This is a genomic window from Flavobacterium sp. AJR (assembly GCF_002156885.1).
Lineage (GTDB): Bacteria > Bacteroidota > Bacteroidia > Flavobacteriales > Flavobacteriaceae > Flavobacterium.
In genome coordinates, this window is sequence record NZ_NCWQ01000002.1 from 57,672 (window position 1) to 173,014 (window position 115,343).

Here is a 115,343-nt window from a genome sequence, read left to right on the forward strand (position 1 = left end):
TTACTACTCAATTCATATTTAAGCGAAAGACTAGGGAACCATTTTAAATAATCATCTTTATGTTTCTCATTTAATGTCTTTTGGTTAATGTCAATTGCAGTATATTCAGTTCTTAAACCTCCCTGAATACTTAGTTTCTCTAAACGATATTTGTAATTAGCATAAGCAGCATAAATTTGCTCATCATATTCAAAATGATTAGTAGAATTAAGATCAACAATCCATTGATTGTTATCGTTGTATTCATACACCGATGGATTGTCATTGTTTTTGATGCTACCTTTAAAACCCCATTCCAAAGTCTGTTTTTCTTTAATTGGATTTGTAAAATCAACTTTTCCAGTAAAGACTCTCAATTGAGATGGAATATAACCTCTTCTGTCATTAATTGCTGTGCCAGGAATTTGATTTTGCGCACTTTGGAATTGATTAGATCTAAATTTTGAAGTTTCATACTCAAAATCAAAAGACATATTCTTGCCTTCCGTATTAAACTTATGAACGCCAGAAAAAGCATAAGTGTAATCATACCACTTTTCTTTACTATCATTGTAAGTCAAAGCGTCAAATTGTAATTGATTTAAATTATTATATAGCGTATTCCCTCCATTAGCAATATTTTCATAGTGGCCAATTTTTGCGTCAAGCGAAACCTCTAAATTTGTTTTAGAAGAAACCTCATATGTTGTTCCTACTTTAAAGTTGTTAGACGTAAGGGGTTCGTTAGTCGTAGAATTTTGATAATTCTTTGTTGCAATTTCTTGTCTTGTAATATCAGTAAATTGAATTTGTTCAAAATTCTTGCGTTCCTCTTCACCTCTATAAGTGTAGCTGTAATTACCAAAGACTCCAAATTTATCTTTGTTGTAACTTAAATTCATTCCTGTATTGGTTCTGTTTTTTCTTCCTCTTCCGTAACTAGAAAATACAGTTCCTTTTATTCCGGCACTACTTGGTTTCTTCAAAATAATATTAATCATTCCGGCTTTACCAGTTGCATCATATTTAGAAGAAGGATTAGTAATAACCTCAATTTGTTTGATATTAGATGAGGTTGTTGATTTTAAATAATTAGCAAGTTCCTTTTGCGAAAGCTGCGTTAATTTACCATTAATCATAACGCCAACACCTTGTTGTCCTCTAATAGATAATTCTCCGTCCTGAGAGACTACAACACCCGGAGCGCGCATTAAAACATCCAGCGCAGTTCCGCCTTCAGACACAATGCTATTTTCTACATTAAAAACCATTCTGTCTGATTTTTGAGTATATAGCACTTTCTTTTTTACGATTATAATTTCATCTAATGCGTTTATTGATGTTTCGATAATGCTGTCTTTTCCTTTTTCAGTTTGCGAATAGGCATAAACAGAAAATGCAAGCATAATTGATGTTATAATATTTTTCATATTATTTATTTTTAATTTTTGAAGAATAATAAAACGGCTTTTAAGTTGATCAAGCCTTAAGAGTATAGTTTATCTATGATGATTGTGTTTTAAGAAATAGAAATTTTGGATAATAAAATAGAATCTTTAATTGGTAAGAAAATCATTTTATTCGGATGCTTTTTTGGGAGATAAAATAAGCTGTTTATAAGCGTTTTTGTGGGGTAAAATAAAAACATGATAGTCTGTTATTTGAAGTTTTTAAACCTCAAATATATAACTATTTATAACAAGTCTAAATAAAAATAAATTTAAATTTGTTCGGAAATGATAACTTACTGATAGTTAGTTGTTAGCAAGATAAGAGACGGTTTTATATTGTAAGATATGACTTGTTTATTCACTTAAATATTGAGAATTTCTAAAAGCTATAATCTGCAAGAAAGTATTGATTTCGCTAGGTGTCGAATAGAAATGATGCTTCATGAAAAATCCAATTCACGCTATAATAAAATAGAATGAATTGGATTTTTTATAAGTAACCAATTTTGTTACTGAAACGGAATGCTATTTAGTAATTTCTCTAAACACAGCTTCCAGATTTTTATTTTTTTGATTAAGCTGTAATGTCTTTAAACCGTTGGCAGTTGCAAAGTCAAAAATAGCTGGACGCATATCTTTTTCAGTGACAAATGTCAGTTCCCATGTCATGTCATGTGTATTTATATAAGAAGAAATGTTTTCTAATTTTGCAATTAATTGTTCTTCAATTCTATAATCAAATTCTACTTCAATAACTTGTTCTTTATTCTCCGCGATTAATTTGTCAAGTTTTTTGTCAGTAACAATTTTTCCGTTGTTAATGATAATAACTCTGTCACAAATTGCCTCCACTTCTTGCATAATATGTGTCGATAAAAAAACAGTTTTATTTTTACCTACATTCTTAATTACGTTTCTGATTTCTATTAACTGATTAGGATCCAGACCAGTTGTTGGCTCGTCTAGAATTAAAACATCAGGATTGTGTAATAAAGCATTTGCCAAACCTACACGCTGACGATATCCTTTAGATAATTGTCCTATTTTTTTATGACTTTCGGCTGACAGTCCTGTCAGTTTTATGACTTCTTCAATTCTCGATTTAGGAACGTTATAAACATCAGCATTAAAAGCCAGATATTCACGAACGTACAAATCTAAATACAACGGATTATGCTCTGGCAAATAGCCAATAGATAGCTGTACTGCCTTGGTATCAGTCATGACATCATGACCGTTTACAAGGGCTGTACCCGAATCGGCTAGCAAATAAGTAGTTAAGATTTTCATCAAAGTTGATTTTCCTGCACCGTTTGGGCCAAGAAATCCAACGATTTCACCTTTTTCAATCGAAAATGAAATTTTATCCAATGCTTTTTGAGTACCGTAACTTTTTGATATGCTGTTTACTTCTATCGACATGACTTTTTTATTTGATGCAAAAGTAAACAGAAATCTGCTTGATTGCTAAATTTTTGGTCTTTAAAGAAATCATAAAAAAAACTTAAAGGCGAGCAGTAACGGCACTGTTATTGTTAAAAGAGTATTAAATTTAAAATATTACAAATGAAAAAAATGTTAGTTGTTATTGCATTAGCTGTAGTTAGCTTTGCAAATGCTCAAAAAGGAACAATCTTAGTTGGTGGGAACATCTCGTACACTTCTGAAAAATCAGAATTCAAATTTAGTGAAGAAAAAACAAATACTTTTAGCTTTTCTCCTAAAGTAGGTTACCAATTTAACGATAACTGGACAGTTGGGGGTGAATTTACTGTAGCATCATCTAATGAAGATAATGGAATTGTAGAAGAAAAAAACAATGCTTTCAAAATCGGAGCATTTGTACGTTATTCTGTGCCATTAAGCCAAACTTTTTCTGTTTTTGCTGATATGGGTGCAGGTTTCCAAAATGCTAAAAATAAAGTATATGGTCCTGGAAATGCTTACTCAAAATCTAAAGCAGATGGTATGTATGTAGGTGTAACTCCAGCTCTTTTCATTAACATGAAAAATGGTTTTGGTTTAAACTTTAATATTGGAGGTTTAGGTTATGAAACATTAAGCTACGATAACAACGGTCCAGATGTTAGTAAATTCTTCTTTAATTTCGGTAAAGAAGTTGGTATTGGAATTTCTAAAAACTTCTAGTCTTAAATAGATTAAAATTTTAAAAAGCATCCGTCATTGGCGGATGCTTTTTTTTGTGCTTTAATTAAATGCTTTGAAAATGAAATTTCTTATTTAGCCCCGATAGAAACGATATCCTGTTGTGGCGTTTTTTGCCACAATAGATATAGTGGATAGCGGGACAAAAGATGTTTTGAAAACTTAAATTATCTGCTTCAAAAAAATAGAGTCAACTAAAGTGAAATCGAAAATAATCATAACTACAAGAATTTCGACTCCAGTAGTTGACATAAATAACAAAAAATAGATCTAAATAAAAATTATTAACTCACTGGATTTTCAACAGCAGTTCTCATTTCCTGAGCTGCAGCAACCATCTCGATCAGAGCTTTTTTTGTTTCATCCCAATGACGTGTTTTTAAACCACAATCAGGATTTACCCATAATTGATCTACAGGAATGACGGCCGAAGCTTTTTCTAATAGTTTAACCATTTCCTGACTAGATGGTACGCGAGGCGAGTGAATATCGTAAACTCCAGGTCCAATTTCATTAGGATATTTAAAATCGGCAAAAGCATCTAGTAATTCCATTTGCGAACGCGAACATTCAATCGTGATTACATCGGCATCCATATCGGCAATATTCTGGATAATGTCATTGAATTCGCTATAACACATATGTGTATGAATTTGAGTATCGTCTTTAACGCCACTTGCCGAAATACGGAAAGCTTTTACAGCCCAATCCAAGTAAGTTGCCCATTCTTCTTTACGCAATGGCAATCCTTCGCGAATAGCAGGTTCATCAATTTGGATAATTTTAATCCCTGCATTTTCAAGATCTACAACCTCATCACGTATTGCCAATGCAATTTGAGTACAGGTTTGAGAGCGCGGCTGATCGTTACGAACAAATGACCATTGCAGAATAGTTACTGGACCAGTTAACATTCCTTTTACCCATTTAGGAGTTAGCGATTGCGCATATTCTGACCATTTTACTGTCATAGGGTTAGGTCTCGAAACATCACCATAAATTACAGGAGGTTTTACACAACGGCTACCATAACTTTGTACCCAACCATTTTTGGTAAAAGTAAATCCGGCTAATTGCTCACCAAAATATTCCACCATATCATTACGTTCAAACTCACCATGCACGAGAACATCAATGCCAGTTTCTTCCTGAAAACGAATTGTATCTTCAGTTTCTTTCTTGATTAAATCGTCGTATTGTTGTTGCGTTAATTCGCCTTTTTTAAATTTTGCTCTCCAGCTTCTTACTTCGGGAGTTTGCGGGAAAGAACCTATTGTTGTTGTAGGGAACAAAGGAAGATTTAAAGCATCGATTTGTTTTTTGCGTCGGATAGCAAAAGTATTTTTGCGTTTATCATCTCCTGTCGAAATACTTGCCACACGATTTTTAACCGATTCGTTATGGATTAATTTTGATGTTTTTCTGTTTTCGTTTGCTAATGCATTTTCTGCAAATGGAATAGAGTTTTCTGTGTCTATTTCTTTTGAAGCAAACTGTTTCAATAAAACAACTTCTTGTATTTTTTGTTTCGCAAAAGCCAACCATTGCTTAATTTCTGGAGTAAGCGTTTCGTTGTTTGTTTCTAACTCTAAATCGCAAGGACTGTGAATTAATGAACACGATGGAGCAATTAATATTCTGTTTTCGCCAAGAGCTTTAGTCGCTTTTTCGATAATTGCCAATGAATTTTTAAAATCATTTTTCCAGATGTTTCTTCCATCAACCAAACCAAGAGAAAGATTTACGTTTGGAGATAGTTGATTTGATTCTAAAATATCATCTAATTGTAACGGACAACGAACTAAATCTAAATGTAAAGTATCAACTGGTAAGGCCAATGCCGTAGCTAGGTTTTCGCCAAAGCAATCAAAGTAATTGGCAAGGATGATTTTGATATTAGGAAAACGGTTGTTGATTTCAGTATATACTTTCGTAAAAGTGTTTCTTTCTTTATCGGTTAAGTTCAGCGCTAAGAAAGGCTCGTCTAATTGAATATAAGTTACATTTTCGGCTTCAAGCTTTGCAAATATTTCAAAATATACAGGAAGCAAAGATTCGATAAGATCAATTCGGTGAAAACCTTCTTCTTTTTCTTTTCCTAAAAGTAAGTAGGAGATAGGTCCGATAAGTACAGGTTTTGTAGCAATACCTAAATCATTTGCTTCTTTGAATTCATTGATTATTTTTTCTGAAAACAGAGTAAATTTTTGGTTTTTTGTAAATTCAGGAACAATGTAATGGTAATTGGTATCAAACCATTTTGTCATTTCCATAGCAACAACATCTTGTCCGTTTTTTTGCGAACCTCTAGCCATTGCAAAATACAAATCGATAGAAGAATTAGTTCTTGCAAAATCATTATAACGTTCAGGAATTGCTCCTAAAGTCAATGTTAAATCCAGAACCTGATCGTAAAATGAGAAATCATTCGACGGAATTAAATCAATGCCAGATGCGGCTTGTAGTTGCCAGTTTTCTTTACGGATGTTTTTTCCGACAGCCAGAAGTTCTTCTGCCGAAATTTTATCTGCCCAGTATAATTCACTAGCTTTTTTTAATTCTCTGTTGCTGCCAATTCGAGGATAACCTAAATTATTTGTTTTCATTTTGTTTCAGTATTTTTTACTGAACAAATTTATTGCATTAGATTTTATAACTTATATTTGGCTTTTATTTAAGTAAATAAACTTTAATTAGTTTGTTTTTGAAGATTATAATACTGATTAATTCTTCTTAAGCGAACTCTAGCCGTAAAAATTACTATGGAAAATTTAGATAAAACCGATTTAGAGATCTTAAGACATCTTCAGGAGAACTCAAATATCAATACAAAAGACCTGGCAAGCAAATTATTCTTGACCGTTACACCTGTTTACGAACGCATAAAAAGATTAGAACGAGACGGATATATTACTAAATATGTAGCGCTGCTAGACAAGAAAAAAATGAATTGTGGAATGACAGTTTTCTGTAACGTTCGGTTAAAAGAACATGCAAAAAACGTAGGAAGCAATTTTGTAAAAGATATTGTGGCGCTTCCAGAAATTATAGAATGTTATAATATTGCGGGCGATTATGATTTTATGCTAAAAATCCTTGTTCAGGATATGACTAGTTATCAGGATTTTGTAATGAATAAATTATCTACCATAGAAAACATAGGTAATACAAACAGTATTTTTGTAATGGGAGAGATTAAACACAGTACAGCATTAGAGTTTTAATCATTATAAAGTACTGAAATAAAAATGTATTTTTGCCCTTCTAAATCTAATTCTATAGCCATCGGTGCTATAATCTAAAATCAACAATCTGAAATCTAAAATCACAATGAACTGGGAACAACTCTTATCACTAAAACGCCAAGGCGATACTAGCAAAAGATTACGTGTAGAACAAGATGATACGCGATTGGGATTTGAAGTAGATTATGACCGAATTATATTTTCAGCAGCTTTTAGAAGTTTACAAGATAAAACACAGGTAATTCCGCTTTCTAAAACAGATTTTGTACATACCCGATTAACGCATAGTTTAGAAGTTTCGGTAGTAGGACGTTCGTTAGGGCGTTTGGTAGGAAAAAAAATCATCGAAAAATATCCATACTTAAAAGAAGTTCACGGATATCATATGAATGATTTTGGAGCTATTGTTGCGGCGGCATCATTGGCACACGATATCGGGAATCCACCTTTTGGACATTCAGGAGAAAAAGCTATTGGAGAATATTTCTCTATAGGAAACGGACAACAGTATAAAGAGCATTTGACTGATAAAGAATGGCAGGATCTAATAGATTTTGAAGGTAATGCTAATGGATTTTCGGTTCTTACAGCAAGTCGTCCGGGAATAGAAGGAGGACTTCGTATTTCGTACGCTACATTAGGAGCTTTTATGAAATATCCGAAAGAGAGTTTGCCTAAAAAACCAACCAAAAATATAGCCGATAAAAAATATGGTTTCTTCCAGACCGATAAAGACTTTTTTAATAAAGTAGCTGTCGATATGGGAATGTTACCTAATAAATCAGGAGATGATATTGGTTTTGAAAGACATCCACTAGCTTATTTAGTCGAAGCAGCAGATGATATTTGCTATACTATTATTGACTTTGAAGATGGAATAAATCTTGGGCTTGTTTCTGAGGATTATGCTTTAGAATACTTGATTAAATTGGTGAAAGACAATATAGGCGTTGCCAAATATAAAACACTTACTACCAAAGAGGATCGTATTAGTTATTTACGTGCACTAGCAATTGGAAGTTTGATAAATGATGCCGTTAAGGTTTTTGTTGATAACGAAGAAGCTATTCTTGCAGGTAAATTTCCGTTTGCATTAATGGATAAAAGCCAGTACAAAGCGCAAATGGATGATATTATAAATCTTAGTGTTCAGAATATCTATCAGAGCCGTGAAGTAATCGAAAAAGAAATAGTAGGGTATCAGATTATCCAAACACTGCTAGATAAATTTATAACAGCTTTTAATAATAAATACGACGGAAAAGCATCTAACTATGATGCATTGATTTTAAAAATGTTGCCAGAAAAGCATCATTTAGAAAAAGAAGGTCTGTATGAAAGATTGCTGCACATATGCCATTACGTTTCATTACTAACCGATGGAAATGCATTGGAATTATATGATACTATAAACGGAAGAAAAACAACGTAACAAATTAATTATCTAAAAGGCATATACTACACCAACTCCCAGAACTTGTTTTAGTTGTGCCTTTGGTCCTTCTGTGACTTGTTCCCCATTAACTTCTTTTTTTGATTTGATGTCATCATCGTACACAAAATGTACACCAACGTTTGCTTTGACATATTCGTTTACAACTAAGTCTAAACGAGTCGCGTAATCGATATCGATATTTCCAAATCGATTTAGGTAATCGGTATAAAGGCTAAGACGGTTTTCAAAAAACATATTTTTGAAGATTTCGTTTTTAGTATAACCAGTTAATAGAATACCAAATTCAGCTTTTATTTTTTCTCCCTTTTCAATCAGAATTTGTGTATTAGGATCTAGTGGGTCTGGTGCGTAAACTGCCTTTTTAACACCAAAAGCTCCTTGATTTGCCAAGACCTGGTCTAGAACCAAAGTGGTCTTTAGTGTAACAGGTGAGAAATAAAAAGTACGATTCTTTTCTTTATTTGCGTTTTCAGCTCCAGCTCCTAAGAATACATATGCAGGGGCAAAAGGTTTCGAAATCGGGTTATCTGTATTTGGATAAGAATAACCATTTGTAAATTGAGAATTGAAATTAAATTTAGCTGAATAATACCAGTTTGAAAGTGTATCTTTTCTGAAACCATAAGTAGAGTTAAACAGGAAAGCATCATCGGTTTTTCTTAATTCAATACCGTCTTGTTTGTTTAAACCATATTTTAAAAGAAGTTCATTTGCCCACTTATGGTTACCATGAGTATATGTTCTCGAAAATTCTCCTTTAAAAAGTCCAGAGATAGAACTAGTACCCCCGGCACTCCAGTTAACAAATGCAATTTGAGTAAGATCAAAACCCAATTTATTTTTTTTAGTCCAATTAGATGTAGTGTCTTCTAATTGAGTTTGAATTTCAGGTACCAATTGCGTCTGAATTTTAGAATTCTGAGCGAAATTTTTAGAAGAACAAAATATAAGAAGTACTAAAATAGATAAACGGAATAATTTCATTATGGCATTTTTTGTTTGGGTCCGCAAAATAATTATTTTTAACCAACAGAAAAAAGATTTTCTAAACTTTTAACGTCAATATTGCATAATTGTTGCAATTCGGTAACAGTTCCATGCTCAATAAATGTGTCTGGAATTCCTAGTATTTGTATTTTAGTGTTGTAATTATGTAATGCCGAAAATTCTAAAATAGCAGTTCCAAAACCACCATTTATAGCACCATCTTCGATAGTAATTATGGATGAGTATTTACTGAAAATAGAATGTAGTAGTTTGTTATCTAATGGTTTAATGAAAGGAAAGTCGTAATGAGCAATAGTATTTGGATTGCCAATATTTGCTAGTGCAGTTATTACGTTGTTTCCAATAGTTCCAGTAGATAAAACAGCGGTTTCACTACCATCTTTAAGGCAAGTTGCCTCTCCAATTTCGATTGTAGCATAATTCTTAAAATAATTCTTTTGCCAATCTGTAATAACGCCGCGACCTCTAGGATATCGAATTGCGATAGGATGATTTAATCCCAGTTGAGCAGTATATAAAATATTCTGTAATGCTATCTCGTTAATAGGAGCATAAATTATTAGGTTAGGAATACAACGCAAATAAGCAATATCAAAAACGCCATGATGTGTTGCGCCATCTTCTCCAACCAAGCCAGCTCTGTCCAGACAAAAGATAACTGGTAAATCTTGTAATGCGACATCATGTATCACTTGGTCGTATGCACGTTGCAAAAAAGTTGAATATATATTGCAAAAAACAATCATTCCCTGAGTTGCCATTCCAGCAGCAAGTGTTACCGCATGTTGTTCGGCAATACCAACATCAAAGGCGCGTTTTGGGAAAGCATCCATCATAAATTTAAGTGAACTTCCAGAAGGCATTGCAGGAGTAATACCAACAATTTTTTCGTTCTTTTGGGCTAAATCCAAAATGGTTAAACCAAATACATCTTGGTATTTTGGCGGAAGGTTGTCCTCTATCTTAGGAATGATTTCTCCAGTCGAAGCATTAAATTTTCCAGGAGCGTGATATTGAACCTGATTTTCTTCGGCTTGCTGCAATCCTTTTCCTTTGGTAGTTACAATATGCAGGAATTTAGGACCTTTTATATTTTTTAAACGTTTTAATTCTTTTATTAAAGCAAAAATATCATGACCATCGATAGGACCCGAATAATCAAAATTCAATGATTTAATCATGTTATTCTTCTTCGGATTTTTCCCTTCTTTTACAGCCGTGAGATATTTTTTAAGCGCACCTACACTTGGGTCAATCCCGATTGCATTGTCGTTTAAGATTACCAATAAATTAGCATCGGTCACTCCGGCATGATTTAAACCTTCAAAAGCCATTCCCGATGCAATCGAAGCATCACCAATTACAGCAATATGATGTTTGTCGAAATCACCTTTTAAGTTAGATGCAATTGCCATTCCTAATGCTGCCGAAATAGAAGTAGAAGAATGGCCTACGCCAAAAGTGTCATAGTTACTTTCGGCTCTTTTAGGAAAACCAGAAATCCCGTTAAGCTGACGATTGGTATGGAAATTTTCTCTTCTTTCGGTCAGGATTTTATGTCCGTAAGCTTGATGTCCTACATCCCAAACCAATAAATCATCGGGAGTATTAAATACATAATGCAAAGCAATAGTAAGTTCGGTAACACCTAGACTTGCGCCCAAATGGCCTTCTTTTACAGAAACAATCTCAATAATAAAATCACGTAATTCCTGAGCAACTTGAGGAAGTTGCGCTTCGGGAAGTAAGCGTAAATCGGCGGGATTGTATATGTTGGGAAGTAAATTGCTTTTCATTGTAAGGTAAAAAGCAAATTTACGGTTTTAAATTTAAATTTTACCTGAGATCTCATTCCAATACAATTGGTAAGGAATATTGCATCCTTGTTTTTTTTCCATTAGATTCTCCCGGTTCCCATTTTGGAGATAAACTTAAAACCCTAATGATTTCGTTCTCTATTGTTTTATCAATAGCTGGTACAGATTGAAGATATGATAAAGTTCCGTTTTCTTCTACTGCAAAAGAGATTCTAATTTTAAGATTTTTGGTATCTGTATTTTCGGGCATTTTAAATTCATTTTCAAAAAAAGTATAAAATGGGTCAATACCTCCAGGAAATTCTGCATTTATATGTATTACCGCACCAGTAGTAAATACGGAATCATCTTCTTTATTTTGTTTTGAAGATTGTGTTTTACCTTTAGTGGTTTTGCTGTGACTTATAGGAACTGGTTTTACAAATTTAACCTGATTAATTTTTGGAGGCGGTGGAGGCGGAACCTGAGTTGATTCATTTCCACTAACTTTAATATCGCCAACCATAACTCTTTGGTCAGTTGAGGAATCCTTAACAATCTCTATTTTGTCAATTTTTTGCTTGTCTCCGTTCTTATCTTGGCAACTAAACAATGTAGTTCCCATAGCAATAAACAAAGCCAATAAAAACATTTTATGATATTGAGTCTGCCTGTATAAAACTTCAGTTGGAATTTGAATTGTTACATTTTCTAATTGAGAGTTTTTGAATCTTCCGCAAACACTTTTGTTTTTATTTACAATAAAAAAATGCTGCACTTCATCAGGTAGCATTCTTGTGAAATCAACTACAGTTTTAGAGCAGCTAATGCAAAAACGACCATTTTCGGCAGGCGTCATTTTATCCCAGTTTTCGTAGCAAGGTTCAGGAATACTTATTTTATGTTTTGTTGGCATAATTTGAATATCAAAAAATAAATGTAATAAAAATTACTTCTTAAAAATGTATTTTTGTTTTATGATAGATATTTTTACCGACGAGTATTTTATGAAAAAGGCTTTGCAAGAAGCAGAAATGGCATTTGATAAAGATGAAATTCCTGTTGGAGCCATTATTGTAATTGACAATAAAGTCATTGCAAGAAGCCATAATTTAACCGAATTATTAAATGATGTTACGGCTCATGCCGAAATGCAAGCGATAACAGCTGCCGCTAATTTTTTAGGCGGGAAATATCTAAAAGACTGTACGCTTTATGTAACATTAGAACCTTGCCAGATGTGTGCAGGTGCTTTATATTGGAGTCAGATTTCTAAAATTGTTTTTGGAGCAAGTGATGAACATCGAGGTTACGAAAAAATGGGAACACAATTACATCCTAAAACTGTTGTTGTTCGTGGTGTTATGGCAAATGAAGCTTCGGATTTAATGAAACGTTTCTTTGCTAAAAGGCGAAGATAATTTTGTCGCCGTTTCATTCTTATTAAAAAGTTATTATGACTGATTTTTCAATAATAAAAAAACTATTTCATATTACAGAACCTGATGGTTTTACTAATGATGAAATTCAAATTGTTAAAAATATCTTCGGGCAACTTCCTGAGGTATTTGTTGATTACTATAGTGAATTAGGTAAGATTCAAAGCTTAAATCAAACGCAAGATTTGCTAATTATACCAGAGCGATTTCAATATTATAAACAGAATGATTATTTGATATTTTATTCTGAAAACCAAAGAGCATGTGTTTGGGGAATTCATAAAGACGATTTGTCAAAATCGAATCCGCCTGTTTTTATGAGTGCCGATGGAAAAGAATGGAACTTGGAAACAGAAACCTTAACGGAATTTTTTACTGCAATGGCTTTTCTTCAGGCTGGTTTTGCATTAGAATTTCCATGCAATACATTTTATGAATTAGAACAACATGAGCTAGATTTTGTTGTTGAAAATTACCGAAATAAAGGAGTTTCATTTAGGCAATGGCTTGAAGGAATAAATTTTTATGGTAATTATGATGATGATGTAATTATAATTATGGCTAATAATCAGCTGTTTTATGCAGCAAATACAAAAGAGCATTTTACAGAATTAGAGAATGTATTGTCTAAGCTTGGTGTAGAGTTTTAAAAGTTATAAATAAAGATATCTTCGTTTAATACAGATAAGTCATGTAAACACATACGAATATCATAAATGAATTAAAACAAATTATGTTGTAAAATGTGTTTTCAGAAAAGCCCTTTTTCGAGAGAAGTATTCTCAAACTTATAGCTATGGAAATAAGTAGTACACCACAAAAGTAAAACTGAATCCCGTTACTACTTAAATCATTATGAAGAAGATCGGTGTAATCATTCTTATTAGATCTTACTTTAGTTACAGATTTAAATAACAAAGAATACTCAAGTTCGATATCATTCTCCTTAATATCATCATTGGTAGTCGAAAAAGTAAAACCTTTCTGTGTGTAATAATGAACAGAAACTTTTTGAGGTTTAGATCCATAACTACCTCTCATAGAGCTTCTCACTACACGATGTGTTATTGCATCCGTTGTTTTTGAGGTTGGTAGAACATAATAATCCGTAAAACACAACAAAATAATAAAAGTTACTACCATCAGGAGGTATACGATAACTGATTTATTTTTTATAATAAATTCATTTTCTGTAGAATATTTATTCAAGCTATTTTATTTTTCCTTAATTAAAATTAGCGAAATATACTACATTTAATAATTGGTTTTTCATAACTTTTAATAAAATTTATTCATCATCATTGGAGTGATTTATTTTTAAAAGCAATTGAAAATTAGATATTTAAATTAGCATCTAGAATATATTTTCAGCCTAAATAAGCCAAATGAATAATACATTAAGCTTTTTTATTTTTAATGCAAAAAATGTAAACTATTGGTTATCATTGTTTAAAATAGATATTGCTTTGTTTTATAGAATTTTATGCTTACTTTCTTCTTGAAAGTAATTAAAATTTACAGTACTTTTATTACATATAATGAGCAATTAAGGAATCAGGGTTTTGATTGTGAAGTGCTATGATCTTTATATACGATATTATTTTGTAACCATTAATTATATACTCAATTGAAAGCAAGAGGATTAGTTTACGCGTTGTTTGTGTTTTTTATTTTTCAGAGTTGTGGCAGGAAATCTGCTGCCGATTTCAATTCTGATTTTTCATTGTTCAAAGAATATATAACGAGTTTTACTGGTGGGATAGTTTCATCTCAATCGGATATACGCGTTGTTCTGGCTTTTGAAAAAAAGGAGTGGAAAGTAAATGAAGTTTTAGATAATGACTTATTCGATATTTCTCCAAGTGTCGATGGTAAAGTTGTAGCGCTCTCGAGTAATACAATTGCCTTTATTCCCGAAAAAAAGTTAAAACCCGGAACCGAATATCAGGTAACACTAAATTTAGATAAACTAATTACGCTTCCTAAAAAAGGAGATGATGATAAGGATCTTTCTAAATTCAACTTTACTGTTAAAACGGTTAAGCAGGATTTTATCGTAAATACACTAGATGTTCAATCCTATAGTAAAGAATATCAGTATCTAAATTGTGTATTAAAAACAGCCGATGTTATAGATTTAGAGACAGCAAAGAAGTTGGTTATGGCGAGCCATAACGGAAAAGATCTTACTATTAAATTTGATAAAGCAGCAAGTTCAGGAAAAGAATTTAAGTTTATCATAGATAGTATTCAGCGTTTATCTGACGTAAGTAATCTTGAAATTTCTTATGATGGAAGTGATTTTGACATTGATCAAAAAGGAAAAATGGATTTCCCGATAACATCAATAAATGAGTTTAAAATTATTAAAGTCGAAATTCCAGATGAAAACAATCAATCTGTATTAATTAATTTCTCAGAACCATTAGAGAAAGGACAGGATTTTAAAGGATTGGTTGCCATACAAAATACAAATAATCTAAAATTCTCAACACAAGGAAATACGCTAAAAGTTTATTTTAGTAACGAAAAGCCTGTTGAGGAAGTGGTACATGACGTTGCTGTTGTAGTTGTTGATACAGCAAGTGTAGCTGTAGATTCAACGAGTGTAAGTGTAGATAGTGCTGCGGTAGCTGTTGAAGCTGCGGCTGAAGAAGTCGCAGAACCAGAACTAGTATCTGATCAAACAGTAACAGGCGAGTTATTATTAGAAGTTTTTCAAGGGATAGAAAGTCAGTATGGTCGAAAAATGGCAGAGAATTATTCGGAGAAGATTTCTTTTGACCAAATAAAACCAAACATTCGTTTTATTAAAAACGGAACAATTTTGCCAAGTTCTAATAATTTAAAACTGAATTTTGAAGCAGTAAATCTTGGGGCGGTAGATGTAAAAGTTTACAAGATTTATAAAAATAACATATTACAATTTCTTCAAAATAACGAATTAAACGGAGCTCAGAACCTAAAACGAGTTGCACAGCCTGTTGCTAAAACAACGCTTAATCTTAAAGATAATACATTAGTTAATCCGACGAAGTGGAATACCTATGCATTAGATTTATCTAAAATTATAACTCCAGAACCAGGTGCAATTTATAGAGTAGAGTTCTCGTACAAGAGAGCATATTCTTTATATAAATGCGAAACTTCTGAACCAGATACAGATCAAACCGAAGAGGAAGAAGATGTAGATGAAAATGATGTGAACTACAGCGGTAATTCGTATGACGACTATTATTACGATGATTACGAATGGAGAGAAAGCCAGGATCCTTGTACAGGTTCGTATTATTACAATGCCAAAATAGGAACAAATATTTTAGCTTCAGATTTAGGAGTAATTGCTAAAAGAGGAGAGAATAAATCGTATTTATTTGTAGTAAATAATATAATCACAACAGAACCAGTTTCGAATGCAAGAGTAGATTTATATAGTTTTCAACAACAAAAACTAGCAACAGGAGCAACAAGCAGCGAAGGAATTGCTTCTTTTCAGTTAGACAAATTTGCTTATTTTGCTATTGTTACTTTAGGAACACAATCGACTTACGTGAAACTTGATGATGGAAATTCATTGTCGGTAAGTAATTTTGATGTTGCTGGAGAAACCTTGCAAAAAGGATTAAAAGGATTTATTTACGGCGAACGTGGTGTTTGGCGTCCGGGAGATAATTTGTATTTGTCATTTATACTTAATGATGCTGCAAATAAACTACCAAAAGCGCATCCGATAAAATTTAGATTAACCGATCCTAACGGAAAAGTTACCTATCAAACCGTACAAAAATCCAATGACTTAAACCATTATGCGTTTACAGTTCCTACAGATACAGAAGCGCCTACAGGAAATTGGGAAGCAATGGTAAGCGTTGGTGGAGCCAAATATTATAAGAGCATAAAAATTGAGACGATTAAACCGAATCGTTTAAAAATTAAAAATACTTTCAGGAGAGCAATATTATCTTCATCATATCCAAATACAAGTAGCCTGGAAGTTACATGGCTTCATGGAGCTATTGCTAAAAATCTGAATGTAGAAATGCAGGCAAAATTTTCGCAACAAAGCACGACTTTTAAAGGCTATGATAAATTTGTTTTTGACGATTTAGTACGTCAATTTAGTACCGAAGAAATTAATATATTTTCAGGTAAACTAGATGCAAACGGAAGAGCGTCGGTAAACATTGAACCTAAATTACAAGGTCAGGCACCGGGAATGCTAAAAGCAGCTTTTATTACTAAAGTGTATGAAGAAGGTGGAGATTTTAGTACCGATGTTATCTCGACAACTTATTCTCCGTATAATACTTATGTGGGAGTAAAATCGCCAGAACCTACTAAATACGGAATGCTGGAAACTCGTAAGCAAAACCGATTTGATATTGTTACAGTTGATGAAAACGGAAGACCAAAATCCGTAAGAAACCTTGAGGTAAAAGTGTATAAAACAGAATGGCGCTGGTGGTGGGATGCTTCGAGTGATAATTTATCCAATTATAATTCGTCGAATGCGACAACATCATATAAAACATTTACTGTAAATACAGATTCAAGCGGAAAAGGAAGTTGTCAGTTTGCTTTGACAGATGAAGAATGGGGACGTTACTTAATTCGTGTTTCGGATGAAATAGGCGGACACGCATCGGCAATAACAGTAAATATTGACTGGCCAATATGGTCTGGAAAGACAAGAAACACAGATGCTTCTACAGCTAATATGCTTGTTTTTTCTACAGATAAAAAGAATTATGCAGTAGGCGAAAAAGCACAAATATCTTTCCCGTCAAGCGAAGGTGGGCGCGCTTTGGTTTCTATAGAAAATGGATCGAAAGTAGTACAGACACTTTGGGTGAAAACTCAAAAAGGAGAAACTAAGGTCGAAGTTCCGATTACTGGAGCAATGGCACCTAATGTGTATTTTAATATAACACTTTTACAACCGCATGCATCGACTAAGAATGATTCGCCAATTCGTATGTACGGAATCGTTCCTATCGAAGTAATTGATAAAACTACGATTCTTGCTCCAAGCATTGCTATGCCGGATGTACTAAAACCGGAGCAAACGTTTCCTATAAAAGTAAGCGAGAAATCAGGAAAAGAAATGACCTATACGATTGCAGTTGTCGATGAAGGTTTACTTGATTTAACCCGATTTAAAACACCAAACGCTTGGGATAGTTTTTATGTACGTGAAGCTTTGGGTGTGAAAACATGGGATGTGTATGATGATGTTATTGGAGCATATGGCGGAAAAGTAAATCAGATTTTCAGTATTGGTGGAGACCAGGATTTAGGTGGCGGAAAAGCAAAAAAAGCCAATCGTTTTAAACCAGTCGTTATTTATCTTGGACCATTCAAATTAAAAAAAGGAGAAACGAAAACACATCAGGTAAAATTGCCTAAATACATTGGTTCAGTGCGAACAATGATTGTAGCGGGAGATGCGAATACAAGTGCTTACGGAAGTGTTGAAAAAGCAACTCCGGTACGTAGTCCGTTAATGGTATTGGCTTCATTGCCTAGAAAAATTTCTCCATCAGAAAAAGTAACACTTCCAGTTACAATTTTTGCAATGGAAAAACACATCAAAAACGTTACTGTACAAATAAAAACAAGCAATGGATTAAGAGTTGTAGGAAGTCCAGCGCAAAGATTGACATTTGCTCAGCCCGACGAAAAAATGGCTTATTTTAATCTAGAAGTTGGAGGTGCAACCGGAATTGCCAAAGTGCAGGTTATTGCTACATCAGGAACTGAGAAGTCAGTTTATGATGTCGAAATAGATATGACAAATCCAAATCCTGTTACTAATACTTTTACAGATGTTATTTTAGAGCCTAATAGTTCTAAGACAATTGTATGGAAAACATTCGGAGTTTCGGGAAGTAATAAAGCGAAACTGGAAGTATCGTCGATGCCAACGATTAACTTAAACGGACGTTTACAGTTTCTTATTCAGTATCCACATGGATGTGTAGAGCAAACAACTTCATCCGTATTTCCGCAATTATTCTTAAATGATGTTGCTGATATTGATGCAACACGTCAGCAACTTATCCAAAAGAATGTTACTGCTGGAATTACAAGATTAGGAAGTTTCCAATTGCCAAACGGTGGACTTTCATACTGGCAAGGAAATTCGATTGCTGATGATTGGGGAAGTTCATACGCTGGACATTTTATGATAGAAGCAGAGAAGAAAGGATATGTTTTGCCAATTAATTTTAAATCAAAATGGCTTTCTTATCAACAAAGAGAAGCAAAACAATGGCGATTTGAACCACGTTACGGGAATGATATGGCGCAAGCGTATCGTTTGTACACATTGGCTTTAGCAGGTTCGTCAGATTTGTCTTCGATGAACAGATTACGTGAAACCAAGGGAATCTCTAACGAAAGTAAATTACGATTGGCAGCAGCGTATGTTTTAGCAGGTCAAAAAAGTGCTGCTTCGAGTTTGTTATTAAGTAGTACAATCGATGACGAATCGTCTAGTTATAATTATTATTACTATGGTTCAAGCGATAGAAATCGTGCAATGGCTCTGGAAACAATGTTATTATTAGGACAGAAACAAAAAGCATTTGCGATGGCTACAAAACTGGCTAAAAGTATGGCAAGTGATCGATGGATGAGCACGCAAACTACCGCTTATTCTTTGTATGCAATGTCTAAATTCTCATTGAACAATGGTGTTAAAGGAATAGATGTACAGTTTAGCAAAGACGGAAAAAGTCAGGTTATAAAAACTTCAAAAACAGTTGCTGACAGAAGTTTAGTAGTTAAAATGGGCTCAAACAGTATTACTTTAAAAAACAATAAAAAGAATACGATTTATGTTCGAGTATTAAATACTGGAATTTTACCAATAGGTCAGGAAAATGTAGTTCAGAGTGATGTATCTGCTGGTATAGTGTTTAAAAACAGAAAAGGTGGAGTAATTAATGTTTCAAAGATTACTCAAGGAACAGAGTTTATTGCTGAGGTGACCGTTAGAAACCAAAGAAATGAGCGTGTAGAAAATGTAGCATTATCACAAATTCTACCTTCAGGATTCGAAATTGTAAATACTCGTTTTACCGATTATGGAGATGCAACCAATAATGTAGCCGATTATATCGATATTCGTGATGATAGAACAAATTTCTATTTTGGATTAAAAGCCGGTGAAACCAAAGTCTTTAAAATCCTATTGAACGCATCGTATCTTGGAAATTATTATTTGCCAGGATTACAATGCGAAGCAATGTATGATAATACATTCTTAGCGAGAACAAAAGGATTTTGGGTAGAGGTTGTGAAGTAAAGTTCTGTTGGATTTCATATCCTAACAGGTTTCTAAAACCTGTTAGGTATTATTAGGTATATAGGAATGAGAGAACGAATATTAGAATCAAGAGCCGTTAAAGTATGCCTAACAAGTTTCTAAAATTAGTTAGGAAAGACAGATAATTAAATATTAGAGTATACCTAACAGGTTTTAGAAACCTGTTAGGATAATAAAATTGAAGAAGGTGAAGAAGGATATTTTTGAAGCAGGACAATATTATCATATTTATAACAGAGGAAATAATAAAGAAGATATTTTTATAGAAGAAAAGAATTATAATTATTTTCTGGAAAAAGTAAAAAAGTATATTTTACCAATAGCGGATATTTATGCCTATTGTTTGCTGAAAAACCATTTTCATATTGTTTTAAGGATAAAAGATGAAAGTAATTTATCTGAAAAATCAAAAGAGAAGATTCATCTGCCATTTTCAAATTTGTTTAATGCTTATTCTAAAAGTATTAATAAAGCTTATAATAGAACAGGAAGTTTATTTCAAGAACATTTACAAAGGAACAGAATAGAAGATGAAGTGTATTTGAAACAATTAATTATATATGTTCATTTGAATCCTCTTAAGCATAAATTTACAGAATATTTCGACTCTTATTTGCATTCATCATATCGTTCTTATTTGTCCGAAAAGCTAACAAGTATTGATAGAGAATCTATTCTCGAATTATTTGATGGTTTAGATAATTTTAAAATTTGTCATAATGAAAGAAGGATTGTTTATGAGGGAGTAATCAATGATGTAAATTTAAGTGACGAATAGAAAAATCCGTTGAGTTCTCCTAACAGGTTTCCAAAACCTGTTAGGTATCAGTTAGCTATGGGAGAGATTGAAAGTAGAACTAAAGAATATATCTAAAAGGTATTGGAAGCTTGCAAGGTATTCTAGAAATAGAAGAAAAAGTATTAAAAATAAGAACTGAAAAATATATACCTAACAGGTTTTGAAAACCTGTTAGGATACTAAAAGATTACTTTGAAAAATAAATTAAAAGCGTTCCTTCAACGCATTATAAATTGGATTAAACAGAATAAAATAAAATCACTACTAGCATTTTTGTTAGTGGTGATTTATTATTTTTCGTTGCCACGAACATTATTTCAAGAACCCTATTCTACAGTTATTGAGAGTAAGGAAGGAGAATTATTAGGGGCGAAGATTGCACGTGACGGACAATGGCGTTTTCCTGCGCAAGATAGTGTTCCGGATAAGTTCAAGAAGTGTATAGTATATTTTGAAGACGAATATTTCTATAAGCATCCCGGATTTAATCCTGTTGCAATGGTCAATGCAATCAAGCAAAACAGGAAAGCCGGAAAAGTTGTTCGTGGAGGAAGTACGCTTACACAGCAAGTAATCCGATTATCAAGAAAAGGAAAAGGTAGAACTTATTTTGAAAAACTAGTCGAGGTTATTCTTGCAACAAGATTGGAGTTAGGATATTCTAAAGATGAAATTTTGGAATTATATGCAGCTCACGCTCCTTTTGGAGGAAATGTTGTAGGTCTCGAAATGGCTTCATGGAGATATTTTGGAGTAAAATCCAATCAGTTATCATGGGCAGAAAATGCAACTTTGGCGGTTTTGCCAAATGCGCCGAGTTTAATTTATCCGGGAAAGAATCAAATTAAATTATTAGAGAAACGGAATCGCCTTTTGCGTAAGCTTAACCAGGAAGGTATTATTGATAAACAAACCTATGAACTTTCGATAGAAGAACCTTTACCTAAAAAGCCTTATGATTTGCCACAAATAGCACCACATTTATTGCAGCGCGTGGCTAAAAATCAAGAGGGAACGAGAGTAAAAACTACAGTTGAGTTTGCTTTACAAAATAGAGTAAACCAAATCGCAAAATATTATTACAATCAATACAAGCAGAACGAAGTTAATAATCTGGCAATTTTAGTAATTGATGTTTCTAACAGAAATGTGATAAGTTATGTAGGGAATTCTCCAACAGATGGAGATCACCAAAAAGATGTAGATATTATAGACGCACCAAGAAGTACAGGGAGTATTTTGAAGCCTTTATTATATGCAGCAATGCTCGATGATGGCGAGATATTACCAAATACTCTGGTTGCCGATGTACCGACACAAATTGCAGGTTATACACCTCAGAATTTTAATCTGACATTCGATGGAGCTGTTCCGGCTCACCGTGCTTTATCACGTTCGCTTAATATTCCTTCGGTGCTTATGTTGCAGGATTTTGGAGTAAATAAGTTTTATGAGGAACTGCAAAAATTCAAATTAAGAAATATTTCCAAACCGCCAGATCATTACGGATTGTCGCTTATTCTTGGTGGAGCCGAAAGTAATTTATGGGATTTATGTCGTAGTTATGCGAGTATGTCCTCGACAATAAATTATTTTAATAAAAGCAATGGTAAGTATCGAACAAACGAATTTACTGAACTAAATTATGAAAACGATTTTGAGCCTGATTTTGGCGACGAAAGTACGCAGAAGAACATCTTGGGCGCGGGGTCAATTTGGTTAACGTATAACGCCATGGAAGAGGTAAACAGACCTGAAGGAGATGAAGCTTGGAAATTTTATGATAGTTCGCTTAAAATAGCATGGAAAACGGGCACAAGTTTTGGTAATCGCGATGCTTGGGCAATAGGAACAAATTCCAGATATGTAGTCGGAGTTTGGGTAGGAAATGCAACAGGCGAGGGAAGACCAACTTTAACAGGAGTTACAAGCGCTGCACCAATTTTATTTGATGTATTTAATTTATTGCCAAGGCAAAAATGGTTTACAACACCTTATGGAGATTTAGATGAAGTTGAGGTTTGTCGTTTAAGTGGACATTTGGCCAAAGATGGCTGTCCGAAAATAAAACAATGGGTTGCCCGAAAAGGGAAAACGACTTCTATTTGTCAGTATCATAAAATTGTGCATTTAGATCAAACGGAAAAATTTCAGGTAAATAGTAGTTGCGAGAGTATTGAGAATATGGTTGTAAAAAATTGGTTTGTTTTACCGCCAGTTATGGCTTGGTATTACAAAAGCAAACATATAGAATATATGCCATTACCGCCATTTAGAGATAATTGCGTTGGTACACAAACTGCTGCAATGGATTTTATTTATCCTAAAGCCAATAGCAAAATCTATTTGACCAAAAATTTTAATAGCGAAATACAACCAGTGATTTTTAAAGTGGCTTATTCACAAAGAGAAAGTCAATTGTTTTGGTATGTAGATAATGTGTACAAAGGCGTTACTAAAGTTTTTCATGAAAAACCTATTGTAATGACTGCCGGATTCCATTATGTTACAGTTGTAGATGAATTAGGAAATGAAATTAGACGAAGAGTTGAGGTAGTGCGGGAATAAATAGGATTAAAACATTCTTAAACGACCATAAACATTTTTGTTATTGGTAAATCTAAAAGTGATTCCAAAAGTAAAACCTTTAATTACAGGGTTTTTTTCTTTGTCAAAAGGAGCTGAATATCCAAAGCCTAAATCAATCATATTTAAAAAAGTAAGACCAGCCAATGCGTAAGCACTTTTATCTGATCCACCAGCTTTTATAAAAATAGATTTCTGAATGTTATAAGATAAATGTATATCTGGCAAACCGTAATATTTGCCGTCATAACTTGTAATTCCGTATCCCAAGCCTAGAAAAAGTTTGTTTTCTTCTTTGCAATCTAAACAAAATTCTAATCCGCCAGTAAATTGACTTTTAGTTGCAATCGAATAGCCAAGATAAAGGATTGGCCATTGAGGAATTTTAAACCCTGATGCATTGTTGTTTGGTTTGTAATTGAATTCTCTGGTATCGGATTTGTTGTCGTTTTCATCATACCATTTTGCATTGCCAACTAAGTATTCGCCTTCAGAGTCTTTGGAATATCCTTGAAATTGTATTTTGTTGCTTTTTAAATAGTAATCATTAATTACATAAAGCGAGTCAGTATTTGTTATTTTGTAGCCAACTGCACTTTTTGTTTTTATTTTTATCGGTTTGATTCTGTAATAAATAGCAGCTTCTTTGTTGGATTTTTTCCAATTCGAATCAAAAAAGATAGTGTCATTTTGAGCTGATATTTTGGATGTGAATAAAACAAAAATGATTAGAAGATGGTATATGTTTATCTTCTTTGAGGAAATATATAAGTGTTTTGTTGAAAGCATTTTCAGTTGATTTTATTATTTTAAATCGAATCAAATATAAGAAAACACTTTAACTTGCTGGGTTTGTTAACTGTTTTTTGGTTTAATTTATAAGCACAAAAAAACCGCCAGTCTCCCGATAGTTATCGGGACGAAAGGCGGTTTCTTGTTTTATTCTTTAATAACATTTCCATCTTTATCATAGAAATGATATTCTAAATACGTGTAAGCGTCACGAGGTATGATTTTTACCCATTTTTTATGTTCAAAAAACCATTTTGAACGTATTGATGGAAAACCTTTACTGAGGTATGCAGCCACAAATGGATGTGTGTTAAGCACAACTTTTTTGTGGGTTTTTAAAAGTCTGTCTAAATCAGATGATATTTTATCAATGATTAAAATTGGCGCTTCAATTTCGCCATTTTCATTGTTAGGATCTTCTTCTCTAGTTTTAATGTTTACTTCGGGTCTTACTCTTTGTCTTGTAATCTGGACTAATCCAAATTTGCTAGGCGGTAAGATTTTATGTTTTGCTTTATCGTCGCTCATTTCTTCTCGCAAGAAGTCGAACAAGACTTTCCTATTTTCAGGATTAGACATATCAATAAAATCAACTACGATTATTCCACCCATATCGCGCAAACGTAATTGTCTGGCAATTTCAGCGGCGGCAATCATATTAACTTCCATGGCTGTGTCTTCTTGATTAGTGGCCTTATTAGAACGGTTTCCGCTATTTACGTCTATAACGTGTAAAGCTTCAGTGTGTTCGATAATAAGATAAGCCCCTTTGCTCATGGAAACGGTTCTGCCAAATGAAGTTTTGATTTGTCTCTCTATATTATATTTCTCGAAAATTGGAGTATCATTTGATTGATAAAACTTAACAATCGATTGTTTTGAAGGTGCAATTTCTTGCAGATAATCCTTCGTTTGATGGTACAACTCTTCATCATCAATTTGAATACCACTAAAGGTATCATTAAATACATCTCTTAATATTGAAGAAGCTCTATTGAGTTCTCCTAATACCTTGGATGGATGATGAGCAGTTGGTAATTTTTTACACATTGCAGTCCATCTGCTAAGCAGGTTCTGCAAATCTTTTTCTAATTCGGCTACGTTTTTGCCTTCGGCTACTGTACGAACAATAACACCAAATCCTTTAGGTTTGATCGATAATACAAGTTTTTTTAAGCGATCCTTTTCTTTTTTATCTTCTATTTTTTGTGAAATAGAGACACGGTCAGAAAAAGGAACTAAAACAATAAAACGTCCAGCCAAAGATAGTTCTGCACTAATTCTTGGACCTTTAGTAGATATTGGTTCTTTTACGACTTGTACTAAAACAGATTGATTAGCACTTAAAATATCAGTAATGGTGCCGTCTTTATCAATCTCTTTTTCAAACTGAAAGGTTTTTAGGGAGAAATCTTTTAATTTACCTGCGCTTACAAGTTTTATGAATTTCAGTTGGGAAGCTAAGTTAGGTCCTAAATCGTGATAATGTAAAAAGGCATCTTTTTCGAAGCCTACATTTACAAAAGCAGCATTAAGTCCAGCAACGGGTTTTCGTATTTTGGCTATAAAAATATCACCAACTTGAAAATTGCTTTTCTCTTCTTCCTTGTGTAATTCAATTAGTTTTCCATCTTTTAATAAGGCAAAATCTACGAAATCAGAACTTGATCTAATGATTAATTCTTTATTCATTTGTAAATTTTTATCCGAACTTTTTAGTTTTCAATTAACAGTTTTCAGTTCATAGTTTTTGCAACTCTTAAACTCATAACGTATAACTCATAACTGAATTGTTAGGATGGATTAAACAATATTTTTTAACAGGTATTGAACCCGGGAGGGAAACTTAAATCTCAATTTTAAAACTCCAAATTCCAATAGAATCAAGATTAATTTCTCAATTTTTGGATTTTGGATTTTAATTTTTGGAATTTTTGAAATTTCCCAAATTTCAATGAACGTTTAAAAAGAAAAAAGTAGTTTAAAACTACTTTTTCTTCTTGTGGCGGTTAGCTCTCGCTCTTTTTTTACGTTTGTGCGTTGCTACCTTATGTCTCTTTCTTTTTTTACCACTTGGCATATCTTATCGATTTTATGATTAATTAATAGTATTATTTTGCTTCGTTATTGATTTTTACTCCTTCTACAAAAACTTTTGCAGGTTTAAACGCAGGAATGTTGTGTGCTGGAATTTTAATAGTGGTGTTTTTAGAAATGTTTCTTCCAGTTTTTTCAGCTCTGGTTTTTACAATAAAACTACCAAACCCTCTTAAATAAACATTGTCTCCAGTTTCTAATGAAGTTTTTACTTCATTCATAAAAGTCTCTACAGTTGCTTGAACGTCACCTTTTTCAAGACCTAATTTTTCTGAAATTTTCGCTACGATATCTGCTTTCGTCATTTTCTTTCCTATTTATAATGGTATACTATTTTTTGAGTTTGCAAATATAGGAATTAAAAAAACAAATATTCAAGCTAATTCGTTAAATTTTAATTACATAAACTTTTACTTTTGTTGTCTAATATTTAATGATGAGTTTTTCTAAACAATTGATAAAATGGTATTTACAAAATAAACGCGATTTACCATGGCGTAATACCACTGATTCTTACCCCATTTGGCTATCAGAAATAATGCTTCAACAGACAAGAGTAGCCCAAGGAATGCCTTATTTTTTGTCTTTTACAAAAGCATTTCCTACTGTTTTTGATTTGGCTAAAGCCGATGAAGAGCAAGTTTTGAAACTTTGGCAGGGATTAGGGTACTATTCTCGTGCAAGAAATTTACATCAAACAGCACAATTTATCGCTAATGAATTAAATGGAATCTTCCCTGGGAGCTATAATGATTTATTAAAACTAAAAGGAGTAGGGGAATATACGGCAGCGGCAATTGCATCATTTTCTTATAATGAAGCTGTTCCTGTTGTCGACGGAAATGTATTTCGAGTTTTATCACGTTACTTCGATATAGAAACTGATATTGCGGCAGCTTCGGCTAGAAAAGAATTTGCAGCTCTGGCATATGAACTAATGCCTAAAGATAATCCTGCAATTTTTAATCAGGCTATAATGGAGTTTGGTGCATTACAATGTGTGCCTAAAAGTCCGGATTGCTCCATTTGTATTTTTGATGATAGCTGCGTGGCTTTGCAAAAGAAGAAAGTAAGTGAGTTGCCAGTAAAATCTAAAAAACTAAAAGTAACTAATAGATATTTTAATTATCTGGTTGTGGAGGATGAATTGGGTAATACGGTTTTGCAAAAACGAACTGCTAAAGGAATTTGGCATAATCTTTATGAGTTCCCGTTATTAGAAACGGATGCCGAAAAAGATTTTGATTTTGTTTCGATGCGTATCCAGGAGGACTTTTTCAGGGAGTATTCTATTATAGGTATAGAAGAGTGTAATCCGAAAAGTATAATTCATAAGTTGTCGCACCAGCATTTGTATATCAAATTTTGGAAGATAAAGTTAAAAGAGACGATTGTAAATGGGATTAATGCTCAGGATTTAAAAACATATCCATTTCCGATTGTGATTCATAATTTTATCGAATCAGAATAAATAAGTTTCTAAAAAAATGTATCTTTGATAGAAATACTATAATAAACCATGAACGGAACATTAAATAAAGTGATGTTAATAGGTCATTTAGGTGACGATGTAAAAATGCATTATTTTGATGGTGGAAATTGCATTGGGCGATTTCAATTAGCAACTAATGAGGTTTATATAAATAAAACGACCAATGAGAAAATCACTTCTACAGAGTGGCATAACTTGGTGGTACGGAATAAAGCCGCAGAAATCTGTGAAAAATATTTATCTAAAGGAGATAAAATTTATATCGAAGGTCGAATAAAATCCCGTCAATGGCAAGCCGAAGATGGTTCGACAAAGCATACAACCGAGATTCAGGTAACTGAGTTCACTTTCTTAACTACTAAAAAAGAGACAGAGAACCAGAAACAAAATCCTCCTTCAGAATCATCAAAAAACACTAACTTTGATGCTTCAAATGATGGCTTACCTATAAATGATTTGCCATTTTGATTGTTTAACTAATTCTTTTTAATTTGGACCCAGAGCCCAGTTTATACGTTGCAAGCGCCTTAGATACCAACCTGATTGTTGGTTTTGTTGGAATTTTTATTTTACTTTTTTGTTCGGCCATTGTTTCTGGTGCCGAAGTAGCACTTTTTTCGCTGTCTCAAAAAGAGATAGACGAAGCATTACAAGAAAACGTGTCCAAAGGAAGAATCATTTCTAATCTTTTGGATAAACCCAAAAAACTTTTAGCGACATTGCTCGTAGCCAATAACTTTATTAACATTGGAGTTGTTATTTTATTCTCTTTTGTAGGTAGAGATATTTTTGACGCAGTTATTTCTCCGGTTTTAAAATTTATTCTAGAGGTAATCCTGGTTACATCTTTAATATTGTTGTTTGGCGAGATTTTGCCTAAGGTATATGCGAGTCGTAACAATCTTAAATTTGCACAACGAGTTGCGTACCCAATAGCAATATTGGATAAATTGCTTTCTCCGGTAAGTTTGCCAATGCGTTCTGCAACTATTTATTTGCATAACAAATTAGGGAAACAAAAAACTAGTTTTTCGGTAGGTCAGTTGTCTCAGGCATTAGAGCTTACGGATTCGGATGATACTTCGACAGAAGAACAAAAAATATTAGAAGGAATTGTTTCTTTCGGAAATACCGATACAAAACAAGTAATGAGTCCTAGAATTGATATTTTTGCATTAGAAATTTCAGAACCTTTTGCGGCTATCTATCCTAAAATAATTGAAAAAGGATATTCTAGAATTCCAGTTTATCGTGATAATATTGACCAGATTGAAGGAGTTTTGTTTGTTAAAGACTTACTTCCTTATATAGATAATAAAGATTTTGATTGGGTTACGCTTATACGAGAACCGTTTTTTGTGCCAGAAAATAAAAAGTTAGATAACTTATTAAAAGATTTTCAGAGTATGAAAAGCCATTTAGCAATTGTTGTTGATGAGTATGGTGGAACTTCGGGATTGGTTTCTTTAGAAGATGTAATCGAAGAGATAGTAGGAGATATTAGTGATGAATTTGATGATGAACATATTAATTTCTCTCAGATAGATGATAAGAATTACTTGTTTGAAGGAAAAATAAATTTAAAAGATTTTTACAGAATCATTGATGTTAATGAGGATTTGTTTGAGATACAAAAAGGAGAAGCTGAAACATTAGGTGGTTTTATTTTGGAGATTATAGGGAACTTTCCTAAGAAGAATCAAAAAATCACTTTCCAGAACTGTACTTTTACAATAGAAGCTGTGGACAGCAAAAGAATAAAACAAATAAAAGTAACAATAGAATAATAAAATGCTTAAAAAATCAATTGCCATAATCGTACTTTTTATAATGACGATAACTGTATTTAGTTGTAAAGACGATGTTGTGCCTAAACCAGCGAGTTATTTAAGGTTGGACTATGCTGAAGCTAAATATGTGAATTTTGAAAACCAATGTCCATTTGCTTTTGAAATGAATGCAGAAGCTGTTATAAAAGGGGAAAAGGATTGTGGATTCACGATTTCATACCCAAAAATGAAAGCAACTATTTATCTTACGTATAAACCAGTAAATGGTGATATTAATAAATTATTGAAAGATGCTCAAAAGTTAACGTATGAGCATGTTATAAAAGCCGATGATATATTAGAACAGCCTTATTTAAATCCTGATAAAAAATTATACGGTATGTTTTATCAAGTTGATGGAAACGCGGCTACAAACTCTCAATTTTACATCACAGATAGCATTAAGCACTTTGTAACAGGTTCGGTTTACTTTTATGCTAAGCCTAATTTTGATTCGATAATGCCAGCTGCGAGTTATATTAAAAACGATATGCAGCATTTAATGGAAACCATTAAGTGGAAGTAGAGAAAAATAGAACTAAAAAAAAGAGCATTCGTTATGAATGCTCTTTCTTTTTGTGGTAAAAAATCGTTGGAATTACGATTTCATATTCGAAACTTTATATGTTTTTCCGTCTCCAGTAGCCTGAACTATTTTAGTTAAGTTTTCTGGGTTTTGAATAGTTTTGTCAAAAGTTACAGTAGCAGTTTTTTTGTCAAAATCTACTTTTGCTTCTTGTACGCCATCTAAGTCAGATAATTCGCTTTCGATAGTTTTAGCGCATCCCATTGCACAAGTCATTCCTTCGATATTAAAACTTGCAGTTTGCACGTTTTGAGCAGCAATTTCTTTATGTACTTTTGGAGCAGCTGCTTCAGTTGTAGCTACTGGCTTAATTTCTTCTGTTTCATTCTTTTTGCAGCTTATAAACAAAAGGCTTGCAATTGCTAAAGCTGCGATTGATTTTACGATTTTCATATTGTTTTGTTTTAATAGTTTACAACAGGATTTGTTTGCAAAATTAATAAAAAACGAGTGAGGAATTCATAAATTTATTACAATTTTGCAGTAAAACAACTATTATGGATTCAAGACAATTGAAGTGGGTTTACTTAACAGTATTGGCCTTGGTTTGGGGAAGTTCTTTTATATTGATAAAAAAGGGACTTGTTGGTTTAACCGCAATTCAATTGGGTTCATTGCGAATTATTTTTGCATCCTTATTTTTGTTTTTGGTTGGTTTTAAGAGTCTGGCTAAAATTCCGCTAGGACAATGGAAGTATATTGCATTGACTTCTGTTTTTGGAACTTTTACGCCTGCTTATCTTTTTGCCATTGCCGAAACTGAAATTGATAGCTCGATTACGGCAATATTAAATTCGCTTACACCATTAAATACATTGGTAATTGGAGCTGTTATTTTTGGAATTCAGTTTCAGAGGCGACAAATCTTTGGTGTTTTTATTGGTTTAATAGGATGTTTGCTTTTGGTTTTTAATGGAGCAATGAGTCATCCAGAACAAAATTATTATTATGCTATTTTAGTTGTGATAGCTTCCCTTTGTTATGCAATAAATGTAAACTTGATTAAGAGGTATTTGTCTGATTTAAGTTCGCTGAGTATTACTACAGGAAACTTTGCAGTACTATTGATTCCTGCAATTGTAATTTTGAGTTTTACAGGCTTTGGTGAAGTAATGTATGATGATAAAGTACAGAATTCAATTTTGTATATAATTATCCTTGGAGTAGTAGGAACAGGAATTGCGAATGTTTTGTTTTTTAAATTGATACAAATGTCATCGCCAGTATTTGCAACTTCAGTAACGTATTTAATTCCTATAGTAGCTTTCTTTTTGGGATTTCTGGATAATGAATTACTTACACCAATTCAGCTTTTGGGCGCATTTATTGTTTTAATAGGAGTTTATTTGTCGGCTAAAAAATGATTTTAGTTTGTAAAAAGTAAGATGTTTTTGTGAAAAGTAATATGTAAAGTTGATTTGAAACGTGTGTCAGACTGAGCGTAGTCGAAGGGCGCTAAGGGCTTCAGTTATGCTCAGCCTCACAAAAAAACTGCATAAAAAAAAGCTTTGTCAAAGTGTAAACTTTGACAAAGCCTTTAAAATCTTAGAGCCTTAGCAACTCAGAATCTTAGAAACCTTTGTCACTTTGAGCCTCTGCGCCTTTGAACCTTCTAAAGAAAATCAGCATCAGAAACTCCTTCGTTGATTTTTACTTCAGACATTTTGATGTTCAATTCAAAACCTACATTTTGAACGATATTAAAAGGAACTTTAACTCCTTTTACTTCTTTATAATCGCCAAAATTGGTGGTTTGTGTAACGGTCTGCCCAGCTTGTTCTGCTATTTTAGATTCAGCAACTTTTAATCCTGATTTTGTATCATAGAAATAAGTTGTTTTACCGTCTTTTATCGCATAAGCATCGCTGTTATTAATAGGCTCGATATGATCTATTGTTAATCCTTCTTTTTTAGAAAGTTGTAATTCTTCAAACGGAACTGCACTAGCTTTCATGTCTGTAAGATCTTTTCCTTCAAGATTTTTTCGTTGTCCTTGTTGCTCGATGTAAGCTCCTTTTTCGTTAACAACTTGCTTCATTAAATTCATAGGTCCCATAGCAAGCGAAACCATCATTTTGCCTTTTGCATCCATCTTAGAAGTGAAGCTTAAAGGAGAAGGAGCCTGAGGAATTGTAGTTGATCCTAGCATTGCAATTGTTTTTACAGAGGCAACGGCTTTTTCTCCACCAATAGCTTTTATGTAATCACTAAAAACAGTTTTAGCAGTTACTCCGGCAGGAACTTCTTTCTTTAATACTGGTTTTTCTACAGGATTAGCATATTTATCAAAATAGCTGATAGGAATATTTAGTTTTTCTAAGCCAGGAATAACCTCAGAGCCTTTTCCTGTAATTACAATTCTCATATTGTCAATTAAGAAATATTTGTTGGCTACTCGAAGTACTTCATCAGCAGTTACATTATTGATGTTTTGGATGTATTTCTCATAAAAATCTGCAGGAAGATTTTCTGTTTCGATATTCAATGCATATCTGGCAACAGCTTGTGGTTTTTCGACTTGCATTACAAATCTACCAATATATCCAGCTTTAACAGTTTTTAGGATTTCATCTGAAACTTTTTCAGCTCGGATTCTTTTTATCTCTTTTACAAATTCAGTTACGGCACTATCAGTTACGGCGTTTCTAACTGCAGAAGCAGCTTTAAATTTAGTTGTATATTTTCCGCTGCCTAAGCCTGAGCTAGCACCATAAGTCCATCCGTGAGCTTCACGTAAATTCATGTTTAAGTAGCTGTTAAAGTCACCGCCTAAAATTTGATTTGCTATTACTGCTGGGAAAAAGTCAGGATCACCCATTTTTAAATTTACAGTATTCACTAATGCTATTTCTGATTGTACCGCATTTGGAACATCAATAAAATTAATTTGAAGATTAGAAACGTTTACAGGATTAGGATAGGTTTCTTTTGGTTGTGTTCTTTTCTCCCATTTTCCAAAAAGCTTTTCTACAGCGGCTTTAGTTTCTTTGAATTTTATATCTCCAATAACTACCAAATAAGCGTTTTCGGGAACAAAGTGATTTCTGTAATTAGTTTCAACGTCAGCAAGAGTTACATTTTTTATAGTTTGCTCGGTAATAAATTCTCCCGAAGGATGATTTTTTCCAAATGCTAATGCATCAACAACTCTACCTTCGATTGCAGGAACGCTTTTTTCATCGGCTTTAAGGCCTTCTAATATTTTTGCTTTTTCCTTATCAAATTCCGCTTGGGTAAAATTAGGTTGTAATGCACCTTCAGCTAAAAGCTCAAGGATTCTCTCTGAATATTTAGAAAGTGAACTAGCAAAAGCACCTTGTGAACTAAAGTTGATGCTTGCTCCGTAAAAATCTATTTCTTCGTTAAAAGCTTCTTTGGTTGTTTTTTTGGTTCCGTTACCAATTAAGCTACTTGTTAGTTCATCTACTCCTTTTTTGTTTCCTTCTACAAATGGAGCGTTGTCTAGTGTTAAATTAAAACTCACTCTTGGTAGTTTGTGATTTTCGACAACTAAAACTTTCATACCATTTGCTAAAACAAAGGTTTGTGGTTTTTTTATGTTTACTACGGGTGAGTTTCCTGGTTTTGGTTGCGGGCGATCTTGTGCTTGCATAATTCCTGTTACGAATAAAAGGATTAAAATAATTTGTCTTTTTTTCATGATTCTAAGAGTCTTAATTTTGTGCCTTTGTGCTAGGAACGTAGTCTAAAATTAAACGTTGATTAGGATTCAGATATTTTTTTGCAACATCTCTAATTTCTTCTCTGGTGATAGAGTGATAGAGGTCGATTTCGGTATTTATAAGATTTACATCACCATAAAGTAGGTAATAACTAGCTAAATTTTCGGCAATTCCTTCTACGCTTGAGTTAGAGTTAACATAATTATTGTCGAACTTGTTTTGTAGTTTTTCGTAATCTTTCTCAGAAATTAAGTTGGTTTGAAGTTTTACAATTTCTTCATCAATTTCTTTTAATAAATCAGCAGATGTGTAAGGATTCATAGGTAATCCGTATAAAATGTACATACCATAATCTTCCTGGCTAAAACCAACTGCACCAATTTGTAAAGCCATTTTTTTATCGTCAACTATTTTCTTGTATAGTTTTGAGCTTTTTCCATCACTTAAATAAGAAGATATTAAATCTAGAACTCTTGCATCTCTGGTTTTCATAGATGGAGTTCTGTAAGACGCAATCAACATCGGAATTTGGATGTTAGGATCTTCGTAAGTTGCTTTGATAGGTTGAGTTATTGGCTCTTCTGTGTAAGTTTGTTTTTGTAATGATTGTCCTTTTGGGATTGGTCCAAAATATTTTTGAACCCACTCTTTTGTTTTGGCTTTGTCAAAATCTCCAGCAATTACTAAAACGGCATTGTTTGGAGTATAGAATTTTTTGTTGAAAGCTTTAAATTCTTCAAGAGTTGCGGCATCTAAATCTTTCATGGAGCCAATTGTTGTCCAGCGATAAGGATGATTTTTGAACATGTTTTTCTTTACCTCTGGAAGAATATTTCCGTAAGGTTGGTTGTCATAACGGGTTCTTTTCTCTTCTTTAACAACTTCATTTTGGGTATCAACCCCAATTTTGTTTATTACAGGATGCATTAATCTTTCAGATTCCATCCATATTGCTAATTCAAGATTGTTAGAAGGGAAAACTTCATAATAATACGTTCTGTCGTCTGAAGTGTTGGCATTATTGGTTCCACCATTGGCGGTTACAATTTTCATCCATTCACCGCGTTTTATATTTTCGGTTCCTTCAAATAATAGGTGTTCAAAAAAGTGTGCAAAACCTGTTCTGTCCGGAGTTTCGTCTTTTGATCCTACATGATACATTACTGAGGTTATGACAACTGGTGCAGAAGGATCATTGTGTAGAATAACGTGCATGCCGTTATCTAAATCGTATTCTTCAAAAGCTACTTTTTGAGCCGAAGCTACTCCACCTAACATAAGTGCTGCGCTTAGCATAATTAATGGTTTTTTCATAGAGGTTAATAATTTTTTCAATTACAATTAATTAGTAATGATTAATTAAAATAGTTACACCAAAAATAACTTTTTTTAATTAGGATTTAGAAAATGGCTTATCTTTTGATGAATGTTTAACAGTATTTTACTACAATAGTGATTTTTAACTATTTGAAAAGTCTTGAAAAACAGGAATTAAAGAACATAGAATAATTTTACTTTAAGAAATTGCACAGTAAATTATTAATTGTATATTTGCAACCTTAAAAATCAATAAATCAATTTGGTATGTATGCAATCGTAGAGATAGCAGGGCAACAATTTAAAGTAAGCAAAGACTTAAAGGTTTTCGTTCACAGATTAGCTAATGAAGAAGGTTCAAAAGTTTCTTTTGACAAAGTTCTTTTATTAGATGATAATGGGAATGTAACTTTAGGCGCCCCAGCTATAGAAGGTGCTTCAGTAGAAGCTAAAGTGTTACAACACTTAAAAGGAGACAAAGTAATCGTTTTCAAAAAGAAAAGAAGAAAAGGTTACAAAAAGAGAAATGGTCACAGACAATATCTTACTCAAATTGTAATTGAAGGTATTACTGCAGCAGGAGGAACTAAAAAAGCAGCGGCTAAAAAAGCGGTTGTAGCAGAAGAAGTAGCTACTGAAGAAGTAGAAGCTCCTAAAGCGAAAAAAGCAGCTCCAAAAGCAAAAAAAGAAGCTACTAAAGAATAATAACAATATTTAAACTCATACGTCATGGCTCACAAGAAAGGTGTCGGTAGTTCGAAGAATGGTAGAGAATCAGAATCAAAACGTTTAGGCGTTAAGATTTTTGGAGGTCAAGCTGCTATTGCTGGGAACATCATCGTTAGACAAAGAGGTTCAAAACATAATCCAGGTGAAAACGTTTACATTAGTAAAGATCACACTCTACACGCAAGAGTAGATGGAGTTGTAAAGTTCCAAAAGAAAAGAGATAATAAATCATACGTTTCTATACTTCCATTCGAAGCATAATAACTAAGATTCTATATTATTATAAAACCCGTTTGCCAAGGCAAACGGGTTTTTCGTTTTTAGGCTGTTGCTTATAATCAATTTGTGATTTGTGTCTCCTTAATTTAGGTTTTAAGATTTACTAAATTAATGCGAAAATCTACGAAATTGCATTCTTAAAGTTTTTTGTCCTGGTTCTGGATAGTTTTATTATTACTACTTTTGATTAGATAAATCTATTTTAGTTTTGAAAAGAATATTATTACTTCTATTATTTTTTTGTGTTACTGTGTATGCGAAAACTGTATCTGGTCATATTGCAAATCAAATTGTATCACTTGATGAATCACAAAAAAGAATTTTATATGAATTTGCTATTTTACAGAAAAATGGTTCTGATGCCAATGTGTATTGGGAAAAATACAAAAGTCAGTTTCCTGCCATAAATGATAGTATAAGAGATGAGTTGGCTAATGAAATATTTGTTAATTCTCATGTTTTATATACTCCAATAAAAAACTCTGCTATCGAATTATGGATGCAAGCACAATCATTTACGAATTGGATGTTGTACTTAGCGGCATTTATTGCGGTGTGTGCAGTAATAGGTTTGTTGCGTAATTATTGGGGAGCTATTATCAGAATGCTTATAAAGCAATTTGAACCTTTGTTTAAAGTGTTGTTTTCGGAAGTTATACTAACGTATGAATTACTATTGATTGGTGCAGTTTGTGTTGTTCTGGGATGTAGTGTAGAAGATATGGTACTGCGTACGGTTATTATTCATGTTGGTTTCTTTTTATTATGGAGTCAATCTACGGCATTATTTACTAAAAAGTATCTTGTTCGTGGATACATCTATAAAATAAAAAGTAATTTTTGGGAACAAGACAGGTGGGAAGTGGTAAAAACAATTTGCCTTCCTGCTATTATTGTTACGGTTGCTATTTTGTATGTATTGTATAAAGTACCCGAGGATGTGTTTTATAATTATGAAGTTGTTGTGTCTGGTCTTGCTGCAATTTATGCTTTCCCTGTTTGGAGATTGCTGGAAAAATATATGTATCCTGTTTTAATACCTTATAAAGATGTTTATATAGAAAGAAGTATTTATTCTCTTGCAACTTGTACGGTTTTGGCTTTGTTTATAGATGTCGTGTTTTTGTGGCAATCAAGCGCTGCGTTATCGTATATTATAATTGCATTGACTTCGCTGTTGGTTCTGTCGTTTTTAATTTTATCTGTAAAGGTTAATTACAGCCATAATTATAAAAATTATTTTTACTTGCAATTTGTCACAGTTCTTTTCTTTTTATCTGTTTTGTTTTATGGTTTTAGTATTAAATCGGGTGAAATGATTTGGGTATCATTAGTTGGAACATGCATTTTTATTGTTATTAAATATTGGGAGATTCCGACATTTTACTTTAGTTGGAAAAGAAGAAACGGATCATGGGCTTGGGGATTTCTCGGGATGGCAGCTTTATTGTGGTTACTAGCTAAGGGGATTTTGTATGTTTCGAAAGTCTTGTATGTATAAGTTTGGACAGATCGAAGAATTTTTGACTAGATAAAATACAGCTTTGATTTTGAGATGGAATAAATTAAAAATAATATAATTTAAGTGATGGATAAGATTGTGATTAGATTAGCAAACAAGGATGAAATAGATTGGATAAATTCTAAATATTCTGAAATTGATTTTGTGCATTCAAATTTTGAAAATGAAATCATTGCTATAGCAGAAATGGGTGATACAAAATGTGGCCTGGGAAGAATTGTAAATGTAGATGATGCTAATTGTGAACTTGGAGGAATGTTTGTTTTTGAAGAGTTTAGGGGACTTAAAATCGCAGAAAAAATTATTGAATTTCTTATTGATAAGAATCAAAATAAAGATAAAAACACTTGGTGTTTGCCATTTGAAAAGCTAAGCAATTTCTATAATAAATTCGGATTTGAAGATAATAATAGAAAAAATAGAGAAGTTCCTAAAGCTGTTATAGAAAAACATATCTGGTGTAATTCTAATTATGATGACAAAGTTCTTTTATTGGTAAAATAGATATTGATTGAAAGAAGATTATTTATTTTCTATAGTCGATAAGATAAAATTGATTCTTTCCTTTGTTCCTAATTTTGGGACTTCTATTAATTGGTAACCACAACCATTATAGGTGTTTTTTATTGCTTTATAGGTGTCTATTGCTTCTTGAAAAGATTGTTTGCGTTCGGTATCTGTTAGGTAAATTTCTTCCCAAGGAGGCAGGATAAATACAATCGGATTATAGCGGTATTTTTTAACAGCCTCTATGAGTTCTGGAGGAGGTTTTAAACCAATTAAATTTGTGTACGCTAAAGTGTCTGGAATTCCTCGGTCAAAAAAGGTGATTAAAGCATTGTCTTTGTTTTTTATATAGGTTTCAATCGAGTATTCCAGCATTAATAATGTAAATTTTTCTTTGTCTGCCCAAGGCAAAGCATTTCCATTTGATTGTACTTGTTCCTTAATTATTTCACGAGCCACTTCGTCTACACAATTATGGTCTCTTCTTTTTAATTCTTCGATAATTGTTGTTTTGCCGCATCCGGGACCTCCAGTAATGGCAAATAAATAGATTGATTTATTCATTTTAATTTATTGGTCTCTAATATAGTTTAACACTATGTGCTTTAGTGCATTTTGCTTTAGCTTCTAAAAAATATTTTAGCCACAAATTGCACAAATTTCCACAAATTAATTAGCGCTAATTTGTGTAATTTGCGGTTAATAAATAAGTATTGTAGCCTTGCAGACTTTCAGTCTGCCAACCAAATCTATGAACTTTTAGTCCATAGTGGTTTAATTAATTGTTGTAAAAGTTCTTCTAGGTTGTATGTATTAATTTGAATTACTTGTGATAAAGATATTTCATATATTCGCTGATAGTAGAGTTCTGTTTATGGTTTTTAGTAGTCTAAAAGCCGAAATGATAAAATTCTTTTTTAATGTTGTTGATGTATAAGTTAATGAGGTTTTTGTTAAAAAACACAATAAGAATGAAAATAAGAAATGTTGTAATATTTGTTTTTTTAATTTGCCTTTTTGCTTGTAAAAAAGATAGGGAGACTGTAGTTGATGATAATAAGAAATATGTAAAATTGTTATGGCGAAACAAGCCGTTTGATTGGACTCCGACAACATTAGTAGTAAAAAGTAAAATGTTGTATTTCGGAGATTTACATAGGAATTTCTATGCTGTAAATTTAGAAAATGCTAAAGTAAAATTGAAATTTAAATCGGACTATAATCCGTTTTATAAACCATTAATAGATGGTCAAGATTTGTTTTTAGCGGATTATAACGCTGAATTAAGTTGTTTTGATTCTTTAGGAAAGTTAAAATGGCAAGTTAATGGCGAGATGAATTTAAGAAAGGATTTGGCTGAGAATGGCAACTATATTTATGGCTCAGTTCAAGGAAACGGATTTAGTAAACTAAATAAAAAAGATGGTAAAGTGGTTTGGTATTTGCCTAAAGATTCAAATATTACCGAAACAAACGAACCTGAATTTTTTGAAAATAGGGTATATTTAGGTTTGTCAGAACATGACGCTAAACTTTTAGCAATCGATAACAAAAGCGGAAAAAATATTTGGGAAAACAAATATAAAAAATATTCAAACTTAAACCAGATTAAAACAGAAAAAGGACTTTTAGTTTGTCTTAATAAAGATTTCAAACAAGGGGAAATTTTGATGTTGGATTATGAGACTGGAAACGAAATTTGGTCAGAATCTTTTAACTGCGATGTGTTTTATGAACCTTGCGTTGCTAACAAAAGTATAATTTTAAGTACGTATGATAGTAAAGTTGTTTCTGTGAATATTGAAAACGGAAAAACAAATTGGGTATTAGATTTAAAAAATGATCAAGTTGAAAGTAAGATTATAAGCTTTAAAGGGAATATTTATTTTGGAACTATGAATCGGAATTTATATTCTTTAAATATTAAAGCAGGGAAAATAAATTTTGTTCAACAATTTTATTACGGAATTTCAACACCAATTGTAGAAGATAATAAGATTTATTTTCCGACTGGAGGAAGTGAAATGTGGATATTAAAATAAAAAATTAAGATCGTAAAACGTTATTAATTTTTTAAGTGATTGTTTGTGAACCACTTTTTTAGAGGTTTAGAGAATAAAATAATGAAATAATACGGAGAAAATATTTCTATTTCTATTTAGAAAAAAGGGATGAATTGGAGTGATAATATTTCTTATATTCGCTCAAAAAAAGTTAAATTATTACGTAAAGGCATATTTAGATCGAGATAGTTTGGCTGTTTTGTGTGTTAATTATAAGAATATATATTTAAACCTTAATAATATAAATGGGTAAGATTGATTTATTAATTATTGTAACGATAGTTTCCTTGTTTATTTCATTATTTCTTGCATTTTTTTTGTTTGCAGTTAAGACAAATCATAAGATAAGTAATTATCTTTTTGCTACTTTTTTAATATTATCAGCGATAGATACCAGTCAAACTTTATTTAACTTAATAATTGATAGACCTTCAAATTTTGGAATGTTAAGAAGTTTATTTGTTTTCTTGCAAATTCCTGTTTTTTATCTATATGTGTTATCTGTTTGTTATTCAGATTTTAGGCTTAAGCCTAAACACTTATTGCATACGCTTCCATTTGTAATTGCAAATGCAATTTTGATACCTCGCTTTTATACAGTAGATGTTGCTTCTAAAATTAATTTTATTCAAAACTATAGAAGTATGGTTGAAATACAGTTCAATCATGTTCTTATTCATGTTCAGTTAATTGTATATATTATTGCTGTTTTTATGGTTTTAAGAAAAGCAAAAAAACTATATCTCGAAAATTGTGCAGGTACAAGTATTAGTTCTTATAATTGGCTATTTCAGTTTACAGTTGTATTGACTATTTTATATTCGGTTGCTCTTTTAAAAAATATCTTCAAGTTCTCTGATTATTTCTATATCTCTGACTGGATAAAAAGTGGTCTTCTCGTACTTCACTTATTTGTTGTTTGTTGGTACTTATTTAAAGCATTGAATAATCCTGGTTTATTCAGGAGTATTGATTCAAGATTAAAACTGGTTTCGGATATTGTTTTAGAAGAAAAAAATAATGCACAATTAGCTGTAAGTGAAAAAGAATACAATGAAGATTTATTAAAATTGCAGCAATATATGGCCGAAGAAAAGCCGTTTCTAAATCCCTCCTTAACAATTCAGGATGTTTCTAAGGGTATTGCAATTCCTGTTAGGGATCTCTCACTTTTAATTAATCATAAATTAGAACAGCATTTTTACGATTTCATTAATACCTATCGGATAGAGAGTGCTATGGATATTTTAAAAGATGTTACAAAAAGTAAGGTCACCGTTCTAGAAATTTTGTATGATGTAGGTTTTAATTCTAAATCTTCTTTTAATACAGCTTTTAAAAAACATACAGGTTTTACGCCTACAGATTATCGCAAAGCATTGTAATTTAGTTGTTTGTAATTATTCGTACGCGTAGTTTTAATTATTCGTACTTATTTTTAGAAACAAATGTGTCCGACTATTTTTATTCGGTCGCATAGCGTTAATTTCCACCACATCTTTGTATCGAAATAAATTTTTAACCAAAAATCACGATACAATGAAAACTACTATTTACTTCCTAATTCTTATAGTAACAATTTTAAATTGTCAAATAAGTAACTGTCAAACAAACAAGAAAGTATTATCTAAACAAAAAGATTATAGTTTTCTGACAGATAGTTTGAATATTAATCCGCAACTGGAAAAATATAAACTTGCGGGATTTAGTCTTGTTGTTTTTGAGAACTACGAGATTGTATATACAAATGAATTTGGTGTTAAATCAATAAACTCTCAGGAGAAAATAGATAAAAACACTGCTTTTTCTACCGCTTCAATTTCAAAACCAATTACAGCGCTTCTTTGTTTTATACTTGAAGAAAAAGGATTGATTAAGCTAGATGATCCAATAGATGGTTATTTAAAACGCTGGCATTTGCCAAAAAGTAAGTTTACTGAGAATAACAGTCCAACCTGGAGACAATTTCTTAATCATACGGCTGGTACTACACAAAGTGGATTTGCAGATTACTATGAAGGTGATACAATCCCAACAATAAAACAAAGTCTTTTAGGGAAGATTCCCCGATATGATAAAGAAATTGATTTCTTGTTTACGCCAGGGACAGGTTGGGCATATAGTGGTGGTGGTTATGTAATTGTTCAGATGGCATTAGAAGATACTTTTAATAAGCCTATTGCAGAACTTGCTGCAACATATATATTCTCTCCTCTTGGATTAAAAAATACTACAATGATACAGCCTGATGAAAAAGGATTCCCTACAAATGTAGCACTCGTTCACGATGAAAATGAAAAGGTTATTAGAACAGGTTTGCCAATCACTCCGCAAGTTGGAGCATCAGGAATGTGGTCTACGCCAACAGATTTGGCTAAACTTGCTATCGAGATGCAAAATGCGTTGCGAAATAAAAACAATAAAGTGATTTCTCATAATGTTGCAAAAAAAGTAACAGAAGTGACTGCTTTAAAAGATGCTGTTGGCGGCTGGAGTTACGGATGGCAAAAGTCTTTTGGTTATAATAACTATGATTGGTTTATATGTAATGGTTCTAATACAGGAGTGGGAGGTAGTGTTTTTGCTACGATGACAGATGGAAACGGCTTTGTATTTCTAACCAATGGTGAAAAAAAGAATCGTTTTCCTGTGATGGGGCAAACTCAAAGAAAGCTTCTGACTTTGATGAACTGGAATGGAAAAACATCTAATGAGGAAATTCAGGAAATGCCTTCAAGTCTAAAAGAAAAACTAATCGGAACTTATGATGATTTTCTTTATGCTCAGGGAGTGGAAACTAAAATTGTAGAAAAGAATAATCGCCTTTATGTTGAATCTTTGTTATTGGATCATTTTAAAGGAAAAAATGATAATGAGTTGGTATATCTTAAAAATGGACTATTTAAAATTATAGATTATCCTAACTTGTTAAAATTAGATTTCAGTGACGGAAAGCTTAGTTCTGTAACTTTAATAAGAGGTAATCTAACAAGCGAAGTACCTATAGTTGCTAAAGAAAAATAAATTTAGGATTGATTAAAGATTTTATTTTTACTTTTAGTTGTTGTTGAAAAAAACTCCATTAGAAATAATGGAGTTTTTGTGGTTTTAAAAGGTTTATTTTCCTTTTAATAATTTCTCTAAATATTCAATCTTTTCTTTTTCGGCTTGAACCAAACGTTCGTAAAGCTCAACAACTTTGTCAAGAGGATTGAAATTGGGCTGTATGTTAATTGCATTGATTGTTGAGCTATCATTACTGGTGAAAGTATTGTTAATAATATTTAATACTGTTTCATCACTATAATTTTTAATTGCATCGGCAGAAACTCCTAAAACTTTAGCAATTGCTTGTAGTTTATCTTCCTCTACAGTCTCACTTCCTTCAATATTAGATATAGATTGTTGGCTTACTCCAATTGCAGTAGCCAAAGCCTCTTGTTTCATACCGCGTAGCTCTCTTATTCGGCTAATGTTTCGGCCTATATGTTTTGGTTTTGTTGCTGTGCTCATAGTTCAAAGATATTTAAAATTCTTTTATAAAACTGGTTTTGGTAAAAAACAAGTATCACTTGGTAAGATACAATTGATAATGGTTCGATACAGTACTAAGTCATCTTTCTTTGCATGTAATAAACAAAAATAGAATTGTAAATAATTGTTTAACATGCAAAAATTAAAATTATGGAAGCGCAAAGAATTGAGAACTCTGAAGACTTTAAACAATTAATCGCTAGATATTTCACGACAATAAAACCTGCAAATGATAAAACGGATATTTATACTGCAGAAATCAGGGTTTCTAGTTACTGTGAGCTTTTATATATTATTTCTAATATGCTGAAATTATGCATTCTGGCATTGGATTATGAAGCGCCTGAAATGTGTATGACGCTTAAAGATTCTTCTGTCGATATTGCATTAATATTAAAAGTAGTTACGCAGTTGCTTCCTATGGAAGAAATCGAATTTCTGGATGAGATTAATAAAATGGTTATTACGGATTCGCTGCATTAAACCAAATGTGCTTTAAATTTAATAATGATAAAAACTTACGTTTTTAGATAACATAAAACACATTTGGTTTATTTTGTAATAAAAAAACTATATATTAGCAATTGAATTACTGTTTTAACAAAATGTTAGCCGTCTTAAAATTACAAGGACTAATAAAGCCTTTTTCTGCCTGCATAAAGTAAAGTGAAAAAGGTAATTTAAATGTTATGAATAATAAATTGCAAATAATTACACAAGCATTACTATGCTGTTTTCTTCTCATAGTATTCGGCTGTGAAACAGAACAGCTAGTAACTGATGAACAAACACCTCAGACGAAAAGTATTCAATCAGCTAAAACATGGTTTGATAAATATGAATCTAATGGTATTAATTATGAATTATTTCAGAATTTAGAATACAATTGGAATGAAGCAAAGAAGGCAAAATCAGAAGATGGCACAGAGACTATTATTGTACCTATTGTTGAATTAAAAGAAGATAGAGAAGAAATTTGGTCACAGAAATTATATCTTTATAAATTGGGTACAGGAGATTACAAAGTATTATTGTTTGAAATATATCCTGACAAAGATGTTCCTTCAGATAGTCAAACAATTGAGGGAGGAGATTTCAATGGTTACATGGCAGCATGGGATTTAAAAATGGGTTTTGTTAGAGCATCTAGATTTAAAAATAATCAAGTTATTGAAAATGGAATTGTAGCAGTGATTTCCATTGATAAAATGGCAACAAGCAAAGCTCCAGCTATTTCTCCATGTGTTGATGATATGTGTCAAGAAGGTCCTGGAGGTTTAGGTGATGGTAAAGCACCGCCTCCTCGTCCTCCGGTTCAATTAAGGCCTGTTGTTGTAACTGGTCCTAGTACTGGAGCTCCAGTGGTATATACCCCCCGTACTCCTGCGACTGGCGGTGGCGGAACAAGTCCAGGCGGTTTTACTTCACCTGGAGGAGGTAGTAGTGGTGGAGGCGTTACAGCCCCAACGCCTGTACAAATTATTGATGCGCTGACTGGAAAAGCAAAATGTATTTATGAAAAATTAAAAAGCTCTAGTAGTGGGTTTGAAAATGCAATTAAAAAATTTGATGGAGAATTTACACTATATGATTTAAAATTAACAATCAATAATAATCTAAGTTTAAATGTATATGGTGAAACTCAACCGCCTGTTAACTATGTTACCGAAATACAAATAAATAACAACTCCTTAAATAATCTATCTGATTTAGGTAAAGCAACAGTATTTGCTCATGAAATAATTCATGCTGAAATTTTCAGAAAAATGCTTATTGCTGCTCAAAAAGGGAGTTTAGATTCGAATAACATGACAGTTCAAGAACAAACAAATTATGTTAATTCATTAAAAAATAATTTCCCAGGTCTTTATGATTACTATTTCAAGAGATATAAACCCACATGGAATCATGAAATGATGGCAAGTCATTATAGAAGTGTAATTGCTGATATTATTCAACAATTTGATAATAAGAGACTACCTAGGTCTACTTATGAGGCTGTTACATGGGTAGGCTTAGGTAAATTGGATACGAATTTAACTACAATTGCTTGGGATAACTTATCAGAAACTGAAAAAGCTGTTATTAACAAGTTAATTAACGATAATTTTTATAACGGACCTTCAAACTGTAATTAATTATGAAAAATATAATCTATATAATACTACTTGTAACTTCATCTATAGTAACAGGACAGACAAAAGAAAGTGACTATTTTAGTTTCTACAAAGGAGGAAATAAGTACTTAAGACCAATTAAATATTTGCTTTTTGATAATGTAAATGGTAATGAAAAAAAAGAGAATGAAAATAAAATCTATTTTTATGTAGGTAATCAGACATTTATTTTTAATTCGAGTAAAGATGAAATAGATACTTGTGCAGTTAATTATTTAAAAAAAATAAAATTAGATTTCCCAGATGATTTACAAAAGGATGCTTATAAATACTACAAAGAAAAAAAACGGGAGGAAGAAAAAAAGATGAACTTAAAGAATCCTATCTTATTTCCTGTGAAGGATTTTAGTACATATTTTAAAATATATATTCTCGAAAAAATCGCAGATAATAAAGTTGTTAAATATGAAGTAAAGCAATCATGTTCAGAGTTTTAAAAACAACTCATTAATAGGTAATAAAAGTAGAACAATTTGAAATGTCAAATATATTTAGGACGAGACACTATGATAAAAGTAATTTAGTATTGCTCGCCAGTAGAGACTTGCGAACCGTTTTTACGCAGGATTTAATGATTTGTAAATAACACAGCCCCGAGAAATCTATTCTTTTAATTTTAAAAAGTTAATAAATTTGTAGTAATAATATTTCTTATGTTCGTTTAAAGAAAAGTCAACTTATTGCTTAAAGCTAACTAAAAAAAAGCTGAAATTGAGAAGCTTTCAAGCAGAATACCACTTTTAAGCAAAGCAGCGCCATGTTCTAACTAACATTATAAAATTATTTAAAGATGAAAATATTAACAATTGTGTTGTTTCTCCTTTTCTTTATTTCTCTAAATGCTCAAGAGAAAACAAAAGATACACTCTATTTTAAGTATGATAATAAGTATATAAATTTGTATACTGAAATCCCAGGTCATTTTTATTTAGATGATAGTAGTGGAGGTAGTAATGGGTCTTTTTTCTTTAAAAAAGGAGAAGTGAAAAGTGATCTAAGTCCTAAAAAGATTTTGTCACTTAAAAAGTTTATACGCTCTTCAGATTTTTATGATAAAAAGAAAAAATTGAATAATGAAAAGATTGCTGTTTTTTTTAGTAATTACGTTGTGTTTTTGGTTAAAAATATTGATAAAAAAGTAGAATATATTCAAGTCGAATCAGGCTTTGAGATAGAATGATAATATTTAACATGAAAGTTATTTTTTTGATATTCCTTACAATTGGGGCTTTATTGTGGATTTTTTCTGCTTTGTAGAATATAACTTTAATTTTTGTATTTCTAATACATTTTATATTGTAAGTTATTTTTACCCAGCCATACTAGTTTTAGCTAGTTGGTACATTTTTTTATTCTATAGAATTTATAAAGAGAAAAAATAGAAAGAAATAACTTTGTCAAAATTTTAGGTTTTGTCAAAATCCTGATGCTACTGATTTATAATCCGTGCCCACAACAGTAAAGTATTTTAAAACAACATACGAAACTTGTGGAAATCAACACAATACTATTGCTTTAATGTATCTAAATAGCATGAGAGAAGCTTTAAAAGAATTTCATAAAAATGTGTTTACTGATGACTATAATAAATACATTAATTATTATGGAGAGGTACCAAGTGATGTTTTTTATGAGGCGTTGGCTTGGGGAGGTTTAAGGGATAATAACGTAAAAGCTTGCCAGCAGAGTTTCACTTTTAAGTAAATTAGTTCCTTGTCCATAACAAAACAATTAAAGAAGGTTGTGGATTTAGGAAAATGTATTGGAATCTCAATATAATTTAAGTTATTGCCTTATAAAATTACTCAACTATGAAAAAATATATTTCACTTTTTATATTAATACTTTTTTCTATTTCTGGTCTAAAAGCAGAGGAAAGGAAAAAAGACACTCTTTTTTTAAAATTAGATGGTAAGTATGTTTATGAGTCCAAATATGATCCAAAGGAATATATTATTAAGGATAATAGTGATATAAAGAATGGTGCAATTTATTTTAAAGAATTTAAAATTATAAATAATATTAAACCTAAGAAAATTGTTTGCTTTAAAGAATTTGCTCAATCTTCAAAATTGTATAATGAGAATGATAAAAAAAGACTGAGCGAACTTAAAGTTATGAATTTGTTTGATAGTTACACCGTAATCCTTGTAAACAAAAAAAATAAAAAAGAAGAATATATCCAAGTAGGACCTGTTTATGTAACAGAATAAAACATCTTTTGTAATTAATGAATAATTTTTATTTATTTACAGAAGTAACTATTTTTAATTCAACACCTATAAAAAAGTAGCATCGCTGTGATGCTACTTTTTTGGTTTAAAGTTATTTTGATTCAAAATCCGATTGCACGCTTTTACAATCCTGATAGAGCGGATTTACAATCGGTGTCCACGCAGTAAATTACTAGTAAAAAAAATAAGATATAAAAAAAACTCCATTATTTCTATTGGAGCATCTTGGTGGTTGTTCTGAACCTAGTTCTGAACCATTTCTTGTAGGGTTTGAAGAATCTGTGAAGGATGCAGCTCCAAGAAATCTATTCTTTTTAATTTGAAAAACTTATAGTAATTAAATAATGTATTATTAAACAAAACGCTGATAGTTTAACTTGGAACTGTACTATTCTGGTCTACTTAATAATAGCTAAACTGGATCACAATTATAATTATTAAGATGGTTAACTTCGTGGTTTTTCAAAATATCCTTAATTATTTACATCAGGAAAAGCCAAATTATTTTGTGGCTGGTATAAATGAGTTGGTGGTAATGCTAAAAAATAACTAAAGACAACCAAAAAAACATAAAATTTAAATGAACGAAATAAAATTTGACTACAAAGCGGACTATATTTTAGAAGACGAAACGGTACTTTTGAGACCTTTGAAAGCAGACGATTTTAAATATCTTTTAGACTTTTCAATTAACGAACCCGAAATTTGGGAGTTTAACATGGGCGGTGCAAACGGAGAAGAAAATTTATTGAAATATATCGATAATGCTATCAGTCAAAGAGAAAAGGAAAAAGAATATCCATTCATTATTTTTGATAAAAGAACCAATGAATATGTTGGGAGTACGAGATTTTACAATATTGTCTTGGAAATGAACACTATTGAAATTGGTTATACTTGGTATGGAAAAAAATATCAAGGAACAGGAATAAACAAAAATTGCAAATACTTAATGTTCGACTTTGTATTTGATAAATTAGGAATTGTAAGGATTGGGCTTGGAGCAAACAGTAAAAACATACGAAGTATAAATGCGATGAAAGGTGTTGGTTGTACAGAAGAGGGAATATTAAGAAGCCGTAGTTTTGATCAAAAGGGAAACAGAATTGATGCAATAATTTTGAGTATTTTGAGAAACGAATGGGACGAAATATGGAAGGCAAGACTTAAAGAGAAAACTGTAAAATAATAAAAGGAAAAACAGCAAAGAAAAAATTGACTTTATGTCTTTGTTCTCCCGATAGCGGGGATTTGTAATCTGTGCCCGCAATAGTAAAGTGCTTTAAAACAAAAAACCTGTGAATCTTTCGATTTACAGGTTTTTTTAATGTTTCGGGTTTTGAAAAGATTGATAAAGTTGCCTTTTTCACTTCTTTTCCCCTTTTGTGGGGAGAGCAGGATTCGAACCTGCGAAGTTTACACAGCAGATTTACAGTCTGCCCTCGTTGGCCGCTTGAGTATCTCCCCGAACCCGATAGTGTGGATTTGAAATCCGTGACACTCGGTAAGCTATAAAAAAACTCCATTATTTCTAATGGAGTTCTTTGTGGGCGATGAGGGGTTCGAACCCCCGACCCCCTCGGTGTAAACGAGGTGCTCTGAACCAGCTGAGCTAATCGCCCTATTTTACTAGGTTGCTATCGTTATGTGATTGCGAGTGCAAATATAAGACTGTTTTCTGCATTACCAAAACTTTTTTAAATAAAATATAATAATAATTTGCAGTTAGTTTTTATGCGATTGATATTTAGTTATTTGAATATGTAGTTTTTTTGAGTGAATTTATTTTTGTAGCTTTTTTACTAGGTTTGTAAAAGAGCCTTGTTATTGTTTCTCTTTATCCAAAGGCAATTCGGCTACTACAAATGTGCTTCCTCCCACAAAAATAAAGTCATTTTTGGTCGCATTTTCTTTTGCAGTCGTAAAAGCATCCGAAACAGAGTCGTAAGTTTTACCTATTAAATCATATTTTTTAGCATTTTCCTGTAAAATAGAAGTGCTTAAACCACGAGATGAGTTAGGACTACAGAAATAGTATTGTGCCTTTTTAGGAAATAGTGGTAAAACAGAATCTAAATCTTTATCATTTACAACTCCCAATACAATATGTAAGTTCTCGTAAGTTTCATTCTGGATTTGGTTTATTACTATAGCCAGGCCATTTTTGTTATGAGCCGTATCGCATATAATTTTAGGATTTTCGCCAAGCTGTTGCCATCTTCCTTGTAAACCTGTATTTGTAACAACGTTTAATAATCCAGTTTTAAGATTTTCGTCGGATATTTTAAATTCATTTTGAGTATTCAGGATATGTATGGTTTCCTGAACAGTCTTTTTATTATATTGTTGGTAATCGCCAATTAAATCAGAAGGGTAAACTTCGGTAATAATATCAGAAGCAAAATATATTTCAGAATGAGTCTCTTTTGCTTTAGCTAAAAAAACAGGTTTTGTTTCTGGAGTATATTCTCCAATTACAACTGGTACATTTTGTTTTATAATCCCCGCTTTTTCGCCTGCAATTGCTGCTGGTGTAGTTCCCAGAAACTGCGTATGATCTAAGTCGATATTGGTAATAACAGAAACCAATGGAGTAATGACATTGGTTGCGTCTAATCTTCCGCCTAAGCCTACTTCTATAATAGCAATATCTACTTTTGCTGTAGCAAAATAATCAAATGCTAAACCTACAGACATTTCGAAAAAACTCATATCATTAGATTCAAAAAAATCTTTGTGTTTACTTATAAATTCGCAAACAAAATCTTCTGAAATTTCTTTACCGTTAATTTTAATACGCTCGCGAAAGTCTTTTAAATGTGGCGATGTATAAAGTCCTACTTTATATCCAGCTTCTTGTAATACCGAAGCGAGCATGTGAGAGATGGATCCTTTTCCGTTTGTTCCTGCCACATGAATACATTTTAATGAATTTTGTGGATTGTTTAAATGGTTAACCAAATGTAATGTATTGGTTAAGTCTTTTTTATATGCCGAAGCCCCTTGTAGTTGGTACATTGGGAGTTGGTTGAACATCCATTCGGTAGTTTCTTGATAGTTCATTTTTTTCGAGTAAAATAGTTGTTGATTGAAATATTTTTCGTTTTTTTTAGTTTAATATAACAGCGAAAAGTATCTTTATTGCAAAATTGGAATATTTTTTAGAATTAATTATCAAATACAAGAATTAATATATGTTTAGCTTCATTCAATTACAAGCGGATACTATTGCAAATGCCGCATCTAACGTAGTTATCGAAAAAATTGCACCAAATACAGAGATTTCTGTTTTAGGATTTATTTTAAAAGGAGGATTTTTCCTGATTCCAATTGCCATCTTATTGTTCTATACTTTTTACGTTATCATCGAGCGTTATTTATACATAAGCAAAGCTTCAAAAATTGACCCTAGATTAATGATGGATGTGGGAGTTAATCTTAATTCTGGTAATCTGGATATGGCAAGAAGTATTGTAGAAAGAAATGAAACTGCTGCAGGAAAAATTCTTAAAGAAGGAGTTTTGGTTATAGGAAGACCAATTGCGGAAATTGAATCGAATATGGATCGTGCTGCCGATATTGAAATAGGAGAGATGGAAAGACGTCTTGGGCATTTAGGTCTTATTGCGGGTATTGCACCAACATTAGGTTTTATTGGTACTATTTCGGGAGTTATTAAAATATTTTATAGTATCTCGGTTACAGAGAATATTAGTATTGGTAATATTTCGGGAGGTTTATATGAGAAAATGATTAGTAGTGGTTCAGGTTTAATTGTTGGTATTATCGCATATAGTGCGTACCACCTTTTGAATGGGAAAATTGATGATTTCGCATTAAAAATTCAGAAACAAATACTTGAATTTGTAAACATAATTCAAAGATCATAAGATATGTCTATTAAAAGAAAAAGAAGATTTCATGCCGAGGTGGCAACTTCATCGCTAAGTGACATTATGTTTTTCTTGCTGTTGTTTTTCTTGATTATATCTACATTGGCAAATCCTAATGTTATTAAAATGACATTGCCTAAAGCCAAAGCAAATGAAAAAACAAACAAACAATTTATAAGCTTATCGGTTACAGAAGATAAAAAATTCTACATCGATAAACAGCCAGTAGATTTTGAAGAGTTAGAAACTACATTAATGTCTAAATTAGGTACCGATAAAGAACAAACAGTAATCGTAAGGATTCCGTTTAATCTACAAGTACAAGATTTGGTAGATGTGCTACAAATAGGGGTTAAAAACAACCTTAAGTTTGTTATCGCAACAAGTCCTAAATAAACATAGTTTAAGGTAATTTCTCGAAAGTCTCTATTGAAATAAATATTTTATATGGATTTATACATATTTGAAGAAGAAGTCAACGAATTCATTAAAAAGGATAACCTTGATAAAGCGATAGAAATTACAGAATCGGAATTAAAAAAGCTTCCTAGTAATAGTTTTCAAATAGTTCTAAATCGTAATTTACTTCATTTAAAGGCAAGATTGAATGAGTATCTCAATGAGTTTTATAAAGAATCTAAAAGCGATATAGAAGGGATAGATAAAACAATTAAGGCTATTTATTGTGAGATGAATGGTTTTACAATTAACTATGACTTATGGTTTTTGTCAGGTTTTGGATTTAGTTTTTGTAATGATTTAGAAGATTTAGATTGGCTTGGCGATTATGATTCTTATACTGAGAATCTTTTTGAAATTACAGGATTTGAAGATTTACAAAATGTTTATAAGGATTATATGCAAAATGAGAAATGGGAAGATGAAAATCTAGAAATCGCTTCTGAGTTATGTGCTATCTTGATAACATTAAGACTTGAAGAACTATTTAGAGAAACTTATAAGGAGTCTACAAGGAATAATGATTTGTGGTCAGAGATTCCTGTTTTTGTGACTTCGCACGATAGTGAATTGGTGTATCGAACCCAATAAAGGCTATCCATATCAACAAATATTAAAAAAGGCTTTCTGAATAATTTCAGAAAGCCTTTTTTATTGTCTTATGTTTTTTAATTCAAATTGAAATTATAAATGATCTTACCAACTTGTTTTTCGGGAGCATCACTACTTGCGTCCCATTTGGTATTCATGGCAGCTATTTTGGCTTGATCCAATAAACATTTCGCTGTGTTTGTAGTTCCTTTAATTCCTGCAATAGCACTTATGGTTCTCCCGTTTCTATCTACAGAAACTTCTACAACGACTCTTCCTGTTTCATTACACGTATAGTTTGGAGCTGGTTTAGATAACGCTTTTCTGGTTCCAAGAGAGTAACCTGAACCACCACCAGAACCACTTCCTGATCCTCCGCCACTTCCAGAACCATATCCGCTACCTGTTCCTATGCCGGTACCAGTTCCGTTTCCTCCGCCAGTTCCACCTCCAGAGCCTCCGGTTCCGTAATAACCATTAGAGCTTAAATTTCCGTTTGATTTTCCTTTGTTTCCTGCAACTTTATCATCGCCATCACCACCTTTGTTAGAACCTTTTAAAATGCTCGATAAAGCATCATTAGTCGTATTCGAAACTTTAGGTTTTACAACGACAGGTTTTGGGTCAGGTTTTGTAACAGTTATCGGTTTTTTAGTTTTTTCTTTCTGCGGAATAACAACACTTTCTTCTGTAGAATTTTCTTGTGATAATGTAGCTTCTTCAGGAGTCGATTTTACAGGCGTTTGTTTTGCATGATTTTTAACTTCCAGAACTTCACTTTTGTAATTTGCACCAGAGCCTAAATCGCTATCACCAAAGTTTACAGTAACGCCACCACCTCCGCCACCTCCAGCGAGTTCAGTCATACCATTTGCTGGTGGCCAAAAACGAATGAAGAACAACAATAATAGTATTGTTGCATATATAAGGGTAGAGAGTAGTAATGATTTCTTTTTGTCTGAAGAAATGGGTGAACTCATTTTTATGCTGAATTTTTATAAGTGTATTAGTAAAACGTATAAAATTACTGAAAATTGTTTACAATCAAAGAGGGTAAGGGATTTAACCCTAAAGTTTTTAAATCTGTAGCATAAAAAATTAACCGCAAAGTGCGCTAAGGTTTACGCAAAGTGCGCAAAGTTTTTCCTCAGAAAGACAAGTTTGTGGTTAAATCTGTGGCTAACCTTTTTTATAAACAAAAAAAACGAACCAAATCGATTTAATCTGATTCGGTTCGTTTTAAAATATGGTATAAAATAATTTATACTAATTGTTTCAGTGCAATTTCAAAAGCTGTTGCGCTGATATTTGTTTTTGAAGCACTTAAAGCATGCGCTTTTTGTATCGCATTTTTTATAGTGTCTGAAGTGTCATTAAAAATAGCCTCATCGGTCATTTGTACTTTCTTTTCCATGAAATAAGCAAAAACACGAGCCATTCCGCAGTTAGAAATAAAGTCAGGAATTAAACTCACTTTGCTATCTACTTGTTCCATTATCGAACCAAAGAAAATTTCTTTATCTGCAAAAGGTACATTTGCACCACAAGAAATAACTTCAAGTCCATTAGCAATTAATGCGTCGATTTGATTTTGAGTAACCAATCTAGATGCTGCACATGGAGTGAAAATTTCAGCTCCAATTGTCCATATCTTTTCGTTGATCTCTTCAAACGGAATCATGTTTTGAGCAACAAGTTTGTTACCATCTTTTGCTAAAAATAATGCTTTGATTTCTTCAAAAGAAAAACCTTCTTCGTTAATCAACCCACCATCTCTGTCGATGATTCCAATTACTTTGGCTCCCATATCTGCTAAGTAAAAAGCAGCTGCAGAACCCACATTTCCAAAACCTTGTACGATTGCTTTCTTACCTTTTACATCGCCACCATAAGTAGTATAAAAATGACGAACAGCTTCAGCAACACCAAAACCTGTAATCATATCGGCTACAGTATATTTTCTGGTTACATCTGGAGAGAACTTTGGGTTTTCGATTACCTTAATAACACCTTGACGTAATTGTCCAATTCGGTTAATTTTATCAGCTTCAGTAGGTTTAAAGTGTCCGTTAAAAACTCCTTCTTGTGGATGCCAAACACCGCATTCTTCGGTCATTGGAATTACTTCGTGAATTTCATCAACGTTTAAATCCCCACCAGTTCCGTAATAACTTTTTAGTAATGGAGAAACTGCTTTGTACCAACGTTGTAAAACACCTTTCTTTCTTGGGTCATTTGGATCAAAATTAATACCAGATTTAGCCCCACCAATCGCAGGTCCAGAAACTGAAAATTTTACTTCCATTGTTTTTGCCAATGATAAAACTTCGTTCATATCCAAACCTTTTCGCATACGAGTACCACCACCGGCAGCCCCACCTCGAAGAGAATTAATTACTGTCCATCCTTCGGCTTCAGTTTCAGAATCTTTCCAATTGAATACGATTTCAGGTTCTTTATTTTCGAATTTCTTTAATAAATCTTTCATTTTCTGCGATATGTTTAATTTTCACAAATATAAAAAATTGGATAATGCGAAATGTGTATTTAGTAAAATATTTCGGATGCCTTATTTTATGCTAATTATTTAACTAAAAACCTTCAGAAATAATTATTTGCCTAATAATTGATCTTTTAGTTTTTGATCAGCAGGCTTCTTGGATAACCAGATTCCGAAGAGAGCTTTTTTGAATTCAAATCCAGGAATTTTACCCTTTAACTGATTGTTTTTGTAGATCCAAACAGAGGCGTCTGAAGGAGAATATACAAGTTTAAAAGTGTTTCTTTTACTGATTTCACCCATAAAGTAGCTTTTGAATTCTTCTATTTTAGGTCGCAATGTTTCTATGTTGCCTGGGTATGTTTTTTTGAAATTATCATCTATAGCTTTTAATAATTTTGGTGTAGATACTGTTGAAGAAGTAACTTCAATACGCATTGCCATTGCACTATCACTATCAAGAATATATTTCGAATCTTGGCTTAATTGTGATAAGTATAATGCTTGCAGATATGTTCCTGGCCACATTGTCGATTTTCCACCACCGCCATTTAACGATAAAGCTTTACTTTGAAATTGGATTGTTCTCGGAATTGTAACACCATCTATAGTAAAGGTTTTTTGTGCTGTTACGGTTGAGATTTGGAAAGTAAGAATTAATGTAAATAAAAGTAATAAATTTTTCATTGTATGGTATTTTATGATTTTTGCTAAAATACGCCTAATTTCTATGTTTTTAAAGTAATTTACGTCCCGTTTTTCAGGAAATGCCTTATGTTTAAGGATTTTAATAAATTTTATGAATTTGTAAATCAGGGTGTTATAAGAATGAAATAATCCAGAATCCTGGAGAGTTTTGGTAGGTAGTTCCATCAATTAAAAAAACTATTTTGCTTCTTGATTTTATTATGGCAAGAAATAGAAAAACAAAAGTTTATTTAAGTTTAAGTATCTTGTTATCAGGAATTAGGAGGTTTGTTTTTGGCGAAATAAATTGATTTTATCTAACCAAAATAAAGAGTGTAAACAGTAATGCAAATTATAAAAACAGGTTTGTTTTTATAGGGTAAAAAGTACATATGTTTTTTAGGAAGGTGTAATTTGTAAAAGTTAGCAATTTATTTGTAGTTCAAATACTATGTTATTTGATTGCTAATAGTGAAAATTCTATTGAAAATCTAAATTTCATTATCGAGTCAGGGTTTATTCTGATGAAAATTCGGAAGAGGTAATTTTATTTAATGCAGCTTCTCTAGTTTTCTTTTCCAAGAGAAGCTGTATTTGTTTTTGTAGATTATTTGCCTAATAATTGATTCTTTAGTTTTTCATCGGCAGGTTTTTCAGACAACCAGATTCCGAATAGCGCTTTTTTGAAATCAAACCCTGAAATTTTTCCTTTTAAATGTTCATTTTTATAAACCCAAACAGAGGAGTCGATAGGAGAATAAATGAGTTTGTAAACATCGTCTTTGGTGATTTCATCGCTTAAGTAGCCTTTTAATTCTTCAATTCTTGTTCGTAATGCTCCAATGTTATCACCAGCTGTTTTCTGGAAATTTTCGTCCATCGATTTGGTTAGTTTCTTTGCAGATACCAACGAAGAAGTGATTTCAATTCGGATTGCCATTTCGGTATCACTATCAATAATAAATTTTGGATCTTGACTCAATTGAGATAAGTATAGTGCTTGTACATATAGTCCAGACCACATTGCCGATCTTGCACCAGCTCCATTTAACGATAAAGGTTTGTTTTGAAATTGAATTGTTCTTGGAACTATAACACCTTCAACATCGAATGATTTCTGAGCTGTAACAGTTGAGAATTGTAAAGTCAGAATTACTGTAAGTGATAGTAAAAAGTTTTTCATTTTATTGAATTTTAATTTTTCGCAAAATTACTTTTAATTTTCTATTTCTCTAGCATAGTTCTGTAGACTTTTTTATGGGGTAAAGTTTGTATGTCAGTTTTTTAAATAGTTTTATTTTTTGCAAGAGCAAATCCTAAGATTAGTGAGACTTTATGGGGGAGAAATGCAAAGTATGCAATTTATTGTAAAAACTAATTACTTGTTTTAGGAATGTTTTTTTTGTGGGGCTTATTTAGTAGGCATGAAAATATTGCTCCAAATAATCTGTTTACTGGAGCTTTTTTAATCTAGGTAATGAAGATAATTATTTACCTAATAGTTGATTTTTTAATTTTTCATCTGCAGGTTTATCAGATAACCAAATTCCGAAAAGTGCTTTTTTGAAGTCAAAACCTTGAACTTTTCCTTTCAGGACATCATTCTTATATACCCAAACTGAAGAGTCGATAGGAGAGTAGATAAGTTTAAAAACATCTTTTTGTGTGATTTCATCACTTAAGAAACTTTTAAATTGTTCGATTCTTGGGCGTAAAGCTTCCAAGTTATCTCCAGCAGATTTTTCGAAACCACTATTCATGGCTTTTGTTAATTTGTTTGATGATACCATCGAAGAGGTAATTTCAATACGAATAGCCATTTCGGTATCACTATCAATAATAAATTTCGGATCCTGGCTTAATTGAGATAAATATAATGCTTGAACATATACCTCTAACCACATTTTTGATCTTCCGCCAGCACCATTTAAGGATAAAGTTTTGCTTTGAAATTGCATTGTTCTGGGAACTATAACACCATCAATGTCGAAAGCTTTTTGAGCAGTTGCATCTGTGAATTGCAAAGTTAAAATTACAGTAAGTAATAGTAATAAGTTTTTCATATTCTTGTAATTTATGTGATTTTGACAAAAATACTTTTAATTTCTATATTTTTATATGAAAAGCGATGTATTTTTTACGAAAACCACTTATGTAAGAAAATGTCCATTTGAAAGTTATTGTTTTGGCAGCTAGTTGTTTATGAAATGAAAATATTTGCTGAATTATCTTATTTTTTGATGTTTATAATTTGATTAAAAATGATTTTTTGTGGAAGGAAATTGGAGTAATCGACTCGTTTTTTTCTTCGAAAAACTTATTTCGAAATTTTTTGGTTACAGTTTGTTAACCTTACTCATGATTTTTACTTTATCTCTTAAGCTGAAATCTGAAATTATTGTGAGTTGTAATTATATATACTTGCTTTAAAAGTTTAATGCTTTTGAATGGCGTTTTTTAAATTAAATCTTATTTTTAATTGTCTCTGTTTCTAGAAATTTTGATAGCTATTTCTGAGTTCTTTAATAAAAATTTAAGAGTTACTAAACTAGTGAGATTGAGCGAAGTTCTTGATATCATTACGATAACGATATAGTGGTATTTTTTCTTTAGTCAAAAATGCAAGTCAAAATTGAAAATTTCAGTATAAAAAAGTACCTTTGGATATATTTTTTTAACAAAAAGCAACTTTTATTTTATAATACTATGGATTTTAATCTTACCGAAGAGCACTTAATGATTCAACAAGCTGCTAGAGATTTTGCTCAAAACGAATTGTTACCAGGTGTGATAGAAAGAGACGAAAAGCAAATTTTCCCTACGGAACAAATAAAAAAAATGGGACAACTCGGATTCATGGGAATGATGGTTGATCCTAAATACGGAGGAAGTGGTTTAGACACGATTTCATACGTAATTGCTATGGAAGAAATTTCGAAAGTTGATGCTTCGGCTTCTGTAGTAATGTCGGTAAATAATTCACTAGTTTGTTGGGGACTTCAGGCTTTTGGTACCGAAGAACAAAAACAAAAATACTTACCAGGATTAGCTTCTGGAGAAATTCACGGTGCATTTTGCTTAAGTGAGCCTGAAGCTGGTAGTGATGCTACATCGCAAAAAACTTCTGGAATAGATATGGGTGACCATTATTTAGTAAATGGTACCAAAAACTGGATTACTAATGGTAATACTGCATCGGTTTATATTGTAATTGTACAAACTCATGCTGAGAAAAAACATAAAGGAATCAATGCTTTGATCATGACTAAAGACATGCCAGGTTTTTCTGTTGGTCCTAAGGAGCAAAAAATGGGAATTCGTGGTTCAGATACACACTCATTAATGTTTAGTGATGTTAAAGTACCTAAAGAAAACCGAATTGGTGAAGACGGATTTGGATTTAAATTTGCCATGAAAACATTGGCTGGAGGAAGAATTGGTATTGCTTCTCAAGCTTTAGGAATTGCTTCTGGTGCTTATGAACTTGCATTAAAATATTCAAAAGAACGTAAAGCTTTTGGAACTGAAATTTGCAATCACCAAGCTATTGCTTTTAAATTAGCAGATATGGCAGTAAATATCGAAGCAGCGCGTCATCTTTGTATGAAAGCAGCTTGGGATAAAGACCAACATAATAATTACGATGTAAGTGGTGCTATGGCAAAATTATTTGCTTCGCAAGTTGCAATGGATACGGCTGTTGAGGCAGTACAAATTCATGGTGGAAACGGATACGTAAAAGAATACCATGTTGAGCGTTTTATGCGTGATGCAAAAATTACACAGATTTATGAAGGAACTTCTGAAATCCAAAAAATAGTGATTTCTAGAGCAGTTATCGCAGGATAATTGTATCCTTAAATTATATTAAAAACCCTTTCGGCTTTCGGCTTTGAAAGGGTTTTCTTTTTGCAATAAAAAATAATTATATTTACAACTAAGAGGGTAACTATGTTTTTAGGAGTTACTCATTTTTTAGAATTGTAATTGAAAACTTTATAATCTCAACGAACCAAAATCTTGAATAATGAAAAAACTAATACTTTTATTTCCTTTTATTTTTTTTGGATGTAAATCTAATACAACAGTTAAAACCGAAACTACGCAAACAGCTTCTAAGTTAGAAATTACTTATAAAGTAAAAGAGAATGATGTTTCATCGGTTTTAAAATATCTTTCTTCGGATGAATTAGAAGGTAGAGAAACTGGAACGAAGGGAATAGAAACAGCGGCTATTTATCTGGAAGATTTCTTTAAAACGAATAAGGTTAAACCTTATTTTTCTTCTTATCGTGATACTTTATCTACGTTTAAAACTCCAGCATATAACATAGTTGGATATCTGGAAGGGACTGATGCAAAACTAAAAAACGAATTTGTGATTTTGAGCGCGCATTATGATCATATTGGGATTGATAAAAAAGGACTTAATGGCGATTTTATAAATAACGGAGCAAACGATGATGCTTCTGGAGTTACTGCTGTTGCTGAAATGGCTAAATATTTTAGTGAGACCAAATCGAATAAACGAAGCGTACTTTTTGTGTTTTTTGCAGGAGAAGAAAAAGGGCTTTTGGGTTCTAAACATTTGGCAAAAAAACTTAAAGCTAAAAACTTCAATTTATACACGCAGTTAAATATAGAAATGATTGGTGTGCCAATGAAACGTGACTTCTTAGCCTATATTACTGGTTTTGATAAATCGAATATGGCGACTAAAATCAATGAATATACAGGAGATAAAACTATTGGATTCTTACCTAAAGAAGCCGAATATCAGCTGTTTTTTAGATCAGATAATTTTCCTTTTTTCGAAGGATTCAAAGTTCCTTGTCAGTCGATAAGCACATTCGATTTTGAAAATTTTGAATTTTATCATCATGTTTCAGATGAATTCAAAGTAATGGATATTCCTCATATGACTTCATTTATTCAGGAATTGTTGCCTGCAGTGACTCATATGGCAAGTTCTCCAACAAAAGAAATTTTGATGACTAAATAAACTATGCTTTTTTATCGGTTTTCCTTATTTTTGCTACATGAAAAATATTATTATAACAGGAACGAGTAGAGGGATAGGGTATGAGCTTGCTTTGCAATTTGCAAATGCTGGACATCAGGTATTAGCTATTTCCAGAAAAATTCCTCAATTGCTTTTGGAACATTCTAATGTTACTTGTCTTTCTATTGATTTATCTAACGAATCTGAATTATATAAAGTAGAAGATTTTCTTTCTTCGACTTGGAAAAAAGTAGATGCTTTAGTGCATAATGCAGGAAGTTTGCTTTTAAAACCTTTTGCTGAAACTACTCAGGCAGATTTTGAAAGCATTTATAAAGTAAATGTTTTTGCAGTAGCAAATCTTACAAGAGTTTGCTTACCATATCTTCAAAAAGGAAGTCATGTGGTAACAATAAGTTCTATAGGAGGAGTTCGTGGAAGTCTTAAATTTGCTGGACTTGCTGCTTATAGTTCTAGTAAAGGTGCAGTAATTACGTTATCGGAATTATTGGCAGAAGAATATAAAGAAAAAGGAATCTCATTTAATGTTTTGGCATTAGGTTCTGTTCAGACAGAAATGTTGCAAGAAGCTTTTCCAGGGTATCAAGCGCCAATTTCGGCTAACGGAATGGCAACTTATATTTATGATTTTACATTAAATGGCAATAAATATTTTAACGGAAAAGTATTAGAAGTTTCTTCTACTAATCCGTAGTTAATTATAAGTTATAAGTTTTGAATTATGAGTGAAAGTATTACTAAGCGTGATATTATCTCAAAGAAAACTTATAACTAATAATTCATAATTTATAATTAAAACTGTTTTGAGCGAAACTTTAGCAAGATACATCCCCGAACATGCCGTAAAGCCTGTCTTTGAACTCATTGTTGATAATCGTGTACATCTTAAAATTGTAAACGAAAGACAAACTCGACATGGAGATTATAGAAAAGGGCCAAGTGGTAAACATGAAATTACTGTAAACTCAAGCTTGAATCAATACAAGTTTTTGATAACGTTAATTCATGAGATTTCGCATTTGGTTGCGTTCGAAAAGTTCGGAAGAAAAATTAAACCTCATGGGAATGAATGGAAATATTCTTTTCAGCGATTGATGGTTCCGTTTATACGTCCGGAGATATTTCCTAGTCACTTATTACCATTGCTGGCGAGGCATTTTAAGAACCCTACGGCAAGTAGTGATACTGATACTACTTTGTCATTGGCTTTGAAACAATACGACAAGCAGAACGATAAGAATTATATTTTTGAAATTCCATACGGCAGTGTTTTCAGAATTCATAACGGAAAAATCTTTAAGAAAATTGCTGTAAGAACTAAACGCTTTGAATGTTTAGAAATAAGCTCAGGAAGAACCTATCTTTTTAATCCAAATGCCGAAGTTGAGTTGTTGCTCACCAAGGACTGATATTGTTGATTAAAACCATCGAATATAAAAAATCCCAAATTCCAATTTTATTAAGATTGAAATTTGGGATTTTTTATATTGTACTTTAAAAGATCTTATCCTTTTAAATAAGCTTCTCTTACTTTCTTGAATAAATTAGAAGAATAAACAAATTCGACTATAGCTTTATTATCAGTTACGAAAATTTCTTCTTTTGTTCCCTGCCATTCTTTTACTCCATTTTTTAAGAATAAAATATTCTCACCAATTTCCATCACAGAGTTCATATCGTGCGTGTTAATTACAGTGGTAATATTATATTCTTCGGTAATTTCTTTAATTAAATTATCAATTAAAGTCGAAGTATTTGGATCTAAACCAGAGTTTGGTTCATCACAAAATAAATATTTAGGGTTGTTTACAATGGCGCGGGCAATAGCCACACGTTTTTGCATCCCTCCAGAAATTTCTGAAGGTAATTTTTTATGTGCATCAATTAGGTTTACTCTTTTTAAAACAAAATCTACACGGTCTTGAATTTTAGAACCAGTGTCTTTAGTAAACATTCTAAGTGGGAAAGCTACATTTTCGGCAACAGTCATGGAGTCAAATAAAGCACTTCCCTGAAATACCATTCCGATTTCAGTACGTAATTCTCTTTTTTCATCTGGTTCTAGTTCTGAATAAACTCTACCATCAAACTCAATTGTTCCAGAATCTGGAGTATGAATACCTAATAAGCTTTTTAATAATACCGTTTTTCCTGATCCACTTTGCCCAATGATTAGGTTTGTTTTTCCAGTTTCAAACACGGTCGAAACACCTTTAAGTACTTTGCTGTCGCCAAATGATTTTTCTATGTTTTTTACTTCTATCATGAGCCTAATAACAATTGTGTTAGTATATAATTAAAAAGGATAATCGATACAGATGTCCAAACGAAAGCTACTGTACTTGCTTTTCCTACTTCTAGTGCGCCACCCTTCATATAATAACCATGAAAAGACGGTATAGTTGCCAATAACATGGCAAAAATTATGGTTTTAATAAATGCATAGGTAATATGAAACGGAATAAATTCCATTTGTGCTCCCATTATAAAATCATCACTCGTTGTAAACCCCCCGTAAACTCCAGCTAGCCAGCCACCAAAAATGCCTAGGAACATACTGATTCCGATTACAAAAGGATATAATAGTAAAGCGATAATTTTAGGAAAAACAAGATAGTTTAATGAGTTTACTCCCATAACTTCCAGCGCATCGATTTGCTCTGTAACACGCATAGTTCCTATACTTGATGTAATGAAAGATCCCATTTTTCCTGCCATAATAACAGAAATAAATGTTGGGGCAAATTCTAAAATTACAGATTGTCTGGTTGCAAAACCAATTAAGTATTTAGGAATTAATGGGTTTGTTAAGTTTAATGCAGTTTGTATTGCAACAACTCCTCCTACGAAGAATGAAATGAAACAAACAATACCAAGGGAATCAATAATTAAGTCATCAATTTCTTTAAAGATTAGTTTTTTCATCACAGACCATTTGGTTTGTTTGTTGAAAATTTCTTTAAGCATCAAGAAGTATCTTCCTATTTGGGATAAATAACGAATGAGCATCATAGTTTTTACGAATATGGGCTAAATTACGAAAATAGTTGCCAGTTTACGGTTTAGATTTTATAGTTTTTTTGATTGCTTGAACTAAAAAAGCTTTTCTTTCATTTTTTTCAAACGATAATTTCGAATGAATTTTGCTTGTGCATCGGTTACCAATAATGGTGTTTTTGCTTTTTTTGCTTTTAGGAATCCTTTAATGTAATCAAAGAATAGTAGTGGTTTTTTCTTCATCATTGCCAACTTTGCAGAAGCAATTGCTGTGATCCAAAAACCATATCCTAAAGTGTAAAAAGCTTCGCCTTGTTTATAACGGGCAGTTTTGTTGTAGTTTGCACCTGTTGGTTTAAGGTGTTTTACGTGTAGAGAAGAATCGGTAACTATTTTCCAATCATAATATTTACAAAGTAATTCGTCTACCGTGTCCCAACCCATTGCCGCTCTTAAACCTCCAATTTGCTGAAAAGTTTCTTTTCGGTAGGCTTTTAGCGCACCACGAATATGATCTTTATCTGTTAGATTTTCTAATATCCAATCTCCATTTTTTTCTATGTAGCAAAATCCTCCTGCCATTCCAATTTTTGGGTCGGATTGAAAGTGAGAAATAATGGTTTCGAAATAGTTGGGAGGAAAAATTAAATCTCCATCTATTTTTACAATGATATCATAATCATCATCGAGAGTTTCAAATCCTTTATGAAATGCTTGGATTACTTTGCTTCCTGGCAAATGTATAGCACTCGAGGTTTTGTTTACCAATGAGATATATGGGTTTTCTTTGGCATAATCCAGTACAATTTCTTCCGTTTTATCGGTCGAATTATCATTGACTACAACAATTTTTTTAGGCAAAACAGTTTGCGATATCAAAGATTGCAACGTTAAGCCAATTAATTCTTGCTCGTTATGTGCCGGTATGACAATGTAATATTTCATATTTAATAAACTGGAAACTGATACTGAAAACTATTTTCTTTCTGCGTAAACAATATAATATCTATTGGTAAAGCTTCGTAACAAAGGACGTATTCCGAATTTTTTTACCGGATTAGTCCATTTTTGTCTATCGATGATTTTCCAACCTGTTTTTTCAAGAAGCCAGTCTAATTGCCAATCTTCAAATTCATGATAGTGTCTGTCCCACATATCTGTTTTACTACGATATGCTGGTGAGAACCATAAACGCATAGGAATCGAGATGAATAGCTTATCTGATTTTATTTCGTTTAAGATGGTGAATGGGTTTAGCAAATGTTCGAAGATTTCGAAAGCAGTAACCACATCTTGTTTTTCGGTAGCAAATACGGTTTGGTCGATATCTAAATCTTCTCCTGTAGTATTTTTTACTTTAAAACCTTCAGCTTTCATGATCTTTGAAAACGGATTTTCAACTCCTAAATCCAAAACGGTTTCGGATGTTGTGATGTGCTTTTTTAAAAATTCTAAAGTATGTTTGAATCTTTTATTCGGAAATGTTTTTTCGTACATAGTTATTGCGAGGAACGAAGCAATCTGTCGTTCTTAGTTTTAATTAGGGTGCAAATATACTAAAAAGTCCGCATTTTAAAATGCGGACTTTTTAGTTTTCAGTCGCAGTGATCAGTTTAACACACTGTAAACTGCGACTAAATATTGTAACTGAAAATTAACTAATATCTGTATACAAATGCATTTACGTTCATTCCAGCTCCAACTGAAGCAAAAATTACAACGTCGCCTTTGTTGATTTCATGATTTTCTAATTTCCCTTGTATTAAAAGGTCATAAAGCGTTGGAACGGTTGCTACACTGCTATTTCCTAAATCATGAATGCACATAGGCATGATATTTTCTGGTGGAGTTTTGCCGTGTAATTTGTAAAAACGATTGATAATTGCTTCGTCCATTTTTTCGTTTGCCTGATGAATTAGGATTTTCTTCACATCATCGATAGCAATTCCGCTTTTGTCTAAACAACTTTTCATAGCTGCAGGAACTTGGCTTAATGCAAATTCATATATTTTACGACCATACATTTTAATGTATTTCGTGTCAGGATCTAAATCGGGATTGTATGATTTTCCGAAGTATAAATATCCAGCTTCTTCATTTGCATAAGTAGCACTTTCGTATGATAATAATCCAGTTTCATCATCTGAAGCTTCTATTACTGATGCTCCAGCTCCATCTGAATAAATCATAGAATCTCTATCGTGATCATCTACAACTCTGGAAAGAGTTTCAGCTCCAATAACTAAACAACGTTTTGCCATGCCAGATTTGATAAAAGCATTTGCTTGTAGCACGCCTTCTATCCATCCTGGACATCCAAATAAGATATCGTAAGCAACACATTTTGGGTTTTTTATACCTAGTTTGTTTTTTACACGCGTTGCTAAACTCGGTAAAATATCAGATTGGGTTGTCCCGTATTTTACATCACCAAAATTGTGTGCAAAAATAATATAATCAAGAGTTTCTGGGTCGATTTTGGCATTTTCGATTGCTTTTTGAGAAGCGAAGAATGCTAAATCAGATGAAGTATATTGATCTTCGGCATAACGTCTGTTCTCAATTCCTGTTATACCTTTGAATTTATTAATGACAACCTCGTTTGGGTAGCCAAAAGGAGTTCCGTCTTCGTTTAAAAATACATGTTTATCAAAATCCGTATTCTTTATTTCTTTCTGCGGAATATAGCTACCTATTCCTGTTATTTTTATTTTCATTATACAGTTTTCCAAAATAATTTAGGCTAATTTAGAAATAAAATAATAATTACAACTATAATATTTACTATGCATGCATATAATTATAGAATAATTTCTATTTTATGGGAATAATTGGTTATTTGTTAATTATTGCTGTGGATTTTTGAATTTTTTATTGAGTAAATTGGGACTATTTGAAAATTTATTTTAAAAATATTTTATTACTTCAAAAAAAATGCCCCGATTAATCGAGGCATTTGTAGGAATATATTTTGTTTTTACTCTTCCATGTAGGCCTCAATAGGAGCACAACTACAAACTAGATTTCTATCTCCAAAAGCATCATCGGCTCTGCGTACAGTTGGCCAGAATTTGTTTTCGGCTATATAATCTAATGGGAAAGCTGCTTGCTCTCTTGTGTATGGGAAATCCCAAACATCGGTAGTAAGCATTGCTAATGTATGTGGAGAATTTTTTAAGACATTGTTTTTATCTTCGATAGTCGAAGCTTCGATTTCTTTACGAATAGAGATCATAGCTTCACAAAAACGGTCTAATTCTTCTAAGTTTTCACTTTCTGTAGGTTCAATCATTAAAGTTCCTGCAACTGGGAAAGAAACTGTTGGTGCGTGGAAACCATAATCCATTAAACGTTTTGCGATATCAGTTACTTCAATTCCTTTTTGTTTAAAAGGACGACATTCTAAGATCATCTCATGAGCTGCACGACCCATTTCTCCAGAATATAAAGTGTCGTAATGACCACTTAATTTTTCTTTGATGTAGTTAGCATTTAAAATTGCATGTTGTGTAGCGCTCTTTAAACCTTCAGCTCCTAACATCGAGATGTATCCGTAAGAGATTAAACAAACTAATGCTGAACCCCAAGGAGCTGCAGAAATAGCAGTAATAGCATGATCTCCTCCAGTTGCAATAACTGGGTTTCCTGGTAAAAATGGAACTAATTGTGGAGCAACGCAAATTGGTCCAACTCCTGGTCCACCACCACCGTGAGGGATTGCAAATGTTTTGTGTAAGTTTAAGTGACAAACGTCGGCTCCAATTGTAGCAGGATTTGTTAATCCAACCTGAGCGTTCATGTTTGCACCATCCATATAAACCTGACCTCCGTTGTCGTGGATTAATTGTGTGATTTCTTTAATAGCACTTTCATAAACTCCATGAGTAGATGGGTAAGTTACCATTAAACAAGAAAGGTTGTCTTTATGTAGAATTGCTTTTTCACGTAAATCTTCTACGTCGATGTTTCCGTTTTCTAATGTTTTTGTAACGATAACTTTCATTCCAGCCATTGCAGCCGAAGCAGGATTTGTTCCGTGTGCCGATGATGGAATTAAAGCAATGTTTCTGTGGTGATCTCCTTTTGATTGGTGATATGCACGAATAACCATAAGTCCTGCGTACTCTCCTTGTGCACCAGAGTTTGGTTGCAAAGTTGTTCCTGCAAATCCTGTGATAACATTTAATTGTTCTTCAAGTTTTTTCAACATTTCCTGATATCCTTGTGCTTGATCTAGCGGAGCAAAAGGGTGAATGTTGTTCCATTGCGGGCTGCTTAATGGCAACATTTCAGAAGCTGCATTCAGTTTCATTGTACAAGAACCTAGAGAAATCATCGAGTGATTTAAAGCTAAATCTTTACGTTCTAACATTTTGATGTAACGCATCAAAGCTGTTTCTGAATGGTATTTATTGAAAACATCATGCTCTAAAAATGATGATGTTCTTTTTAAATGCTCTGGGAAATGATTTGTATTTGTTAAGCTATCTATTGTTGCAGCTTGTTTATTTGTAGCTGTAGCAAAAACTGAAATGATTTCGTTTACTTCGGCAACACTTACTGTTTCGTTTAATGAAATAGAAATTGTGTTATCGTCGATGTAGTAAAAGTTAATTTCGTTTTGTTCTGCAATTGTACGTACTTTTTTAGCATCGGCTTTTACAACGATAGTATCAAAGAATGCAGTATTAGTTTGGTCTACGCCTAATTTTTTCAACTCATTTGCAAGTGTTGCAGATGCAGCGTGAACTTTGTCTGCGATGTATTGCAATCCTCTTGGTCCGTGATATACTGCATACATTCCCGCCATTACAGATAATAAAACCTGTGCAGTACAAATGTTTGAAGTTGCTTTATCACGTTTTATGTGTTGCTCACGTGTTTGTAATGCCATACGTAAAGCACGGTTTCCATTAGTATCGATTGTAACTCCAATGATACGTCCTGGCATGCTTCGTTTGTATTCGTCTTTTGTTGCAAAATAAGCAGCGTGTGGTCCACCATATCCTAACGGAATACCAAAACGTTGTGTAGTTCCTACAACAACTGCAGCTCCCATTTCTCCCGGAGGAGTTAATTTTGCTAAGCTTAAAATATCGGCAGCAACAGCAACTTTAATTTCGTTTTCTTTTGCTTTAGCGATAAAGGCAGCATAATCATGAACTTGTCCGTATTTTCCAGGATATTGAAGAATTGCTCCAAAATATGCTGTTGAAAAATCGAATGTTTCGTGATTTCCTATAACTAGTTCAACCCCGATAGGTGTTGCACGAGTTTGTAAAACCGATAATGTTTGTGGTAAAATTTCTTCGGAAACGAAAAACTTATTGATTTCGTTTTTCTTTTGATCTCTTGATCTTACATCAAATAAAAGTGCCATTGCCTCAGCAGCAGCAGTTGCCTCATCTAATAATGATGCATTGGCAATTTCCATTCCAGTTAATTCAATAACTGTAGTTTGGAAATTAAGAATTGCCTCTAAACGACCTTGAGCTATTTCAGCTTGGTAAGGTGTATACGCTGTGTACCATCCTGGGTTTTCAAAAACATTTCTTTGAATTACAGCTGGAACAATAGCTTGGTTGTATCCTAAACCAATATATGATTTAAAAACCTTATTTTTATTTCCTAGTTGGTGTATGTGATTTGAAAACTCATATTCTGTCATTGCAGGATCTAAGTTTAACGGTGCTTTTAAACGAATGTCATCTGGAAGCGTTTCATAAACGAGTTGTTCAATAGATTCAACTCCAATTGTTTTCAACATTTGTTGATGGTCGGTTTCTCTCGGGCCAATGTGTCTTAAAGCAAAAGCATCTGTTTTCATATAGTAGTAAAAGTGTTGTTTTTTAGTGGTGCAAAATTAAGTATTAATAATAATCTAATTGCTATTTTTAATCGCATTTTTTGTCAAATTTACAACTAAAGGGTTGATTTCTTATTAATTGATTAGTTTTGTTATATGAAGGTAGTTACGCAGTTATTTAATTTTTATATTATTAGTAGCATTCACGTTGCTTTATCGTGTTATGCATTGGTACGATTAACGTTCCATATGTTTGGTATTGAGTATGATGAATCGATGGCTTTGTTTGTGTTTTTCGGAACTATTGTAGGATATAATTTTGTGAAATACGATGCTTTGGTTCGGGTTAATAGAGTACCAATAGGGAATCAATTAAAAATTATTGCAGTTTTTAGTTTTTGTTCTCTTTTATTAGTAGGGTATTATTTTTTTCAATTAAAGCGAATCACTCAAATTGTCTCGGTAGGAATATTTGCAATTACGGCACTTTATACACTTCCATTCTTCCCGAATAGAAAAAATGCCCGAAACTGGGTTGGGGTCAAAATATATATTGTAGCACTTTGTTGGGTTGGAGCTACTTTGGTTTTACCATTAATAAATGCTGAAATTGCGTTTACTTCCGATTTTTATTTAAAATGTGTACAGCGTTTTATTTTGGTTTTCGTACTAATATTAATTTTCGAAATTATCGATCTTGCCAATGATGATCCACATTTGCAAACTGTTCCGCAGCAAATAGGAGTAAAGCGTACCAAAATTTTAGGATTATTACTTCTAATTCCGTTTTATTTTCTTGAGTTTTTTAAATCTACTCTTGATAAAAATCAATTGGCGATAAATTTAATTATGGTTCTTGTGTTGTCGCTTTTTATTGTTTTTGCAAATGAAAAAAGATCTAAATATTATACTTCTTTCTGGGTCGAAAGTATTCCGATTTTTTGGTGGTTGATGGTTGTATTTTATGGATAAAAGATATAGAAACAAAAAAACCGATGTATCAACATCGGTTTTGTATAAGTGTAAGTAAAGCTTTATTTCGTTTTTTGAGCCGTAACAGCTTTATTTAATTCTGCTTTGGCTTCATCCAATTTCTTCTTTTTCTTATCGATTTTTTCTTTTCCTTCCTGATTTTTAATTGCTTTATTTAGATCATCAGTTCTTTCCTTAACTTTTTGTTCTTTATCTTTTACTTTTTTGTCAAGGTCGTTATTTACTGTCTTTGTAGTACAGTTCTTTTTGGTTTGAGATATAGCTTCTTCAACTCCCTTAATTTGGTTTTGATTTCCAGCTTTTTTAGCGTATTCTAATTTTGTGTTCAATTCACATAATTTTCTTTCACATCCTTTTAAATCTTTACAATTACTTTGCGCAAATCCGATAAAAGAAATTGCAAAAAATGCTACAGATAGAATTTTTGTTTTTACTGACATATTATTTTTTTTAAAATTAATGTTTTCTAGTTTTTTCAATTGTTACTATAAAATCAGATTGTTTTTAGAGATAAACCCATCAGATTTGAAAGGATTATCTTTCAAGTTGTTTATCATAAAGTGTGCCATTCTCTCCTTTTTTTAGGTTGAAACTTTGATAATCGTTGCTAATGTATTTGATTTTTAAAGTTTTATATGTTGTAAAAGTGAAAGTAAGGAATTTGTTTTAATTGTCTTTTTCGGATACTTCTTTTAGGATTTTGTTTCTCTCTAAAAGGAATTGAAATAAATGTTTCTTTAAAAATAAAACATCAAATAATTTTCCTAAGATGCCAAAAGGAGTTTCATATTGTAATTTATCAGTCATGATTGTTTGCTCATTTTCCTCTTCAAAAAAATGCTCGTGTTTAAATGATTTAAATTTACCACTTTCCATTTCATCTACAAAGTAGTCGTAAAAATTCATTGCAGTAATTCGGCTTTTATGTGTTAAGTACAATCCGAAGTGTTTGCCTCGCCACGTTACAGTTTCGTTATAATTTATTAATCCAGTTGTTATGCCTGTAATTGCTTTTTCGTTTGATTTACTTGCAGATTGTAGGTGAACATCAATATCTCTAGAATTATCAAAGACGATTTGTTTTGGTGCTTTTATTTTTGTTGTAAGATGAATCGTTGTCATAATAAGTCGGCATTATCTTCAAATTTCATATTAAAAAATAACCCAGTAATAATGGATGCTATGGAATAAGATATAGCAATATCAAACCACCAAGTTCCATTTATGAGTGCCGTAGTTATGAAAATTCCAGTCACTACTATTATCATTAAAATCATTTTTCTGTAAATCATTTTTATACTTTTGTTTTTTGTAGCATTAAAGACAAAAGAGTAAAAAATGTAAGTTGGTAATGAGAATGCTAATCCCATAAACAACATTATTGGATATATTTCCAAAAGACTAAAAAAACTACCTCCATTTGAGCCATTTAAAGACTTAATAATTGAAAAAAATATTGGTCCGCATAACAAAGTTAAAACCCAATGACATATTACAAATTCCCATTTCATCTTTATAATAAATCTTTAAAAGCATCCTCTACATTATCGAACTTAAATTCAAATCCATTCTCTAAAAGTTTTTTCGGAATCACGTTTCTGCTTTTTAAAACTAATTCGGGTTGTGTTCGAATAAAGAAAGCTCCTATTTTAAGCAAAAATGTATTGAGTGGGATTCCGAAAGGAAAACCAACACTTCTTTGAAGTTTCTTCATAAAGTCTGTATTGCGAATCGGTTTAGGGGAAACAACATTAACAATCCCAATCATTTCTTTTTGGAGTATAAAATTTATTGCATTTGCAAAATCGTCTTCGTGAATCCAACTAATAAATTGATTTCCTTTTCCTTGTTTTCCTCCGAATCCAATTTTGGCTAAGGTTTTAAGCGGAATTAAAGCGCCGCCTTTCTTCCCTAAAACTATTGAGGTTCTTAAAGCGGTTTTTAAGGTATTTGGAGTTTCAGTATTAAAAAAAGCTTTTTCCCAAGATAAAGCCACGTTTATTGAAAAGTCATTTCCAATTTCGCCAGTAGCTTCATCCATTTCTTTATCTAATGAAAATCGATAAATTGTAGCTGTAGATGAATTTAGCCAATGTCTAGGCGGATTTACACAATTTAAAACGGCTTTGTTTAAAACCTTGGTACTCTCGATTCGAGATAATAAAATTTCTCTTTTGTTTTCTTTTGTATAACGACAATCTACAGACTTTCCTGCCAGATTTATTAAAACAGTAGCCTCTTCAAGTTCGTTTTCCCAACCAGAAAAAGTTTTTGCATCCCAGTTTATATATTTAATTCCGTCAATAGTTTTTGATTTTCCTCGAGTCAGAATTATAATTTCTTCAAATTTATTTTTAAAATGGTTGACTAAGACCTGTCCTAAAAAACCTGTTCCAGCTGCGATAATAAGCTTACTCATTTTGTAAAGTATTAACCCTAACAATCCCGTCCTGACGTTTCGGGATCAGGATTGTTAGGGTTGGGTTATTAATTAAATTTTTAAAACTAATCTATCTTCTTGTTGTGCTTCTCTAGCTTTTCTTTTTCCTCTAAAGAAGAAATATAAATTAAGGAATAACATTAATCCAAGGTAAATAGAAAAACTTCCTATTTTATAACTTAAAGCCTCAATTAAGATTTGATAATTATTAATGTCTTCGCTTATTCTTAATATCATTAATGCAAAGCCAAGATTAAGAAGGTAAAAACCTGTTTCGAAAAGTTTGTTGGTTGCATCCGCAATTTCTTCTCTTCCTCTAAATATGTCTAGCATATATATTTTTCCGTTTGCGAATAAAGTTTTAGAAACATAGTATGTTAGAAAAAGTGCTATTGGTAAATAGATTGCATAACCGACTAAAATTTTTGTAGTTTCCATGATGTTTAATTTACTAGTTATTAATTAATTTTTGAATGTATTTAGTTATTATAATGATGTTTATGTAATGTAATCCTGAGATTATAAATATGATAATTGCTGTTTTGGTTGCTATTACTTCTATGAGTTGATTGGTAGTTATTATTGTTTCCCACGAAATTAAAGTCATTGCACAATAGCCAATATTTAATAGATAATAGCCTAGAAGTAGCATTTGATTTATTCGTTGGCATAAATCTTCGTGATTGGGAATAAGTTCAGAAACGAATACATTGCCATTTTTATAACAAGTTTTTCCAACCCGTACAATTATGAAGATGGTAATCATTAAGTAAATGAAATACCCAATAATATTAAGATTTGCATTCATGACCTTATTTTTTTCTTGTTCTCGACAGTAATCTTAGAGCCAATTGCTAGAAAAGCTGAAACTGGTTTTGATTTATTCAGGAAAGCAAAATCTTTCCCGTAGTTATCTTCAAAATCGACATCTATTTTATAATCGATTATTGGTAGTTGTTGCCATCTTGGGTGTGTTACTTCATATTCGAAAGTGGTATTATTATCATATTTAGTATATCCAAAATAATGCTCAGTAATAAATTCGGCTTCGGAGTTTAATTCTATTTCTAATTCCTTTTTTCCTGTTTCAATTTCAATTGAATTCCACTTGTTATGATTTTTCCATTGGTAAACAAATGTTTTTGATTCTTCATTATCGGTAACAGAATGCTTCATTTTATTAGTTTGGTAATGTTCATTGTATAATGTGTTTGCAATAAAAGTAATGGCAGTTTTCGGGACTATCTCTTTTATAAATACAACACCACGTTTCCATTCTCCATTTTCAAATCGTTTTACATAAAATCGAAGGTTTACTTCTTCAAAATCGATATGAAAAGGAACTTTTACACCTAATACTTTTGTATTCTCAAACATAAAACCAACTAAACTCACATAACATTTGTTGTTCCATACATCTATTTCGGTTCCTACCGGTACATATTTCTCTAATGTTTTAGCATCAACTTCGTAATTTAATAATGCTAAATTTTTCCATTCGGCGGTTAAGAAACTCATTGGTTTGGTTTTTTATAGATTATACTTGAAAGATAAATTGCTAATAGTAGAGGAGTTGGAAATAATATATAGGTTAAAAAGTGATTATAATTTAGACGGTGATTAATTAACCAAAGAATAAAGAATGAAGCTACTACTGCCATATAAGTTTGGAGAGCTCTATCATGCGGATTATCGATTAACATTTTTACACCAATTGAAAATTGTAGGAACCCGGTTAGCATAGTTGAGTATAAGGCTAGTATAAATGCCACTTCTTTAAATATGGGGTAGGTAAGTAGAAGGACAAAGGGAAGGCAAATAGCAAATGTGTTAATATTTTTTATAGTTTTCATGGTTATTGATTGTTTTAAACTTTCAGAAAAAAATGAAAGTTTTAATTAAATTTTTTTAGTTTGATGTTTTACTTCATAATTTTCAGGACCAAACGTCCCAACCAGTTTTCATTGAATTCGGTCATTTTATCCAACATATTATCTGCTTTTAAAACAAAATCATACAACTTGGTGGTTTGCTCAACAAAGTGTTTTTCTTCTGCAGAATTCTTCGAGTCAATCGAGGAAACTTCTTTTAAAATTTTAAGAGCAGGTTTAATTTCACGTTTACTTCTTTCTCTTGCAATTTTCACAGCAAGTTCATCTAAATCTTTTTCGGCAGTAAAGAATTCTCTTCTTTCTCCGGTTTTGTATTCTTTATAGACAATTCCCCAATCCATCAAAGCTTTTAGGTTCATGCTGGTATTACCACGCGAAATTTGCAATTCTTCCATAATATCTTCCATAGAAACAGGTTCGTTAGAAACCATTAATAAAGCATGGATTTGTGCCATGGTTTTATTAATACCCCATTGAGAACCTAATGCTCCCCATGTTTGAACGAATTTATTTTTTGCTTCTTTGAATTCCATAGATCAAAAGTAAGTAAAAGTTTTTAAACTTTCAAAAATAAATGAAAGTTTATTGTGTAAAATTGCAATTATTTATTCAATATAGTTAAAGTCAAGTGTTTATAATCGGTTTGCTGTCCTGTGTCATTTTTTTGTTTAATCCATAGCAAAAAAAATCTGTTTGATAACAATTTGTCAAAAAGGGGTATTTGTTTGTTCTAGCTTTGAAATAGGAATAGCCTCAAAAACGTATTATTAAGATGTTTTTGAATATTCTAAAATGCTTTATAACATGTCAAATAAGTGGAGCAGAACCCACTTAAAAAAAAACGAACTGTTTCGCACAGTAAAAAGCGAAGGCGGATCTGAAAAGCCATATGAGTAGGAATAAAAACTATAACAATGGGAATAATTATGCCATACGGTGTTGCTATTAGAGAAGCTTTAGTCTCAAATGATTTGGCTAAGATGGAAGCTGTCGCTAAACAAGCGAAGCAAACCATAAAAGACCAAGGAGATCTAACTGTAGCTTTACTAGACTTGCTAGACGCAATAGATTCTTTAAAGAAGAAAAAATAAACTGACTTGTACAGAAAAACAAGGGTGGATCTGAAAAACCTAAAGAGTAGGAATAACTATAAATACAAGACATTATGGCAACAGTGCTTTACGGAGTAGGAATCAGAGAAGCGATTGCTTCAAATGATTTAGAAAAAATGGTTGCAGTAGCTGAACAAGCTAAGAAAACTATAAGAGATCAAAAAGATTTGCATGTAGCATTGGTAGAATTGCTTGATGCAATTGATGCTTTGAAAAAGAAAAAGTAATCTAAAAAAGACGGTTTATTAAGTTTTACTTTTTAAACCGTTTTTTAACTAATTATCAAACCATAAATAGAATTAAGATGGATAAGACTTCGACACGATACAGAGTAAGAGATGATTATGAAACAGCTACCCCGGTTCATGTAGTGTGGGAAATTACTTTAGCTTGTAATTTAAAATGTTCACATTGCGGATCCAGAGCTGGAAAAGTAAGACCTGGAGAATTAACTACTGAACAATGTTTTGGTGTTATTGATAGTCTTAAACGTCTTGGTACAAGAGAAATTTCCATTATTGGTGGAGAAGCTTTTTTAAGAAAAGACTGGCTTGAAATTATCGAAAGAATTCATCAAAGTGGAATTGAATGTTCTATGCAGTCTGGCGCATATAACTTAAATGAAGAGCGAATCATTGATGCAAAAAAAGCAGGAATAAATAATATTGGAGTTTCCATCGATGGAATGCCTGATACACATAATAAAATAAGAGGAAGAAGAGATTCTTTTGAGCATGCAGTTAATTGCTTGCAACTACTTAAAAAACACAATATAACTTCTAGCGTAAACACAGTAATTACAAAAAGAAGCAAAAATGAATTGAATGAACTTTTGGATGTTCTAATAGAAAATGATGTAAAGAACTGGCAAATACAACTTGCTGTTGCTATGGGAAATGCCGTAGATAACTCAGAAGAATTAATAGTTCAGCCTTATGAATTAATAGATTTTTACGACGATCTTATCGTAATATACAGAAAAGCCTTAGCGCATAATATCTTAATTCAGGCAGGTAATAACATTGGTTATTTTGGACCATATGAGCATATTTGGAGACAGGGAAATGAAAAATATTATACAGGATGTTCAGCAGGACATACAGGAATAGGGATTGAGGCAGATGGTAAAATTAAAGGTTGTCCGTCATTACCCACAAGTGCTTATACAGGAGGTAATGTAAAAGATATGGATCTGGAGGACATTTGGAAATATAGCGAAGAAATGGTTTTTTCCAGATATAGAAATAAAGAAGAATTATGGGGAGGTTGCAAAGGCTGCTACTACGAATCTTCTTGCTTGGCTGGCTGTACATGGACAAGCCATGTGTTGTTTGGTAAGAGAGGTAATAATCCTTTTTGTCATCATCGTGCTTTAGAATTAAAAAAGAAAGGACTTAAGGAACGAATAAGAAAAATACAAGAAGCACCGGGTGATTCTTTTGATATGGGACTTTTTGAAATTATAGTTGAAGATGAAAATGGAGTAATAGTAGAAATACAATCGCCAAATAGTGAAACTCCTATTTCGGTTCCAGCTACAGAGATTGCAGACAGGGTTCCCAGAATTCCCAAAGCACTTAAGTTATGCAACGGATGTGATAATTATGTTTATGAAGAAGAAACAATTTGCAGCTTTTGTAATGCCGACGTTCAAAAAGTAAATGATGAATATGCACTTAAAATGGAAAGAGCAAAACAGACACTAGAAAAATTAGAATTATTAATGATGAAATAATGCAGAACTGTTTAAGAAAGACGGGTTGTTTTTTAATAATCAAGCTTTAATCTTTTCTATCTAATACTAATGAGTTTGTGACATCTTGCATCTACCTGGTTTATTTTGAGGTTAAGATGAATTGGTTGTAAATGTAAATCAAGTCAGAGCCTTGATTTATTCGAGATTAGAGTAATGAAAATCATGAAAGATCATGGAACATACAGTTATTATACCTCTTTATAATAAGGAAGCTTACATATATGATACGATTCGTTCCTTGGCTTTTCAGGATAAAAAGGCATCGCAAATTATTGTTATAGATGATTTTAGCACAGATAGAAGCTTAATTTATTTAAAAGATTCATTATCGTTTTTTGCACCACAATTTTTGCAAACCGATATTAAAATTATCGAATTAGAGGAAAATAAAGGGTCTGGTAATGCAAGAAATATTGGGATAGAACTTGCAACAGGAGATTTTGTAAGTTTTTTGGATGCAGAAGATTGTTATACCTCTTCTTGTTTAAGCGATGTCAATTTGATTATAGAACAAGAAAATATAGATGTTTTGATACTTGGGATTGTATTGGTTCCATCCGATGATTATTTGCCAAACATTAAATCATTCGAAAGAGAATTAGTTCCCCTTTCCGATGAATTGTTTTTAGTACCAAATGCATTGCACACTATTAGTTCGCCAGATTTTATTATGGGAGTTGGCAGTAATGTTGTTATCCGAAAACAATATTTGAAAGAGATTTGTTATGAGATTAATGATTTCTTAAACGAAGGAATTGATTTTTGGTATCATGTTTTAAAAAACCTGCCTCAATCTGCTCGGGTTGGATTACTCAATAAAGCTTGTATTGAAGTAAGAGAGATAGAAGGAAGTTTATCTCGAAGCAGTTATGCTAATTGGGCAGCATTAGAAATTCCTATCTCAATAAAACGATATATGGGGAGCTCTAATCGATACGATCAACAGTTAATGGGAATGTTATCACAGCGATGGCTAAAACATGCAATGGAGCGATTGCCGTCCTGGCAACAAAAAGCGTTATTTATTTTAAATCATTTAGAGATCTTAATTAAAAACGGCTATTATTTAAAAAAAAGAAGTAAACAAAAATAGAACTATGTATTCAGATTCAATTATCTACCGATGAGTTCTTTTTAAAGATGTTGCTCAATCAGAGATAACGGTTTTTTATAAAGTAATTGTCTTTAATTAGATACCCAAAAAAGTTTCATTCCGATTATTATTTACTTCATGGATAAAAAAACCTGTTTTATGACATTTTTTTATTCATGACTTTATGTGCATTGTAATTTTAATGATGAAAATAGAAAAAGATTGTCAATTCAGACAGTCTTTTTTGCTTACTGTTTTTCGGTATAGGTACAAGGGCATGATTTTATTTAAAATATATTTATTTCAATTGAAAATCAGGTATTTATACGTTATTCGAGTTTATGGGATTATTGTTTCTTTATTCTTGAATAATCAAATGGTTTTAATAAAATAAAAATCAGCCCCAATGATTTTTAATCCTTAACCTATAAAAAAATAAATATGTCACACGATCCCCCAAATTTAGATTCTGATACATGGATTTATCGAAACCTGTATTATCATTCAGACCAATCTCTTGGCGAAAAATTTTTAAAAGAGAAAAAGGTTGCTGAGGTTATTAAAGTGCCAAGAATTAATCAAGTCCCAATAAGAGGTTCTTTCTCGATTTCGGCCTTTGCAACAATTGTAGGTAGAGACAGTTTACGTAACGAGAGTAGTATAATGGAAACACTATGTTTAAATCTACAAGAAAACCATCAGTAATTTTCGAATGGAAGTAGTGTGATACTTCTACTAAAAATTCAAAAAAAAATAAAACCAATAATAGCACCAATTTATCTTGATAAATAAGTGTTGTTTAAAACCAAGAAATCATGAGAAAATTGAATATAAAAACCAGCATTGTATTTATTGCAATTGGGATGCTCCTTTTTTTAGGATGCAAGAAAACAGATTTGCTATCTAATACAGATAAAGATTATGAATATTTACCCCAAGATGTAGAACAGTCTTGTGTTGTTACAGATGCCGAATTTAAAACTTGGTTTAAGGGAGGAACAGTTACTGAAAACGGATTAGTTGAGCCTGCAAATAGTGTAACATTCCCTCATAATAACAACTGTGATTTCTATAAATGGTCGGAGCAAATGTTTTTATGGATTACCTCACCAACTTCTAGCGGTTCATATAAAAGTGGAGGAACAGTAATGGAATCTCCTGTGTTTTATAATGTTTCGGCGGCAGATAAAAACGGAAACCGAGTATTGACTCCTCATGCTCCAAATACTATAATGAGTGCAGTAGGTAATATTGAGCAAACAGGACCAAATAGATTACCGATTGTGTTTGATAAAAGCGGGAAAATGTTTGAGGTAGAACCTCAAGAGAAAAATGAAGCCGTTAAAGATGCTGCAAATAAATCTGTTGTTGTAGGTAAAATAATTGCCAATGCCAATGGATTGCATTCTTTTGTAGATACAAAGGGTAAAGCTATTTCAGGCCCTAAAGCAATAATAGCTGGTAAAGTTCATCCTGAAAATATTGTGCAAGAATTTAAACAGGGAAATAAAACGATTCTTCTTGATTCAAAAGGAAATATAATTGATACTGAGCAAGGACAGGCAGGTTCTAGCGGAGCATTAGTTGCGAGTAATAATTCATTAGTTTATTATATAACAATGGTAAATGATGTTTATGCTTACTTTTTGACTGGTATAAAAGATAAGACATTAAAAGCAAAAGAATTTCCAACGACTGCGGCTGCACGTGACAGTATTCTTGCTTATGCAAAATTGAAAGGTTTTGCACCACCACCAGATCCAGATGCTTTGGCAATGGAATTAAAAACATCTTGGGTTGAAGCTAAGGATTTACCAAATGCAGAGACTTATATCACAATTAAAGCTAAAATTCCAGTATATGACAAGACAGATCCTAAACTTTGGAAATTAACAGATAAAACAACAGTAACAACATTGGCATTAGTTGGAATGCATGTGGTAGGAAGTGTTGCAGGACATCCTGAAATGATTTGGGCAACTTTCGAACATCTAAAAAATGCACCTAATACAGCATATTCATACACAGATGTTAATGGTAAAGTAAAGCAAGTAAAAGGAGATACTGGTAAAGGATGGCTTTTTAATGATAATGCAAATGATACTGTAGGAGGACAAAATATCCAGAATATGACAGTAGTTAATGATACACTTAATACGGATGTAATTAAAATTGTAAATCCTGCGCTTAATAGTTCTAAAGTCAGAAGAATTATGGCTTGGGGTGTTGCTTCAGATACTATTCCAAATGCTGAAGATAAAACGCCTGCAAATTCTAATAGTGAAATCATCTCTATTAATAATGCGGTACGCAAAATGTTGGTTGGTAACGATATCAGGAAAAATTATTTACTAATAGGGGCAACCTGGACTTCTGGAGGTGTTGTACCAAATGGTTATTCATATCCTTATAATGGGACTCCACCAACTCCAGGAAATGCGATTGGTACCGGACGATTAGCAAACACTACAATGGAAACCTTTTTTCAGGCACCGAGCTCGAATGCAGTTGCGAGCAGTGGTACTAACGCAGTTACTTCTTGTTTATATTGTCATGGTTATTCACTAGATCCAAGAACTAAGAATGGGATAAGTCATATATTTAGTGATATTCGTGCATTGCCTACAAATATGAAGAATTTACCGAAATTAAAATAAGTTACTAATTCAAGTAAAAAGCCAGTACTAAATTTAGTTACTGGCTTTTTGCTTTTATATATTTTATAATAAAGGGTTTGTTAAAATTTCTAAATTTCTATATTTGTGAATGAATAAAATACGTATGGGAAATAATTTCAGATTAAAATTAGGAAAAAACAGCTTAATCCTTTTTGCTTTTGTTACAATTCTAGTAGGTTGTAAACGTATAGAAAAGACAAATGATGATAGTAGTTTAAGCGTGGAAAAAAAACTTGAAATTTCTTCCAAAGAAATACAAAGGATTTTGAGCACAAAAGCAAATCTAGAAAACACACAAGTTTCAGATGAAATGAAATTGAGTATTCCAGAGAACTATTATTTCCGAACAAGTTCTATTAAAAAGGATGAAATCGATGCGGATTCTAAATTTGGGAAAATTGCTTTGGCTACAAAAGATAGTTATGATTATGTCGAAATCATAAATTCCTTGTTTGTTAATAGTAAAGTAGGTGAAGAAAGTGTAGTCATTGTAAAAGATGATAACCCAAGCTTACTTACAATCGATGATTTGAAAGAAGACTATGAAATAGAAACTATCTATTTTGAGGATGAAAACAGTATCGTATTTAGCGAAGATAAAACGTTTACAACAGTACATTTTCAATACGATCCAACAACCAAAAGTTATTTGATTTACAGAGGAAGCATTAGTTGGAGCAAAGCTTTTCCTAATGAAGATAAACTCGATTTGGCTTTTTACTTTTTACGGAATGCTAAGAACCTTTTGAGTACTAATTTTACAAAGCAAGAATTTACATGGAAAGATTATGTAGATAACAGACCAAAAATCGAAATAAATTTAATGAAGTTCTATTTCAAGAATTTCAAAAAAGAAATGGGGGCTTTTCTGAATGTTAATGAAATCTCAAGTCCAGAATATGATGGTCATTCATTGGTTAAGTTATATCGATTAGCTCCAAATGGAGATGCTTTGTTTTACGAATATTTAAATAAACTAGAAACTGGACAATCCTATGGGGCTCAAGATACAAAATGGGCTAGTGAGTTATTTTATACAGATGATAAGTGTAAGGTAATCCCAAAAGGTAATTCTTCTATCGTAGAGATTACCAGCTTAAATTATGCAGGAGAGGTTTATGAAAAAGAATTTATGGTTTTTTCGATAATCAATTATGACAAGAAAGCTTTTTTACTGAAAACCGAAAATAATTTAAATGAAAAAACAACTGATTTTTTCGTCAAGATGTTTAATTATTATTCAGAAAACTTCACTTTAGATTTAGCTAATAAAAAATAATTATGAAAAAAAGTATCGTTGGTTTATTAGTTTTAGCTTTGACTTCCTGCAATCCAGTTGGAGAAAATTTGGGAGAAATGCCATTGTTCCAAAATGCCATTTCATCAATAGATAGTTTAGATTTAAAAAAAGGAGAAGAAATTGTATTTTGGTCCAAAGTAGCAACACGCAAAGACTCGTTGTTTTCAAAATATAAGATAAAATACAGTATTAGCCTTAATGGTAAAATTATTCATTTTGACAGTACTTATGTAGAAGAAGGTAAACATATCATAAATTCAAAAGTAATAAAAGATGAAATTGTTCATTCCTCTTCAACAGAAAAAGATTCGATAGAACATGTCGAAAATTGGGAATTCGAAATAGAAAATAAATCGTTTAAAATTCCTCAAGACGGAAAGTATAATTTTGACTTTAAATTGGAGGCTCCCGAACTAGATTTTTTTGCAAAGAACAGTAGTGCTACTTCGGTTATAATTAGAAAGAAATAAAAAAAAAGCTGTCAATCGACAGCTTTTTTTTATTGGAATTGTTTGATGTTTTCTTCAAATTCTATTTCATCTTGGTTTTGAAAATATTCGGTATAAAATGATTTATGGATTATATAATAAAAAACGTAATAAACCATAAACACTGAAATTATTGCCAGCCAAAGGAAAGAGAAAATTTTATCCTGAATGAAAAACAGGTATCCTTTTGTAAAATCAAATACCTCTTTGATATCCTCGTAATAAGTTATGATCGCTATGGCAAAAGGAACAATTTTAGTAGTAACCCTGAATCTCGTTAATAAAATTACTGCAATGATTAACATTGGAATTTTATAAAAAACATTAGGATCTCTATATTCAGCTTCAGTAGAAAAATACCCATAACAAATTAACACAACAGCGAGAACGCAGTAAATAGCCAGGTGGATATTCCTTTTAGTTTTTAGTTTAGTTATATATTCTGGGATAGATTGGTTGCCTTTTTTTGAAAATAATAGAATAAAAAACGAAATAAGATTTAATATTGGAACCAACGAAAGTGAATTGATTATACCAAAATATTTTTTAAGCGAATAATTTCTGTATTGAAGCAAGTTTCCTAGAAAACGACCACTTACAAAAAGGACAAAGAAACTTGATAAGAAAAATAAAACGCGAGTATATTCAATCTTATCAAATGCATAAAAAGAAACGCGAAGCGCATTACTGCCTAAATCGATAATGCACATTATTAAAACCGTATAACTAATAATGAATCCCCATTTAAAAAATGAATTAGAAATAGGTTGAATATCTACTGGGTTGATTATTTCTTTTCTAGAATAAATTCGGTTAGATATGTAAAAAAAGCCAGCTAAAACAAGTGCCGTTTTTATTGAAATTAACAGAAAAATAAAACAAACAATAATATCCTGAGTATATGGAGAATCGCTTACAGAGGCAAAGTATTTATAAAACTCATCGACGTCGCTCTCTATTATGTAAGATAAAACAATTGTTATGACCAACTGAATCAGGAATGTTTTATATTTTGAAAAAGTTGTAGCATGTTTTTCATTTTTGAAATACGAAACCGAAAAGTAAAGCATCGGAATGATAAAAGTAAAAAACTGAACAACTGAATGAATATAGGCGCTATTGGCGATAGGAAGATAATAATCGGCTGTTAGGTACAAATCATTTCTTAACGTAAAATAGGGAATGAATAATAACTGAATAATAATTCCTTTTTTTATAAGGTCATTTTTATAAAAGTACCAAGCAAAAATAAGACTGTGTAAGAACCAACTCTGAGCTTTCCAGATAGTATCATATATGGTTGTTTCTGGCCCGTAAAACGAAACAAAGTAGTTACTACAGTAAAAGAATGCAATAAGTGAAATTAATATCCAAATGGAGTTTAAAGCTCTTTTTTGTGTTGCAGAGTATTTTTCGGTCATTAATAAATATTTAAATGATGTTTAAAAAGATTTATAAACAAATATAAATAATTATATCGCATTAGTAAGAAAACTTTTAGACGCTATAAAAAGGATTAGATTTTAAAAAAGAAAGCCGAAGTATTTACTTCGGCTTTTTACTTATCTTTTGTCTTCTTTAGAATAATTGGAAATGCCATTTATATCAATTTCATTTCCTAGAAAATATGGCTCTCGATTTCGTGCAACATCAAGAACCGATTTTAATCTCGAAAAGTATTCTCTAAAACATACATATTTGTAGTTTTGATATTCTCTTGCATTAGCAGAAAATCCAATAGATTTTATTCCGAGTTTATCACTAATATAGATGGCTCTATTTAGGTGATATTCTTGAGAAATTAAAACAGCACTTTTTATTTTGAAGATAGATTTAGCTCTAAACATTGTCGAATAGGTATCAAAACCGGCATAATCAACATATATTTTAGTAGTGTCAACCCCGTTTTCAAAACAGTAATTTTTCATTACAGTTAACTCATCGTGTTCATCGCTGCCATTATCTCCAGAAAGTAAAATTTTATTTATTTTCTTCGATTTGTACAATAAAATACCAGCATCGAGTCTGTCTTTTAAATAAGTACTGGGTTTGTCACCATTGATTCCAGCACCAAAAACAATCCCAACATCGGTTTTTGGAATGTCATTTAAGGAATGATAAATTAAATCATTGGTTTTTGATTTCACATTTACATTGATGTAAATAATTATAATTAATCCAATAATTGAAAGATATATGAGTTTTTTGAAATGTTTTTTCAAGGTCTAATTTGTAAGATTAAGGTTTTTTTTAAAGTATTGAAGATAAGTAAAATTAAGATTAGTATTTTAATCGAAATTAAACAATAAAAAACCGAAACAGATGCTTCGGTTTTTTATTGTTTAAAATTCTAATGTTGATTATATTCTTCATTATATAAAAGTTTATATAGAATTGCATAATTGCTGTAGGAATTTGAGTTTTGAAAATCAAAATTGCTGTTTATTTTTCCAATCGCTTCATTCATTCCACAATGGAAACATATTTTTAATGCAGCAACAGGCTTTTTGTTTTTTTTGAAAATGAAAATGTCATTATACAAAGGGACACATGCTACTTCATGATATTTTAAATTTATATCATTTGTTACTGTTTCTAATATATTTTTAATTTTATTTTTTGGAATATTTTTACTTGTGAAGCCTAAATCTATAAGTTGATTTTCAAATTTATTGATGTTAATATTTTTATCATCTAAATTGCTGTAAACATCTTGAAATTTCTGATTATTTTCATTCTTTTTTTCAATTTCATCTGAGACGGTAAAGTATAAAATTTCATCAAAATTATTTGTCAAATTACTGTTGCTATTTTTCTTCTGTTGTATTTCTGAACTTGATTTATTAATCTCGTTTTTTTTATTACAACTTGAAAGTAAAATAATAGATATAGATAGGAACCATAATAAGTTTTTCATGCTTTAAGATTTAACCATTATTTATTTCAAAAATCCCACCGACATAAATTATATCAATCCCGCTCTTTTTAATAAAGCTTCTGGTTTTGGTTCCTGACCTCTAAAACGTTTGTACAAAATCATCGGATGTTCAGTTCCTCCTTTAGAAAGTACATTGTCTTTAAATTTTGTAGCTACTTCATGATTAAAGATTCCTTTTTCCTGAAAGTATTCAAATGCATCGGCATCTAGAACTTCAGCCCATTTGTAACTGTAATATCCAGAAGAATATCCACCTTGAAAAATATGTGAAAACGCAGTACTCATTGCATTTTCTTTCACCTCAGGATATAATTGAGTGTCTTTAAATTGTTCTGTTTCGAATGCTTTTAAATCAGTAATACTTGTTGGATCTTGTCCGTGCCAAGCCATATCTAATAATCCAAAACTTAACTGACGCAATGTTGCTAAACCTTCCTGAAAACTTGCACTTTCTTTAATTTTAGTAACATATTCCATCGGAATTACTTCGCCAGTTTCATAATGATTAGCAAACAAAGCCAAAGCTTCAGGTTCGTAACACCAGTTTTCCATAATCTGACTTGGTAATTCTACAAAATCCCAATATACCGATGTTCCAGATAAACTAGGGTAAGTTGTATCGGCTAACATTCCGTGTAATCCGTGACCAAATTCATGGAACAAAGTTGTTACTTCATTAAATGTAAGTAATGAAGGTTTCGTTTCGGTTGGTTTTGTAAAGTTACATACGTTTGAGATATGTGGTCTTTCGTTTATTCCGTCTTTTCTGTATTGCGATTTAAACGAAGTCATCCAGGCACCATTTCGTTTTCCTTTTCTTGGAAAAAAGTCAGCGTAGAAAACAGAAACCAATTCGTTTTTATCATTCGTAACTTCATAAGTCATTACTTCTTCGTGGTATTTATCGATATCAAATACTTCGGTAAAAGTAAGTCCGTATAGTTTTCCTGCAATTGTAAAAGCACCATTTAGTACTTTTTCTAACTGGAAATAGGGTTTTAGTTTCTCATCATCCAGATTAAAAAGCTGTTGTTTTAATTTCTCTGAATAATAAGCACTATCCCATTTTTCTAATTGCTCGATTCCGTCCAACTCTTTTGCAAAAGCAGTAAGTTGATCAAACTCTTTTTTGGCTGCAGGTTTGGCTTTAGCCAATAAATCATTTGAGAAAGAAAAAACTTTCTCAGGGTTTTCGGCCATACGTTCCTCCAGAACAAAATGAGCGTGGGTTTTATATCCTAATAAATTGGCTCTTTCAAAACGTAGTTTTACGATTTTAAGTACAATTTCCTGATTGTCGAATTCGTTATTTTGGAAAGATCTTGCTCCAAAAGCGATCGCAAGCTTCTTGCGCAATTCACGGTTATCAGCATACGTCATAAACGGAATATAACTCGGATGATCTAATGTAAAAATCCAACCTTCTTTTTCTTGGCTTTTGGCCAATGAACGAGCTGCTTCGATAGTTCCTTCTGGTAATCCTGCTAAATGGTTGTAATCGGTAAGATGTAATTCGAAAGCATTCGTTTCAGCTAAAACATTTTCGCCAAACTGCAAACTTAACTTAGATAACTCTTTGTCGATTTCGCGTAATTGGTTTTTCTTTTCTTCAGGCAAATTAGCTCCGTTTCTTGAAAAGCTTTTGTATTGTTTGTCCAAAAGAGTCGTTTGTTCCGGATTAAGATTCAAACTTTCTTTCTGATCGTAAACGGCTTTTACTTTTGTAAATAAAGCAGCATTTAAGCGAACATCATTTCCAAATTCAGATAATAACGGAGAAACATCCTGAGCGATTTTTTGCATTTCGTCACTTGTCTCAGCAGAATTTAAGTTGAAAAAGATACTCGAAACACGATCCAGAATATCTCCTGTATAATCCATTGCTACGATAGTATTCTCGAATGTTGGTGCTTCAGTATTATTTACAATTGCATCAATTTCGGCTTTCGCCAAAGAAATCCCTTCCTGGAAAGCAGGAACATAGTCTTCGATTTTAATTTGCGAAAAAGGGGCAGTATTGTGTTTGGTAATAAATGTTGAAAGTAAAACGCTCATTATGATATAATTATTTTATTAATTGAAGTCGATATTTTTGAATCTCAAAGATAGCAATTTATAAAAATCTAATCATCTAAACAGAATCGATTCTCGGCATAAAATCCTCTTAAATTGTGTTATAGATATGTTATTTATTTCTGTGCACGTTTTTAAAAGCGTAAATTGAAAAAATACGATTAGAATTATAAAATACTAATTAGAAATTGTAAACATAGAAATACGATGAATTATCAAATTGCAATAAAGAGAATAGATACGGTTAATGAAGTAGAGGGATATTGGACTGATGAAGATTTTATTCAGTTATTAGAAAAATTCAACTATCCAGATGGTGCAGCGGCAGAGAAAAGTAGTTTGCCAGAATTATTAGAAATGGCTATCTCCGATTACGAGCCTAACGAAGCAGCCGAAATAGTTTTGGGATATAAATTTAGTGATCGATTAAGCGAAGGGCAAATCGAACAGATATCGCACAATATGTTAATTGACAAGGTTTGTGAAGAATATCCAGAAATAGACATGCAAGGAACTTTGTTTCACATCAATCAGCTGCTTTTTAAAGCATACAACGGAAAATTTCCAAATGCAAAAGCTTCTGTTGTTCATTTCTCTATGACACCAACTGATGGTGAAGCACAAAAGTTGACAGCCGAAAATGTGCTGAAATTATTGAATAATGGCTTGTCTGATAGAAATCTTATTAAGAGATTGTTTGAAGATCAAATGTCTCAAAATATTCCATTTCCAGAAGCAGCAGCTATTGTTTGGGAATTGACAACAAAAGATGATATAAATTATAATCTCGTTACTTCAGAAAACTGGATAAATAAAGAAGATATAACTGAATATGAATTTGAAGCTGTTCTGGAGGATATTGAAGAGGAAGCGTAATTTTAGTTTTCAGTCGCAGTTTTCAGTCGCGGTTTATACTGAAAACTGCGACTGAAAACTGAAAACTATTTCAAGCCTTCTGAAGATTTGTAAACAGCTTCTTTCAAGCTTTCTTTATATGCTATGATTTTGTCTAAAACTACTTTATCATGGCTTCCTATGATTTGTGCTGCAAGAATTCCTGCATTTTTAGCTCCGTTTAAAGCTACAGTTGCAACAGGAACTCCGCCTGGCATTTGTAGAATCGATAATACAGAATCCCAACCATCGATAGAATTACTTGATTTTACAGGAACTCCAATTACAGGAAGTGGCGACATCGAAGCAACCATTCCAGGTAAATGAGCAGCTCCTCCAGCTCCGGCAATAATTACCGAAATGCCGCGATTATGTGCATTTTTACTGAAATCGAATAGTTTTTCTGGCGTTCTGTGTGCCGAAACGATATCTACTTCAACTTCTATATTAAATTGTTTTAATATGTCGATTGCATCTTGCATAACTGGCATGTCTGAGATGCTTCCCATTATAATGGCTACTTTGCTCATTTTATTTTTTATTTAAAGATTAAATGATTGAAGAATTTAAAGAGGAGTGTGATAATTTTTAAATTCTTCAATCTTTAAATTTTTTAATTTATGAAATTACTTTAATAGTATTCTTAACATCTTCAGCAATTCGTCTTGCTTCGTTCATATCTCCATTTACAATGGTAACATGTCCCATTTTTCTGAAAGGACGAGTTTGTTTTTTACCATATATATGTGGTGTAACACCATTCCATCCTAAAATGGTTTCGATGTTTTGATAAACTACATCACCAGAAAATCCTTCGGCTCCAACTAAGTTTACCATAACTCCTGCTACTTTACTATCAGTATTTCCTAACGGAAGATTCAATATCGCACGTAAGTGGTTTTCAAATTGTGATGTATAACTTGCTTCGATAGAATAATGCCCAGAATTATGTGGGCGAGGAGCAACTTCGTTTACTAAGATTTCATCGTCTTGAGTTTGGAACATCTCAACAGCCAAAAGTCCAACGTGGTTAAATTTCTCTGAAACATTAAGTGCAATAGCTCTTGCTTTCTGAGCTACTTTTTCGTCTATTCGTGCAGGGCAAATTACATATTCAACCTGATTTGCTTCTGGATGAAATTCCATTTCAACAACAGGATATGTTTTTATTTCTCCCGATGGATTGCGACAAACGATAACAGCAAGTTCATTCTTGAACGGAACCATAGTCTCGGCAATACATTCTACATTTGGTAGATTATCTAAATCTGATGTTTGACGAATAACTTTTACACCATTTCCATCATATCCAAACTCAGTACATTTCCATACAAAAGGCAATTTTAAATCTTGAATTTTAGCTTTTAAACTTTCCAGATTTTCAAATCTTTCAAATGGAGCAGTAGGAATATTGTTTTTAATGTAAAAATCTTTTTGGATTCCTTTATTCTGAATTCCTTTTAAGGTTTTTGGCGAAGGGTATACTTTTACGCCTTCATTTTCTAGTTTTTCTAGCGCTTCGAGGTTTACAAGTTCGATTTCGAAAGTCAAGACATCTACTTGTTTTCCAAAATTGTAAACAGTTTCAAAATCCATTAAATCCCCTTGAAAGAATTTATTACAGGCAATTTTGCTAGGAGCTTCATCGCTTGGGTCTAAAACATAGGTTTGTATGTCAAATTTGCGAGTGTCAAAAAGTAGCATTTTGCCTAATTGTCCACCGCCTAAGATTCCTAATTTAAAATCAGAAGAAAAATAATTCATTGTTGTGTGTTTGTGATGCGCAAAGATACTTTATAATGATTGAATAGGAAAATGCTATTTTATTTTCTTAAGAACCTCTCTTGCAACTGCTTTATATGCAGCGGTATGATTTGCATAATCCTTAGTTAAGATAATTTGCAATTCGGGATGAATCCAGTCGTAATACTTTCCTAATATGTGTAAAGTTCGCATAGAGTAGGCTTTTGCTGCTACTTTGGTATCGGTAATTAACCAATCAAAATTTGTTTCGATAATATCCTGAAGTTGAGTTTCAGAAAGTGTAATATCTGTTTTTTTATAATGAGAAATAATCAAAAGTTGACAGATTTTGGCAATTGGACGTATGGAACTTTCATCTTTTAATTTTTTCAGATTCGAACAAAAAAAATCAAGATGAGGTTGTAGCCATTCGAGCTTTTCATAAGATACAAATTCTAAAATCCAGCAGGCTTTGTGCGTATTTTTGTCATGAATATCGAAGCAAATCGAAATTAATTCGGGGAAATAATCAGGATTTTCCAAAATAGTTTGCGCCCCTTTAAGTCTGTTTTCTCTGTAAGCATTTACGTAATCAAGATTTTTTTGTAATTCAGAGGACATTGATTTTATTTTTTATTTGGAATTGAGCATCTAAAAATAGGTAATTTAATTTTTAAGCAACACTGTCTATTATGAAATCTTATTTATTTGCAGTTACTTTCCATATCGTATTTCCGCTATCATCATTTACAAGAAGTGATCCGTCTTTCATGACAGTAACTGCCACGGGACGTCCGTAAACTTCTGCTTTGTCTTCGTTAGCTACAAAACCAGTTAAAAAATCTTCAGGTTTTCCAGAAGGCTTTCCGTTAACAAAAGGAACAAAAACAACTTTGTAACCTGCTATTTTTGCTCGGTTCCAAGAGCCATGTTGACCTACGAAAATTCCGTTTTTGTATTTTGCAGGAAAACTATCTTTATTGTAAAATGCCAATCCCAAAGAAGCGGTGTGTGCACCAACAGAAACATCAGGTACAATTGCTTTTGCTGCTAAATCTTTACCTGCACCTTTCATTCTAGGATCAAGAATGTTGCCATAATAAGAATAAGGCCAGCCATAAAATCCATTTAGTTTGACGCTTGTAATATAGTCAGGAACTAAATCGTCGCCTAAATCATCACGTTCATTAACAGCAGTCCAAAGTTCATTATTCACGGGATTCCAATCCATTCCTACTGGATTTCTTAGTCCGGCTGCATAAATTTTTTCGCCAGTTCCATCAGGATTAATTTCTAGAATATTTGCTCGGCGTATTTCTTTATCCATTCCGTTTTCTCCATTGTTGCTTCCTGAACCTACAGAAATGTAGATTTTTGTTCCATCGGCATTTGCAATTAAATTTCTTGTCCAGTGATTGTTGTAACCGCCAGCAGGGAGTTCAAGGATTTTTTCTCCTTGGGATTCTAATTTTAAAGGATTATTTTTATAAGGATAACGATACAATCCATCTGTATTGGCTACATAAAAAAAATCTTTAAGAACTAACATCCCAAATGGTTTGTTGAGATTTTTAAGAAAAACTTCGCGGGTTTCAAATTTTCTGTCTTTATCAGAATCTCTAAAAATTGTAATTTGATTTTTGCTAGTTCTCGTTCCGCTTTCTACTACAAAAATATCATTGTTAGGCGCAATATAGGTCCAACGGGGATTATCGAAACCGTCAGCAAATTTTGTTACCGTAAAACCCTGAGGCGCTATTGGAGTTTTTCCTTCGGGCCATTTGATAACTTTACTACTATTTGTTTTAGATTCGGTGGCGTAGGGAAGAGGTAATGTGATTTCTCCAACTGCCGTTTTTACAATGTTTCCAGATTGATTTGTTGTCGCTTTTTTTTCTTCTTGTTTTGCTTGTCCAATACAAGCTGTCACTAACATTAATAATGATATCGAGAGTATTTGGGAGGTAGTTTTCATTATAGTTTATGGTTAAGATGTTATGAGGTAACAATTTACCGAATTAATGCGTGTTTTTAAAGAATGATTTGTAAATATTTAACATTCAGAAAAAAAATGTATACACTGTATATTTGTTACTTACATTTTGGTTGTAATTCTGTATCTTTGCGCATTATTTTAAATGTAAAAAATAATGATACAACTTCACGATAAACAATTTGTTCCGTTTATTTCGGCTAAAGAAATTGATTTTGCAATTACTAAAATGGTAGCTCAGGTACAAGATGATTTTGGAGATGAAATTCCAATTTTTATTGGTGTGCTAAATGGCTCTTTTATGGTTGTTGCCGATTTTTTGAAAAAATATAAAAAACACTGCGAGGTTACTTTTATAAAAATGGCTTCTTATGAAGGAACAGAAACTACTCATGATGTAAAGCAATTAATAGGTTTAAATCAAGATTTAACAGGGAGAACAGTAATTATCATTGAGGATATTGTTGATACTGGGAATACCTTAGTTGAACTTAAAGAGATGTTTAAAAAACAAAATGTGAAGCATTTAAAAATTGCTACTTTGTTCTTTAAGCCAGAAGCCTATAAAAAAGATATTAAGATTGATTATATCGGAATTCGAATTCCAAACAAATTTATTGTTGGTTACGGTTTAGACTACGATGGTTTGGGAAGAAATTTGGGAGAGGTATATAAATTAGCGGAATAAACTAGAACCAAAAACCAAAGAATTATAAATTAACTATTCACTTTAAACTTCTTTAAAAATAAAAAAGGAAGTACGACACAACACACAAACTATGATTAATATTGTTTTATTTGGAAAACCTGGAGCAGGAAAAGGTACTCAGGCAGAATTTTTAAAAGAAAAATATAAATTAACGCATCTTTCAACTGGAGATATTTTTCGCTTTAATTTAAAAAATGATACAGATTTAGGTAAGAAAGCAAGAGTTTTTATGGACAATGGTGAATTAGTTCCTTGCGAAGTTACTACTGCAATGTTAATAGATGAAGTGAATAAACATCCAGGTACTGAAGGATTTTTGTTTGACGGTTATCCAAGAACATTAGATCAAGCAAGAGCTTTGGATAAATTTTTGCCAACAATTGGATCTAGTGTAACTGCAACAATCGCTTTAGAAGCTGATGATGAAATTCTGGTAGCGCGTTTATTAGAAAGAGGAAAAACTAGTGGTAGAGCTGATGATCAGGATGAAGAAAAAATTCGTGTAAGATATCAGGAATATAATGAAAAAACTGCTCCATTAATAGGGTATTATAAAGAACAAAATAAATTCCACGCTGTAAACGGTATCGGGTCTATTGAAGAAATAACTGAGCGTTTGACAAGTGTAATTGATAATTTGTAATAAAAGAAAATAGTTTAAAGTTTAAGGTTTGAAATTTGCCTAAGTAATATTTATTTGGGCAAATTTTAGGCTTTAAACTTTAAATGTTTAAATATAAAAATGGAGATACTAATAATATTTTTTCTAATAATTTTAAATGGGGTTTTCTCAATGTCGGAGATCGCATTGATTTCGGCAAGGAAGAATAGATTAGAGACAGCTGCCAAAAAAGGAAATAAAAGTGCCAAAATTGCTCTTGATTTAGCTAATTCCCCAAATAAGTTTTTATCTACTGTACAAATCGGAATTACCTTAATAGGAATTTTGACAGGTATTTATAGTGGTGATAAAATCACGATGGATGTTGAGGCTTTTGTTAGCAAATTTGAAGTTTTTCAACCTTATGCGCATTCTGTTGCTGTAGGGATTGTAGTCGTGGTTTTAACTTTCTTTTCTCTTGTTTTGGGTGAGTTGTTGCCTAAAAGAATTGGATTGAATCATCCTGAAGCTATTGCTAAAGCGGTGGCTTTGCCAATGAAGATTATTTCGATTATTACGGCTCCGTTTATTTGGTTGTTGACCAACTCGACAGATTTTTTATTGAATGTTTTGCAAATAAAACCTACTGCCGATGGTAAAGTTACCGAAGAAGAAATAAAAGCTATTATTAAAGAAGGTACAGAGGGTGGTGAAGTACAGGAGATAGAACAAGATATTGTGGAACGTGTTTTTCATATCGGTGATAGAAAAGTTAACTCGTTAATGACGCATAGAAAATCAGTGGTTTTTTTACCATTAAATTCAGATAAACAGCGTGTAAAAGAATTAATTCTAGAAGATTTACACTCCATTTATCCTGTTTATACAGAGAACTATGATGATATTTCGGGAGTTGTTAACTTGAAAACAATTTTTGCCAATATTGAAAAAGAAGATTTCAGTTTAGCTTCTATAATGACCGAAGCTCCTTTTATAATGGAGCAAACTACGGCTTATAAAGCATTAGAGAATTTTAAGAAAACGGGAATACATTATGCTTTCGTTTCTGATGAATATGGAATTTTTCAAGGGATTATAACATTAAATGATATTCTGGAAGCTCTTGTAGGAGACGCTGCCGATTTTTATAAAGACGAATTTCAGTTAATAGAAAGAGAAGATGGAACTTGGTTGGTCGATGGACATTATTCATTGCATGATTTCCTAACTTATTTTGAGTTAGATGAATTAATTAATGATTATGAAGTTACAACAGTAAGTGGTTTAATAATGACTGAATTATCTCGTATCCCTAAAGAAGGAGAGAAATTAATTTGGCAAAAGTTTGAGTTGGAAGTCATCGATATGGATGGCGTAAAGATTGATAAAGTATTAATAAAAGCATTAAAAGGTTAACATTAAAATAGTTTTCAGTTACAGTTTTCAGTCGTAGTTTGCGATGAAAACTGTAACTGCGACTGAATACTAAGAAATATGACAGAGGGAAATTTTGTAGATTACGTTAAAATATTTGTTTCTTCCGGTAAAGGAGGAAAAGGTTCTACGCATTTACATAGAGAGAAGTTTATTGAAAAAGGTGGTCCAGATGGTGGAGATGGTGGTCGTGGAGGTCATGTTTTTTTAGTTGGGAATAAAGGACTTTGGACTTTGTTTCATTTAAAGTTTGCTCGTCATATTAAAGCTGGACACGGTGGAGACGGTGGAGGTGACAGAAGTACTGGAGCAGATGGTGATGATAAATTTATTGAAGTGCCGTTAGGAACGGTTGTAAAAGATAAAGAAACAGGCGAAACCTTGTTTGAAATTACGGAACACGGAGAAAAACAAATCCTTTCAAGAGGAGGAAAGGGTGGTTTAGGGAACTGGCATTTTAGAAGTTCAACAAACCAAACGCCTAGATATGCACAACCAGGTTTACCAGGTGTAGAAATGGATGTAATCCTGGAGCTTAAAGTTCTTGCCGATGTAGGATTAGTTGGTTTTCCTAATGCTGGAAAATCTACTTTATTATCGGTATTAACATCTGCAAAACCTAAAATTGCAGATTATCCGTTTACTACATTAAAACCAAATTTAGGAATTGTAGCTTATAGAGATTTTCAATCTTTTGTAATTGCTGATATTCCTGGAATTATAGAGGGTGCTGCAGAAGGAAAAGGTTTAGGTCATTATTTCCTGCGTCATATAGAACGTAATTCGACTTTATTGTTTCTTGTTCCTGTAGATACACCAGACATTAAAGCAGAGTACGATATTTTGGTTAATGAATTAACAAAGTATAATCCTGAAATGCTAGATAAAGAGCGTTTGTTGGTAATTTCTAAATGCGATATGCTGGATGATGAGCTTAAAGCTGAGCTAAAGGTTGAGCTTGATGTTGCTTTTAAAGATATACCATATATGTTTATATCTTCTGTTGCGCAGCAGGGACTATCAGAATTGAAAGATAAATTGTGGAAAATGTTGAATGATTAATATCTGTAACGGAAATATCATAAAATAAAAAAACCACCAATTGGTGGTTTTTTATTTTATGGGGCAAGGTGTTTTTACAAACTGAAGTTTTTAGAAATACCAATGTTCATTGTTTTTCCAAAATTTAATCCAATACGTTCTTGTCTTGGGTCATTTTTTCCATCAATGTTGTCATAGTTAAGTCCTCCTATAGAGAAATTTAAACCAAAACCTCTTTTCATGTTTATGAATAAAGCTGGAGTAATGTAAGCGTACATTCCTTTTGCATCATTTATAGAGTTTTGTTGGTAACCAGATCCTATGTCAGCAAAAATTGCAAACGTTTCGTTTAATGGTCTAGAGTAACGAACAAATGCTCCAATTTTTTGATTGTCAGAATTGTCAGCAAGGTCATTATGAATACTTCCAATAGTAGCATCTACTCCTGCAGTCCAGTTTTCAGAAAACTGATAACCGAATCTTGGAGAGAATTCAAAAGATTCTTTTTTAGCTTCTCCAACTTTATCAGAAGAATATCCAACATTTCCTCCTACAAGGATTGAACCTTTTTGTGCTGTAGCCATTGCAGAAACAACTAAAGCAATACATAATAGTAATTTTTTCATCTCTAATATAAATTTAATTTATGCAAAAGTATATATTTTTTTATAAGAAATTGATTATGAGTAATTTATTTTTAATAAATTATTTATTACATATTTAATTATGAAATAAAATGAATATATGAAGATAGAATTGTTTTTGATTCTGCGAAATTCATAAATATTAGGTAGGATTTGATTGATATGTTTATTTTAAGGATTGTGGTTAGATGTTTAATTGTGAAAATGCACTATATTCGCAGAACTAAAAATATTTAATACGTATGAAAAAAATAATTTTATTTTTGACAATGTGCCTTATGGCTTTTCCTGTGAGAGCAGATGAAGGAATGTGGTTCTTGATGTTTATTGAGAGATTAAACCATAGAGATATGCAGAAGATGGGCTTACAACTTACATCCGAAGAAATCTACAGTATCAACAACCATAGTTTGAAAGATGCTATAGTTCAGTTTAACGGAGGATGTACTGCCGAAATCGTTTCTAAAAACGGTTTAGTGTTAACAAACCACCACTGTGGATATGATGCTATTGCAGAACTTTCTACTGAAGAACAGAATTACTTAAAAAATGGTTTTTGGGCAAAAGATAAAAGTGCCGAAATGAAACCAAAATCATTATATGTTCGTTTCTTCGTTCGTATGGATGATGTTTCTAAAAGAATTTTATCTAAAGTAGATGATAAAATGACTGAAGCAGAAAGAAACAAAGTTATTCAACAAGAAATTGCTTTAATCGAGAAAGAAAATAATGAAGGAGGAAAATATACTGTTTCAGTTCGTCCATTCTTTCAAGGAAATGAATACTACTATTTTGTATACCAAGATTACAAAGATGTACGTTTAGTAGGAACACCACCAGAAAGTGTTGGAAAATTTGGAGGAGATACTGATAACTGGGAATGGCCACGTCATACGGGAGATTTCTCTATGTTTAGAGTATATGCTGATAAAGACGGAAATCCTGCAGAATATTCTAAAGATAATGTGCCTTTACAACCAAAACATTACTTACCAGTAAGTTTAAAAGGAGTTAAAGAGAATGATTTTGCTATGATTTTAGGTTATCCAGGAAGAACAAACCGTTGGATGCCAGCTGGAGGAATTGAGCAAAACATTAAGTATGCTTATCCTGCTTGGGTTGAAGGTGCAAAAACTGGAATGGACCAAATGAAAAAGTATATGGACAAAGATGCAACAGTTCGTTTGCAATATGCGTCTAAATATGCTTCGACAGCAAACTACTGGAAAAACCGTCAAGGTATGATTGATGCTTTAACAAAAGCAGGAACAGTAGCTACTAAAACAGAACAAGAAGATAAGTTCTACGAATGGGCTACTAAACCAGAAAATAAAGAAAAATACGAAAATGTAATTCCGACTATTAATGGTTATTATAGAGAAACGAATTTAAAAGCGACTCACGATAATTACTTAACTCAACTTTTGCGTACTTCTAGCTATGCAACGGGACCATCAAATTTAGGAAATGCATTGATTGCTTACTATAAAGAGAATGATGCTAAAAAGGCAGAAATGTTACCTAAGATTAATGCTTTAATTGAAAGTATTTATGGTGAATTTTATGCGCCACTTGAAAAAGACGTGTTAGCTGCTCAATTAAATTTATACGCTTCTAAAGCAACTGAGTATGGTTTAGCTCCACAAATAGCTAAAATGAAATCTGAGAATAATGGTGATTTTACTGCAGATGTTACTAAAGCAACTGAAATAAGTTATTTTACATCTAAAGATAAAGTATTAGCATTTATGGCAGATCCAAAACCATTGGCGATTGTACACGATCCATTGTATATTATCTCTAATGATTTGTTAACTAAATACCGTACAAAAACAGACGGACAATTAAAAGCTGATGATAGTTTTGCAATTGCTTACCGTGAATTGGTAGAAGGTTTAAGAGTGTCTAAATTAAACACAATTAAATATCCAGATGCTAACTCTACTTTAAGATTAACTTACGGAAAAGTTCGTGCTTTGCCAGAAGATAAGAGAAATGATGCTAAAGTTAATAATTATACTACAATGGCCGGAATGGTTAAAAAGTATAAAGCAGGAGATCAGGAATTTGACTTACCAGCTAGATTATTAGAATTAAACAAAGCAAAAGATTTTGGTCAATATGCAGATAAAGCTGGATATATGCCAGTAAACTTCTTAACAGATAATGATATTACAGGAGGAAATTCAGGTTCGCCAGTTCTTAACGGAAAAGGAGAATTAATCGGAATTGCTTTTGATGGTAATATTGAAGCTATGGCTGGAGATGTTATTTTTGATCCTAAATTACAAAGAACTATCAATGTTGATATTCGTTATGTACTTTGGATTATCGATAAATATGCAGGAGCAAAACACATTGTTGATGAAATGACAATTGTGAAATAGTTTGATTTATTTCTAAAAGTAAACCCGACAAGTTTTTGAAGCTTGTCGGGTTTTTTTATGTTTAAAAATGGGCTTCGACTTCGCGCAGCCTGACAAAAAAATATGGTGTCTTATTTTGGAATTTGGATTTTTTATATTGGAATTTTAAAACTTTTGTTAATTAACCTTTACACGAATTCCTTTGCTATGACTTGAAAATTCTGGAGCATACATACTTTCGATTGTAGAAATTCCATTAGAGAAGTTACCGCCATTGTTTACTCTAATATCATATTCCAGTACATAAGTTCCTTTATTTACCTTATCAAAGAAAAAGTGTGTTGCGGCATCTTTTGTACTCATATAATAACCCAATCGATCTTTGTATTTATATTCTGAAAGAACATTTACAGGTTCAAAACAAGAAGCTCTCATGTCTTTTAAGTGAACGAATTCCATATCTTCTTTGGACGAAATGATTAATCTTACCGTAATTAAATCACCGATTTTTAAAGGAGATTTTGTTGTGATTTTCTGTAATTGATCTCCGTCAACTGTTTTTGTTTTGATGTATAATTCTTTAGAAACAGATAAAGTTGTATTTGGGTTTGTTTTAATTTTATCTAAATCTTCAAAATACTGCCAATACACGCCTCCAAAACCTGGAACTTTTGATTTGTTTTCTATTTTTACAGAAGCCATTTCTTTTTTTACTTCATCAGCTTTCCAGTTGAGTTTGATATAGCCAGTTGCAGCTTCTTTTTCGTTTTCAGTTAATTTTTTGGTTAGGATTTTTTCGTCCCCAATTTTAATAACAGTATTATCTTTTACGCTTAACCAATCATTGCCTTGCATTAATAAAGCATAAACGGCTTCGGTAGTCGATTTTGTAGTCGGCCAGTTTTTGGTTTGTTTATTTTTTAGCAGCCAGACTTTCATTGCATCTACAGATTTGGTGTCATTATTTACTTCGGCGAAAGCCTCGATTAATAAAGCCTGAGTTTCTATAGGTGCCTGATACCAATACCATCCCGATTTATTCGCAATCCAGTACATTCCCCAATCGTCATTATTGGAAGCTGTTTCTTTCAGGCTTTCGATGATTTTTTTAGCTGTTTCACTTTCTCCGAAGCGATTTAGGGTTAAAGCAGCTAATCCTTTTTCGTAAAGGGAATATTTTAGCCAATCTTTTTTAGTTGTTTCTAAGTACAATTTGGTTGCTTTTTTCAACGTGTCAGAAAGCGGATAATTATCTAAATAAAAACTTCTGGTATAGAGATAATGTAAATCAGAATAAGGATTAATCCAGATTAGTTTACTGGTTGCTTTTAAGCTTTTAGTTTGAGTTTTATAGTATTCTAAAAACTTGTTATCTAAAAACGGAATTCCGGTTTTGGTAATAGCATTAATTTTTTCATCATTATCTTTAGTTTTATTTAATTTAGATAAATGACCTAAACCTGCCAAAATGTGTCTTGTGATATACTCGCTTTCGTCACTTCCGTCAAACCATGAAAATCCTCCAGATGTTTTTTGCTTTTGTTTTAGTTTATCAAAAGTAGCTTCTTGAGAAGTTTTCATTTTCTCCAAATCAAATAAAAGCGCTAGATTCTTTTTCTTTTCTTCTTCGCTTTGTGCATCATTTAGCCAAGGAGTTTCTGCCAGAATAATTGATTTTAGTTCTTCGTTTTCTTCTAATTTTGAATTCAGTTTTCCATTCTTTCTCCAATCTTCAAAAACAGTTGCAATTTTCGGATTACTCGAAATAATTTGAGAAGCCAAAGTATTGGCATAAAAACGAGCAAAAGTCTGTTCAGCACATTCGTGCTCATATTCCATTAAATAGGGTAAAGACTGTATGGCAATCCATGCAGGATTTGATGTATATTCTAATGTAAGTTGGTGATTTTTTAAAGTTGTAGAAATATTGTTCTTTAAATTCTCAAGCGTATACTCTTTGGTTGAATTTTCTCGAACCCAAATTGGGATGCTTTCAGTAACCAACATATTATTAGTTAAAACAGGAAGGATGTTTTCTTCTCCATCAGAGAAGTTGCCTGATTTAGCCAGAATTTTATATTGTACGCCTTGTAAACCTTCCGGAATCGAAATTGTCCAACTTGCCGTTGTATTTCCAAATGCACCAACAGTAAAGTTTTTAACGTTTTTTGCATTCAGCATTTTTACATCTATTGGTTGCATAGTTGTAGCATCATAAAACTGTAGAATTGCAATTCCGGTTTTAGCTTCTGCGGTAACATTTGATATTTTAGTACTGATAACAATAGTGTCTTTTTCTCTTAAGAAACGTGGGAAATTCGGTAAAACCATCAGTTCTTTTTGAGTAATAACAGTTTTTTCTAAATAACCTGAAACAGCATCTTTGTTATGTGCCAATAATCGAAGTTTCCAAGCAGTTAAAGCTTCGGGAGAAGTAAAATTGAAGCTTACTTTTCCGCTAGCATCAGTTTTTAAATTAGGGTAAAAGAAAGCTGTTTCCGAAAGGTTCTTTCTTGCTTTTACTTGAGTTAGTTCTTCTAGAGCATTTTTTGTTGTAATGATTATTACACCATTAGCAGCTTTACTTCCATAAAGAGCAATTGCTTGGGGAGCTTTTAAAACATCCATAGAAAGAATGTCGCTAGGGTTAAGGTTTTTAATAGAGTTTTCGGATACAACTTCACCATCGAGTATATATAAAAGATTACTATTTGGGTCAAGAGAACCAGCTCCTCTTATTGATATTCCTTTTATTATTCCCGATAATGTGTCTGCAGTATTATATACTTGATTATCTGCTTCAACTTGAAGGCTTTCTGAATTGACTTTTGTAACGGCAGAAGTAAGCGATCTTTTTTCTCTTTTAATACCATACGCAGTAACTACAACTTCTTGTAAACTCTGTGAAGCTTCCTTTAAAATAATATCAATGTTTTTTTTGTTTTGTATAATAATTGATTGACTATCGTATCCTATAAATGAAAAGACTAATTCTTCACCATTTACAGCTTCAATCTCGTAATAGCCATCGAAATCAGAACTGGTGCTTCTCTGAGTATTTTTAATGGTGATTGATACGCCTGGGATTGGCAAGCCTGTGTTGTCTGAGATGACTCCAGAAATCATTTTAGCGTTTAAAGGTTTTTTGATTTTTTTATTGAGTTGTCTTTTATATTCTCTTTGAAGATATAAGGCGCTATTACTGTTGTTGAAATCAAATCCGAACCAAATTAATTTAATGCTTTCGTTTTTAAAATCTATACGATTTGAGGGATTATTCAAATTAGAAAGGGTAACGTTGATTTTTTCAAACCCTAACAGTGATTTGTAGGTATTTCCATTACTATATTCATCAAAAGTTAAACCATTCCATTCTTTCGTGCTAAATTGATCTAGAGAGCTATCATACATTGATGCGAGTACTTCGGATTCCTTTTTAGTATTAATACCTTTCAATTTGAAAGACCAGTTTTCATTGCTTCCTGGTTGTATCTTACTTCTAAATGTTTCTACATTAAATTTTAATTGTGGATTTTCAGTTTTTAGAAATACAGAAAGATTAGAACTAAATCTTTCATTTTCGAATATGCTTTCAAAGGTGATGCTTACCGCATTTTGAAAATCTTTTTTCAAAGGAATTTTAATTATGGTTTCGTTGTTTAGAAGATGATAAGTCTCTTCATGAAAAGTGGAGCTATTGTAGTTTCCAGTTGCAGTGATATACAATTCAGGAATAACAGATGAAAGTTTTATTAATGCAAAGCCATCTTTTTTTGCGTCTGTATTAATTTGTTGTACAGTAAATAATTTACTAGCATCAAATTTGTCTTTGCTTTGTGTTAGTTCAAAATTTGAAACATCTTCGATAAGATTATTAAAGTTGTCTTTTGCTGAAAAAATAATTTTATAACTTCCAGATTTGTAATTTGAAATAAAATCTAAAGGAATAATCTTATCTTTTTCGGTATCAATATTTTTTGAAAAGACTAAGGTTTCAGGTGTTGTTTCTTTTAAATTTTGATTGTTTTCGTAAGGAAATGATTTTTCAAAATCTTGAGAAGAGATTCCTTCAATATCTGGCTGAGGAAAAATTCTTCCTTTAAATTTAGATGATTGTGGGTTGATAAAATATATCTTCAATTCGCCTTTTACAGCTAGAAACTCACCATTTAAGTTGGTGCTGTTAAGTTTGATTTCGTTTTTGTTTTTGGTTTCAATTTCAGGAGTAATTAAAGCTTTAAGTTCTAAATTATGATAACCCACTTTTAGAGTCGTTTCAGATTCATGTGTTTCGCCATTTATATCTGTAACATTAGCGATTATTTTGTAATTAAAAATAGGGAGTTGTTCTTTTATTGCGTTTTTAGAAGGCTGTGCAATAAATTCAATTATAAATTTTCCTGAAGCATCAGTTTTAGTCTCTCCACTAGCAATAATTTCATTTTGTTCTTGGGAATAATAGTTTCTAAAATAATTAGTGTATCTACTTACTGTATAAGTTACGTTTGCATCAGAAATGTTACTTCCTGCAAAAGCTTTTGCATTACCCTTTATCTTTATTGATTGGTTAAGTTGGAAGCTTTCCTTTTTAGGCTCAAAAGTGACTTCAAATTTTGGACGTTTGTATTCCTCAACTCTAAACTCGATTTGAGAGTCTTCAAAAATAGCATTGTCCCAAAATGGATGCTCATCTTCTTTTTTGTTGTAAACTGCATCATTTTCATAATCATCTGGTTCTTCGGTTTTTATTTTGTAGTTTCCAGTAAGACCTGTTTTAGGGAGTACAAATTCGCCAGAAAAAGAGCCAAATTCATTTGTAGTCACATCAAAATTTTTGAATTCGTTATCGTCGGCATCTTCAATTATTATGGCAAATTTTGTATTTGCAATGACAGATGTTTTTTGTTTTATTTTCTGAACAGCTATTCCTTTGTAATATACAGTTTGCCCAGGACGGTAAATGGCGCGGTCTAGATAAAATTCAATTTTTCCCTTAGAAGCTTCTTTATCTTCTGATGAATACTCGTTATTATAGTATAGGTAGTTTTTTTTAATCGAGAGGGTATCACTTGTGTTATATAAATTTATAACCTCATAAGTTGAATTGTCCTTTGGTTTATTAAAAACGGCAACACCGTCCTTATTGGTTTTGATGTTGAAAGTTGATGATTGGATGGTTACATTTTCTAATGGTTTTCCTGTTTTTCTGTCTAAAACCTGATAGATTTCTGATTTAATATTTTGCGATGCTAAAACAGCTAGGTTTGAAATTGTAATGGTTTCAAAAGTAAAAGCTTTCCTGTCTTTTGAATCGGATTCGCTTTCAAAATAGGCCAAATATGAACCCGTTTTTAGTTGAGGAAGTAGTACTTCAGTTGAATATTCTAAAAAATCCTTTTTATTGGTAAGAGAATAAGATTTTGTAATAATGGGCTGTTTGTTTTTAATAATGAAGTTTTTTACACTATCTCTTTTTGAATTATATCTTTCTAATTCAGAAATTTGATTTTGTGTTACTTGATAAAATGAAATTTTAAAATTTTCAACATTTTTGTATCGTATAAATGCTCGTGTACTTTCATTGTTATAACCGTATTTTTGAAGCTCTACATTTAAAGTTTTATTTAAAATAATTTCTTTTTTTTGGATAGCTAATTTGTAGGCATTCGAACGATTGTTTGTCTTTAGGACGCTATCTAAAGTTACAATTGCTTGAATGTTATAATCGGGATGGTCTTTTTTGGAGACATTTTCAGATAAATAAGAAGCTTTTTCTAATTGGATTTTTTGGATTAAAAGTAGGTCAGTTGAGTTTTTTTGAAGAGATATTAATGCCTGAAAATAGTCGTTATCTGAATTTATTAAATATTGTTTACAAAATTGAATTCGTTGCCATAAGTTTTCTGCATCAGGATTGTTTGCTTCTTGTTTTTGATATAATTTTAAAGACAATTTTAAATTTTCGTTTATTACAAAGTCAAAATTCAGCTTTAAAAAAGTGTTTGATTTTCCTAATAAATCTTTTTTGTAAGGTGAAAAATCGCTTTTTTGGATTTCCCATTGGCGAATTTTTTGTGTGTAAATTGCTATGTTTTCTGATATGACATAGTCTAATAAACTCAAGGCTCTGAACTTGTCTATAGTTGAATAATCAAAAAGGGGTTCGTAATTTATTAAAAGAGTATTCTTTAAAAGTGTTTCGTTTTCCAAAGAGTTTTTTAGAGCTAGACTAATTTGATCTGTAAAGTTGTCTTTGGTCCATGTCAAAAAATCTTCATCTAGGAAAGTAACATTTGATCTTTGGTTAATTTTATATTCATTACGACTATAATAATTATTCAAACATTTAGCATAAACTAAATTTAAAATTGCTTTTGATGGGATTGATGCTCGATTGATTTCAAATTTCAAGTTATTCAAAATCTTTGATTGAGCATTTTCGTCAACGACCTGTAGGTATTTTGAGTTATAAAAAAAGCATTTTATAATTTGTACTTCGTCTTTATTAGCAACTGCCTTTTTATAGATTTTAGTAACAATTTCATTAGCAGTTTTTATTTTGCCGAGATCTTCATTTTCAATTACTTTATTCCAGTTTTTTTCATATTGTTGCCCAAATATTGAGGTAGAAATTAGAAATAAGACAAAATAGATATTCTTCATAAAAACTGGTTTAGTATTATTTTAAAAGATTGATGTAGTATTGAAAATAAATCTCGTACAAATTACTAATTTATACTTAAAAAGAAATGATACGTTTTATATTTCCACTATTTTTGAAGAATGAAACAAATAATAATTGTCTTTCTTTTGCTTCCGACCCTAATATGGTCGCAATCTAATTTTGAGAAAGCGCAAAAGTTATTTGAAGCGCAGAAATTTGATAAAGCTGAAACACTTTTTGAATCAGTTTTAAAGGAAAAACCGTCAGATTTAAAAACAATTGAATATTTAGGAGATATAGCTACTCAGAATAAAGAATGGGATCAAGCTGTTGGGTATTATAAAAAATTAAAGCAACTAAAGCCATCTGGAGCTAACTATTTCTATAAATATGGAGCGGCTTTAGGGATGAAAGCTCTTGGAGTAAGTAAATTTAAGGCTTTTGGAATGATAGATGAAGTAAGAGGTTCGTTTGAACAAGCAATCGTACTTAACCCGAAACATATAGAAGCACGTTGGGCACTTATAGAATTAAATTTGCAATTGCCTGGAATTGCTGGTGGTAGCCAGAGTAAAGCTATAAAATATTCAGATGAATTGTTAAAATTGTCACCGATAGATGGCTATTTGTCAAGAGGGCATATTGATGAATATTTTAAAAGATATTCGGATGCAGAACGACAATATAAACATGCCATTATTGTAAGTAAATCAAAAGCCAGTTATCTAATGCTTGCCAATTTGTATCAGAAAAAAATGAATCAACCTGAAAAGGCCAAAACAATTTTGGAAGAATACAAACAGAATCAGCATTAACTAATTGATCAATAATAAATAAACGAATAACCGAACAAACTAAAATGAGAACACATTTTATCGCCATAGGTGGGAGTGCAATGCACAATCTGGCATTAGCATTACACAATAAAGGATATCAAGTTACAGGAAGTGATGATGCAATTTTCGAACCTTCGAAATCACGCTTGGAGAAAAAAGGAATCTTGCCTCTGGAAATGGGTTGGTTTCCTGAAAAAATTACTTCAGATATCGAGGCAGTAATTTTAGGAATGCACGCTAAGGCAGATAATCCAGAATTGCTAAAAGCTCAAGAATTAGGATTGAAAATTTATTCTTATCCGGAGTTTTTATATGAACAATCAAAGAATAAAACACGTGTTGTTATTGGTGGTTCTCACGGAAAGACTACAATAACCTCGATGATTTTACACGTAATGCATTATCATAATATCGAGGTCGATTATATGGTTGGAGCACAATTAGAAGGATTTGATACAATGGTGCATCTTACCGAAGAGAATGATTTTATGGTTCTGGAAGGAGATGAATATTTATCTTCACCTATAGATAGAAGACCTAAGTTTCATTTATATCAACCAAATATTGCTTTGATTTCAGGAATTGCTTGGGATCATATCAATGTTTTTCCTACTTATGAGAACTATGTAGAACAGTTTGAAATTTTTATTGAAAAAATTACAAACGGTGGGATATTGGTCTATAACGAAGATGACTCTGAAGTGAAACGTGTGGCAGAATCAGCTACGAACCCAATTAGAAAATTACCATATCATACACCAAATTATACGGTAAGCGATGGAGTAACACTTCTTGAAACGCCTGAAGGAAATATGCCTATTGAGGTTTTTGGAGCTCATAATTTGAACAACTTAGCTGGAGCAAAATGGATTTGCCAAAATATGGGTGTAGATGAAGCCGATTTTTATGAAGCAATTGCTAGTTTTAAAGGTGCATCTAAACGATTAGAAAAAATAGCAGAAGCAAAGAATAGAGTAGCTTATAAAGATTTTGCACATTCACCAAGCAAAGTTGCAGCAACAACAAAAGCAGTAAAAGAGCAATACCCAAATCGTAAATTAGTAGCTTGTTTAGAGTTGCATACGTATAGTAGTTTAAATGCTGACTTCTTAAAAGAATATGAAGGAGCTTTAGAATATGCAGATGTTGCTGTTGTTTTTTATTCGCCAGATGCAGTAAAAATAAAACAATTAGAAGAAGTTACTTACGAACAAATTGCTATAGCCTTTAATCGTAAAGACTTGATTATTTACACGAATCCAAAAGATTTTAAAGATTACTTATTCAATTTAGATTTAGAAAATTCGGCATTGTTATTAATGAGTTCTGGGAATTATGGAGGATTGAACTTTGATGATGTAAAAGGATTAATTACAATATTATAATGTTAATGGAAGAAAGTTCTTTTATATCTATATCCAATTGGTCTGAAGACGATAAGCCACGTGAAAAATTGATGCTAAAAGGCAAAGATGTTTTAAGTGATGCCGAACTAATCGCTATTTTGATTGGTTCAGGAAGTAAAAATGAATCGGCTGTTGATTTGAGTAAAAGAATTCTTTCTAGTGTAGATAATAATCTAAATGCTTTAGGTAAATTATCAATTACACAATTAATAGGCTTTAAAGGAATAGGTGAGGCTAAGGCTATTTCGATTTTAGCCGCAACAGAATTAGGACGACGCAGAAGGGCAGAGGATGTTGTAGATTTAATCAAGATTACATCGAGTAAAGTAGTTTTTGAAATCATGCAACCTATCATTGGAGAATTACCACATGAAGAGTTTTGGGTTGTGTTTTTAAATAATTCAAATAAAGTTATTTCAAAATCACAATTGAGTAAAGGAGGAATTACTGGAACTCTTGTAGATGTTAGGTTGGTTTTTAAAATGGCACTTGAAACAGGAGCAACTTCATTGATTTTATGTCATAATCACCCTTCTGGATCATTAATTCCTAGTGAACAAGATAAAGAAATTACAAAAAAGCTTAAATTGGCAGGCGAAAGCTTAGATATTAAAGTGTTAGATCATATTATAATTATTGAAACTGGATATTACAGTTTTTTAGATGAAGGAATTTTTTAAGAATGAAAAATAATACCATAATTACAGATGTTTTTTTTGATTTAGATCATACGCTTTGGGATTTTGATAAAAATTCTGAATTAGCATTTGAAAGTATTTTGAAAAAAAATCACCCAACAATTGAAATCAATGCTTTTATAGAAAAGTATATTCCAATAAATCAGGCTTGTTGGAAATTGTATCAAAATGATGAAATTTCGCATATAGAACTACGTTATAATAGACTAAAGCATACTTTTGATGCTTTAGATTACGTTGTTTCAGATAGTTTAATTGATGAAATGGCCGAAGAGTATATTCAGTTATTACCATTAAATAATTATCTTTTTGATGGAGCAATTGAAATTTTAGAATACTTAAAAGATAAATACAGATTGCATATCATTACAAACGGATTTGCAGATGTCCAGTATAAGAAAATATCAAATTCAAACATTGAAACCTACTTTCAGACAATAACAAATTCTGAAAATGCAGGGGTAAAGAAACCTAATCCTATCATTTTTGAATATGCCTTGAATTCTGCTAATTCTAAAAAAGAAAACAGCATCATGATTGGAGATTGTTTGGATGCCGATGTTCAAGGAGCTTTAAATGCCGGACTTGATGTAATCTTCTTCAATGATAAAAAAGTAGAAGCACAACATAACATTAAACAAATAAACCATTTATTAGAACTTAAAAATTACTTATAAAATTATGAAAACAAAAATCTTATTATTACTTATATTTATTTCAAGCTATGGCTTTTCTCAGTCAGTGAATGATTACAAAGCAGTAATTATTCCGTTGAAATATGATTTTATGAAAACTGATAATCAATATAGATTAGCTACGCTTACCAAGTTTAATTTAAATAAAGCAGGTTTCGAAGCATTTTATGCTAATGACGCAATTCCGCAAGACTATAACAGATGTGATTTGTTAAATGTAGATGTTATTAGAGATAATGGTTTTTTGGTAACAAAACTGTATGTAGTATTTAAAGATTGTTACGGAAAAATTGTTTTTACATCAGATATAGGAAAGAGTAAAACCAAAGATTTTGATGGAGCATATTCTGAAGCCTTAAATCAAGCTTTTTTATCAATTAATGCATTGCATTATAAATACAATGGAACAAAAGCTACGACAACTAATAATCAAACTTCAGTGAATAATCAGGTTGCAGTTGCTCCTGTTGCTGTAACAACCAATGCTGCAGTTGTTAATACAGTTGTAAACAATAATGATCCTAATTTATTGTATGCGCAACCTACAGAAACAGGTTATCAATTAATCGATAAAACGCCAAAAGTAGTTATGAAATTAATGAAAACGTCTCGTCCAGATTCTTTCATCGCTATAAAAGGAGATATTCAAGGTTCTCTAAATGCTAAAGACAACGAATGGTATTTTGAATACTATAAAAATGATAAATTAGTTTCAGAAAAAGTAATCGTAAAATTCTAAACTAATTTTATACGGAGTTAATAACCGTATTTATCTTTCCAACGATTCCTCAAAAATTCCCGGTTGCTATTCTCTCTAGAATTGTTGCCGGGATTATATATTACAGTCTCAGATAATGCGTCTGGTAAAAATTCTTGCTCAGCAAAATTATTTGCATAATCATGCGAATATTTATAATCATCTCCATAACCTAATTCCTTCATTAACTTAGTTGGAGCATTACGTAAATGTATCGGAACAGGTAAATCTCCAGTTTGTTTTACTAACTGCTGCGCATTACCAATTGCCATGTAGGATGCGTTGCTTTTAGGCGAAGTTGCCAAATAAATAGCACACTGACTTAGTATTATCCTGCTTTCAGGATAACCAATCGTAGCAACAGCCTGAAAAGTATTGTTTGCCATTATAAATGCGGTAGGATTTGCATTTCCTATGTCTTCACTCGATAGAATAAGCATTCTTCTCGCAATAAATTTTACATCTTCACCACCTTCAATCATTCTGGCTAACCAGTAAACAGCACCGTTAGGATCGCTTCCGCGTATCGATTTTATAAATGCCGAAACGATATCATAATGTTGTTCACCGCTTTTGTCATACAAAACAGTATTTTGTTGTACAAGTTCAAAAACACGATCGTTGGTTATGGTTATTTCATCATCTGGCGATGCGTTTATGACCAATTCAAAAATATTTAGTAGCTTTCTTCCATCGCCTCCGGAAAGTCTCAATAAAGCTTCAGTTTCTTTTAAGTTTATTTTTTTTGAAGCCAAGACAACATCTGTTTTCATGGCGCGATGCAATAATAATTCCAAATCACTTTTTGTAAAAGCATTCAAAATATAAACTTGACATCGGGAAAGTAAAGCGGGAATTACTTCAAAACTTGGGTTTTCGGTTGTTGCGCCAATAAGTGTAATCCAGCCTTTTTCAACAGCAGCCAAAAGTGAATCTTGTTGGGACTTACTAAAACGATGAATCTCATCAATAAACAAAATCGGATTTTTAGCTGTAAATAAACCACCGCTTTGTTTCGCTTTTTCTATAACATCACGAATATCTTTTACCCCCGAATTTATAGCGCTTAATATATAAAAAGGACGTTTAGATTCTTGTGCTATGATTTGTGCCAAAGTTGTTTTTCCAGTTCCAGGTGGTCCCCAAAACAGCAATGAAGGAATAATTCCTTTTGCGATTTGTTGAGTTAGTGAACCGTTTGGTCCAACCAAATGACTCTGACTAACGTAGTCTTCTAATTTCTGAGGTCTTATACGTTCTGCTAATGGTGCTTCCATTTTGTAAAATTACTATTTTCAATTTTAATTTATTGCCACATTTAGTTTTTTTAGGAGCTTTTCCAGCTCTTCACTATATCTTTATTGTTGCAAAAGAAGCAACAATAAAGGATACCGTTGCGATCTGGGCTAAAAAGGTATTTAATTGCTGCATTGGAGTCTGACAAAATAGCATTAAATTTATTTTGGATAAATTTTTGACTTGAATTTAGATGTTAATCATAATCATATACAATAGTGGAAAAAGATTTCAAATTTACCAATTCGGTTATTGCGCTACCATTATTTTCTGTGCTGCTCTTATGGATTGTATATTGGTTGCAAATTCGTTATGATTTTGATTTTTATGAACACGGAATTTATCCAAGAACATTCACAGGTTTAGAAGGTGTAATATTTAGTCCTTTTATTCACGCCGATATTAGCCATTTGTATAATAACTCCATACCATTACTAGTTTTACTAGCAGCACTTCAGTTTTTTTATCCAAAACAAACTATTCCTGTAATTGTTTACGGAATATTATTTTCAGGATTAATTACTTGGGTTATTGCAAGACCTAATTATCATATTGGAGCAAGCGGATTAATATATGTTTTGGTAAGTTTTATCTTTTTTAAAGGAATTCAAACAAAATATTACCGCTTGGTTGCTTTGTCGCTTTCAGTGATTATGCTTTATGGAGGCATGATTTGGTATGTTTTTCCCGAAGTAGATGCTTCAATCTCTTGGGAGGGGCATTTGGCTGGTTTTATAACAGGATTTGTAATGTCGATACAATTTAAAACTCCCGAGTATCAAAAGCCTCTTTTGTATGATTGGCAGCAACCAGATTATAATCCAGAAGAGGATGATTTTATGAAGCATTTTGATGAAAATGGAAATTTCGTCAATACCGAAATTCCTGAAGAAGCACCATATTTTTATTCCGATGTTTTAGTAGAGTATACCGTTGTAAATCGTGATGAATCAGATGATAATCTCTAATTATTAGTTCATTGCTAAAACTTATTTTTTTAATGAGTATTTTTGTTAGAATAATTTAATTCTTTCAAAAACTCTGGATATGAAAAAGATAAGTTTATTAGTAGGATGTTTATTGTCGATGCCAATGGTTTTTGCGCAATGTGAAATCCATAATCGAATCCAGGCAGATGGTTCTATGTTTTATTATATTAAACCGACTCCATTTTATACCACAGAATCAAAATCTTTAAAAATAAATATTGTAACCGATAAAGAGAATTATTTTATTGCTTTGCAACCAACTCCATTTCCTCCAAAAGAAGTGGGGCATAATATAAAAGATGATTTAACGTTGGAATTATCAAACAAGATAAAATATAAATTAAAGCATTATGATACGCAATACTTAAAGCAAGATTCTATTTTGCAAGTGTTGTATATAATTGACAAAAATAATTTAAAAGCATTTTCAACTTACGAAGCCGTTACTGCTAGTATTAATATGGAAGGAACAGAGTTTGTCAGGGATTATGACTTTAAGCTACATAAAAGTGCCATCATAGAACAGTTAAATTGTTTTCTTAAAGAAGTGGAGAAATAATAAATAGTAATTGACTATTTTTTTTGAATAGCTTGTATAAAAAAACCATCCCAAATTTGGGATGGTTTTTATGTTTATAAGAACACCAAGAATTATAGTGGACTTTGTACAATTAATGTATTTGCATCTATTTCTGCTTGTGGAACCTGGAAGGTAAATTTATTATCACCAGCAGGGATATTGAATTTTCCAAAAGTTGCATGATTAGATTCAGCATAATCTCTTACTAATGGAATACCTAAACGTTTCATGTCAAACCAAGCAAATCCTTCACCCCAAAGTTCAATTCTTTTTTGAAGAATGATTTCATTGATTAAGGCTGTACCTGTATTTGTAGATTTTACGTAAGAAGGATCTCTAGTTACTGTAATATCGTATAAAGTTTGAATTGCTTGCGCTTCGTTCCCTGATTTTGCATAAGCTTCAGCTTCGATGTAGTACATTGCAGCTGCTCTTAAGTAAATGTAGTCACCACCATTAACTGTAGGGTCTCTAAATTTTATGTTAGCATATGCTGGTAATTTAGGATAAGTAGTATTTCCGGTTGGAGCAACAAATGCTTTTTTTCTGTAATCGGTATCAGGGATAGCATCATATAGTCTTTTGTCTATATTTTTGTAAATCTCCCCACCACCTGCATAAGCAGAACCGTTAGTATTGTCAAAATGTCCAAAGAAACTAGCTACAAAAGAACTTTGTGCAGATGTTAATGCTATTCCCCACATAGTATCTTTGTTGCTCACGTCATAAAATCCAGTATTCCATTCACCCTCACTTAATAAAGGATATCCTTGTCTTGAAGTATGTGCTAGAGTTGCTGCCTCTGCATATTTACCCATTTCAAGGTAAATATCTGCTAAAAACGCCTGAGCAACTGATAGATTAACTGCAGAAGTATTTCTACGTGTATAAGTTTTTAATAAAGGAAGAGATTCTTTTAAATCATTTTCTATTAAAGTATAAACTTCATTAACAGTTGATCTTGCGTGTGGCTCTAATGATACTGTAGTGTAAATAGGTACACATAGGTCTGTTTGATGGCCTACATAAGTTGGGCCATACATACGTGCTAACATAAAGTAAAGGTAACCTCTTAAAGCTAATGCTTCTCCTCTAATGTTTTTCAGTTTTTCAGTTGTTGCCGCTTCAGCAGGAACTGCATTAAGAACGATATTTAAAGTCTTAATTTGTGGATAGTATGTA

At 32.0% G+C, this 115,343-nt stretch carries 103 protein-coding genes and 2 tRNA genes (2 of these 105 cut by a window edge); 56 read left to right on the top strand and 49 right to left on the bottom strand.

Going from position 1 to position 115,343, the window contains the following annotated elements:
* Both B8T70_RS00645 and gldA read right to left on the bottom strand, forming a co-directional pair.
* Positions 1–1,409: the 5' portion of an outer membrane beta-barrel family protein gene (locus tag B8T70_RS00645; RefSeq protein ID WP_086893561.1), read on the bottom strand. It extends 709 nt beyond the left edge of the window; the window shows 1,409 of its 2,118 coding nt (coding positions 1–1,409); it begins with the start codon at positions 1,407–1,409; the stop codon falls past the left edge of the window.
* A gap of 546 nt (positions 1,410–1,955) precedes the next feature.
* Entirely contained in the window at positions 1,956–2,852 is an 897-nt protein-coding gene (gene gldA, locus B8T70_RS00650; protein ID WP_039116925.1) for a gliding motility-associated ABC transporter ATP-binding subunit GldA, read from the bottom strand.
* A 144-nt stretch (positions 2,853–2,996) separates the two neighbouring features.
* On the opposite strand from gldA, the gene B8T70_RS00655 reads away from it, so the two are divergent.
* Positions 2,997–3,578 (top strand): outer membrane beta-barrel protein, encoded by a 582-nt coding sequence (locus tag B8T70_RS00655; RefSeq protein WP_039116926.1) that lies wholly within the window; start codon positions 2,997–2,999, stop codon positions 3,576–3,578.
* Between the two features lie 302 nt (positions 3,579–3,880).
* On the opposite strand, the gene metE is transcribed toward B8T70_RS00655, so the two are convergent.
* Positions 3,881–6,202, bottom strand: a complete 2,322-nt coding sequence (gene metE / locus B8T70_RS00660) for a 5-methyltetrahydropteroyltriglutamate--homocysteine S-methyltransferase (protein WP_086893562.1) — start codon at positions 6,200–6,202, stop codon at positions 3,881–3,883.
* Between the two features lie 156 nt (positions 6,203–6,358).
* On the opposite strand from metE, the gene B8T70_RS00665 reads away from it, so the two are divergent.
* On the top strand, positions 6,359–6,820 hold the full coding sequence (locus B8T70_RS00665; RefSeq protein WP_035619782.1) for an Lrp/AsnC family transcriptional regulator: 462 nt from the start codon (positions 6,359–6,361) through the stop codon (positions 6,818–6,820).
* 106 nt (positions 6,821–6,926) lie between these two features.
* Positions 6,927–8,273 carry a deoxyguanosinetriphosphate triphosphohydrolase gene (locus B8T70_RS00670; RefSeq protein ID WP_086893563.1) on the top strand — a complete coding sequence of 449 codons (1,347 nt, stop codon included), beginning with the start codon at positions 6,927–6,929 and terminating at the stop codon, positions 8,271–8,273.
* 12 nt (positions 8,274–8,285) lie between these two features.
* Here B8T70_RS00670 and B8T70_RS00675 read toward each other — a convergent pair whose 3' ends face one another.
* Genes B8T70_RS00675 through B8T70_RS00685 form a run of 3 tightly spaced genes read right to left on the bottom strand, consistent with a single transcriptional unit; the run spans position 8,286 to position 12,017 of the window.
* A complete protein-coding gene (locus tag B8T70_RS00675; RefSeq protein ID WP_086893564.1) occupies positions 8,286–9,281 on the bottom strand; it encodes a DUF3078 domain-containing protein in 996 nt (331 codons plus the stop codon).
* 38 nt (positions 9,282–9,319) lie between these two features.
* Positions 9,320–11,101: a 1-deoxy-D-xylulose-5-phosphate synthase gene (locus B8T70_RS00680; protein WP_086893565.1), complete on the bottom strand. Its 1,782-nt coding sequence runs from the start codon at positions 11,099–11,101 to the stop codon at positions 9,320–9,322.
* Positions 11,102–11,153: 52 nt separating this feature from the next.
* Positions 11,154–12,017: a hypothetical protein gene (locus B8T70_RS00685; RefSeq protein WP_086893566.1), complete on the bottom strand. Its 864-nt coding sequence runs from the start codon at positions 12,015–12,017 to the stop codon at positions 11,154–11,156.
* Positions 12,018–12,078: 61 nt separating this feature from the next.
* Between B8T70_RS00685 and B8T70_RS00690 the strand changes: the two genes are divergently transcribed.
* Entirely contained in the window at positions 12,079–12,522 is a 444-nt protein-coding gene (locus B8T70_RS00690; RefSeq protein WP_039112436.1) for a nucleoside deaminase, read from the top strand.
* A gap of 35 nt (positions 12,523–12,557) precedes the next feature.
* Positions 12,558–13,190 (top strand): hypothetical protein, encoded by a 633-nt coding sequence (locus tag B8T70_RS00695; RefSeq protein WP_086893567.1) that lies wholly within the window; start codon positions 12,558–12,560, stop codon positions 13,188–13,190.
* Positions 13,191–13,215: 25 nt separating this feature from the next.
* Here B8T70_RS00695 and B8T70_RS00700 read toward each other — a convergent pair whose 3' ends face one another.
* Entirely contained in the window at positions 13,216–13,749 is a 534-nt protein-coding gene (locus tag B8T70_RS00700) for a hypothetical protein (protein ID WP_123912050.1), read from the bottom strand.
* Positions 13,750–14,167: 418 nt separating this feature from the next.
* Here B8T70_RS00700 and B8T70_RS00705 point away from each other — a divergent pair, with 418 nt between their 5' ends.
* The 3 genes from B8T70_RS00705 (at position 14,168) to pbpC (ending at position 23,237) form a co-directional block, all read left to right on the top strand.
* Complete coding sequence (locus B8T70_RS00705; RefSeq protein WP_086893568.1) at positions 14,168–19,849, top strand: alpha-2-macroglobulin; 5,682 nt, start codon at positions 14,168–14,170, stop codon at positions 19,847–19,849.
* Positions 19,850–20,057: 208 nt separating this feature from the next.
* Positions 20,058–20,648 carry a transposase gene (locus tag B8T70_RS00710; protein WP_086893569.1) on the top strand — a complete coding sequence of 197 codons (591 nt, stop codon included), beginning with the start codon at positions 20,058–20,060 and terminating at the stop codon, positions 20,646–20,648.
* A gap of 213 nt (positions 20,649–20,861) precedes the next feature.
* Complete coding sequence (gene pbpC, locus B8T70_RS00715) at positions 20,862–23,237, top strand: penicillin-binding protein 1C (protein ID WP_086893570.1); 2,376 nt, start codon at positions 20,862–20,864, stop codon at positions 23,235–23,237.
* 6 nt (positions 23,238–23,243) lie between these two features.
* Here pbpC and B8T70_RS00720 read toward each other — a convergent pair whose 3' ends face one another.
* The 3 genes from B8T70_RS00720 to B8T70_RS00730 form a co-directional block, all read right to left on the bottom strand.
* Positions 23,244–24,044, bottom strand: coding sequence for a hypothetical protein (locus tag B8T70_RS00720; protein ID WP_086893571.1), 801 nt, complete (start codon positions 24,042–24,044; stop codon positions 23,244–23,246).
* 150 nt (positions 24,045–24,194) lie between these two features.
* On the bottom strand, positions 24,195–25,739 hold the full coding sequence (locus B8T70_RS00725) for a ribonuclease E/G (RefSeq protein ID WP_039116937.1): 1,545 nt from the start codon (positions 25,737–25,739) through the stop codon (positions 24,195–24,197).
* Between the two features lie 419 nt (positions 25,740–26,158).
* Complete coding sequence (locus B8T70_RS00730; protein WP_039112429.1) at positions 26,159–26,449, bottom strand: HU family DNA-binding protein; 291 nt, start codon at positions 26,447–26,449, stop codon at positions 26,159–26,161.
* Positions 26,450–26,580: 131 nt separating this feature from the next.
* Between B8T70_RS00730 and mutY the strand changes: the two genes are divergently transcribed.
* The 4 genes from mutY to gldD are packed head-to-tail and all read left to right on the top strand — an operon-like array spanning position 26,581 to position 29,991.
* A complete protein-coding gene (gene mutY, locus B8T70_RS00735; protein WP_086893572.1) occupies positions 26,581–27,615 on the top strand; it encodes an A/G-specific adenine glycosylase in 1,035 nt (344 codons plus the stop codon).
* Between the two features lie 48 nt (positions 27,616–27,663).
* Entirely contained in the window at positions 27,664–28,104 is a 441-nt protein-coding gene (locus B8T70_RS00740) for a single-stranded DNA-binding protein (protein WP_039112427.1), read from the top strand.
* A 23-nt stretch (positions 28,105–28,127) separates the two neighbouring features.
* The gene (locus tag B8T70_RS00745) at positions 28,128–29,423 is read left to right on the top strand and encodes a gliding motility-associated protein GldE (protein ID WP_086893573.1); all 1,296 of its coding nucleotides are present in this window, start codon (positions 28,128–28,130) and stop codon (positions 29,421–29,423) included.
* Between the two features lie 4 nt (positions 29,424–29,427).
* Positions 29,428–29,991, top strand: coding sequence for a gliding motility lipoprotein GldD (gene gldD, locus B8T70_RS00750; RefSeq protein ID WP_039112425.1), 564 nt, complete (start codon positions 29,428–29,430; stop codon positions 29,989–29,991).
* 72 nt (positions 29,992–30,063) lie between these two features.
* Here the strand turns inward: gldD and B8T70_RS00755 are convergent, their stop codons facing one another.
* Positions 30,064–30,444 (bottom strand): heavy-metal-associated domain-containing protein, encoded by a 381-nt coding sequence (locus tag B8T70_RS00755; RefSeq protein WP_039112424.1) that lies wholly within the window; start codon positions 30,442–30,444, stop codon positions 30,064–30,066.
* A gap of 104 nt (positions 30,445–30,548) precedes the next feature.
* Here B8T70_RS00755 and B8T70_RS00760 point away from each other — a divergent pair, with 104 nt between their 5' ends.
* Positions 30,549–31,415 (top strand): DMT family transporter, encoded by an 867-nt coding sequence (locus B8T70_RS00760; protein ID WP_086893574.1) that lies wholly within the window; start codon positions 30,549–30,551, stop codon positions 31,413–31,415.
* 248 nt (positions 31,416–31,663) lie between these two features.
* Here B8T70_RS00760 and B8T70_RS00765 read toward each other — a convergent pair whose 3' ends face one another.
* Together B8T70_RS00765 and B8T70_RS00770 are read right to left on the bottom strand one after the other, a co-directional pair.
* The gene (locus B8T70_RS00765) at positions 31,664–33,712 is read right to left on the bottom strand and encodes an insulinase family protein (RefSeq protein ID WP_369827325.1); all 2,049 of its coding nucleotides are present in this window, start codon (positions 33,710–33,712) and stop codon (positions 31,664–31,666) included.
* A gap of 13 nt (positions 33,713–33,725) precedes the next feature.
* Positions 33,726–35,048, bottom strand: coding sequence for a pitrilysin family protein (locus B8T70_RS00770; protein ID WP_039116943.1), 1,323 nt, complete (start codon positions 35,046–35,048; stop codon positions 33,726–33,728).
* A gap of 270 nt (positions 35,049–35,318) precedes the next feature.
* Between B8T70_RS00770 and rplU the strand changes: the two genes are divergently transcribed.
* From rplU to B8T70_RS00790, 4 genes are all read left to right on the top strand, one after another.
* Positions 35,319–35,756, top strand: coding sequence for a 50S ribosomal protein L21 (gene rplU, locus B8T70_RS00775; RefSeq protein ID WP_035619759.1), 438 nt, complete (start codon positions 35,319–35,321; stop codon positions 35,754–35,756).
* Positions 35,757–35,780: 24 nt separating this feature from the next.
* A complete protein-coding gene (gene rpmA, locus B8T70_RS00780; protein ID WP_007805051.1) occupies positions 35,781–36,041 on the top strand; it encodes a 50S ribosomal protein L27 in 261 nt (86 codons plus the stop codon).
* 226 nt (positions 36,042–36,267) lie between these two features.
* The gene (locus tag B8T70_RS00785) at positions 36,268–37,560 is read left to right on the top strand and encodes a hypothetical protein (protein WP_242667410.1); all 1,293 of its coding nucleotides are present in this window, start codon (positions 36,268–36,270) and stop codon (positions 37,558–37,560) included.
* An 87-nt stretch (positions 37,561–37,647) separates the two neighbouring features.
* Positions 37,648–38,085 (top strand): GNAT family N-acetyltransferase, encoded by a 438-nt coding sequence (locus B8T70_RS00790; RefSeq protein WP_086893576.1) that lies wholly within the window; start codon positions 37,648–37,650, stop codon positions 38,083–38,085.
* A gap of 18 nt (positions 38,086–38,103) precedes the next feature.
* Here B8T70_RS00790 and B8T70_RS00795 read toward each other — a convergent pair whose 3' ends face one another.
* Complete coding sequence (locus tag B8T70_RS00795) at positions 38,104–38,652, bottom strand: AAA family ATPase (protein ID WP_086893577.1); 549 nt, start codon at positions 38,650–38,652, stop codon at positions 38,104–38,106.
* A gap of 407 nt (positions 38,653–39,059) precedes the next feature.
* On the opposite strand from B8T70_RS00795, the gene B8T70_RS00800 reads away from it, so the two are divergent.
* The 3 genes from B8T70_RS00800 (at position 39,060) to B8T70_RS00810 (ending at position 43,175) form a co-directional block, all read left to right on the top strand.
* A complete protein-coding gene (locus tag B8T70_RS00800; protein WP_165763175.1) occupies positions 39,060–40,130 on the top strand; it encodes a PQQ-binding-like beta-propeller repeat protein in 1,071 nt (356 codons plus the stop codon).
* Positions 40,131–40,795: 665 nt separating this feature from the next.
* Positions 40,796–41,536 (top strand): AraC family transcriptional regulator, encoded by a 741-nt coding sequence (locus B8T70_RS00805; RefSeq protein WP_242667411.1) that lies wholly within the window; start codon positions 40,796–40,798, stop codon positions 41,534–41,536.
* A 154-nt stretch (positions 41,537–41,690) separates the two neighbouring features.
* On the top strand, positions 41,691–43,175 hold the full coding sequence (locus B8T70_RS00810; protein ID WP_086893579.1) for a serine hydrolase: 1,485 nt from the start codon (positions 41,691–41,693) through the stop codon (positions 43,173–43,175).
* Between the two features lie 93 nt (positions 43,176–43,268).
* Here the strand turns inward: B8T70_RS00810 and B8T70_RS00815 are convergent, their stop codons facing one another.
* Positions 43,269–43,664, bottom strand: a complete 396-nt coding sequence (locus tag B8T70_RS00815) for a helix-turn-helix domain-containing protein (protein ID WP_086893580.1) — start codon at positions 43,662–43,664, stop codon at positions 43,269–43,271.
* Between the two features lie 171 nt (positions 43,665–43,835).
* Here B8T70_RS00815 and B8T70_RS00820 point away from each other — a divergent pair, with 171 nt between their 5' ends.
* The 7 genes from B8T70_RS00820 to B8T70_RS00850 all read left to right on the top strand — a co-directional run bounded on the left by B8T70_RS00820 (position 43,836) and on the right by B8T70_RS00850 (position 49,285).
* Positions 43,836–44,168: a hypothetical protein gene (locus tag B8T70_RS00820; RefSeq protein WP_086893581.1), complete on the top strand. Its 333-nt coding sequence runs from the start codon at positions 43,836–43,838 to the stop codon at positions 44,166–44,168.
* Positions 44,169–44,374: 206 nt separating this feature from the next.
* A complete protein-coding gene (locus B8T70_RS00825) occupies positions 44,375–45,823 on the top strand; it encodes a hypothetical protein (RefSeq protein WP_086893582.1) in 1,449 nt (482 codons plus the stop codon).
* Between the two features lie 2 nt (positions 45,824–45,825).
* Positions 45,826–46,299: a hypothetical protein gene (locus B8T70_RS00830; protein WP_086893583.1), complete on the top strand. Its 474-nt coding sequence runs from the start codon at positions 45,826–45,828 to the stop codon at positions 46,297–46,299.
* 353 nt (positions 46,300–46,652) lie between these two features.
* Positions 46,653–47,042 (top strand): hypothetical protein, encoded by a 390-nt coding sequence (locus B8T70_RS00835; RefSeq protein ID WP_086893584.1) that lies wholly within the window; start codon positions 46,653–46,655, stop codon positions 47,040–47,042.
* A gap of 266 nt (positions 47,043–47,308) precedes the next feature.
* Positions 47,309–47,566, top strand: coding sequence for a hypothetical protein (locus B8T70_RS00840; RefSeq protein WP_086893585.1), 258 nt, complete (start codon positions 47,309–47,311; stop codon positions 47,564–47,566).
* A gap of 107 nt (positions 47,567–47,673) precedes the next feature.
* Entirely contained in the window at positions 47,674–48,075 is a 402-nt protein-coding gene (locus tag B8T70_RS00845) for a hypothetical protein (RefSeq protein WP_086893586.1), read from the top strand.
* A gap of 601 nt (positions 48,076–48,676) precedes the next feature.
* Positions 48,677–49,285 carry a GNAT family N-acetyltransferase gene (locus B8T70_RS00850; RefSeq protein WP_039116954.1) on the top strand — a complete coding sequence of 203 codons (609 nt, stop codon included), beginning with the start codon at positions 48,677–48,679 and terminating at the stop codon, positions 49,283–49,285.
* A 197-nt stretch (positions 49,286–49,482) separates the two neighbouring features.
* Here B8T70_RS00850 and B8T70_RS00855 read toward each other — a convergent pair.
* From B8T70_RS00855 to B8T70_RS00865, 3 genes are all read right to left on the bottom strand, one after another.
* Positions 49,483–49,563 (bottom strand) — tRNA-Tyr (locus tag B8T70_RS00855).
* 80 nt (positions 49,564–49,643) lie between these two features.
* Positions 49,644–49,718, bottom strand: a tRNA-Val gene (locus tag B8T70_RS00860).
* A 202-nt stretch (positions 49,719–49,920) separates the two neighbouring features.
* The gene (locus B8T70_RS00865) at positions 49,921–51,159 is read right to left on the bottom strand and encodes a folylpolyglutamate synthase/dihydrofolate synthase family protein (RefSeq protein ID WP_086893587.1); all 1,239 of its coding nucleotides are present in this window, start codon (positions 51,157–51,159) and stop codon (positions 49,921–49,923) included.
* Positions 51,160–51,290: 131 nt separating this feature from the next.
* On the opposite strand from B8T70_RS00865, the gene B8T70_RS00870 reads away from it, so the two are divergent.
* Genes B8T70_RS00870 through B8T70_RS00880 form a run of 3 tightly spaced genes read left to right on the top strand, consistent with a single transcriptional unit; the run spans position 51,291 to position 53,039 of the window.
* Positions 51,291–51,986 (top strand): MotA/TolQ/ExbB proton channel family protein, encoded by a 696-nt coding sequence (locus tag B8T70_RS00870; RefSeq protein WP_039111796.1) that lies wholly within the window; start codon positions 51,291–51,293, stop codon positions 51,984–51,986.
* 3 nt (positions 51,987–51,989) lie between these two features.
* Positions 51,990–52,385 carry a biopolymer transporter ExbD gene (locus B8T70_RS00875; protein WP_035619731.1) on the top strand — a complete coding sequence of 132 codons (396 nt, stop codon included), beginning with the start codon at positions 51,990–51,992 and terminating at the stop codon, positions 52,383–52,385.
* A gap of 51 nt (positions 52,386–52,436) precedes the next feature.
* On the top strand, positions 52,437–53,039 hold the full coding sequence (locus B8T70_RS00880; RefSeq protein WP_086893588.1) for a hypothetical protein: 603 nt from the start codon (positions 52,437–52,439) through the stop codon (positions 53,037–53,039).
* Between the two features lie 77 nt (positions 53,040–53,116).
* Here B8T70_RS00880 and B8T70_RS23735 read toward each other — a convergent pair whose 3' ends face one another.
* From B8T70_RS23735 to B8T70_RS00905, 5 genes are all read right to left on the bottom strand, one after another.
* Positions 53,117–54,019, bottom strand: a complete 903-nt coding sequence (locus B8T70_RS23735; protein WP_086893589.1) for a hypothetical protein — start codon at positions 54,017–54,019, stop codon at positions 53,117–53,119.
* A gap of 281 nt (positions 54,020–54,300) precedes the next feature.
* Positions 54,301–55,527 (bottom strand): Glu/Leu/Phe/Val dehydrogenase dimerization domain-containing protein, encoded by a 1,227-nt coding sequence (locus B8T70_RS00890; RefSeq protein WP_039111794.1) that lies wholly within the window; start codon positions 55,525–55,527, stop codon positions 54,301–54,303.
* 123 nt (positions 55,528–55,650) lie between these two features.
* Positions 55,651–56,226 carry a chalcone isomerase family protein gene (locus B8T70_RS00895; RefSeq protein WP_039111926.1) on the bottom strand — a complete coding sequence of 192 codons (576 nt, stop codon included), beginning with the start codon at positions 56,224–56,226 and terminating at the stop codon, positions 55,651–55,653.
* 607 nt (positions 56,227–56,833) lie between these two features.
* Positions 56,834–57,409, bottom strand: a complete 576-nt coding sequence (locus B8T70_RS00900; protein ID WP_039111793.1) for a chalcone isomerase family protein — start codon at positions 57,407–57,409, stop codon at positions 56,834–56,836.
* 304 nt (positions 57,410–57,713) lie between these two features.
* Positions 57,714–58,289: a chalcone isomerase family protein gene (locus B8T70_RS00905; protein ID WP_039111792.1), complete on the bottom strand. Its 576-nt coding sequence runs from the start codon at positions 58,287–58,289 to the stop codon at positions 57,714–57,716.
* Between the two features lie 643 nt (positions 58,290–58,932).
* On the opposite strand from B8T70_RS00905, the gene B8T70_RS00910 reads away from it, so the two are divergent.
* The 4 genes from B8T70_RS00910 (at position 58,933) to B8T70_RS00925 (ending at position 62,658) form a co-directional block, all read left to right on the top strand.
* Positions 58,933–60,075, top strand: coding sequence for an acyl-CoA dehydrogenase family protein (locus tag B8T70_RS00910; protein WP_039111925.1), 1,143 nt, complete (start codon positions 58,933–58,935; stop codon positions 60,073–60,075).
* 178 nt (positions 60,076–60,253) lie between these two features.
* Complete coding sequence (locus B8T70_RS00915) at positions 60,254–61,228, top strand: M20/M25/M40 family metallo-hydrolase (protein WP_086893590.1); 975 nt, start codon at positions 60,254–60,256, stop codon at positions 61,226–61,228.
* Positions 61,229–61,265: 37 nt separating this feature from the next.
* On the top strand, positions 61,266–61,943 hold the full coding sequence (locus tag B8T70_RS00920; protein ID WP_039111790.1) for an SDR family oxidoreductase: 678 nt from the start codon (positions 61,266–61,268) through the stop codon (positions 61,941–61,943).
* 109 nt (positions 61,944–62,052) lie between these two features.
* Entirely contained in the window at positions 62,053–62,658 is a 606-nt protein-coding gene (locus tag B8T70_RS00925; RefSeq protein ID WP_039111789.1) for a SprT-like domain-containing protein, read from the top strand.
* A 95-nt stretch (positions 62,659–62,753) separates the two neighbouring features.
* Here the strand turns inward: B8T70_RS00925 and B8T70_RS00930 are convergent, their stop codons facing one another.
* The 6 genes from B8T70_RS00930 to gcvP form a co-directional block, all read right to left on the bottom strand.
* Positions 62,754–63,515 (bottom strand): ABC transporter ATP-binding protein, encoded by a 762-nt coding sequence (locus B8T70_RS00930; protein WP_039111788.1) that lies wholly within the window; start codon positions 63,513–63,515, stop codon positions 62,754–62,756.
* Entirely contained in the window at positions 63,512–64,261 is a 750-nt protein-coding gene (locus B8T70_RS00935) for an ABC transporter permease (RefSeq protein WP_035619715.1), read from the bottom strand. Before B8T70_RS00935 ends, B8T70_RS00930 begins: the two co-directional genes overlap by 4 nt.
* 81 nt (positions 64,262–64,342) lie before the next feature.
* Positions 64,343–65,191 carry a glycosyltransferase family 2 protein gene (locus tag B8T70_RS00940; RefSeq protein ID WP_086893592.1) on the bottom strand — a complete coding sequence of 283 codons (849 nt, stop codon included), beginning with the start codon at positions 65,189–65,191 and terminating at the stop codon, positions 64,343–64,345.
* Between the two features lie 30 nt (positions 65,192–65,221).
* A complete protein-coding gene (locus B8T70_RS00945; protein WP_086893593.1) occupies positions 65,222–65,743 on the bottom strand; it encodes a methyltransferase in 522 nt (173 codons plus the stop codon).
* 161 nt (positions 65,744–65,904) lie between these two features.
* Positions 65,905–66,963, bottom strand: coding sequence for a 3-oxoacyl-ACP synthase III family protein (locus tag B8T70_RS00950; RefSeq protein WP_039111786.1), 1,059 nt, complete (start codon positions 66,961–66,963; stop codon positions 65,905–65,907).
* Positions 66,964–67,223: 260 nt separating this feature from the next.
* Positions 67,224–70,073 carry an aminomethyl-transferring glycine dehydrogenase gene (gene gcvP, locus B8T70_RS00955; protein WP_086893594.1) on the bottom strand — a complete coding sequence of 950 codons (2,850 nt, stop codon included), beginning with the start codon at positions 70,071–70,073 and terminating at the stop codon, positions 67,224–67,226.
* A gap of 135 nt (positions 70,074–70,208) precedes the next feature.
* Between gcvP and B8T70_RS00960 the strand changes: the two genes are divergently transcribed.
* Positions 70,209–71,024, top strand: a complete 816-nt coding sequence (locus B8T70_RS00960; RefSeq protein ID WP_086893595.1) for a hypothetical protein — start codon at positions 70,209–70,211, stop codon at positions 71,022–71,024.
* A 62-nt stretch (positions 71,025–71,086) separates the two neighbouring features.
* Here B8T70_RS00960 and B8T70_RS00965 read toward each other — a convergent pair whose 3' ends face one another.
* From B8T70_RS00965 to B8T70_RS01005, 8 genes are all read right to left on the bottom strand, one after another.
* A complete protein-coding gene (locus B8T70_RS00965; protein WP_123912052.1) occupies positions 71,087–71,485 on the bottom strand; it encodes a DUF1090 family protein in 399 nt (132 codons plus the stop codon).
* Between the two features lie 226 nt (positions 71,486–71,711).
* Positions 71,712–72,167: an SRPBCC family protein gene (locus B8T70_RS00970; protein ID WP_086893597.1), complete on the bottom strand. Its 456-nt coding sequence runs from the start codon at positions 72,165–72,167 to the stop codon at positions 71,712–71,714.
* The gene (locus tag B8T70_RS00975; protein ID WP_086893598.1) at positions 72,164–72,556 is read right to left on the bottom strand and encodes a hypothetical protein; all 393 of its coding nucleotides are present in this window, start codon (positions 72,554–72,556) and stop codon (positions 72,164–72,166) included. Before B8T70_RS00975 ends, B8T70_RS00970 begins: the two co-directional genes overlap by 4 nt.
* A gap of 2 nt (positions 72,557–72,558) precedes the next feature.
* Complete coding sequence (locus B8T70_RS00980; RefSeq protein ID WP_086893599.1) at positions 72,559–73,464, bottom strand: TIGR01777 family oxidoreductase; 906 nt, start codon at positions 73,462–73,464, stop codon at positions 72,559–72,561.
* A 72-nt stretch (positions 73,465–73,536) separates the two neighbouring features.
* Positions 73,537–73,923: a hypothetical protein gene (locus B8T70_RS00985; protein ID WP_039111779.1), complete on the bottom strand. Its 387-nt coding sequence runs from the start codon at positions 73,921–73,923 to the stop codon at positions 73,537–73,539.
* Between the two features lie 13 nt (positions 73,924–73,936).
* A complete protein-coding gene (locus tag B8T70_RS00990; protein ID WP_039117328.1) occupies positions 73,937–74,293 on the bottom strand; it encodes a hypothetical protein in 357 nt (118 codons plus the stop codon).
* Positions 74,290–75,003: a YqjF family protein gene (locus B8T70_RS00995; protein ID WP_086893600.1), complete on the bottom strand. Its 714-nt coding sequence runs from the start codon at positions 75,001–75,003 to the stop codon at positions 74,290–74,292. The genes B8T70_RS00990 and B8T70_RS00995 overlap by 4 nt, the downstream gene beginning before the upstream one ends.
* 403 nt (positions 75,004–75,406) lie before the next feature.
* On the bottom strand, positions 75,407–75,910 hold the full coding sequence (locus B8T70_RS01005; RefSeq protein ID WP_086893602.1) for a GbsR/MarR family transcriptional regulator: 504 nt from the start codon (positions 75,908–75,910) through the stop codon (positions 75,407–75,409).
* Positions 75,911–76,291: 381 nt separating this feature from the next.
* Here B8T70_RS01005 and B8T70_RS01010 point away from each other — a divergent pair, with 381 nt between their 5' ends.
* The 8 genes from B8T70_RS01010 (at position 76,292) to B8T70_RS01045 (ending at position 83,786) form a co-directional block, all read left to right on the top strand.
* Positions 76,292–76,468: a DUF1843 domain-containing protein gene (locus B8T70_RS01010; RefSeq protein ID WP_081912437.1), complete on the top strand. Its 177-nt coding sequence runs from the start codon at positions 76,292–76,294 to the stop codon at positions 76,466–76,468.
* Positions 76,469–76,542: 74 nt separating this feature from the next.
* Positions 76,543–76,716 carry a DUF1843 domain-containing protein gene (locus B8T70_RS01015; protein ID WP_082001761.1) on the top strand — a complete coding sequence of 58 codons (174 nt, stop codon included), beginning with the start codon at positions 76,543–76,545 and terminating at the stop codon, positions 76,714–76,716.
* Positions 76,717–76,793: 77 nt separating this feature from the next.
* Positions 76,794–78,224: a radical SAM protein gene (locus B8T70_RS01020; RefSeq protein WP_086893603.1), complete on the top strand. Its 1,431-nt coding sequence runs from the start codon at positions 76,794–76,796 to the stop codon at positions 78,222–78,224.
* 193 nt (positions 78,225–78,417) lie between these two features.
* Positions 78,418–79,338 (top strand): glycosyltransferase family 2 protein, encoded by a 921-nt coding sequence (locus tag B8T70_RS01025; RefSeq protein ID WP_086893604.1) that lies wholly within the window; start codon positions 78,418–78,420, stop codon positions 79,336–79,338.
* A gap of 441 nt (positions 79,339–79,779) precedes the next feature.
* The gene (locus tag B8T70_RS01030) at positions 79,780–80,043 is read left to right on the top strand and encodes a hypothetical protein (protein ID WP_039117322.1); all 264 of its coding nucleotides are present in this window, start codon (positions 79,780–79,782) and stop codon (positions 80,041–80,043) included.
* 110 nt (positions 80,044–80,153) lie between these two features.
* Positions 80,154–81,995 (top strand): hypothetical protein, encoded by a 1,842-nt coding sequence (locus B8T70_RS01035; RefSeq protein ID WP_086893605.1) that lies wholly within the window; start codon positions 80,154–80,156, stop codon positions 81,993–81,995.
* A gap of 109 nt (positions 81,996–82,104) precedes the next feature.
* Positions 82,105–83,295, top strand: a complete 1,191-nt coding sequence (locus tag B8T70_RS01040) for a hypothetical protein (protein ID WP_086893606.1) — start codon at positions 82,105–82,107, stop codon at positions 83,293–83,295.
* A 2-nt stretch (positions 83,296–83,297) separates the two neighbouring features.
* Positions 83,298–83,786: a hypothetical protein gene (locus B8T70_RS01045; protein WP_086893607.1), complete on the top strand. Its 489-nt coding sequence runs from the start codon at positions 83,298–83,300 to the stop codon at positions 83,784–83,786.
* Between the two features lie 29 nt (positions 83,787–83,815).
* Here B8T70_RS01045 and B8T70_RS01050 read toward each other — a convergent pair whose 3' ends face one another.
* The 4 genes from B8T70_RS01050 to B8T70_RS01065 form a co-directional block, all read right to left on the bottom strand.
* Entirely contained in the window at positions 83,816–85,225 is a 1,410-nt protein-coding gene (locus B8T70_RS01050) for a hypothetical protein (protein ID WP_086893608.1), read from the bottom strand.
* Positions 85,226–85,366: 141 nt separating this feature from the next.
* Entirely contained in the window at positions 85,367–86,026 is a 660-nt protein-coding gene (locus tag B8T70_RS01055; protein WP_086893609.1) for a vancomycin high temperature exclusion protein, read from the bottom strand.
* Positions 86,027–86,154: 128 nt separating this feature from the next.
* Entirely contained in the window at positions 86,155–86,721 is a 567-nt protein-coding gene (locus B8T70_RS01060; RefSeq protein ID WP_086893610.1) for a hypothetical protein, read from the bottom strand.
* Between the two features lie 48 nt (positions 86,722–86,769).
* Entirely contained in the window at positions 86,770–88,797 is a 2,028-nt protein-coding gene (locus B8T70_RS01065) for a M3 family metallopeptidase (RefSeq protein ID WP_086893611.1), read from the bottom strand.
* 225 nt (positions 88,798–89,022) lie between these two features.
* Here B8T70_RS01065 and B8T70_RS01070 point away from each other — a divergent pair, with 225 nt between their 5' ends.
* Complete coding sequence (locus B8T70_RS01070; protein ID WP_086893612.1) at positions 89,023–89,691, top strand: hypothetical protein; 669 nt, start codon at positions 89,023–89,025, stop codon at positions 89,689–89,691.
* Positions 89,692–89,756: 65 nt separating this feature from the next.
* Here the strand turns inward: B8T70_RS01070 and purE are convergent, their stop codons facing one another.
* The 4 genes from purE to B8T70_RS01090 all read right to left on the bottom strand — a co-directional run bounded on the left by purE (position 89,757) and on the right by B8T70_RS01090 (position 93,427).
* Positions 89,757–90,239 (bottom strand): 5-(carboxyamino)imidazole ribonucleotide mutase, encoded by a 483-nt coding sequence (gene purE / locus B8T70_RS01075; protein WP_086893613.1) that lies wholly within the window; start codon positions 90,237–90,239, stop codon positions 89,757–89,759.
* Between the two features lie 88 nt (positions 90,240–90,327).
* Positions 90,328–91,473: a 5-(carboxyamino)imidazole ribonucleotide synthase gene (locus tag B8T70_RS01080; RefSeq protein WP_086893614.1), complete on the bottom strand. Its 1,146-nt coding sequence runs from the start codon at positions 91,471–91,473 to the stop codon at positions 90,328–90,330.
* Positions 91,474–91,527: 54 nt separating this feature from the next.
* Positions 91,528–92,073, bottom strand: coding sequence for a hypothetical protein (locus B8T70_RS01085; protein ID WP_086893615.1), 546 nt, complete (start codon positions 92,071–92,073; stop codon positions 91,528–91,530).
* A gap of 79 nt (positions 92,074–92,152) precedes the next feature.
* Positions 92,153–93,427, bottom strand: a complete 1,275-nt coding sequence (locus tag B8T70_RS01090; protein ID WP_086893616.1) for a sorbosone dehydrogenase family protein — start codon at positions 93,425–93,427, stop codon at positions 92,153–92,155.
* A 175-nt stretch (positions 93,428–93,602) separates the two neighbouring features.
* Between B8T70_RS01090 and hpt the strand changes: the two genes are divergently transcribed.
* From hpt to obgE, 4 genes are all read left to right on the top strand, one after another.
* Positions 93,603–94,133: a hypoxanthine phosphoribosyltransferase gene (gene hpt / locus B8T70_RS01095; RefSeq protein ID WP_039111759.1), complete on the top strand. Its 531-nt coding sequence runs from the start codon at positions 93,603–93,605 to the stop codon at positions 94,131–94,133.
* A gap of 91 nt (positions 94,134–94,224) precedes the next feature.
* On the top strand, positions 94,225–94,797 hold the full coding sequence (locus B8T70_RS01100; protein WP_086893617.1) for an adenylate kinase: 573 nt from the start codon (positions 94,225–94,227) through the stop codon (positions 94,795–94,797).
* A 99-nt stretch (positions 94,798–94,896) separates the two neighbouring features.
* A complete protein-coding gene (locus tag B8T70_RS01105; RefSeq protein ID WP_082001760.1) occupies positions 94,897–96,171 on the top strand; it encodes a hemolysin family protein in 1,275 nt (424 codons plus the stop codon).
* Between the two features lie 78 nt (positions 96,172–96,249).
* On the top strand, positions 96,250–97,251 hold the full coding sequence (gene obgE / locus B8T70_RS01110; RefSeq protein ID WP_039111756.1) for a GTPase ObgE: 1,002 nt from the start codon (positions 96,250–96,252) through the stop codon (positions 97,249–97,251).
* A gap of 74 nt (positions 97,252–97,325) precedes the next feature.
* Here the strand turns inward: obgE and B8T70_RS01115 are convergent, their stop codons facing one another.
* A complete protein-coding gene (locus tag B8T70_RS01115; RefSeq protein ID WP_086893618.1) occupies positions 97,326–97,856 on the bottom strand; it encodes an outer membrane beta-barrel protein in 531 nt (176 codons plus the stop codon).
* A gap of 260 nt (positions 97,857–98,116) precedes the next feature.
* On the opposite strand from B8T70_RS01115, the gene B8T70_RS01120 reads away from it, so the two are divergent.
* The gene (locus B8T70_RS01120; RefSeq protein WP_086893619.1) at positions 98,117–100,261 is read left to right on the top strand and encodes a S46 family peptidase; all 2,145 of its coding nucleotides are present in this window, start codon (positions 98,117–98,119) and stop codon (positions 100,259–100,261) included.
* A 156-nt stretch (positions 100,262–100,417) separates the two neighbouring features.
* On the opposite strand, the gene B8T70_RS01125 is transcribed toward B8T70_RS01120, so the two are convergent.
* Complete coding sequence (locus B8T70_RS01125) at positions 100,418–106,903, bottom strand: carboxypeptidase-like regulatory domain-containing protein (RefSeq protein ID WP_086893620.1); 6,486 nt, start codon at positions 106,901–106,903, stop codon at positions 100,418–100,420.
* A gap of 120 nt (positions 106,904–107,023) precedes the next feature.
* On the opposite strand from B8T70_RS01125, the gene B8T70_RS01130 reads away from it, so the two are divergent.
* From B8T70_RS01130 to B8T70_RS01150, 5 genes are read left to right on the top strand one after another with little or no spacing between them, the layout of a single operon-like run.
* The gene (locus B8T70_RS01130) at positions 107,024–107,719 is read left to right on the top strand and encodes a lipopolysaccharide assembly protein LapB (protein ID WP_086893621.1); all 696 of its coding nucleotides are present in this window, start codon (positions 107,024–107,026) and stop codon (positions 107,717–107,719) included.
* A 44-nt stretch (positions 107,720–107,763) separates the two neighbouring features.
* Complete coding sequence (gene murC / locus B8T70_RS01135; protein ID WP_039117303.1) at positions 107,764–109,125, top strand: UDP-N-acetylmuramate--L-alanine ligase; 1,362 nt, start codon at positions 107,764–107,766, stop codon at positions 109,123–109,125.
* A gap of 5 nt (positions 109,126–109,130) precedes the next feature.
* A complete protein-coding gene (gene radC, locus B8T70_RS01140) occupies positions 109,131–109,826 on the top strand; it encodes a DNA repair protein RadC (protein WP_086893631.1) in 696 nt (231 codons plus the stop codon).
* Between the two features lie 2 nt (positions 109,827–109,828).
* A complete protein-coding gene (locus B8T70_RS01145; RefSeq protein ID WP_039117302.1) occupies positions 109,829–110,521 on the top strand; it encodes a YjjG family noncanonical pyrimidine nucleotidase in 693 nt (230 codons plus the stop codon).
* A 4-nt stretch (positions 110,522–110,525) separates the two neighbouring features.
* Complete coding sequence (locus B8T70_RS01150; RefSeq protein WP_039117301.1) at positions 110,526–111,278, top strand: hypothetical protein; 753 nt, start codon at positions 110,526–110,528, stop codon at positions 111,276–111,278.
* 17 nt (positions 111,279–111,295) lie between these two features.
* On the opposite strand, the gene B8T70_RS01155 is transcribed toward B8T70_RS01150, so the two are convergent.
* Complete coding sequence (locus B8T70_RS01155; RefSeq protein ID WP_039117300.1) at positions 111,296–112,573, bottom strand: replication-associated recombination protein A; 1,278 nt, start codon at positions 112,571–112,573, stop codon at positions 111,296–111,298.
* Between the two features lie 234 nt (positions 112,574–112,807).
* On the opposite strand from B8T70_RS01155, the gene B8T70_RS01160 reads away from it, so the two are divergent.
* Both B8T70_RS01160 and B8T70_RS01165 read left to right on the top strand, forming a co-directional pair.
* Positions 112,808–113,560 carry a rhomboid family intramembrane serine protease gene (locus B8T70_RS01160; RefSeq protein ID WP_086893622.1) on the top strand — a complete coding sequence of 251 codons (753 nt, stop codon included), beginning with the start codon at positions 112,808–112,810 and terminating at the stop codon, positions 113,558–113,560.
* Positions 113,561–113,639: 79 nt separating this feature from the next.
* A complete protein-coding gene (locus B8T70_RS01165; RefSeq protein WP_086893623.1) occupies positions 113,640–114,140 on the top strand; it encodes a hypothetical protein in 501 nt (166 codons plus the stop codon).
* Positions 114,141–114,232: 92 nt separating this feature from the next.
* Here the strand turns inward: B8T70_RS01165 and B8T70_RS01170 are convergent, their stop codons facing one another.
* Positions 114,233–115,343 carry the 3' portion of a RagB/SusD family nutrient uptake outer membrane protein gene (locus B8T70_RS01170; protein ID WP_086893624.1) on the bottom strand. Its footprint extends 335 nt past the window's final position, so the window shows 1,111 of its 1,446 coding nt (coding positions 336–1,446); its start codon lies beyond the right edge, outside the window; the stop codon is at positions 114,233–114,235.

Coding starts and splice junctions, on each gene's coding strand:
- gldA (WP_039116925.1), bottom strand. CDS start 2,852: ATGTCGATAGAAGTAAACAGCATATCAAAAAGTTACGGTACTCAAAAA.
- B8T70_RS00655 (WP_039116926.1), top strand. CDS start 2,997: ATGAAAAAAATGTTAGTTGTTATTGCATTAGCTGTAGTTAGCTTTGCA.
- metE (WP_086893562.1), bottom strand. CDS start 6,202: ATGAAAACAAATAATTTAGGTTATCCTCGAATTGGCAGCAACAGAGAA.
- B8T70_RS00665 (WP_035619782.1), top strand. CDS start 6,359: ATGGAAAATTTAGATAAAACCGATTTAGAGATCTTAAGACATCTTCAG.
- B8T70_RS00670 (WP_086893563.1), top strand. CDS start 6,927: ATGAACTGGGAACAACTCTTATCACTAAAACGCCAAGGCGATACTAGC.
- B8T70_RS00675 (WP_086893564.1), bottom strand. CDS start 9,281: ATGAAATTATTCCGTTTATCTATTTTAGTACTTCTTATATTTTGTTCT.
- B8T70_RS00680 (WP_086893565.1), bottom strand. CDS start 11,101: ATGAAAAGCAATTTACTTCCCAACATATACAATCCCGCCGATTTACGC.
- B8T70_RS00685 (WP_086893566.1), bottom strand. CDS start 12,017: ATGCCAACAAAACATAAAATAAGTATTCCTGAACCTTGCTACGAAAAC.
- B8T70_RS00690 (WP_039112436.1), top strand. CDS start 12,079: ATGATAGATATTTTTACCGACGAGTATTTTATGAAAAAGGCTTTGCAA.
- B8T70_RS00695 (WP_086893567.1), top strand. CDS start 12,558: ATGACTGATTTTTCAATAATAAAAAAACTATTTCATATTACAGAACCT.
- B8T70_RS00720 (WP_086893571.1), bottom strand. CDS start 24,044: ATGCTTTCAACAAAACACTTATATATTTCCTCAAAGAAGATAAACATA.
- B8T70_RS00725 (WP_039116937.1), bottom strand. CDS start 25,739: ATGAATAAAGAATTAATCATTAGATCAAGTTCTGATTTCGTAGATTTT.
- B8T70_RS00730 (WP_039112429.1), bottom strand. CDS start 26,449: ATGACGAAAGCAGATATCGTAGCGAAAATTTCAGAAAAATTAGGTCTT.
- mutY (WP_086893572.1), top strand. CDS start 26,581: ATGAGTTTTTCTAAACAATTGATAAAATGGTATTTACAAAATAAACGC.
- B8T70_RS00740 (WP_039112427.1), top strand. CDS start 27,664: ATGAACGGAACATTAAATAAAGTGATGTTAATAGGTCATTTAGGTGAC.
- gldD (WP_039112425.1), top strand. CDS start 29,428: ATGCTTAAAAAATCAATTGCCATAATCGTACTTTTTATAATGACGATA.
- B8T70_RS00755 (WP_039112424.1), bottom strand. CDS start 30,444: ATGAAAATCGTAAAATCAATCGCAGCTTTAGCAATTGCAAGCCTTTTG.
- B8T70_RS00760 (WP_086893574.1), top strand. CDS start 30,549: ATGGATTCAAGACAATTGAAGTGGGTTTACTTAACAGTATTGGCCTTG.
- B8T70_RS00765 (WP_369827325.1), bottom strand. CDS start 33,712: ATGAAAAAAAGACAAATTATTTTAATCCTTTTATTCGTAACAGGAATT.
- B8T70_RS00770 (WP_039116943.1), bottom strand. CDS start 35,048: ATGAAAAAACCATTAATTATGCTAAGCGCAGCACTTATGTTAGGTGGA.
- rplU (WP_035619759.1), top strand. CDS start 35,319: ATGTATGCAATCGTAGAGATAGCAGGGCAACAATTTAAAGTAAGCAAA.
- rpmA (WP_007805051.1), top strand. CDS start 35,781: ATGGCTCACAAGAAAGGTGTCGGTAGTTCGAAGAATGGTAGAGAATCA.
- B8T70_RS00790 (WP_086893576.1), top strand. CDS start 37,648: ATGGATAAGATTGTGATTAGATTAGCAAACAAGGATGAAATAGATTGG.
- B8T70_RS00795 (WP_086893577.1), bottom strand. CDS start 38,652: ATGAATAAATCAATCTATTTATTTGCCATTACTGGAGGTCCCGGATGC.
- B8T70_RS00800 (WP_165763175.1), top strand. CDS start 39,060: ATGAAAATAAGAAATGTTGTAATATTTGTTTTTTTAATTTGCCTTTTT.
- B8T70_RS00805 (WP_242667411.1), top strand. CDS start 40,796: ATGGTTGAAATACAGTTCAATCATGTTCTTATTCATGTTCAGTTAATT.
- B8T70_RS00810 (WP_086893579.1), top strand. CDS start 41,691: ATGAAAACTACTATTTACTTCCTAATTCTTATAGTAACAATTTTAAAT.
- B8T70_RS00815 (WP_086893580.1), bottom strand. CDS start 43,664: ATGAGCACAGCAACAAAACCAAAACATATAGGCCGAAACATTAGCCGA.
- B8T70_RS00820 (WP_086893581.1), top strand. CDS start 43,836: ATGGAAGCGCAAAGAATTGAGAACTCTGAAGACTTTAAACAATTAATC.
- B8T70_RS00825 (WP_086893582.1), top strand. CDS start 44,375: ATGAATAATAAATTGCAAATAATTACACAAGCATTACTATGCTGTTTT.
- B8T70_RS00830 (WP_086893583.1), top strand. CDS start 45,826: ATGAAAAATATAATCTATATAATACTACTTGTAACTTCATCTATAGTA.
- B8T70_RS00835 (WP_086893584.1), top strand. CDS start 46,653: ATGAAAATATTAACAATTGTGTTGTTTCTCCTTTTCTTTATTTCTCTA.
- B8T70_RS00845 (WP_086893586.1), top strand. CDS start 47,674: ATGAAAAAATATATTTCACTTTTTATATTAATACTTTTTTCTATTTCT.
- B8T70_RS00850 (WP_039116954.1), top strand. CDS start 48,677: ATGAACGAAATAAAATTTGACTACAAAGCGGACTATATTTTAGAAGAC.
- B8T70_RS00865 (WP_086893587.1), bottom strand. CDS start 51,159: ATGAACTATCAAGAAACTACCGAATGGATGTTCAACCAACTCCCAATG.
- B8T70_RS00870 (WP_039111796.1), top strand. CDS start 51,291: ATGTTTAGCTTCATTCAATTACAAGCGGATACTATTGCAAATGCCGCA.
- B8T70_RS00875 (WP_035619731.1), top strand. CDS start 51,990: ATGTCTATTAAAAGAAAAAGAAGATTTCATGCCGAGGTGGCAACTTCA.
- B8T70_RS00880 (WP_086893588.1), top strand. CDS start 52,437: ATGGATTTATACATATTTGAAGAAGAAGTCAACGAATTCATTAAAAAG.
- B8T70_RS23735 (WP_086893589.1), bottom strand. CDS start 54,019: ATGAGTTCACCCATTTCTTCAGACAAAAAGAAATCATTACTACTCTCT.
- B8T70_RS00890 (WP_039111794.1), bottom strand. CDS start 55,527: ATGAAAGATTTATTAAAGAAATTCGAAAATAAAGAACCTGAAATCGTA.
- B8T70_RS00895 (WP_039111926.1), bottom strand. CDS start 56,226: ATGAAAAATTTATTACTTTTATTTACATTAATTCTTACTTTCCAAATC.
- B8T70_RS00900 (WP_039111793.1), bottom strand. CDS start 57,409: ATGAAAAACTTTTTACTATCACTTACAGTAATTCTGACTTTACAATTC.
- B8T70_RS00905 (WP_039111792.1), bottom strand. CDS start 58,289: ATGAAAAACTTATTACTATTACTTACTGTAATTTTAACTTTGCAATTC.
- B8T70_RS00910 (WP_039111925.1), top strand. CDS start 58,933: ATGGATTTTAATCTTACCGAAGAGCACTTAATGATTCAACAAGCTGCT.
- B8T70_RS00915 (WP_086893590.1), top strand. CDS start 60,254: ATGAAAAAACTAATACTTTTATTTCCTTTTATTTTTTTTGGATGTAAA.
- B8T70_RS00920 (WP_039111790.1), top strand. CDS start 61,266: ATGAAAAATATTATTATAACAGGAACGAGTAGAGGGATAGGGTATGAG.
- B8T70_RS00930 (WP_039111788.1), bottom strand. CDS start 63,515: ATGATAGAAGTAAAAAACATAGAAAAATCATTTGGCGACAGCAAAGTA.
- B8T70_RS00935 (WP_035619715.1), bottom strand. CDS start 64,261: ATGATGCTCATTCGTTATTTATCCCAAATAGGAAGATACTTCTTGATG.
- B8T70_RS00940 (WP_086893592.1), bottom strand. CDS start 65,191: ATGAAATATTACATTGTCATACCGGCACATAACGAGCAAGAATTAATT.
- B8T70_RS00945 (WP_086893593.1), bottom strand. CDS start 65,743: ATGTACGAAAAAACATTTCCGAATAAAAGATTCAAACATACTTTAGAA.
- B8T70_RS00950 (WP_039111786.1), bottom strand. CDS start 66,963: ATGAAAATAAAAATAACAGGAATAGGTAGCTATATTCCGCAGAAAGAA.
- gcvP (WP_086893594.1), bottom strand. CDS start 70,073: ATGAAAACAGATGCTTTTGCTTTAAGACACATTGGCCCGAGAGAAACC.
- B8T70_RS00960 (WP_086893595.1), top strand. CDS start 70,209: ATGAAGGTAGTTACGCAGTTATTTAATTTTTATATTATTAGTAGCATT.
- B8T70_RS00965 (WP_123912052.1), bottom strand. CDS start 71,485: ATGTCAGTAAAAACAAAAATTCTATCTGTAGCATTTTTTGCAATTTCT.
- B8T70_RS00970 (WP_086893597.1), bottom strand. CDS start 72,167: ATGACAACGATTCATCTTACAACAAAAATAAAAGCACCAAAACAAATC.
- B8T70_RS00975 (WP_086893598.1), bottom strand. CDS start 72,556: ATGAAATGGGAATTTGTAATATGTCATTGGGTTTTAACTTTGTTATGC.
- B8T70_RS00980 (WP_086893599.1), bottom strand. CDS start 73,464: ATGAGTAAGCTTATTATCGCAGCTGGAACAGGTTTTTTAGGACAGGTC.
- B8T70_RS00985 (WP_039111779.1), bottom strand. CDS start 73,923: ATGGAAACTACAAAAATTTTAGTCGGTTATGCAATCTATTTACCAATA.
- B8T70_RS00990 (WP_039117328.1), bottom strand. CDS start 74,293: ATGAATGCAAATCTTAATATTATTGGGTATTTCATTTACTTAATGATT.
- B8T70_RS00995 (WP_086893600.1), bottom strand. CDS start 75,003: ATGAGTTTCTTAACCGCCGAATGGAAAAATTTAGCATTATTAAATTAC.
- B8T70_RS01005 (WP_086893602.1), bottom strand. CDS start 75,910: ATGGAATTCAAAGAAGCAAAAAATAAATTCGTTCAAACATGGGGAGCA.
- B8T70_RS01010 (WP_081912437.1), top strand. CDS start 76,292: ATGGGAATAATTATGCCATACGGTGTTGCTATTAGAGAAGCTTTAGTC.
- B8T70_RS01015 (WP_082001761.1), top strand. CDS start 76,543: ATGGCAACAGTGCTTTACGGAGTAGGAATCAGAGAAGCGATTGCTTCA.
- B8T70_RS01020 (WP_086893603.1), top strand. CDS start 76,794: ATGGATAAGACTTCGACACGATACAGAGTAAGAGATGATTATGAAACA.
- B8T70_RS01025 (WP_086893604.1), top strand. CDS start 78,418: ATGGAACATACAGTTATTATACCTCTTTATAATAAGGAAGCTTACATA.
- B8T70_RS01030 (WP_039117322.1), top strand. CDS start 79,780: ATGTCACACGATCCCCCAAATTTAGATTCTGATACATGGATTTATCGA.
- B8T70_RS01035 (WP_086893605.1), top strand. CDS start 80,154: ATGAGAAAATTGAATATAAAAACCAGCATTGTATTTATTGCAATTGGG.
- B8T70_RS01040 (WP_086893606.1), top strand. CDS start 82,105: ATGAATAAAATACGTATGGGAAATAATTTCAGATTAAAATTAGGAAAA.
- B8T70_RS01045 (WP_086893607.1), top strand. CDS start 83,298: ATGAAAAAAAGTATCGTTGGTTTATTAGTTTTAGCTTTGACTTCCTGC.
- B8T70_RS01050 (WP_086893608.1), bottom strand. CDS start 85,225: ATGACCGAAAAATACTCTGCAACACAAAAAAGAGCTTTAAACTCCATT.
- B8T70_RS01060 (WP_086893610.1), bottom strand. CDS start 86,721: ATGAAAAACTTATTATGGTTCCTATCTATATCTATTATTTTACTTTCA.
- B8T70_RS01065 (WP_086893611.1), bottom strand. CDS start 88,797: ATGAGCGTTTTACTTTCAACATTTATTACCAAACACAATACTGCCCCT.
- B8T70_RS01070 (WP_086893612.1), top strand. CDS start 89,023: ATGAATTATCAAATTGCAATAAAGAGAATAGATACGGTTAATGAAGTA.
- purE (WP_086893613.1), bottom strand. CDS start 90,239: ATGAGCAAAGTAGCCATTATAATGGGAAGCATCTCAGACATGCCAGTT.
- B8T70_RS01080 (WP_086893614.1), bottom strand. CDS start 91,473: ATGAATTATTTTTCTTCTGATTTTAAATTAGGAATCTTAGGCGGTGGA.
- B8T70_RS01085 (WP_086893615.1), bottom strand. CDS start 92,073: ATGTCCTCTGAATTACAAAAAAATCTTGATTACGTAAATGCTTACAGA.
- B8T70_RS01090 (WP_086893616.1), bottom strand. CDS start 93,427: ATGAAAACTACCTCCCAAATACTCTCGATATCATTATTAATGTTAGTG.
- hpt (WP_039111759.1), top strand. CDS start 93,603: ATGATACAACTTCACGATAAACAATTTGTTCCGTTTATTTCGGCTAAA.
- B8T70_RS01100 (WP_086893617.1), top strand. CDS start 94,225: ATGATTAATATTGTTTTATTTGGAAAACCTGGAGCAGGAAAAGGTACT.
- B8T70_RS01105 (WP_082001760.1), top strand. CDS start 94,897: ATGGAGATACTAATAATATTTTTTCTAATAATTTTAAATGGGGTTTTC.
- obgE (WP_039111756.1), top strand. CDS start 96,250: ATGACAGAGGGAAATTTTGTAGATTACGTTAAAATATTTGTTTCTTCC.
- B8T70_RS01115 (WP_086893618.1), bottom strand. CDS start 97,856: ATGAAAAAATTACTATTATGTATTGCTTTAGTTGTTTCTGCAATGGCT.
- B8T70_RS01120 (WP_086893619.1), top strand. CDS start 98,117: ATGAAAAAAATAATTTTATTTTTGACAATGTGCCTTATGGCTTTTCCT.
- B8T70_RS01125 (WP_086893620.1), bottom strand. CDS start 106,903: ATGAAGAATATCTATTTTGTCTTATTTCTAATTTCTACCTCAATATTT.
- B8T70_RS01130 (WP_086893621.1), top strand. CDS start 107,024: ATGAAACAAATAATAATTGTCTTTCTTTTGCTTCCGACCCTAATATGG.
- murC (WP_039117303.1), top strand. CDS start 107,764: ATGAGAACACATTTTATCGCCATAGGTGGGAGTGCAATGCACAATCTG.
- radC (WP_086893631.1), top strand. CDS start 109,131: ATGGAAGAAAGTTCTTTTATATCTATATCCAATTGGTCTGAAGACGAT.
- B8T70_RS01145 (WP_039117302.1), top strand. CDS start 109,829: ATGAAAAATAATACCATAATTACAGATGTTTTTTTTGATTTAGATCAT.
- B8T70_RS01150 (WP_039117301.1), top strand. CDS start 110,526: ATGAAAACAAAAATCTTATTATTACTTATATTTATTTCAAGCTATGGC.
- B8T70_RS01155 (WP_039117300.1), bottom strand. CDS start 112,573: ATGGAAGCACCATTAGCAGAACGTATAAGACCTCAGAAATTAGAAGAC.
- B8T70_RS01165 (WP_086893623.1), top strand. CDS start 113,640: ATGAAAAAGATAAGTTTATTAGTAGGATGTTTATTGTCGATGCCAATG.